This window comes from Streptomyces sp. LBL (assembly GCF_029893585.1).
Taxonomy (GTDB): domain Bacteria; phylum Actinomycetota; class Actinomycetes; order Streptomycetales; family Streptomycetaceae; genus Streptomyces.
In genome coordinates this window covers 1-115,343 of sequence record NZ_JARXYX010000033.1, presented here as the reverse complement: position 1 = coordinate 115,343, position 115,343 = coordinate 1, and the positions used below count along the sequence as shown (strand labels likewise).

Genomic DNA, 115,343 nt, shown 5'->3' with positions numbered 1-115,343 from the left:
AACACCAAAAGTGTGCGGACGGTACCCGTCGACAGCGGCGGGCGCTGATCTCATACCGCGATCACTTGCACCGCTCCGTGGAACGCGTGGAGGGTGTGGTCCATGGATGACCGGAGCAGCCCAGGCTCGCCCCACCTGTGGCGTCGCCTCGGATGGGCTGCCTGCTCGAACCGGCGCGAACCCCCGGATCCAGCAGGCCGTACGTCGGCACCGTGACACGGGCTGACGCGGGCGCGACCGGCTGGCACGGGCGCGACGGGACCCGCTGAACGCAGGTGGGCCCGACCGGCACGCGCCGGTCGGGCCCACACTGCCGTACAACTGTCGGCTCATGCCTGTTCTGACGATCAGACGGATACCGAGCATCGTGGAAGCGTCTCTGGAACTCTTGAGGATCCTGGGTCGCCGCGTGGCCCAGAGGGGTGGAAGCGGTGACGAGCGCGGACAAGTCCGGGCCGATCCTTGGGTAGAGCCCGTGTGCGGCGTCACTGGCAGTGACGCGGTGCCGGCGTCTGGACTGTGTCCGGCTCTTTCGAGTCGGGCACACCCTGGGATCGCCGCCCCGCCGGACGCTGAACCGATCACCGCAGGTGAAGCACGATGCCAGTGGCGGGGACCGCGCGCATTTCAAGCACGCGGCGGGTATGTCAGGTAGAACGACAGGCAGTCCATAGGGTTACGCCCGAGCCGGAATCAGCTTTCCGCAGCTTCACCAAGGCAATCCCCGCACCGTTGGAGACCCTCCGGAACCCGAAATTCAGGCCGCGTCGAAGACGGACTGGCGTGCGGGCGCGCGCCTGGCCGTCGCAGAGGCGCTGCGTCGGCCTCGGGAGGAGGCTCTGCGCTTGGGGCGTTCGGCCACCGGGGCGGTGATGACGACCGGGATACCGGACGGGGCCTGGGCGCCGGTGATCCGGCTCAGGGCCTCGTCGCCGGAGCGGACCTGGGTGGTCAGCGGCCGGATCCCGGCGTCCGACATGAGGCGGACCATGCCGCGGCGCTGGCTCGGTGTGACGAGCGTGACGACACTGCCGGACTCACCGGCGCGCGCGGTACGACCGCCGCGGTGGAGGTAGTCCTTGTGGTCGGTCGGCGGATCGACGTTGACGACGAGGTCGAGGTTGTCGACGTGGATGCCGCGGGCCGCGACATTGGTCGCCACCAGCACGCTGACGTGCCCCGTCTTGAACTGCGCCAGTGTGCGGGTGCGCTGCGGCTGCGACTTGCCGCCGTGCAGCGCGGCGGCCCGGACACCGCTGTTGAGCAGGTCCTGGGTCAACCGGTCGACGGCGTGCTTGGTGTCCAGGAACATGATCACGCGGCCGTCGCGGGCGGCGATCTCGGTCGTGGCGGCGTGCTTGTCGGCGCCGTGGACGTGCAGGACGTGGTGCTCCATCGTCGTGACCGCACCGGCCGACGGGTCGACCGAATGCACGACGGGATCGGCCAGATAGCGGCGTACCAGCAGGTCGACGTTACGGTCCAAGGTGGCGGAGAACAGCATCCGCTGCCCGCCCGGACGCACCTGGTCGAGCAGCGCGGTGACCTGCGGCATGAACCCCATGTCAGCCATCTGGTCGGCCTCGTCCAGCACCGTGATGCCCACCTGGTCCAGCCGGCAGTCGCCACGGTCGATGAGGTCCTTCAGCCTGCCCGGGGTCGCGACGATGACCTCGGCCCCGCCTCGCAGCGCGCCGGCCTGCTTGCCGATCGACATCCCGCCCACCACCGTGGCCAGCCGAAGCCTGAGGGAGCGTGCGTACGGCGTGAGCGCGTCCGTCACCTGTTGCGCGAGCTCACGCGTCGGCACGAGCACCAGCCCCAGCGGCTGGCGGGGCTCGGCGCGCTGTCCAGCGGTGCGGGCCAGCAGGGCGAGGCCGAAGGCGAGGGTCTTGCCGGAACCGGTGCGCCCGCGGCCCAGGACGTCACGGCCCGCCAAGGAATTCGGCAGCGTCGCTCCCTGGATCGGGAACGGAACGGTCATCCCCTGCTTGCCGAGTTCGGCCAGTAGTTGCGCGGGCATGTCGAGATCGGCGAAGCCCTCAACGGCGGGCAGCGCGGGGGTGATCGTCTTGGGCAGCGCGAACTCACCCTGCACTGCGGCGGGCCGACGACCGTATCCGCCGGAACGGGCAGGCCCGCTGGAACGGCGCGGCGCCTGCGAGCCCGAGCGGCTGCCGCCCTTTCCGGCGTCAGCACTGCCATTACGGGTGCGGTCGAATCGGTCGTTCGTTCGTGTGCGGTTCATGCGGAACCTTCCTCGATGCGGCGCATATCAAGGAATTCCCGCAGCAATGAGCGACACAGAGAATTACAAGTATGGACCGACGGCAAAAGAGAGCAGAGCTGGCCGGCGGAAATTCACGCGGGCGCAGGTGCTGAAATGGGTACTGAAATGGGTGACGCGATGGGGGCGCGATGGGTACGCGATGGGGACGTAACCCAGAACGTCGACTGGTGTCGCTCTTCAGTATGCGACGGCATCCTGAAGGAGGAGTCGCGTGGTGAGACTGCGGACTCCCCCGAGTCGCCCGAGTCGCCCGGCGGGTGAAACCGCTGCGGGAAATGCGTGCAGCTGGGGCCCGCACCCCGAGGGATGCGGGCCCCAGCTACGAAGTGCGCGTCAGCGTCAGGCCGGAACGATGTTCTCGGCCGTCGGGCCCTTCTGGCCCTGCGCGATGTCGAAGTTCACCTTCTGGCCTTCGAGCAGCTCACGGAAGCCCTGAGCGGCGATGTTCGAGTAGTGGGCGAACACGTCCGGGCCGCCACCGTCCTGCTCGATGAAGCCGAAGCCCTTTTCAGCGTTGAACCACTTCACGGTACCAGCAGTCATGTCATATCTCCTTTGGGGCAGTACATCGGAATCCGCACTGCGCGGACGCTGTGTCGCCGCGATGATTACCCCGCCCGGAAAATGACCGGAAATACAAAAGTGCTCCCACCGGCAGGAGCCGAGTGGGGGCACTTGAAGTTTTGGGAACCACAACTGCAACTGAGACAGACAGTAGCACGCCGGAACGGCCTGTACGCATTGAATGATTCCACTCCACCCATCGCGGCAAAAACGCTCACTGCCCGGTCCGTAAAACTCTCACCTCACGGACACAGATATTGATGCACTCGGAGCGCAACGTTGCAGGAACAGCAGTGAAGAACAGTAGCCCGCTCTCCCCGAGCACCGAGAAGGCCATGTCCGGCGGCGGCCGGCCTGCCGGCGAGAACGGTGCGCGGACCAGCGATCTACTCGAACGGGGCCGAGTCGACGACATCCGCGAGCTCCCGAAGCAGCGTGAGCAAGTCGGCGTCCGACCACAAGGTGCCCGCCGCATAACGGAGTTGCGGAGGCCACATGGCGGCGGAGGAGTCGTACAGGGCCTTGAACGTCGTCGACTCGTCCAGTTGGCGGGAGAGGGCACGGTGACCAAGAAAGGCCAGGGGCCGTGGCCGTGGCCCGCGTGACTGTCCGCCGGCCAGAGCGGCGGCTCGGAACGGAGTTCCCGGCATGTGAGGCAGTGAGGCAGTGAGGCGAGAGCGTCTGGGCAGCAGGCACTCGGCGCGGGAACACGACACGCGCGGCGGGATGATGTCGCACCGTAGTGCTGGACGGGGGCGGCCCAAGGACCCGAGGACCGGTGGGGGTGAGAGCATCCGCGTCATGGATGATGCACACGGTCGCACGACTCGGTGGAGGGCGGCGCTGCTCCGGACGCCGGTGGCCGTCTGGGACGACGACGTCACGGACTGGGCCGCTGCGCTGACCTATTACGCGGTGCTGGCCCTCTTCCCCGTGCTGCTGGTCATCCTCTCGATCCTGGGTCTGACCATGCCCACGGCCAAGCCGGAGGTCATCGACCGCATGTCGCAGGCCGCCCCGGTCGCGTCCCGCGCTCTGCTGCGCAACACCCTGCAGCAGATGGCCGGACAGTCGTCGGCGGCATGGACGCTGATCCTCTTCGGAGGGGCGGGAGCTCTATGGTCGGGATCCAGCTATCTGAGCGTCTTCCGCCGGGCATTGCACGCCATGCACCGGATGAGCGCACACCGGCCGGTCTGGCGTACCGCTCCTCGCATCATCGCCACGGCCCTCGTCCTGATCTCCCTGCTTCTCACGTCGACCCTCGCGTTGCTTCTCAGCGGCAGCGTGGCCCGACGTCTGGGCCGGGCGCTGAATCTGGGTACCGGGCCGCAGGCCGCCTGGGACACACTGCGGTGGCCGGTCGTGGCCGCGGTCGCCATCGCCCTCGTGCTCGTCCTGTACCGTTCGGGCCCGGCGTCCTCCCGCCCTGTCGGGAGGATGGCGCCCGGCGGCGCGTTGGCGGTGGTACTCCTGTTGGCCGTCTCCCTCGGATTCGCCTTCTACACCTCCCATGTCAGCACCTATCACCGTCTGTACGGTTCACTGGCAGGCGCCGTGGTCTTCCTGATCTGGCTATGGCTGTCCAACCTGGCCCTTCTGGTGGGCGCTCAGTTCAACGCAGAGCTGGCGAAGCCCACGACGCGCCACCCGCCGGTAGGCCGGCAGCGCACCGCAGAGGGTCACCGCGATCAGGACCAGAGTGGCGACCAGAGCGGAGAGGGGAAACAGCAGGCCGACCGCTAGCGCCACCCACTCGGGGTGCGGCGTCCGGCGGGGTGGGGCGTCCCCTCGGGGTGCGGCCTCCGCTCGGGGTGCGGCGTCCGGTGCGGGGCGGAGTCGCGGGCCGTCTGCTCACCCAGATCCGGTAGAAGCCATACCTGCCATGGAGAAGCCAGACCTGCCATCGGGCCGCAGGGCAGTGGGGCAGTGGGGCAGTGGGGCAGTGGGGCAGTGGGGTCGGGCCGCAGAGCTTGCTGCTCTCGGTGCCCGTCACCAACCTCGGTCCTACGTCCCTTCCGCGGTCGATGGTGTATCGACCCGTGACCGGCAGGGCTTCCGGACGAAAGCCGGTGCCTCTCAACTCGGCGGCCCCGCTCCCCGCTCCCCGCTCCCCGAGGATCCCGCGGGCTGCCGGATCTCCGGCCATCAGGCGGTGCTGAGCATGCCTTCGCGCAGGCGGGCCAAGAGGCGGGAGATCAACCGGGAGACGTGCATCTGGGAGACGCCGAGACGTTCGCCGATCTGGGCCTGGGTGAGTTCCTCCACGAAGCGCCAGTGAATGATCTTGCGGTCACGTTCGTCGAGTTCGGCGATCATCGGAGCGAGGGCGTGGAAGTCGTCGATCAGGCCGAGGGCGGCGTCCTCGTCGCCGATGAAGTCCGCCAGCGCGGCCTCGCCGTCCTCACTGCCGTTGATCGCCGCGTCCAGGGAGGCCGACTTGTAGCCGTTGGAGGCCAACTGGGCCTCGACGACCTCGTCCTCCGGAAGGCTCATCAGCTCGGAAAGCTCTTTGATCGTCGGCGTCCGGTCCAGCCGGCCGCGCAGTTCCTCGTTGGCGCGGGCGAGTTGGACGCGGGCTTCCTGGAGCCTCCTGGGCACGTGTACGGCCCAGGACGTGTCGCGGAAGAACCGCTTGATCTCGCCGACGATGTACGGCACGGCGAAGGAGGTGAACTCGACCTCGCGGGACAACTCGAAGCGGTCGATCGCCTTGATGAGTCCGATCATGCCGACCTGGACGATGTCCTCCATCTCCTCCGGGCCCCGGCTGCGGAACCGGCCGGCCGCGTAGCGGACCAGGGACATGTTCATCTCGATCAGCGTGTTGCGGGCGTACTGATACTCGGGCGTGCCCTCCTCCAGCACCGCCAACCGGTCGAAGAACAGCTTCGACAACTCCCGCGCGTCCGTCGGCGCGACCTTGGAAGGAGCCGCGATCTCCGGAACATCCACCGTCTGCCCCACGGTCTGCGCGGTCGTCGTCACCATGCGCCCCTCCCACTCGATCGGCCTCGTCCTCGCCGGCCCATCGCCCGGCAAACACGCGCTTACCCCTGCTGCCAGCCGACATTCCTCGAACTTCAGTCAGTCCCCGCTGGGCTCTCCATGGCTGTGTACGAGGGCCCGGTCCTGCTCGACGTCCTCACGGATGGCATCGGTCAGGGGGTCGAGCGCGTCTCCCACGTCGCCGAACACTGGCGCACACCGCCGGCTCGGCGTGCCCCGCTCACGCGGATTTGTCCGGTACGACGACGAGGCTGATGACGCGACGTATGCGGCCGCCATCCCTGGCGTGGCCGACCCGCGCGAGGACCGCGCTCTCGATCTCCTCGACCAGGGCCGCGAATTCTTCATCGGTCAGCCATACCGCTGCCTGCCGGTAGACCACACCGTCCGAGGTGGGATCGGCGTCCTCGTGGGCGAGGTAGCGGTCGAAATCCGCCATCAACGATGCCGCGAACGTGGTGTAGGCCCGTAGATGATCCTCCCGCGTCATCGCCGCTCGTGCGGCGGGGTCGACCACCGCTTCTTCCTTGCATACCCGGTAGCTGCGCTCCACCGTGCCGCGCACCCGTCTCTCGTTCACCACCTCCAGCACGCCCGCTTCGGTCAGTACGGCGATGTGCCGGTACATCGTCGCCGGTGCGATGTCGGGCAGGCGCTCACGCAGCTGTGCGGTGGTCAGCGGGTCGGCATCGAACAGCGATTGCAGGATGCGCATCCGGACGGGATGCAGAAGGACGTCCGCGGTTGCCATGGACCAACCTTTCTCACATGCGATAACATTCTCAAAGTTGATAATGACGGAGCGCGAGACATGCGGGAGGTCGACATGACAGTCATGCGGACGACGGACCGCCCTGGGCGGCTCGCTCAACCGGCACGATGCCGCCGCCGCACCACACGCCTGGTCGGACGCCCCGCCGTTCGGGCCGGCTCAGTCGGCGTGGTCGCGCACAGTGAGGATGCCGGCCACGCCATGCCCCTCGGCGCCCACCCGGCGGTCGAGGTCGAGGTCCGCCGGATCCCCGACCTCACCCACTTTCTGCACCGTGGCCCCGGTCGTCCGTCGGTGCGCTCCCCTCGCCGACTTCTGTGCCAGCCGGTCGACCCCGACCTGCTCGCACAGGGGGCCGGCCGGCTCACTTGCCGACTCAAGGATACGGCCGCAGAAGATTCGGCCTGCAGAGCGAACGGGTTCTCCCTGACGCGACAGAGAAGCCCTGGTCCGACCATTCCGGCCGGTCAGGTGCCGCCTGGGCGCCGCGTCCGGTCGGCGCATTTCGTCTCGTCGCTCCCGGACTCACCGTCGGCCGTATTATTCCGCGCCGACTCTCGGAAAATTCTTCGGTTGTATTTTGAGCCCGCCTCATTCGGAATGAATAAGAAAATCCCTCATACGAACCCGTGAAAGGTAAAAGTGTGACTAGCGCAACCCCTATTCACCATAAAAGCAGTCTTGCCATTTTTGGGGCTGTCACGTTCACGACGAGTTGGGGTTTCTGGCTCATCGCGATCGCACTCGGTGGATCGGTGAAGGATTCCCCCAGCGTCCTTCCCTACGTGCTCGGTGGCTTCGGCCCGGTGTTCGGCGCGATCGTGGTCCGAGCGCGCCGCTCCCGCCGCCGTGAACCTGCTCCTGCCCATACGGTGAGGCTCCGGCTGAGCATGCGGCTGTTCTGGGTGCTGCCCCTGCTGGTGATGGCATCGGCAACCGTGCTGGCAGCCGCGCTGCTCGCGGACAGCCTGGGTGGTCCCGCGATGAGCTCCACAGAGGGCCGGGACCTGATCTCGGACGCCGGCGGACCCGTGCTGTTCTTCGTCAGCATGCTGGTCGCTGGTCCGTTGTCCGAGGAGCCCGGTTGGCGCGGCACGGCATATCCACGCCTGCGTGCGTCGTTCGGACGCCTTCAGGCCGGCCTGCTGCTGGGTGTCGTCTGGGCGATATGGCATCTGCCGCTGTTCTTTGTCTCCGGGACCCTCCAGGCGGAATTCGGTCTGGTCAGTTGGAACGGGGTGCTGTTCGTGCTCAGCGTCATCCCGATGTCACTGCTGATCGGTTACGCCTACGAGCGCGCTGGGGTTGCGGCGTCGATGGCGGTTCACCTCGGCGTCAACGCGACCATCGCGCTGTTGAGCGTCAAATCACCCTTGACGCTGGCATGCATCGTGGCAGTGCAGACCATTGTCTCGATCATTCTGCTTGCCTTGCAGCACGATCGCCGGGCGGACCTACCGGTTCACGCGGATTCTCCCCCGCGCCAGATCGTCGCCAGCAGCACCGAAGCCCTGTGACCACGCTGCGCTCCAGCGTCTACCCGGCCCTGGCCGAGCAGGAGAAGACCCGGGCGTACCCAAGGCCGTCGATACGGCGCACGCCGACTTCATCGCCCTTCAGCAACTCGACCACAGCCCCGAGGAGTTACTCAGAGCTGCCCGCCATCTGGCCATAGGTGCACAAAACAGGGCCATCAACACCGCGTCCGCGTCTGCCTCTGCCTCTGCCTCTGCCACCGGAATGGCACAGAAATTGGCACAGATGCACCGGTTGTCCAGAGAACGGCGGCACCGCTTCCCCGCCCACTCCTGGTGCGCTGGTTCCGCCGCCTATGGTCCCGAACTTCAGCGCCATGGATCGGCGGCAGGCCGGAAGTCCGACCAGCAGCCGGCGAAGTGCCGGGGTGCGTCGGTGGGCACGCCGATCACTCCTTTCCGGTAGGGCGCCGACCAGGCCTCGCATGCGAAACGGCCCGCCCAGGGCGAAACGGGCGGGCCGTCGCGCCGAACGGGCCGGTCTGCAGCCGGGCTCAATGGCGAGTGCTTCACCCTTCATACATCGAAGCGGTGCCGGGAGGCTTCGATGTGCCCGAAGTAGCGGTGGGTCCAGTCACACATACCATCGATGGTCGCCCGGAGGGCTTGGCCCGGCTCGGTGAGGGTGTATTCGACCCGCGGCGGCTCGCTGTGGAGCGGCGCCGTCTCCCGGGCTGCCCGGCCCCTCGGCGCCCGAGGTGCCCGAGGTGCCCGACGGTCTGTCACACCAGACGCCTGATCTCCCCGCGTACTCGGTAGAAACCACCCGAGGAGGAGTGCAACGCGTCCACCACATAGCGTGCGCCGGGCTCGCGTATCGCACGCGGGAACTGGACGTTCCAACTCGGCTCGTAGCCCTCGGAGACCACATGCACGCGCACTCGGCCTCCATCCTCAAAGCACTCCACGAGCACTCCGCTCCCCTCTGCGGGGACAGCGTTGACCGTGGCTACGGAGGCGAAGGCGGTCAGCGGTGCGTACGTCGGCAGGGCAGCCGCCATTTTGATGTCCGCTGCAACCGGGACGTTGCCCGACTGCGCAGCGTTGATCGCGGCCTCGCTCGCGTCGATGCAGGCGAGTGAGCCGTCCGTGGAGACGATGTACAACCTGTCGTCGTGGTACTGCATGGAGAGCGCCGAGCCGCCACCCGTGCCGAGCTTCCACAGCCGGGTGCCGTCGGCGGTGAAGCAGTAGACGGAGGAAGCGGAGTCGCCCGCGAAGACGTACCGCCCGCCGGAGGACGTGGCACACGAGTACACCGCGGCGTCGCACTGGTACGAGGCCTCGATCCGCCCGGAGGACTTGGCGAGCCGCTGGACGACATGCCGCGCCGTCCCGGCGTAGACCGCGTCCTCCTCCTGCCATCCGAAGAGCACATTGCCGCTGGTTGCGGTGTGCCAGAGCTGGCTGGTGCCGTCCGCCGCGTAGGCCGTCACACCGCGGCTGTGCCCGTGGTACACGGCGCGGTCATCGGCCCGCACCATCCACCCTTGGCCCCCGGCCGAGTTGCGCGACCACTGAAGTTCGTCCTCATGGTCGATGACCGTCAGACCGCCGTTGCGGTCCGACACGTTCAGCACGCCCGCGTGGATGTCCAGCCAGAAGATGTCCACGTCAGCCGCTATCTCGTAAGCGGCGAACGGCACCTTCGCCGAGAGGTCGTACACCCGGCCGTCGTCACAGCCCGCGTAAATCCAGAAGTCGTCCGCCACCAGGCACTTCACACCTTCAGGCAGGGAGTAGTGAGCCAGCACCTCACCGTCATGGCTCAGGTTGTACACGCTGCCCTGCTGGTTGCCGACCCAGCAGCGGTCCTCGTCCACATGGATACCGAACGCCGAGTCGCCCGTACGGAACCGCCACAGCACCGGGGCAGTCGCCCGCGCTGTGGACGGGGCGGACGTCACCTGCCTGCGCGTCACGGATCGGGCCGCACGCTGCCCCTGAACGGCGGGCGCATACCCCTTCCGCACCTTCTCGGCGATCTTCTTCGCCGCCGCCGCGTTCGCCTTCTCGACGGTCGGAAAGGCGGAGGTCTGACACTGCCCGCCCACGCCGATCCGTCCGTATCGCACGGAGACGCTGGTCCCCTCGACAGTCACCTCGTAGAACTTGTGGGCACCGCCGCTTTCCTGGGACAGCTCCAGATACGTCGTGTTCCCCGACTGTCGTGCCTGCGCAGCGGACACAGCACACCCCTCTCCAAGGCCCGGTCGGCCGATACGGCCGATCTCCAGTGACTCCAAACTAGTGGTCACCACTGACATCGACGCCTGCGGCCGGAATCCGGGGATGTGTGCCTTCCTCGTGCCGAACCGTGAGATTCCGCAAGGGCGTCGCCGCGTGTCGCAACCGGTCGGCATCGTCGACGGAGTCGGCCCCCGCGCAGATCGCGTCCAGCAGCGGCATCACCGTGGCCCCGGATACGCGCCGCCGCTGTTGCCGACAGTCTTGATGCGGACCTACGCGGCCGGAGCGGGCAACCCGACACACGTCTCCAGTAGTCTCCGGCCCTCCGTGACCTTCGCGGAGAGCCGGAGAGAGGCGGACGCATGTTCTCAACCGAGGAACCGGTGACCGACGGCGTCGTGGATGTGGCATCCGGGCTGGTCACCGCCGAGAACTACTCGTTCATCCTGGTCGACACCGCAGCCCCCGTGCAGGGGAACACGACGGACCGGCGGCCGGAGCCCGGCAACCTGGTCACCGTCGGCGCCGGTTCCCTACTCGCCACGTTCGCCAGCTCGGTGGAGACCCACGAGCCATACGTGGACCTGGAGTGCTGGACGGCCGAGCCGCCGTACGGACCGGGCACTGACCCCTGGGAAGTTGACGCCCGGGAGACCCTTGTCGTACCGGCCGGCCACCTCGCGCTCACATCGGGCGTGTCCGGCCTGCAGGCGCCGGTCACCATCACCATCCCCCCGGGCCCGTACCAGATGGCCGTGTGGTGCAGGGGCCGCGCGGATGCCCGCGCCGCCAAAGGCAGCTTTCCGTACGGTGTCGAGCACTGGCTGGTCCGCCTCTGGCCGGACACCGGGCACCAGGCACCAGGCACCAGGCTGACCAGATCAGCTGAGACAGGCCGCCGTTGGACGGTGAGTTGGTGCCGTGCGGCGCCGGCGGGCGAGGTGGGGTGCCCCGGGCTGCTTCTGCCCGGCACCGGGATGGCTGCGGATGATTGTGCGCAAGACGTGCCGCGCCCAACTGCGCAGGACATCGGCCGTTCCAATGGCAGAACCCGCGGGCACCGCCGGGACCGGACGGACGGTCCCCCCGACCCTTCGGAGGCGCTCGACCGGCACGCATTGCGGGACTGGGTCTGGAGGACCGCCCTAGCCCGGAGGGCTGGGCGACAGTCGCCCCCGACTGGAGGACGGCCCGCGCGCCGCGGCCAGCGGACACAGCAGCCTGCAGTCCCACCCTGCGCTCCGGTTCCCGAAGTGTCGACGTCGCCCCGATCCGGATCGAGGCGTGAGCCGGACCGCCTCCCTAACCTGGCGGCAACGGCCGTTGATGCCCGCTGGCATAGTGTCCGCATGCTTCAAGGGATAGGGATACGGACCGCGAGACGCCCGGCCGTCTTGGCGGCAAGTCTCGCCGCCGTCCTCGCCACTGCCTCGGTGCCCGCAGCGGCCGACGGCTCCCACGAGGTCGCGCTTCGGCTCCAAGCCCCGGCAACCTTCCGCATGTACAACGCCGACGAGGGCACCGTGGCCACGAACGATGACTTCGTCGTGCCCGTCGCCGTCACGCCCAGCAACGGCGGCCCGGCACGCAACGTCAAGGTCGTCGTAGACACGTCGGGGCTGGCGAGCGTCGCCCGGGCCGGGAAGGGCGGCTACGGGAACTGCACCGGCGAGGGCCCGGTGTTCACCTGCAAGTACGGCAACGTACAGAACGGCGACGGGGAGGCCAACGCCCCCTTTACCCTCCACGGTGAGAACGGCGTTGAGCCGGGCGACAGCGGGACGGTGACGTACACCGCCACGGCCGACAATGCGGCCCCGGTGACCGGCATCACCCGCATGACCGTGGGCGGTCCCACGCTGCACTCTCCCAAGGAGGAAAAAGCGGTGAAGGGGCTGAAACCCGGGAAGTCCGTGCCGCTGACCCCCAGGTTCGCCAACCACAGCCGGTTCACCACGGAGCGGGACGTCGCCCTGCACATCACCGCGGAGGATGGTCTGCTGGTGACCTCACGCCCCGACAACTGCTACTTCAACATCACGTTCACCTCGGCATGGTGCACGTTCTCCACGAAGGCCACACCGGGCACCGCGTACCGCACCAGTTCCCCGATCAGCTACACCGCCGCTCCCGGGAGGTTGACGGGCTCGCTCTCCTACAGCTGGTCGTCCGAACCCCGGAAGCCCCATGACCTCTCCGTGCGCGGCACGGACGCCCCGCTGACCCTGACCACGACAGCCAACCGCGGCCTCACCAGCGGCAGCAGCAGTGTCAGCGTCGAGACCACCGTGCAGGCCGACTACGAGCCGGTGACGGCAACCGTCCACGGCCGGGTCGGCAACACCGTGACGGTACGGCTCGGGCTGCGCGACCACGGACCCGGCCGGTTGATCGACTCCGAGGCGCAGGGTGGCTTCGCGGTGGTCCCACCGGAGGGAACCACCGTCACCTCCATCCCGTTCATCTTCGAGGACATGGGCGGCAAGTGGGCGTGCAAGCGGCCGGAGAAGCCCGGCGAGGCGTTCGTCTGCGACATCGGTAACGACAACTTCAACTATGTGCGGCACGAAGGGGGCACGACAGCCATCGAGTTCCGCATCCGCATCGACCGACAGGTCCCCGGCGCGCGGGGCACCATCCGGACGTACAACCCCTACGACCGCACCCCCGGAAACGACACCGCCCTCATCCCGCTCGATGCGGCGCCCGCCCTGCCTTTCCAGGACCCCGTCCTGTGGGCCGCGGGGGCCGTGGCGGTCGCGGTTCTGGTGGCCCTGTTTCGACGTCATCGGCGCGCGTCCCAGGCGTCTTGAAGGTGTCACGCAGGGCATACGCCGACCGCCAATCCCCCGGTGCCCAGGCTCCGGGCTCCTCACCAGCCGCGATCCGCTCAAGGAGCGCGCGCTGCCGTTCGTTCGGAGCATGCCTTCGTTCCACGGCCTCCAGCCCACACCGCACAGGCACGCCCTGTAGACCCGAAAGAGCGGCTCCTTGCCGTCGTGATGTCTCGGGCTTCCGGCCGTATCACCGAGAGCGTCACCAGTCCTCGACATCGAAACGGCACTCGCCGTATCGAGAGGGTCCGAGCTGCCCAAAAAGCCGCCTGACTCCCCATCAGAACGAGCGTCAAATGAGCGTCATGACCAACAGTCCATCCCTCCTCTTGGGCGGAAGAGGCCGCCACGACCAACTCACCTGCACGAGCCCACTCCCGCTCACTATGGACGCAGGCTCGGACAGACGGGGAGCCAGACCGGGTCGGAATCGTGGGCGAGCGCGAGGTCGGCGCCCCCTGGAGACGAGGTCCGTGCACCGCCCGTCCGTGGCGCACCGCATACGGCAGACGGCCCCTCCTCCGGAGTGGAAGGGCCCCTGATCATGGTCGTTTCCTCATACGTCAGCGGCTACGCGGGATCCAGCACGGGCTGCGCGGGGAGCCCGCCGTTCTTCTCGCAGCGCAGTTCCTTGGCCATGGCCAATGAGAAGGAGTGGGCCACGGTCGCGTAGGCGTCCTTCAACGCCTCGACGTCACCCTCGGGCTCCTCCGGCATACCCCAGCGCTCCACGCCGATGTCGACGTGAGCCGCATTCGTCGAGTTGGGGAACCTGTCGCTCCGGCACGCGAACTGGACCGACGCCCTGTTCGCCGCCGCCAGGGTGCGCTCCCCCATCTTCAGCACGGAGAAATCCGGGGCCGGAGTTCCCGTCGGGGGGCCGTCATCCAGCCCCCAGGTGACTCGGATCGCGAAATCCGGCGTACCGTCGGCTGTGTAGATGCGGCAGACGTCGTCGCGCCCCCCGGTGGGGGCCGGAAACGCCGCGACGAGGTCCCTCGCGGCCCGCGCGACGGTGGACTTCTCCGCCGTCGTCCCGAACCGCGACGACTCCATGATCACCTTCAGCGCCTTGGACGCCTGGGCGGACACGGCTTCGCCACCGCACAGTTGCGTCCCCGCCACAGCCTTGTCGGCCGCCTTCTCATCTCCGCCCCCACCACAACCGGTGGCTCCGAGCCACAACAAGCCGGCCACGGCCGCGGCAAGGAGTTCAACGCGCACCGGCCTACGACTGATCACTATTCGCATCCTTACGTGTCCTCGCCCGCCGGCCTCAGCCGGTCTCCGGGCGGTTGCCCTGCTGGTTCTCCCGGTCGTTGCCGACCCCGTAGCCGATCAGCATCGATTCGCGAAGGTCCTGCACGAACGTGCTGTTCTCGGGGTCCGGGACGTGCCGCTGCAGAAACTCCTCCATCGGCGCCTCGGCCAGGGCTTCACCGGCGGAGAAGATCGCCATTCTCTCTTCGTCGGTGAGCTCCTCCATCTTCTCCTTGTGCCCATCCACCGACTTGTCGGACATGTCCCCGACCATTTGGCCGATGACCTGTTCGGCAGCACCACTGGCGGTATCGGTCGCCAGCGGGATCAGCACCGCAGCCGTGCCCACGGCCGCGGTCGCGGGCAGGAAGGCGACGCCCGCCGCGATGCCCGCCGTGGCCCCGAACTCGACCCAGCCCGCCCGCTTGGCTACCGCCTTCTCGTAGTCCTCGTGAGTCTTGAGGTTCGTCGCCTCCACCTGGTCGGCCCGGGACTGGTCGAGCATGCCCTGCACCTCGGCGCCCACGCGCACAGTCGCCCTGGCCCTGGCAGCGCCCTCGTCGTTGATCTTTCCGTCCGGGCCCACGGTCTCCTCCAGCGCGCTGCGGGTGTAGACCTGCTCCGCGGTCGAGACCGTCGCGTAGGCGTCCGGGTGCTGACCCAGGGTGCTGAGGAAGCCCCGGACGACGCTCCGCCCGTTCCCGTCCGCGCTGTCCGCGAAGTCGAGGTGCCCGTCCGGATTCTTGCCCGGCGCGAACACGCTGTCCGGATCGTTCTTGGCCAACGCCCAGTTGATGTCGTCGATGTAGCCGGCGCCCATGACACCCAGGCTGTCGGCCATCGCCTCGTGGTGCTCCTTGAGCAGACCCGGGTCCGCACCGTACTTCTCCATGACCTTCTGCATGACAGCGGCGTTGTCCGCGTCCCGCACCACACCGGCGTCCGGGTGCCCGACCGGGTAGCCGAGGGTCGCTGCCTCCAGGGCGTGGCCGAGGGCGTCGGGCATCTGGTCGAGCGACGCCTTGAGTTCCTTCTCGTCGAGCGAGTTGACGTCGGGGAAGGACTCCCACTTCTCGTTGCCGAAGAAGTCGAGGTAGTTGTCGATCGCCTCGCCGTCCTTGTTCTTTCCGAGGTCGGCGGTGGCACCGTGGTTGACCGTGCCGTCCTCGTTGTACGCGGTCGGGGGGTCGGCGAAGAACTTCTTCGCCGCTTCCGGACTGTTGCCGAGCGCTTCCAGCATGGCGGTGGCCGGGTCGTAGCCGGCCCCGTTCACGCCGGAGGGGTTGAACGGATTCTTGAACGGACTGTTCACCACCTTGTTCTCGGCGAACATGTACGGGTCCTTCTGGTGCACCTGCGCCACGTGTTCGGCGATCGGGTTGAGGAACTTCGCGTCGTAGTTCCCGTACCGCATGATCCCGCCGAGCAGCTGGTATCCGAACGGCCCGCCGGAGTCGTGCTTGGCCAGCGGAATGCGCTCCGTACCCAACTTGCGGAGCTCCGGACCCCACTTGTCGGTGAATTCCTTGTCGTGGGAGGCGGTGGCCAGGTTGAGTCCGAGGTTCTTCTGGAGCTCCTGGACGTCCTTGAGGCGCTCCGGGTCGACCTTGCCGTACTCGTACGTGTCCGTGGAGAGCTGGCCGAAGAACGCGAGCGACTTCTCGGGTCCGAGCTTCTCGTAGAAGCCCTTGGAGAACTCCACCGACGAACTGTTGTCCTTCAGCAGCTCGTTGAGCTGCTGAAGTTCGGTGTGTGTGATGTCCCGGCCCTTGGCCGCCAGAGCGGCGGCGCGGGCGGCCTCCTCCTGGTCCAGCTTCGTGTACGTCGGAGCGCTGAAGTCCTTGCGGTCGGCAACGTTGGCCTCAAGGGTGTTCTTGAGGGCGAGGTCGGTGTCGTTGCAGTTGTCGACGATGAGGTCGATCCTCTTCTGCCACGACTCGATGTTCCGCCTCTCCTCCTGCTGGAACTCGCTGAAGTCGGGGTCGTGCCGCGCCGCGGGGCTCTCGGACAACGGGTTCCGCGCCGTCACCTTGCCGTTGCCGTCCACGCGGATGCCAGCCGCGGGCCCCTCGTGGTCCCGGATGTTGACCAGGTCGTCCTTGGCCTTCTTGATGGCCGCGTGACCCTCTTCCAGGATCAGCTTCACACCCTTGGCCTCGGCCGCGGCGTCCGCAAACTCCTTGGCCGTCTTACCGATGAACGCCTTGGTGACCCCTGCGTTGACGCCCTCCCAGGCCGCTCTGTCCGCCTTTGCCTTCATCCCGTCGGCGGCGTCGGTGGCGAGCTTGTCCAGCTTCCCCGCCATCTCCGACCAGTCGTCGGCGGCGGCCTTCAGCTTCGCCACCGGGGCGTCGATTATGTCCTCGTACTTCAGCATGTTGCGCGCTCCCCCGAGCCCTATTTCATGTATTCCGTGAGCACGGAGATCCGCGTCAGATCTCCCTCGATCTTCGCCTCGTCCTTGGCGTGCTGGGCCTTGCTGTAATCGAGGTGATTCGAAATCTGCGCGCAGGCGTCCAGAAGCGTCTTCAGGTGGGTCTGCCAGAAGTCATGCACCTTCAGCACGGCCGAACCGCTCACGAAGTTCCCGTTGGTCAGCGCCGTCGCCGCGTCGAACGTGGAGGAACGGGCGATGTCGCCCTCCTTCGCCAGCCGACCCAGCAGGTCATATGCCTCATTACCGATAGCGCCGAGGTCGTCCCGATTGACCACCAGGTCGTTCCCCCCACCGCCTCCGCCGCCGTCGGCCGGAATGCTGTTGATCTGCATGGCAGTGCGCTTGGCCGCCGCCGCGCGCAGTTCGGCCCATTCTTGGTCGAACGTCATGATTCCTCCCCCAAGTCCATCCGGGCAGGCCACTCCACCGTACTCGCAGGGCCACCGACCTGATCACCTGTCACTTGTATCATCACCCGCCCATGGGGCGGCCGGTAGTTGATTCCCCGAAGCCCGGACGACAACGATCGAATTCCGGAAGGGTCATCGGCCACTCAGGGCACACCCCGCAAGACACTCACCCGTCGTACGCCCACAGCCCGCGCCCGTCAGCGCGTCGTCACCGGTGAGGCCCCCTCACGGCCCGGTCGGGCCACGCTCTCGGGTCCAAGGTGCGTGCGACGACGTAGCAGCACGCGCCGCCGCTGGCGAGGTGCAGTCGGACTCCCGAACCGGAGTCCTTGCCCCGGGGCCGGAGAGGTCCGCGAGTTTGAGACTTCCGATATTCGAGCGTCATCGGAGCGTCAAAATTTTGCATTCCGCATCGCCACGTCGCCCGCGAGACCCGCGCCAGCCCTTGAAGCTGCAGCTCAGACCGTTCTGCACAAGCGAACCTCAGCCGACGCATTTCGTGGTCGCGCCAGCGGCGGAAGAACGCGTATACCCGGTCCCACGGCGGGAAGTCCCCGGGCATCGCCCGCCACTTGATGCCGTCCTGGATCTCGGCTGGCTTCGCAAATCCCGAGCTGCCGAAAGGCCCTGTTCTCATGCCCGCGGCCAGCTGCGATCACCCGATCGAGACTCCCGTTCGACGCGCACCCGTCAAGATCAGAACGACGCAGATACTCAGTTCTGGGACACCACCGGACCGAACGCACGGGCGTTCTCGGTACTTGACCGCTGGCGTCAGTCGCGCCCCTGGAACGACGCTTTTCCAGCGTCGACGTCGGGATCGGGATCCACCGAGCGACCGGGTTCGACTCAGTTCCGATCAGGAGACGGATGTCGTGGTGGACGGTGGGGTGGGAGCGGCGCCGTGGCGGCGTTGACGCCGGCTGTATTCGGTGATCGCGTGCCAAAGGTGTCGTCGGTCGATGTCGGGCCAGAAGTCGGGGGTGAAGTGCAGCTCGGCGTAGCCGGTGTGCCAGGGCAGGAAGTTGGAGGTGCGTTGTTCGCCCCCGGTACGCCACAGCAGGTCGACATCCGGCATGTCGGGGTGGGGCAGGTGGCGGGCGAAGTCCCTTTCGCTGATGTGGTCGGGGTCGAGTTGTCCGTCGTGTACGTGGTGAGCGAGCGCGGCGGTGGTGCGGGTGATCTCGTCGCGGCCGCCGTAGTTGATGCACATGGTCAGCGTCAGGCCGGTGCGGCCGCGGGTGGTGCGCTCCCGTCGGCGGAGCAGGTCTACGACGTCGGTGGGGAGCTTGCCGGTGCGGCCGTGCCAGCGCATGTGGACGTCGAGATCACGGAAGGGGTTGTCGGTCAGCTCACCACGGACGACGTCGAGGATCGCGTCGACTTCCTCGGCGTCGCGTTTCCAGTTCTCGGTGGAGAAGGTGTACAGGGTCAGGTGGCGCAGGCCGATCTCGAGTGCGCCGTGGACCGTCTCGCGCATGGCGGCGGCTCCGGCTCGGTGCCCGGCGTGCCGGGGCAGGCCGCGTTGTTGGGCCCAGCGGCCGTTGCCGTCCATGATCACGGCGACGTGGACGGGCATCTGCTCGGCCGGGATTCGCGGGGGAGGGTGCCCGGCGGGGTGGGGAGGTGGTGCGCTGAACGTACCGTTTCGCGCTGCCCGCGCGGCGGGCAGGGCCTCGCGCCGGGTTGGGCGGTGCGGGGGTGGCACGGTGACGGGGGTGAGGGTCCAGGCCAGGGCGGCGCGGGTTCGGGCGGGGGCGAGGACGCGGGCGCTGGTGAGGAGGCTGGGCCGGGGCGGGGTGCGCAGGAGGGTAGGACCGGCGGCGACGATGGCGTCAAGTTGAGCGCGGAGCAGGTCGGCCATGGTGTTCAGGATGGTGGCGGGTCCGGGGTGCATACCCCGGGTGAGGACGGGCTGGGTCACCCACTGGCGGGCCAGGCCGCTCAGGTGGGTGACCAAGCTGCTGACAGCGGGGCTCCAGCGCAGGTCTGCCAGGTCGCCTGCGGCTTCCGGGTAACGGTCGAGGGCGTCGTGGGGCAGGAGAAGATCGCCCTGGGCGAGGTCGGCGGACAGGTCGGTGAGGATGTCGGTGAGCCGGAAGCCGTCAAGGAACTCCTCATAGACTTCCTGGGTGTCCAGGCGCAGTGCCACGGGTGCGCCGGCCTTGTCGAAGAGTTCGCGGACCTGGTCGAACCAGGGCAGCAGGTTGCCGCGGCCCCAGGAGCGCCAGGCGCTCCAGTCGGCGAAGCGCCGGCCATGGGCGTCGTCCTGGACCAGGGTCATCGCATCGTGCAGTTCGCTCAGGTCCAGACGCCAGCGCTGCGCGGTGTCCACCAGCGCGTGACGGACCGGGTCCGTGCTGCTCCCGGTCATCAGCTCGCCCTCCAACGCGGTGATCCACTGCTCGACCCGTGCGGCCCGCTCAGGCGGGGGAACGGTACGGTCGTCGGCCAGGTCGTCGATGGCGTTGGCTGCCGCCCACAGGGCCCAGCAGGCGGGGCGCAGTGCGGCGGGCACCAGTTGGATCAGCGTGTACTCGGCCCGGTCTTGCTCTTTGGTCCACTGCCGGCAATGCCGGTACGCCGCCCGCAGCGCCCGATCATTGCCGATCACCGCCCGGGACGACTTCGCCGGGCGCCGCGCCGGCCTCGTCACTGCGGTCTGCTGGACCTGGGAGGTGCGTTCATCCGTGGCTGTCACATCGCGCCCAACGATGCCAGCAGGCATCCGGTTGCGGCCTAGTCGCGCATGTCACAGCAGGTCAACGGTCTGCTGATGCCGGGCGGACTGCTCCGGCACAGGCCCGTGCGGTGTCACCGTCAGGGTGGTGCGGGTACGCCGGTGGAAGGCGAGCAGGCCCAGCAGTGCCGCCGCAGTGAACCAGGCCAGCTGCCAGAGCACGTACCGGGGTACCGAGACGGAGGAGAAACCTGCGGCGGTGGCCGCCTGCATGGCGCCGTAGGACGGCAGGAGCCGCGTGATCGTGCTGCCCGCACCAGAACTCATGATCGGGTTTTGCAGCAGAAGATCCACGATGCTGGTCATCACGATGGCGAACATGCCCTCGACCTCGCGGCGCAGCAGCGCACCGAAGCCGACCCCTAGCACGCCATAGGTCAGTCCGGCGCAGAAGAACGCCGTGGTCAGCAGCACCGGCTGGCGGGGTGTCCAGGTCAGGCAGGTCACCGCGGTGGCGTATGCGGCGATCAGGGCGCAGACGAAGCTGAGCGCCACGACCTTCGCCACGACCAGGTGTGTGCGGGGATAGCCGGCCATGGCCAGGCGCCGGTCGAAGCCGCTGCTGGTGAAGGTCGCAGCGAACATGAGGAAACCAGTGATCAGAGTGACGGCGTTGAGAGCGCCGCTGATCGCTGTGATCTCGTTACCCCGAGGAGCCAGCAGTTCCCCGGTGGCCCGCAGATGCAGACGGGCCGGGGTATCGGGAATCGCGGCGTGAGCCAGCAGGACCCACACGGGCAGGAACAGGGCGATCAGCACCACGGCAAAGCGGTTGCGGGCGTGCTCCACCAGCGCGTACCGCGTGGCCGTGGTGAGCAGCATCATCTGATTCCTCATGCCGCACCTGTCATCTGCGACTGAAGCCGGCCGCCGCTCAAACACCACAGCTCATCCAAACGCTCGGTGTCGTAGGCCAGATGGGAGACCACCAGGACCGAACGCCCCCGATCACGCAGACGGCCCGCCAGTTGCCAAAACCCCAGGTAAGTGTCCCAGTCGAACCCTTGGTACGGCTCGTCCAACAGCAGCACCTGCGGATCGTGCATCAACGCCAAAGTGAGGTTCAGCTTCTGCCGCGTGCCACCGCTGAGCACCCCGGCCCGCTCATCGACGTACTCGGCCAGACCGAGCACCTCCATCACCTCCTGAGCGTGCCGCAGGTCACCCAGCCGGAACGCCGCCCGGAGTAAGGCGAGGTGCTGGCGCACGGTCAGCGCGTCGTTGAGCACCACCTGCTGCGGGCAGTATCCAAACCGGCCGGCGTGTCGAACCTGGCCACCGGACGGCCGAAGCTCCCCAGCCAGGATCTTCAGCAAGGTGGACTTGCCTGCACCGTTTTCTCCCACAACGCCGGTCAGCGCCCCTGCCGGCAGTCGCAGATCGACTCCCCGCAGCACGCGCCGTTTCCCGTAGCAGTGGTGCACATCAATGACTTCCACCAGTACAGCCCCAGACGGCACCCTCGACGACGGTCATCCACTGCGACAACGAATGCGTTGGGGGAGAGAAACGGGCCCCGTAAGACGGGATGCCTCCAAGCTCACGACTGCACCCTGGGCGGTAACCCTCGCGGACCTGAAGAACTGGGCCCCGATCGTGGGCATCCAGCACGCGTACAGCCTCGTCGAGCGCACCACCGACCGTGAGCTCCTGCCCATGGCCGAGAGCCTCGGGCTCGGCGCAGCCCTGCCCCACGAGGGGATCGCCGCCGCCTTGGACCGCCTCCAGGGAGGCGCCGCCGGCCGCGTCACCGCCCCGGTCATGCCGGTGGCCATGGGTGAACGCGGCTGAGGACGAGGTGCGCCCGCGCCGCAGCCAGGAGAGCAACACAGCGGGAGCGGCTGCCGGTCGCCGCAGGTTTCGGCGGTCTGTCAGACGATCTTCAGGTCGTAGGGGCCGGCGAGGGGGACGTAGCCGTCGTTCGTCTGAATCCACAGCTGGTAGCTGCCGACGGGGAGATCTCGGGAGGTCGGGATGGATACCGTGCCGCCGGTGTCCCGGACGTATTGCCAGCCCATGACGACACATGCTCCCTGAGGCGAGTCGACGCGGACGGCGCTTCTGTGCGGCCGTTGGAAGGGTCGTGCACGTGCAGGGTTGGGCAGCGGGCCGCAGGGGGAGTCTGTGTCCTGCGGCCCGTCAACTGACGTGGAGCCACTGTGACATAAGTGGCCGCTGTCCTAGAGCCGGGGAACTTCAGAGACGGAGTTGATGCATCGTGGAACGACACATGTCGGTTGCGACGCACTGGGGCAGTTTTGTCGCGGTGGTTGATTCCGGTCGGCTGGTGCGAATCGAGCCGAGGGGCGATGACCCCGCGCCGTCGCCTATCGGACCCGGAATGGTGACAGCCGCCGACGACAGCGCCCGCGTGTTGCGCCCCGCGGTGCGCAAGGGCTGGCTGAACGGCCTGCCGCGCGCCCACGACACGGCCAGGGGCGCGGACGCCTTCGTGGAGGTGAGCTGGGACGACGCGATCACCCTGGTGAGCGAGGAACTGCGCCGAGTGCGTTCACAGCATGGAGACAGCGCCGTGTTCGGCGGCTCCTACGGCTGGGCGAGTGCGGGCGCGTTCCACAACGCGCAGGGCCAACTCCACCGGTTCCTGGCGTTGGGCGGGGGATACACCGACTCTCGCAACACGTACAGCACCGCGGCCTTGGAGGTCATCCTCCCCCATGTGATCGGCGGAGCTCCGTGGAGCTACCAGTCCCGGATGCCGATGTGGGACGAGATCGCCGAGAACTGTGAGCTTGTGGTGGCGTTCGGAGGGCTGGCCCTCAAGAACAGCCAGATCAACCCCGGCGGACTGGCCAGACACCAGACGCAGGACCTTCAGCGAAAGTGCCGTGCGGCCGGGGTGCGGTTCGTGAACATCAGCCCTATTCGCAGCGACACCGCCGGCTTCCTCGACGCCGAGTGGCTGCCCGTCATCCCCAACACCGACACCGCCGCGATGCTCGGCATCGCACACACCATGCTGGTCAACGGCTGGCACGACGAGGACTTCCTTCGCCGTTGCTGCGTCGGGTTCGACCGCTTCGCCTCCTACTTGACCGGCGAATCCGACGGCGTTGCCAAGGATGCTGCCTGGGCAGCGAGGATCACGGGCATGAGCCGGGACACGATCACCGAACTGGCTCGCCGCCTGTCCACGCAGCGTTCGCTCATCATGGTCAACTACGCGATACAACGGGCGGACCACGGCGAACAACCGATCTGGATGTCGGTCGTGCTGGCCGCCATGGCGGGCTCGATGGGGCGGCCCGGCTGCGGCTGGGGCGCGGGCTACGCGACGATGGACGCGACCGGCGTCGCCCCCGGCCGGCCCTCCGTGGCGTCGATTCCCCGGGTTCCCAACCCTGTCGCGGATTTCATCCCTGTCGCACGGATCGCCGACACCCTGCTGCATGCGGGCAAGACCATCGACTACGACGGCCAGCGCCTGACCTTGCCCGAGCTCCGCCTGATCTACTGGTGCGGAGGGAACCCGTTCCACCACCACCAAGATCTCCACCGCTTGACCCGCGCCTGGCAGACCCCTGACACGGTGGTGGTTCACGAAGCCTGGTGGAACACCACGGCCAAGTTTGCCGACATCGTCCTTCCCGTCGCCACCAGCCTGGAGCGCGACGACTTCGCCGCAGGATTCTCCGACCCCCACCTCGTCGCGATGCCGAAAGTCCGTGAGCCGGCGGGCGAGTCACGCACCGACCACCACATCTTCACCACCCTGGCCTCCCGGCTCGGATACGAGGGCGAGTTCACGCAGTCACGCTCCGAGATCGAATGGGTCCGACACCTCTACGAGCAGACGAGGGCCGACCTCGGCGACGACGGGGCCTTGCCGAGCTTCGACGACTTCTGGCGAAGCTCCACGGCTGAGCTGCCGGCGCTGAGGGGCCCGTTCCCCGGCAACTTCGAGGCGCTCCGCGCAGATCCGCAGCGTTTCCCCCTGACGACCCCGTCGGGCCGGATCGAGATCTTCTCCGAGGAGATCGACTCGTTCGGCTACGACGACTGCACCGGGCATCCGGCGTGGTTCGAACCAGTGGAGTGGCTCCGTGCCGGCCTGTCGGACCGATTCCCGCTGCACTTGATCTCGAATCAGCCCGCCTCACGCCTGCACAGCCAGTACGACAACGGCGGCCACAGCCTCAAGTCGAAGATCCGTGGCCGTGAGCCCGTGACGATCAATCTGCTGGACGCCGCGTCCCGCGGCATCCAGAACGGCATGATCGTACGCGTCCACAACGACCGCGGCAGCTGCCTGGCGGGCGCAGTCCTGTCGGACGACGTCATGCCAGGCGTCATCCAACTGTCCACCGGAGCATGGTGGGACCCGGCCCAGCCAGGCCAGAGCGGCACCTTGGACCGCCACGGCAATCCGAACACCCTCACGGCCGACCGAGGGTGCTCGCGCCTCTCCCAGGGACCGAGCGCCCACAGTGCGCTCGTCGACGTCGAGCGGTACGACGGCCCCCTTCCGGACGTGCTCGCCTTCACACCACCACACCTCGAACACTGACACGCAAGCTGCCTGCCTCTTCGGGCAGGTTCTTCGAGTTCGCCGTCGTCAAGCGCGCAGCGGGGCCGCCCCGGCTGCCAGAGGCTCCTCCCCCGTTTTTGCAATTGCGTAATCAGATGAATACTGTGCGCAGTCGTGACTGCACTTCAAGACCTCAAGTACGGCCAGTGGTTCAGGGGCGCCGACGTCGACGGCGACGGGTTCATCACCCAGCAGGACGTCCGGGCGATGAGCGAGCGCTACATCGCCGCCCGAGACACCGCGCCGGGCTCCGCGACCGCCCGCCGACTCATCGAGGGGATGGACGGGTTCTGGACGAATGTGATCGCCCCGATGGACCAGGACGGTGACGGGAAGGTCGATCTGCGGGAGATGACCGAAGGCTTCAGGAGCGTCCTGACCGACCCTGCCCTCTATCCGCAGCAGATCGCGCCGGTCACCAACTGCTTCTTCGACCTCGTCGACCTCAACGCGGACGGCAAGATCGACCAGGCCGAGTTCCAGCAGATGTTCGACTCGGTCGCCGGTGTGCCCGGCGAGGACTGCGCCACGGTCTTCGCCGCTCTGGACAGGGACGGCTCCGATGGGCTGGACCGCGCCGAATTCCACCAGGCCCTCACCGAGTTCTTCTACGGCAACGACCCGGACGCTCCTGCCAACCACCTCTTCGGCAGGGTCACGGCCTGACAGCCCGGGATCCGACCGCCCACACCACTGCTGTGTGGGCGGTCGGCGTCGAGGCCCCAGGCCGGGCACTCCCTGGCGCGCCCCGTCGGTCGGCGGACGACTCGTCGTTCTCGTCCAGCTCCGGCGCGTCCCGGTCGCGCAGCGGGCGCAGGGCCCGGCGGCCGAGGTCGAGGCGGTGAAGCTGTAGCGGTCGAGCAGTTTCAGGTCGCGTGCTTGAGCGGGGACAGCCGGGCGATGTCCTCCTCGCGGAGCTCGTGGCCTTCCGTCGTACCGGGCCAGCGCCGCCATGCGGTCAGGTGGGAACTGAGACAGCTTCAGCCGGCGAGCCGATACGCACTGATCTCATCCGCGCGCTCCAGCGCGCGGGCGAACGCGGTGCGCGTTATCCGCGTCGGCGGCCGGTGCAACCGCTCCAGCTCCGAGAACCGCGAGCCCTCCGGCGTCTTCAGCGTCGCCACCAAGTCGCCGGGCAACGCCGGGTCCGCCCGCCGCGCGGCCCCGCGACCGTGGCGTGCAGCCGCTTCTCCGCAGCCTTCCGCGCCTCCGGGCAAGCACCGATACCCCAGGCAGCAGCACCCGGTGACGGCGCAACCAGCCCACCGACTGGTCGAACAGCGTCACCGGTCCGTCGGCGTGCGTCCACGCCCGCCCGTGCAGGAACGTACGGAACCGCCGCGACCACTCCGCGTCCTCGTACTCCTGGTATGCGTGGGCATCCCGGATCTCCCACGCGTGCTCGTACGCCGTCGGCGTGCGCTCGGTGTACCGCTTCACGCACGGGACGCGTAGAACCTGCTGCCCGCGCCGCGTGCCCCTGACCCCCGCGCCCACCGGACACCCGGCGGGCGGACCTTCGCGTCCGCCGCTGCCGCTGGGAAGCCCGGCCTGCGCGTCCGCTCAGCCACTTCTGTCGGCATACGCAACCGCAGCCGCGCCGACACAGCGTCGGGCGGCCGGCGCTCGTCCTGGAGCGGTCGGACCTGCAGTGACGGCTCGTCAGAACGAGCGTCAAACAAGCGTCGAAACGGCGGACAGTCACCCGTGGCGACGGCAATCGGAACTCCCCCACCATCCCGGCAAAGACCCGGCGTAACGCCAGGTCAAACGACGTCAGCGAGGGATACGACACGCTTGACGTCATGCTGTGCGGGAAACAACTCAAGCACTACCGACCGCGTTTAGAAAACCCGAGAAACTGCAGGTCAGATCCCCTTTGACACCGGCTCCAAAACCGCCACGCACTCCACGTGCGACGTCATCGGAAACAGATCGAACGCCCTCAGCGTCCGCACCTTGTAGCCGCCGTCCCGGAAGTACCCCAGGTCCCGCGCCAGCGCCGCCGGATCGCAGGCGACGTACGCGATCTTCCGCGCCCCGAGCGACGCCAGATGTTCGACCGTCTTCTTGCCGGCGCCCGCGCGGGGCGGGTCCAGGACGATGAGGTCGACCTCGGTGATGCCGGTGCGTGGGAGCACCGCCTCGACCTTGCCCTGCTCGATCCGCACCCGCTCGAACCCGGCGAGGTTGTGCCGGGCGTCCTCGACGGCGCGCTTGCCGGACTCGATGCCGAGGACCGCGCCCTTCTCGCCGAGGCGATCGGCGAGGGCGCCGGCGAAGAGGCCGACACCGCAGTACAGGTCCAGTGCCATGTCGCCCTTGCGCGGCAGCAGGCCCTGCATGACCGTCTTGACGAGGGTGTCGGCGGCCTGCGGGTGGACCTGCCAGAAGCCGCCGCTGCCGACGCGGTACGTCCGGCCGTCGGCCCGCTCGCGCACGAATGCGCGGCCGTGGACGCGGTGGATGCCGCCGTCGTGCTCCTCGACGCGCATGACGGAGACGGGCTTGTCGAGCTCGACGAGGGGGAGGCGGGCGCCGGGCCGGGGCTCCAGGATCACCATGCGGTCCTGGGAGCCCGTCGCGGCGATCACGTCGACGGACGCCATCCCGGACCAGTCGCGATTTTCGATGCCCAGCTCACTGACGCCCGGCGCCGCGATCATGCAGTGCTCGATCGGCTCGACGTCGTGCGAGCGGTGGCGCCGCAGCCCGGCGTTGCCGTCGGCGTCCACCGCGTACTGCACGCGTGTCCGCCACTGCGGCACCTGACCCGCGGGGAGCTTGTCACCCTCGGCCGGCATCACCGTGCCGTCCCAGCCCGCCTCCTCCGGCGTGAGACCGGCGAGCCGCTGGAGCTGCTCGGCGACGACCTCGCCCTTGAGTCGACGCTGGGCGCCCGGCTTGGCGTGCTGCCAGTCGCAGCCGCCGCAGCGGCCGGGACCGGCGTACGGACAGGGCGCCTCGATGCGGTCCTTGGAGGCCGTCAGCACCGACACCGCGTCCGCTCGCAGGAACCGCGCGCCTTCCTCGCCCTCGGTCACCCGCGCGACGACCCGCTCGCCGGGGAGCGCGTGCCGGACGAACAGCACCTGTCCCTCGTCGGTGCGGGCGACACAGTGCCCGCCGTGGGCGACGGGGCCGACCTCGACCTCGTACTCCTCCCCCACCAATGACACCGCCGAGGGTCCCGCCTGCGGTTTGTTCGGTTCTGCCTGCATGGCGGGGTGACTCCACAACGTCAAGTGAGATATAGCCGGACAACAGCCCACCAGTCTACGTGCTGAACAGGCAGGTCAGTTCTTCGCGCTGAGCAGACAGGTCACTTCTTCGCGCTCGGCTCCTTGGGCCGTTCCTGCGCCGGTCCGCGCCGCACCGCGCCCGGAGCGCTCCACTCCTGCCGCCTGCGCGCCCGGTTCCTCGCCGCCTCGGAGGACTCCAGCTGGTAGGGCACCGACGTCACCATGACACCCGGCGTGAACAGCAGCCGGCCCTTGAGCCGCAACGCGCTCTGGTTGTGCAGCAGTTGCTCGTACCAGTGGCCGACCACGTACTCGGGGATGATCACGGACACCGCGTCCCGCGGCGACTCCTTGCGCAGGCTCTTCACGTACTCGATGATCGGCCGCGTGATCTCGCGGTACGGCGAGTCGAGCACCTTCAGCGGTACGTCGATCCCGCGCCGCTCCCACTCCTCGCGCAACGCCTTGGTCTCCACCGGGTCCACGTTGACGCTGAGCGCCTCCAGGGTGTCCGAGCGCAGCAGCTTGGCGAAGGCCAGCGCCCGCAGCGTCGGGCGGTGGATCCTGGAGATCAGCACGACCGAGTGCACACGGGACGGCCGTACCATGTCGTCGCTCGGCCCCTCGGGAGCGGCGATCTCATCGGCCACGCGGTCGTAGTGCTTACGGATGGCCGTCATCGTCGCGTAGAAGATCACCATGCCGAGCAGCGCGACCCAGGCGCCGTGGGTGAACTTGGTGACCAGGACGACCACCAGCACCAGACCCGTGAAGAAGGCGCCGAAGGCGTTGATCGCGCGGGAGCGGACCATGTGCCGGCGCTTGGCCTGGTCCTTCTCCGTGGCCAGGTGGCGGTTCCAGTGGCGGACCATGCCGGTCTGGCTGAGCGTGAACGACACGAACACACCGACGATGTACAGCTGGATCAGCCGGGTCGAGTCGGCGCCGTAGATCACGATGAGCAGGGTGGCCGCGCCGGCCAGCAGCACGATGCCGTTGGAGAAGGCGAGCCGGTCGCCGCGGGTGTGCAGTTGCCGGGGTAGGTAGCGGTCCTGGGCGAGGATCGAGCCGAGCAACGGGAAGCCGTTGTACGCGGTGTTCGCGGCCAGGAACAGCACCAGCGCGGTGGCCGCGGCGAGCACGATGAACAGGAAACTGCCCTTGCCGAAGACCGCCTCGGCGACCTGTGAGATCACCGGGTTCTGCACATAGCCGGCGCCGATCGGGCTGCCGTCGTGGATGAGGTCGGTGGCCGGGTTCTCGGCCATGCGGACCTTGGTCACCGCGGCCAGCGCGATGATGCCGCAGAACATGGTGACGGCGAGGAGACCCATCGCCGCGAGCGTGCTCGCCGCGTTCTTCGACTTGGGCTTGCGGAAGGCCGGGACACCGTTGGAGATCGCCTCGACTCCGGTGAGCGCGGCACAGCCGGAGGAGAAGGCGCGCAGCAGCAGGAAGACCAGGGCGAAGCCCGCCAGGCCCTGGTGCTCGGCTTTGATCTGGTAGGCGGCGGTCGGTGCCCGCATGGTGTCGTCGAGCACCAGCCCGCGGAAGGCCCCCCACGCGATCATGAGGAAGACGCCGGTGACGAAGACGTACGTCGGGATCGCGAACAGCGTGCCCGACTCCCGTACGCCGCGCAGGTTCATCAGGGTGAGCAGCACGATCACCCCGACCGCGCAGAGCACCTTGTGCTCGACGACGAAGGGCACCGCGGAGCCGAGGTTCTCGATGCCGGAGGCGATGGAGACGGCGACGGTCAGGACGTAGTCGACGAGCAGGGCGCTGGCGACCGTGAGGCCCGCCTTGGGGCCGAGGTTGGTGTTGGCCACCTCGTAGTCGCCACCGCCGCTCGGGTAAGCGTGCACGTTCTGTCGGTAGGAGGCGACCACGGTGAACATCAGCACGACGACCGCGACGGCGATCCAGGGGCTGAAGTGGTACGCCGACACGCCCGCGATGGAGAGGACCAGCAGCACCTCTCCCGGCGCGTACGCCACGGAGGAGAGCGGGTCGGAGGCGAAGACCGGGAGGGCGATGCGCTTCGGCAGGAGCGTTTCCCCTAGCCGATCACTGCGCAGTGCGCGCCCGATCAGGATCCGTTTGGGCACGTCGGTCAGTTTGGACACAACAGAGGATCGTAGGGCGTCGAACAGGGGGCCGCCCACCCTCCCCCGCCCTGGACATGCTCAGGCGGGAGAACCCCCGGTCCCGTCGTCTGCCTCACGGGTGAAATCTCGGAGGGGCACGTTGCGGATTCCGCACTCTCGACCGTTCGCATGTCTATATGACAAACCCCGCCTGTCGCCGACCTTCGGAGGTTCCATGCACGCGACCGCAGAGCTGATCGGCGCCGCAGCCGCTCTCGTCGGCCTCGGGCTCCTGACGCTGGCCAGCGTCCGCAGCATCGGCCGCCGGTGAAACCTGGCGCGGGGCCGGTGGAACCTCACGCACGGGAAGCAACCGTGCATGGGGAAGCAACCGTGCACGGGGGTGCCGCCGTCCTACCGCGCGTGTGTAGCTTGGGCCTCGGTCTGAGACCCTGATGTGGCTGAGCAGTAACTCTTGACACCGGAAGGACGGTCGTGCACATCGTCATCATGGGCTGCGGCAGAGTGGGTTCCGCTCTCGCCCAGACCCTGGAGCAACAGGGGCACACGGTCGCCGTGGTCGACCAGGACCCCACCGCCTTCCGACGACTGGGCTCCGGGTTCGGGGGCCGTCGCGTCACCGGCGTCGGCTTCGACCAGGACACCCTGCGCGAGGCGGGCATCGAGGATGCCGGCGCGTTCGCCGCGGTCTCCAGCGGCGACAACTCGAACATCATCGCCGCGCGTGTGGCCCGCGAGATGTTCGGCATCGAGAACGTCGCGGCCCGGATCTACGACCCCCGGCGCGCCGAGGTCTACCAACGCCTGGGCATCCCGACGGTGGCCACGGTCCGCTGGACGGCCGACCAGATGCTGCGCCGGCTGCTGCCGTCGGGCGCGGAGCCGCTGTGGCGTGACCCCACCGGTGGTGTGCAGCTGGCCGAGGTGCACGCCTCCGCGGCCTGGGTGGGCCAGCGGATCAGCCGGCTCCAGGAGGACACCGGGGTACGCGTGGCGTTCCTGACCCGGCTCGGTGAGGCGATGCTGCCCTCCTCGCAGACGGTGCTGCAGGAGGGGGACCTGGTGCACGTGATGATGCGCACCGACGAGGTCGACAAGGTCGAGGCGGCGTTCGCCAAGGGTCCCGAAGAGGAGGTCGGTCACTGATGAGGGTCGCCATTGCCGGTGCCGGCGCGGTGGGCCGCTCGATCGCGGGCGAACTGCTGGAGAACGGTCACGAAATCCTGCTGATCGACAAGGCGCCGACCGCCATCTCGGTGGAGCGCGTCCCACAGGCGGAGTGGCTGCTCGCCGACGCCTGCGAGATCACGTCCCTGGACGAGGCCGCGCTCCAGCGCTGCAACGTCGTGATCGCCGCGACCGGAGACGACAAGGTGAACCTCGTCGTCTCCCTCCTCGCGAAGACGGAGTACGGGGTCCCGCGCGTCGTCGCCCGCGTGAACAACCCGAAGAACGAGTGGCTGTTCAACGAGTCCTGGGGCGTGGACGTGGCCGTGTCCACCCCGCGCCTGATGTCGGCCCTGGTCGAGGAGGCGGTCAGCGTCGGTGACCTGGTCCGTCTGCTCCGCTTCAGCCACGGCGACGCGAACCTCGTCGAACTGACCCTCCCCGAGGAGTCGGCCCTGGCCGGCACCCAGGTCGGCGACGTGGAATGGCCGGAGGACACGTCCCTGGTGACGATCATCCGGGGCACCCGCGTCCTCACGCCCTCCCAGGAGGACTCACTGGAAGCAGGCGACGAACTCCTGTTCGTAGCCGCCCAGGCCCGCGAGGAACAACTGGAGGACCTGCTCTCGGTCCGCCGCGAGGAAGCACCGAGCTGACCCCTCCGGGGATGACAAAGGTGAAGGGCGCCCCGTCTGTACGCGGCGCCCTTCACTCTTTCCGGTGGGATGGGTACAGGTCCGGGCCGGGCGGGGCGGGGCGGGGCGGAGCCCTCAGCCAGGCCCGCAGTCATGCCTTCAGCCGTTCCCGCAACTGAGCCCCCAGCCATGCCCTCAGCCGTTCCCGCAACTGAGCCCCCAGCCATGCCGTGCCCGCGGCCCTGCCCGCAGCCGCGCCGGGATCTACGCCTCCCGACGGTGCCGACCCCCCGCAGCCTCCCCCTGCTCCTCGGCCGACGCCGCCTTGCGCTCCTCCTCGGCCCGCTCCTCCGCCTCCATCTCGGCGAAGACGTCAATGGGAGCGGGCGCCTTCGCCAGGAACACCCAGGTCAGCCACACAGCAAGCAGGAACGGCGGAATCTTCAGCGCGATCAGCACCCAGCCCAGCTGCGCGGTGTTGGCCCACCAGTACAGCGGAAAGAGGATCGCGCACTTGGCGAGCAGGATCAGCCCCCAGGCCCAACTGGCCTTCGCGTACGCCTTCTTGCGCCCCGGATTCCGTGTACGCCAGGAGAGGTTCTCCTTGAAGACGGGCCCGAGGATGAGCCCGATCAGCGGAACCCCGCACAACGTGGTGATGATGTACGCCAGCCCCAGCCCCAGCGTGTAGAGCATGCCGGGCAGATAGAAGTCCTTGGCGTTGCCGGTCATCATCGCGAAGACCACACCGAAGGCCACGCCGAAGACACCGCTGAAGGCGTGCTTGACGGTGTCCCGCATCACCAGGCGGACCACGACCAGCAGCAGGGACACACCGAGCGCGGCGATCGCCGACAGGTGCAGGTCCTTGTTGATCGTGTAGATGGTCACGAACAGGAGGCCTGGCAGCACCGTCTCGACCATGCCCCGCACGCCGCCGAATGCCTCGAACAGCGCGGCCTCCGTCACCGCCCGGGCGTCCTGCTCCGTGTCTTGGGTCGGCTTGTCGAGCGACGTCACCGGCTACTCCCTACCGAGGGGTCTCAGTTCGTATTTCGGGTTGAACAGCACCCGGCGGCCCCGGCTCATCGAGATCCGGCCCGACGCGATCAGCTTGCGCCCCGGCTCTATCCCGACGATGGAGCGCCTGCCGAGCCACACCACGTCCAGGGCGGCGGAGCCGTCGAACAGTTCGGCCTCCAGGGCCGGGACTCCCGCGCGCGGCCGCAGTGTGACCGTGCGCAAGGTACCAGTAACCGTGACGACCTGGCGGTCGTGACAGTCTCCTATTCGAACGCAGCCGGTGGTGTCGGCGTCCTCGCGCAGTTCCTCGCACTCAAGGTCCTCCTGCGACGAGGAAAGCCGGTCGAGCATGCGCCGGAACCGGCCCACCGGCTTCTCGGAACGAGGAACAGCACTCATATCTGAAGCGTACCGGGGCCCACCGACAGCTACGTACCCGCGCTGCTAGCGCTCGAACCGGTACCCCATCCCGGGTTCGGTGACGAAGTGCTTGGGATGCGAGGGGTCCGCCTCCAGCTTGCGCCTGAGCTGGGCCATATAGACCCGCAGGTAGTTCGTCTCCGTCCCGTACGACGGCCCCCACACCTCCTGGAGCAGCTGCTTCTGGCTCACCAGTCGGCCGGTGTCGCGCACCAGCACCTCCAGCAGATGCCACTCCGTGGGCGTCAGCCGTACGTCCTTCCCGTGCCGCTGGACCTTCTTCGCGGCGAGGTCGACGGTGAACTCGTCGGTCTCCACCAGGACCTCGTCCTCGCCGCCCCCGGTGGGCTCGGTGCGGCGGACGGCGGCGCGCAGCCGGGCCAGCAGCTCGTCCATGCCGAAGGGCTTGGTGACGTAGTCGTCGGCGCCCGCGTCCAGCGCCTCGACCTTCTCGTCGGAGGAGTGCCGGGCGGACAGCACCAGGATCGGCACCCGGGTCCAGCCGCGCAGCCCCCGGATCACCTCGACGCCGTCCATGTCGGGCAGGCCCAGGTCGAGCACGACCACGTCCGGGTGGCGGGCGGCGGCCAGTTGGAGGGCGGTGGCGCCGTCGTGCGCCGCGTCGACCTCGTACTTGCGCGCCTTGAGGTTGATCACGAGGGCGCGCACGATCTGCGGCTCGTCGTCGATCACCAGCACCCGGGTCATGTGACCTGCCTTTCCGGTCCTACGGGGTGGAACAGTTCCTCGGGACGCGGTCCCGCCGCCCGGAGCGTGAGCACCATGGTGAGCCCTCCCCCTGGCGTGTCCTCGGCGTCGAGTGTGCCGCCCATGGCCTCGGCGAAGCCACGGGCCACCGCGAGACCCAGCCCCACGCCCGCCCCGCGCGGAGCGTCACCGTAACGCTGGAAGGGTTCGAAGATACGTTCTTTCGCCTCGTCCGGGACGCCGGGCCCCTGGTCGACCACCCGGACCTCGACCCGGTCGGCGATGGCGCTGGCGGACACCAGGACGGGCCGGTCGGCCGGGCTGTACTTGACGGCGTTCTCCACCAGGTTGGCCACCGACCGCTCCAGCAGCCCGGGGTCCACCGCGACCATGGGCAGCGTCTCCGGGATGTCCAGGTCGGCGCTGCCCTCGGGCACCCCGCCGAGCGCCATCGGCACCACCTCGTCGAGGTCGATCTCCCGGATCAGCGGAGCGACCGTGCCCGTCTGCAGCCGGGACATGTCGAGCAGGTTGCCCACCAGGTGGTCCAGCCGGTCCGCGCCCTCCTCGATGCCCTCCAGGAGCTCCGCCTGGTCCTCCTCGGACCACGCCACGTCGTCGGACCGCAGGGACGAGACCGCCGCCTTGATGCCGGCGAGCGGGGTCCGCAGGTCATGGCTCACGGCCGCCAGCAGCGCCGTACGGATCCGGTTGCCCTCGGCCAGCGCCCGCGCCCGGTCGGCCTCCTCCTGGAGCCGGCTGCGATCCAGTACGACCGCGGCCTGGGCGGCGAAGGCGGCCAGCACCCGGCGGTCCTCGGCCGGCAGCACCCGGCCGGTCAGCGCGAGCGCCAGGTGGTCCCCGACCGGCAGGTCGACGTCGGCCTCCTCGGGCCGCTCCACCGGCCGCCCGAGCCCGACCCGGCCCGCGCAGGTCCACGGGTCGATGTCGCTCACCCTTTCCAGCAGGGCGGCCGACTCCATGCCGAACGTCTCGCGCACCCGCTCCAGGAGCTCCTCCAGGCCGGTCTCACCGCGCAGCACGTTGCCCGCGAGGAAGGAGAGGATCTCCGACTCGGCGCGCAGCCGGGCGGCCTGGTGGGTGCGGCGGGCGGCGAGGTCGACCACCGAGGCCACCGAGATACCGACGCCCACGAAGATCACGATGGCGACGATGTTCTTGGGGTCGGCGATCGTCCAGCGGTGCAGGGGCGGTGTGTAGAAGTAGTTCAGCAGCAGGGAGCCGACCGCGGCCGAGGCCAGCGCCGGCAGCAGCCCGCCGAGCAGGGCGGCCGCCACGGTCACCGCGAGGAACAGCAGCATGTCGTTGGCGAGGCCGAGCTCCACCGTGCTGAGCAGAAGGGCCATGGCCGCCGGGCCGGCCACGCCGATCAGCCAGCCCCACAGGATCCGGGCCCGGCCGAGCCGGGCGCCCCGGGCGACGGGCAGTCCACGTCCCTTGGCGACCTCCTCATGGGTGACGATGTGCACGTCGAGATCGGGTCCCGACTCCCGGGCCACGGTCGCGCCGACGCCCGGACCGAAGACGTACTGCCAGGTCTTGCGGCGCGAGGAGCCGAGGACGATCTGGGTGGCGTTCACGCCGCGGGCGAAGTCCAGCAGCGCGGCCGGTATGTCGTCGCCGACCACATGATGGAACGTTCCGCCCAGGTCCTCGACGAGCGTGCGCTGTACGGCCAATTCCTTCGGGGAGGCCGAGGTCAGTCCGTCGCTGCGGGCTATGTAGACCGCCAGCACCTCGCCGCCGGCGCCCTTCTCCGCCAGCCGCGCGGCCCGCCGTATCAACGTCCGTCCCTCCGGACCGCCGGTCAGCCCGACCATGATCCGCTCACGGGAACCCCAGATCTTCGAGACCCGGTGCTCGCTGCGGTACTGCTTGAGGTACTCGTCGACCCGGTCGGCCACCCACAGCAGCGCCAACTCGCGCAGCGCGGTGAGGTTGCCGGGCCGGAAGTAGTTCGACAGGGCCGCGTCGACCTTGTCGGGCTGGTAGATGTTGCCGTGCGCCATCCGCCGGCGCAGCGCCTGGGGCGACATGTCGACCAGCTCGATCTGGTCGGTCCGCCGCACCACCTCGTCCGGCACGGTCTCCCGCTGCCGTACGCCGGTGATCGACTCGACGACGTCCCCCAGCGACTCCAGGTGCTGGATGTTGACCGTCGAGACCACGTCGACCCCGGCGGCCAGCAGCTCCTCCACGTCCTGCCAGCGCTTGGCGTTGCGGGAGCCGGGGACGTTGGTGTGGGCGAGTTCGTCCACCAGGGCGACGGCGGGAGCCCGACGGAGCACCGCGTCGACGTCCATCTCGGTGAAGACCGAGCCCCGGTACTCCAGCTCCGCGCGCGGGATCTGCTCCAGCCCGTGCAGCATCACCTCGGTACGCGGCCGGTCGTGGTGTTCGACGAAGGCCGCCACACAGTCCGTACCGCGTTCGACGCGGCGGTGCCCCTCCGACAGCATCGCGTACGTCTTGCCGACGCCCGGTGCCGCGCCGAGGTAGATCCGAAGCTTGCCGCGTCCCATGGCCTCATTGTCTTCCGGTCACTGCTGTCCACGCAGCGTCGACGTTACGGCCAATGATCGCGACACATCGGGCCATGGGCAGCTCGGGGGCCGTCTTTGACGCAACCCTGACGCCTCGCGGAATCCGGCCGACCGGGCGGTGGAGCTGGGGCACGGCGAAATCGTCGAGGGGTGACCGCCAGTCCGTCGAGCCGGCGACGGGACCACGAGGGTGAGGGGACCACGAAGGTAACGGGGGCGACGACCACCGGAGCCGCGTCGAGCCGGCCGATCTGCCGGCGAAGGTCCCTGAGGCCGCTCTCAAGGAAGCCGACGCGACTCGGCCGCACCCCCCGTTTCGGGGATGCGGCCCTTTTCCTACGCCTGCTCTACTTCCTACGCCTGCTCTGCCTCTTACGCCTGCTCTACCGGACCTCGGTGATCTCCGGTCCGCGCTGGAGCTGTCCCATGCCGCCGGCGAAGCGGGAACCCTCTTCCTGCTGCTGAACACCCTCGGGGACCATCTGCGCGTCGTCCGGCAGCTTCAGGACGATCGGGTCGCGGGGCGCCATCGGGCCCTCACCGCGCACCACGACCGTGTCCCGGAAGATCTGCTCCAGCAGACCGGCCGCCTGCGGCTGCACCGCGCCCTGACCCGAGATCACCCCGCGGAGGAACCAGCGGGGACCGTCCACACCGACGAACCGCACCACCTGGAAGCCGCCCGTGCCGTCCGGCAGCTGCACCGGAACCTGGGCGCGCAACTCCCAGCCCAGCGAACCCTCGACCTCGTCGATGATGCCGCCCTGCTGGGTGATTCCGGAGCCGATCTCCTCGCGGACCTCGCCCCAGATGCCCTCGCGCTTGGGCGCGGCGAAGGCCTGCAGCTGGATGGCGCTGTCGCGCAGCACGACGGTGGCGGCGACGATCGCGTCACCCGCGACCTCGACCCGCAGCTCCATGCCGTCCACGCCCGGCACGAACAGACCCCCTAGGTCCACCCGGCCCTCGGCCGGGTCACGGACCTCGGTGCTGTCCCACGGCCCGTCCGGCCGCGGCTCCGGTTCGAGCCGCACACGCTCACGCGTGCCCTCTGCCTCGTCCGCCTCAGTGTCGACGCTGTCGACGACCTGCTCGGCCTCGCCGGCCGCGTCCTCGGCGGCGCCCTTCTTGTTGCGACGTCCGAACACGTCACTGTCCTTCCCGGTCGGATACGACCGAAGCGTATCGATTCCCACCCGTCGCGCCGCCCACGGCGGCATGACCGTTTGTGCCGCCCCCGTCGCCCACCGCGGCACTGCCGCCGGTGGACCCGAAGCCCCCCTCGGCCCGTGCCGAGCCGGGAAGCTCCGCCACCTCCTGGAAGCGGACCCTCTCGACCTGCTGGACGACCAGTTGGGCAATCCGGTCGAAGCGCTCGAACCGCACGGACTCGCGCGGGTCGAGATTCACCACGATCACCTTGATCTCCCCACGGTACCCGGCATCAACCGTCCCCGGGGCATTCACGAGAGCGACACCGCAGCGGGCGGCGAGACCGGATCGTGGGTGCACGAAGGCCGCGTACCCCTCCGGGAGCGCCACAGACACCCCCGTGGGCAACACGGCCCGCTCGCCCGGCTTCAGTTCACAGCCCTCGGTGGTGCGCAGATCGGCTCCCGCGTCACCGGGATGTGCGTACGACGGAAGCGGTACGTCGGGGTCGACGCGCCGGATCAGCACGGCGAGTTCTTGACGGGGCTCACGGCTCACGGGTTCACCTCGAAGGCACGGGCACGCCGGACCTGGTCCGGGTCGTTCATGGCGGCCCGGATCCCCTCCGGGCCGCCGTTGTCGATGTGGTCGACCTTCACCTCGACGAAGAACGCGGCGGCACGGACGGCGACGGGCCCGTCAGGGACGTCGATCCGGCCGGTGGCGGTAGCTGTGGCGGTGGCTGTGGCTGTGGCTGTGGCTGTGGCTGTGGCTGTGGCTGTGGCGCGGATCTTCCGCCCGGCCACGGCCGTCACCTCGGGAGCGGAAGTACGACTCACAGGCGCAGACCTTACCCGCGCGTCGGTCCGATCCCGACACCATGCCAAGCTTGGATCCATGCAGCTCTCCGCCACCCCGTACGAAGAACGCCTCACAGCCCCCCGCTCCTGGTGGCTGATTTCCTTCCTGGTCGGGGTCTCGATGGCCTTGATCCTGCTGCCCTTCGGTACCCTGCCGATGCTCGGCGGCCTGGTCGGCGGCACCGCTGTGGCGGCGGTCGCGGCCAGCGCGTACGGCTCGATGCGCATCCGGGTCCAGGGCGGCTTCCTGGTCGCGGGCGAGGCGAAGATCCCGCTGTCGGCGCTGGGTGAGGCGGAGGTGCTGGACGCGGAGGAGGCGCGCGCCTGGCGCACGTACAAGGCCGACACCCGCGCCTTCCTGCTGCTGCGTTCCTACATCCCCACCGCGCTGCGCGTACAGGTCACGGACCCCGAGGACCCCACGCCGTACCTGTACCTGTCGACCCGTGAGCCGGAGCGGCTGGCGGAGGCGCTGAAGACCGCGCGGACGGCCGCCTAGCACACCCGGGCGCGGCGTCACCCGAACTCTTTCCGGCCGCCTCCCATGATCAGCGGATCCGCCGGTTCCTCCAGCGGCGGCAGTGCGGGCAGCGCTTCCCACGACACCTGGGTCCCCCGCAGGTCGACCCGGATCCGCTCGGCGAGGCGTCTGGTGTCCCGGCGGTTCATGACCGCTCCGACAGCCGCGCCCACCATGAACGGCATCAGGTTCGGCAGGTCGCGCACCACACGCTTCATGATCTGCTGCCGCAACTGCTGCTTCATGCGGGTGTTCAGCGCGCCGCTCACCGTCGACGGCTTGCTCACGTCGATCCCACGCTCCCCCGACCAGGAGTTGAGGTACGCGGTGGAGCGCTGCTTGAGGTTGCCCGGCGGTCGTACGCCGTAGACCTCGTGGAGCTCCGCGATCAGCTTCAGTTCGATCGCCGCCACGCCGGTGATCTCGGCCGCCAGCTCCGTGGGCATCGCGGGCGGTACGGGCATCATCGCCGCGGCGCCGATTCCCGCGCCGACCGTGGCGGTCGCGCTCGAGGCGCCCGCCACGAGCTTGTCCGCGAGTTCCTCGGGCCCGAGGTCGGGGAACTGTCTGCGGAGGGTGGCGAGGTCGCGTACGGGGATCCGCGGGGCGATGTCGATGATGCGTTCGGCGAGGTGCCCCAGGGCCGCCCGGGCGCGGCTGCCGCCCTTGCGGAGGCCTTCCCGGGTCCTGTCCCGGATCGCCGCGGCCCGCCGCCGCGCGACGGGCGCGGGGGTCTCGGCCCACACCGGGTGAAGAGCCCGGCCGGCCGTGGGTTCGAGCGAGGCCGACCCCGTGTCGGATGAGCCCCGCTCGTCGTCACGCGCGCCGTACCGCCCTTGGGACGGCACCGAGTCCGCTTCCCCTTTCAGGAAGCGGCGCTTCCGGGGAGGGGTCGAGCCAGTCACGGCCGACCCGCCCTCAGTCGCAGTCGCGGCAGATCGGCTGACCGTTCTTCTCTCGGGCCAGCTGGCTGCGGTGGTGGACCAGGAAGCAGCTCATGCAGGTGAACTCGTCCTGCTGCTTCGGCAGCACCCGGACGGCCAGTTCCTCGTTCGAGAGGTCCGCACCGGGCAGTTCGAGGCCCTCTGCGGCCTCGAACTCGTCGACGTCCACTGCGGACGTCGACTTGTCGTTCCTACGAGCCTTCAGTTCTTCAAGGCTGTCCGAGTCGACGTCGTCGTCGGTCTTGCGTGGGGTGTCGTAGTCGGTTGCCATGTCGCTCTCCCCCTCTGGGTGTCTACAGGTGTCTCAGCGCACGTAACGCGTGAGAGGCCGGACTTGTGCCCGACCTGAGGCGGAGATTTTGCCTCACATCAAGGTCTGTTACTCAATCGACACCCAACCGGACCCCTCTTGAGTGATCGGGTTGGATGGCGATCGGGACCGTACACGGTCCGAATCCCGCACTTCAAAGGCGTCTCACCGTGTACTTCCCGTGATCACGACCCTGGAAAACCCGGATTTTCCCGGCTTTTCGGCCATATTCGCGATCACGAAGAGTGGATGGCTGGGACATCGCCACTGTGATCGATCACACACGAAGTCGCCCGGTCGGGACCTTGAAAATTCTGCGCAAAGCGAACATCCCTGTGTCTCGATCCGTGTGCGGGGGTCATGCTCTCAGACAGGCAGGGTCACCCGCATCACGAGCCCACCCCCTTCGCGCGGCTGCGCCGAGATATGGCCGCCGTGCGCCCGCGTCACGGACCGCACGATGGACAGACCGAGGCCCACCCCCTTGTCGCTGCCCGTGCGCTCCGTACGCAAGCGTCTGAACGGCTCGAAAAGATTGTCGATCTCGTACGCCGGCACCACCGGGCCCGTGTTGGACACCACGAGCACCGCCTGGCCGTGCTGGGTCTCCGTGGTCACCTCGACCCAGCCGCCCTCGGGCACGTTGTAGCGCACGGCGTTCTGCACCAGGTTCAGGGCGATCCGCTCCAGCAGCACGCCGTTGCCCTGGACCACCGTGGGCTTCTGCTCGCCCCGGATCAGCACACCCTTGGCCACAGCCTCGCCGTGCACCTGGTCGACGGCCTGCTCGGCCACCTCCGCGAGGTCGACCGGCTTGCGCTCCACGATCTGGTTGTCGCTGCGGGCCAGCAGCAGCAGTCCCTCGACGAGCTGCTCACTGCGCTCGTTGGTGGCCAGCAGCGTCTTGCCGAGCTGCTGGAGCTCCACCGGTGCTTTCGGGTCCGACAGGTGCACCTCAAGGAGCGTGCGATTGATCGCGAGCGGGGTTCTCAGCTCGTGCGAGGCGTTGCCGACGAAGCGCTGCTGCGCCGTGAAGGCCCGCTGGAGCCGCTCCAGCATGTCGTCGAAGGTGTCGGCAAGCTCCTTGATCTCGTCGTCCGGGCCGTCCAGTTCGATACGGCGGGACAGGTCCGAGCCCGCCACTGCGCGTGCCGTGCGCAGAATCCGGCCCAGCGGCGACAGGACCCGGCCGGCCATGGCGTAGCCGAAGGCGAAGGCGATGATCGCGAGACCCAGCAGAGCCAGCAGCGAACGGCTGAGCAGGTTGTCCAGCGCGACCTGGCGCTGGTGGTCGATGCAGGCGCTGATCAGCTGGTTGAACTCCTCCAGCCGGATGTTGTCCGCGCCGTTGACCGCCGGGCAGTTGTCGCTGGTGACACTGATGTTGGAAGAGCTGCCCACGATCTTGAACAGTGGTTCGTTGCCGGTGTTCAAGGCCTGCGCGGCCAGCAGGTAGATGATCGACAGCAGCAGGATGCCGGCGATCAGGAACATCCCGCCGTACAGCAGCGTGAGCCTTATGCGGATGGTCGGGCGCAGCCACGGGAAGGGCGGCTCCGGCCTGCGGGGGTCCCAGGTGGGCTTCGGGGGCGCCTGAGGGGGCGCCGGGGTCGCGGCCACGGCCGATCAGATCCGGTAGCCGGAGCCGGGGACGGTCACGATGACGGGCGGCTCGCCGAGCTTGCGACGCAGGGTCATGACAGTGACGCGCACGACGTTGGTGAACGGGTCGGTGTTCTCGTCCCAGGCCTTCTCCAGGAGCTGCTCCGCGGAGACGACGGCACCCTCGCTGCGCATCAGCACCTCCAGGACGGCGAACTCCTTCGGCGCCAGCTGGACCTCCTTGCCGTCGCGGAAGACCTCACGGCGGTTCGGATCGAGCTTGATCCCGGCGCGCTCCAGGACCGGCGGCAACGGCACGCTGGTGCGCCGGCCCAGGGCCCGCACGCGTGCCGTCAGCTCACTGAACGCGAAGGGCTTGGGGAGATAGTCGTCGGCGCCGATCTCCAGACCCTCCACGCGGTCACTGACGTCGCCGGACGCCGTGAGCATCAGCACGCGCGTGGGCATGCCGAGTTCGACGATCTTGCGGCAGACGTCGTCGCCGTGCACGAGCGGGAGGTCACGGTCGAGGACGACCACGTCGTAGTCGTTGACGCCGATGCGCTCCAGAGCGGCCGCACCGTCGTACACGACGTCGACGGCCATGGCCTCCCGGCGCAGTCCGGTGGCCACCGCATCGGCGAGCAGCTGCTCGTCCTCGACGACGAGTACGCGCACGTCGCTTGTCCTTCCTGTGTCCACCCGCGTAGCGCTTCATAGCTGATCCAGGCCACGCGAGCAGGGGGTTCGGGTGAGTGTGTGTACTCCCCATCCTGCCCTTTTCGGCCATAAGTCGGCTGTAAGACGGGTGAGCGCGACCTGAAGGACAGGTGTGAGGTCCGGGGAGGGGAGATTTTCTCGCCGGGTTGAGGTTTCCCTGGAAGGGAGCGGGGGGAGGACGGATTTACACCCCGCGATCACGCTCTGCATGTGCCGTACCACCATGCGGCACTGCGCGTCCCCTTCCGCAGAGTGGGCGTGGGTGTCCGGCACCGTCGCCGCCCAGCAGGGCAGCGCGCTGGGCATCTGTTGGAGACGTGATCGCCCCTTCCGAACGGCACACCCCCGTGCCACCGACCCACGACCCAGGACGAGGGGGCGCAGCATGGACGCATTCACCGCAGGACTTCTGCAGCGTATAGAGGCGACCGAGTCCGACCTGACACGGGCTCGCGACGAGGGCGACGACTTCCTCGTCGAGGTCGAGCAGGCCGAGCTCGACGACCTGCGCCGCCTCGCCGCCGAGCACGGTGTGGAGGTCGGTGTGACGAGCGTCTGACCAGGATCGTCACGCGGCACAACGGGACCCCCGGCGAATCCAGCGCCGGGGGTCCCGCTGCGTGACGTCACGGCCGGGTCAGTCGTGCCAGGCGCCGAAGTCCTCCAGAAGGCGCTGGAGAGGCTCGAAGACCCCCGGAGTGCCTGCGACCGTCAAAGCGTGCGCGGGGCGCTCTCCGGGGCGTCCACCGGTCACGGCGCCCGCCTCGCGGGCGATGAGGTCGCCCGCCGCGAGGTCCCAGGGGTGAAGACCGCGTTCGTAGTAGCCGTCGAGCCGGCCCGCGGCGACGTCGCACAGGTCGACCGCGGCCGAGCCGCTGCGCCGGATGTCTCGCAGCAGCGGGATCAGCTTGCGGACCACCTCGGCCTGGTGGACGCGGACCTCGGTGACGTAGTTGAAGCCGGTCGAGACCAGGGCCTGCTCCAGGGGCGGTGCGGGGCGGCAGACCAGCTCCCGCTCGCCGTCCCAGGCCCCGGTGGCGCGGGCGCCCTCGCCCCGGACCGCGTGGTACGTCTCGCCGCGCATCGGGGCCGCGACGACCCCGACGACGGTCTCGCCGTCCAGTTCGGCCGCGATGGAGACGGCCCAAGTGGGCAGACCGTACAGATAGTTGACCGTGCCGTCGAGCGGGTCGATCACCCAGCGGACGCCGCTGGTGCCCTCGGTGGCGGCGCCCTCCTCGCCGAGAAAGCCGTCGTCCGGGCGGTGCTCGGAGATCAGGTCGGTGATCAGCTTCTCCGCCGCGATGTCCATCTCGGTGACCACGTCGATCGGGCTCGACTTGGTCCTGGCGACCGCGAGATCGGCCGGACGGCCGTCCCGCAGCAGCGCGCCGGCGCGACCGGCGGCCTCCTTGGCGAGGGCGAGCAGGTCCGAGTGCAGGGGGTCCGAGTGCAGGGGGTAGGTCACGGCGCTCCTCACGCGTAGGGGCTGTCGGCGCCCGCGGCGGCGGGGTGCGGGGCGCGGGCGGGGCAGCAGCCCGCCGGGCAGAGGTGGTGGCTCGCGCCGAGCGCGCCCAGGGCGCAGGGCGTGACCTGCCCCGCGCGCTCGACGGCGGCACGCTCCAGGACGAGGTCGCGGATCGCGGCGGCGAACCGCGGGTCGGCGCCGACGGTGGCCGAACGGCGCACCGGCAGACCCAACTCCTCGGCCTTCGCCCTGGCCTCCGTGTCGAGGTCGTACATGACCTCCATGTGGTCGGAGACGAAACCGATGGGCGCCATGACGAGGGCCGGGGCCCCGGCCGCGTGCCGCTCCTCCAGGTGGTCGCAGATGTCGGGCTCCAGCCACGGGATGTGCGGGGCACCGGAGCGGGACTGGTAGACGAGCTGCCAGGGGTGGTCGACGCCGGTGCGCTCACGGACGGCGTCGGCGACCAGTCGCGCCACGTCCAGGTGCTGCCTCACGTACGCGCCACCGTCGCCGTGCTCCTCGACCGGGCCGGAGGTGTCCGCGGAGGCGGTCGGGATCGAGTGGGTGGTGAAGGCGATGTGCGCACCGTCCCGGACGTCCTCGGGGAGGTCGGCGAGGGCCGCGACCACCCCGTCGATCATCGGCTCCAGGAAGCCCGGGTGGTTGAAGTAGTGCCGCAGCTTGTCGACCGCGGGCGGCTGAAGGCCCTCGGCCTGAAGGGCGGCCAGCGCGTCGGCGAGGTTCTCGCGGTACTGGCGGCAGCCCGAGTACGAGGCGTAGGCACTGGTGGCGAGGACCAGGACGCGGCGGCGGCCGTCGGCGACCATCTCGCGCAGGGTGTCCGTCAGGTACGGCGCCCAGTTGCGGTTGCCCCAGTAGACCGGCAGATCCACGCCGTGCTCCGCGAAGTCCTTGCGCAGGGCGTCCAGCAGGGCGCGGTTCTGGTCGTTGATGGGGCTGACCCCGCCGAACAGGAAGTAGTGCTGGCCGACTTCCTTCAGGCGTTCCTTGGGGATTCCGCGCCCGCGCGTCACGTTCTCCAGGAACGGGACGACGTCGTCCGGCCCCTCCGGACCGCCGAAGGAGAGCAGGAGCAGGGCGTCGTAGGGGGTGGCTTCGAGCGCGTCTGGCATGGATCGATCCTGTCATCAGGTACTGACAGCCGGGAAACGGCGGGGTGACCACCCGGGTTCCCGGTGCTCCGACGAGGTGCATCAGGGTCACCTGACTCGTAAGCGGTATCAGTGGTGTCAGCGGTACTGGCGCCTTACCGGGCCGCCGTACTCACGCGCTACCGAGCCGATCAGAGGTCGGCTCGCTGCTGGCCGCCTGCTTCCTGGGCTGCCGCACGTCAAAGGGGCACCCGAACATCGCCTGCTGCTGGGCGTTTGTGCGATGGCCGTGAGTATGATCCCCCTCCTACTGGTCGGGAGCTTGCCGTTTCCGGCCGTGGCGCTGTTCGTTGCGGGCTTGTCCATCGCTCCCACGGTGATCACGACGATGTCCCTCATCGAGCAGCACGTACCTCGCGCGCAACCGACCGAGGGCATGACCTGGGTGAGTACCGGGCCGGCCGTCGGGGTCGCGCTCGGCTCCTCCGTGTCCGGCTGGGTGATCGACGCCGCGGGTGCGCAGGCCGGGTACGGGGTTCCGGCGGTGTCCGGAGCCGTCGCGGTCGCGGTCGGTTTCCTGGGGTACCGCCGGCTCAGCAGGCCGGCTCCGCGTCGGGGAGGCGTCGTTGAGCAGCACAGCGAGCGGAAAGATCGGCACGTGGCGTAACTGGGGCGGCAACGTCGCCGCCCGGCCCGCGCGGGAGGTCACTCCCGCCTCGGTCGACGAGCTGGCCGATGCCCTCCGGATGGCTGCCGAGGACGGGCTGAAGGTGAAGGCCGTCGGTACCGGGCACTCCTTCACGTCCATCGCCGCCACCGACGGCGTGTTGATCCGCCCTCAACTGTTGACCGGCATCCGCAACATCGACCGGGACGCCATGACGGTCACGGTCGGGTCCGGGACTCCGCTCAAGAGGCTCAACATGGCCCTGGCCCGGGAAGGTCTGTCGCTGACCAACATGGGCGACATCATGGAGCAGACCGTCTCCGGGGCCACCAGTACGGGCACGCACGGCACAGGTCGCGAGTCGGGTTCGATCGCCGCCCAGATCAGGGGCCTGGAGCTGGTGACCGCAGACGGCACAATCCTGGCCTGCTCGGAGAAGGAGAATCCGGAGGTCTTCGCCGCCGCCCGGATCGGCCTGGGCGCGCTCGGTATCGTCACCGCGATCACCTTCGCCGTGGAGCCGATCTTCCTGCTCACCGCCCGCGAGGAGTCGATGCCCTTCGACCGGGTCGTCGCCGAGTTCGACCAACTGTGGGCCGAGAACGAGCACTTCGAGTTCTACTGGTTCCCGCACACCGACAGCACCAACACCAAGCGCAACAACCGCAGCACGGGCCCGGAGCAGCCGGTGGGGCAGCTGGCGGGCTGGTTCGAGGACGAGTTCCTCTCCAACGGCGTCTTCCAGGTGGCCCAGTGGGTCGGCCGCGCGGCGCCGGCCACCATCCCGGCCATCGCGCGGATCTCCAGCCGGGCGCTGTCCTCGCGGACCTACACCGACATCCCGTACAAGGTCTTCACCTCGCCGCGCCGGGTGCGCTTCGTGGAGATGGAGTACGCCGTCCCGCGCGCGGCGGTGGGCGAGGCGCTGCGCGAGCTGAAGAAGACGGTCGACCGCTCCGGCCTGCGGATCAGCTTCCCGGTGGAGGTGCGCACGGCCCCGGCCGACGACATCACCCTGTCCACCGCCTCGGGCCGGGACAGCGCGTACATCGCCGTCCACCTGCTCAAGGGGACGCCCTACCAGGCGTACTTCAGCGCCGCCGAGCGCATCTTCACCGCGTACGAGGGGCGGCCACACTGGGGCAAGGTGCACACGCGCGACGCCGAGTACTTCGCCGGCGTCTATCCGCGCTTCGGCGAGTTCACCGCGCTGCGGGACCGGCTCGATCCGGACCGGCGATTCCAGAACGACTATCTGCGGCGGGTGTTGGGCGCATAGCGGACGGGTTCCGGCGAACTCCCCGGGAGCGAAAGGCCGTACGGGGCACGCATGAACGAATCCCATAGTTCCGTTTTCGGTGATTGCGTGAAGTACGTCACGTTCAAGATCCCGAAAACTGCTCCAGGACGGCCAAGTCCCCTCCATTGGAAGAAGTTGGGTGGCGCGCCAATCCACGCACGTGGCCCAAATGGAGTACTGTTGCGAGCCCTGGGTCAGGTCTCCCGCCAGGGCGTCCGTGGCCTTCAAGGACCGCCAGGAGGGGGCTAGTTGCACAGGGTGACGGAGTTGGTCACTTAGCGTTGCGAATAGGTAACCGTGCCATAACGGCGATCCAGGGCCCGTGCCCGACACGCCGGGCAACTCGGCAAGGTTGTGGCAGGCTGCACCCGGGCAGGCCACACTCGACTAGCGGAAGCAGCGACGCACGTGACGTCGGCAGGCACCACCCGGGAGGTCCCCATGCCCGAACTGCGTGTCGTGGCCGTCTCCAATGACGGCACACGACTGGTGCTGAAGGCTGCCGACGCAACGGAGTACACGCTCCCGATCGACGAACGCCTGCGCGCCGCCGTGCGCGGCGATCGTCCCCGTCTCGGCCAGATCGAGATCGAAGTCGAAAGCCATCTCCGCCCCCGCGACATCCAGGCGCGTATACGCGCCGGTGCGACCGCGGAAGAGGTCGCGCAGATGGCCGGCATCCCTGTGGATCGCGTGCGGCGCTTCGAGGGTCCCGTGCTCGCCGAGCGCGCCTTCATGGCCGAGCGGGCCCGCAAGACCCCGGTCCGCCGCCCCGGCGAGAACGCCGGCCCCCAGCTCGGTGAGACGGTCCAGGAGCGGCTGCTGGTGCGCGGCGCCGAGAAGGAGTCCGTGCAGTGGGACTCCTGGCGCCGCGACGACGGCACCTGGGAGGTCCTGCTGGTCTACCGGGTCGCGGGCGAACCTCATTCGGCGAGCTGGACGTACGACCCGCCCCGGCGGCTCGTCCAGGCCGTCGACGAGGAGGCGCGCTCGCTGATCGGCGAATCCGACGACCTCGCCGCCGCCCCGGAGCCCAGCTTTCCCTTCGTACCGCGCATCGCACGGCTGCCACGCGACCGTCCGCTGGACCGCGCCCTTGACCGGGCTCTCGACCGGGAACGGCCGAGCCTGCCCGGGCCGTCGTTCGACGAGTCCGCGGAGGAGAGTGCCGACGAGCGGGACTCGCTGACCAGCCTCCTGGAGGCGGTGCCGAGCTTCCGGGGCGACCTGGTGGTCCCGGAGCGCCCGGCGGAGCCCGACACGGAGGACCCCGCCCCGGAGCCCGAGGAGGAGGAGCCCCCGGCGCCCGCGGCCTCGGCCGGTTCCGCCTACGCGGACATCCTGATGCCCCGTTCCGTCGGCAGCCATCGTGACCGGCTCATCGGCTCCACCGACCGGCAGGCCGAGGCGGACGGCGTCCGCCCGGGCCGTCGGGCGGCGGTCCCGAGCTGGGACGAGATCGTGTTCGGGACGCGGCGGAAGAAGCAGGAGTAGCCGGTCGTACGACATCCGGAGGGTCCCCGGCGTTCGCGCGCCGGGGACCCTTCCGTTCTGTGCCGGGTCCTGGGCCTACTGGGGATCCGGTCCCACGGCGACCGGTCGCGACGGGTCCGACGACCACTCCGACCAGGAACCGACGTACAGCGCGGCCGGAATGCCCGCGACCGCCAGGGCCAGCACCTCATGGGCGCCGGAGACGCCGGAGCCGCAGTAGACACCGACCGTCGAGTCGTCCAGGACGCCCAATGCCTTGAAGCGGGCGGCCAGTTCCTCGGCGGGGCGGAAGCGGCCGTCGGCCCCCACGTTGTCGGTGGTGGGCGCCGACAGCGCGCCGGGAATGTGTCCGCCGACCCGGTCGATGGGCTCCACCTCACCCCGGTAGCGCTCCCCTGCCCGGGCGTCCAGCAGCACTCCGGAGCGGGCCAGCGCCGCCGCGCCGTCCGCGTCGATGAGCCCTGCCGCGGTCGGCGCGGGCTGGAAGTCGCCCTCGGCCGGTTCGGGAAGGCCGGTCGACAGTTCGCCCTGCCAGGACGGCAACCCGCCGTCGAGGACTCGCACGTCCGGGTGACCTGTCCAGCGCAGCATCCACCAGGCTCGGGCCGCCGCCCAGCCCTGTCCGCCGTCGTACACGACCACCGGCGTCCCGGCCGAGACACCCGCGCGGCGCATGGCGGCGCCGAACTCCGCGAGGTCGGGCAGCGGGTGCCGGCCGCCGAGGCACGCCGGGGCGGCGAGTTCCCTGTCCAGGTCGACGAAGACCGCGCCGGGGAGGTGTCCGGCCGCGTACTCGGCCCGGCCGTCGAACGGCGGCTCCCCGGTCGCCTTGGCCACGCTCAGTTGCCAACGGACATCGAGCAGGACGGGCGGGTTCTGTCCCGCCAAGTCGCCGGCGAGTTCTGATGCGGAAATGATGGCGTTCATGGCCACCATCCTCGCGCACGGGGTGGCCGCAGCGTCCAGGTCCGGCTACTCTGCTCCGCCGGGCAGGCCCGATCACGAGGCGTACGGGATCAGGCACATGCTGTACAACCGATCGACACCCGTCGGTCATCGCATGGCCATGGCCGGGAAGGCGCACGACGGGCATTCTCCGGACACGGACAGGGGAGCCGCCGAGCGACGGCGTGCCCGAAGCGTGCGGCGCCACGAGTGCTGCGAGCATCGGCACAGGGCCATGGGCATGGGGCCTTATGCACGGGTCCGTGAGCATGGGGCCGTACGCACGGGTCCGTCCGAGCGGAAGCGAACGACACGGCCGCCGTGAGAGGCCGAGAAGAGAGTGACGATGACCGAGGCAAGGGGGCCGGCCGGCCCGCCCGCCCGGCAGGTACCGGGCACGCCCTGCTGGGTGAGCCTGATGGTGCACGAGGTGGCCACGACCCAGGAGTTCTACGGTTCACTGTTCGGCTGGGAGTTCCGGCCGGGCCCGCAGCAGCTCGGTCCCTCCGTCCGGGCCCTGCTCGACGGGCACACGGTGGCCGGCATCGGCCAGCTGCCGGCCGACCGCGATCTCCCCATCGCCTGGACGCCCTACCTCGCCTCGGACGACGTGGACCTGACGGCCGAGACCGTACGGCTGTGCGGCGGCACGGTCGGGGTGGGACCGCTGGACGCCGAGGAAGCCGGGCGACTGGTGATCGGCTCCGACCCGTCCGGCGCGGTCTTCGGCGTCTGGCAGGCGGCCGCGCACCTCGGAACGTCTCTCACCGGGGCGCCCGGCACACCGGCCTGGCACGAGCTGCTGACCTTCGAGACCGCGAGCGTCGCCAAGTTCTACGAAACGTTGTTCGGCTACGAGGAGGAGCCGGTGGTCTCCGCCGACTTCGACTACGTGACCCTGCGCCTCGGCGACCGCCCCGTCGCCGGCATCCACGGCGTCGGCCACGCCCTGCCCCACGACCTGGGCCCGCACTGGATGACGTACTTCGAAGTGTCCGACACCGACGAGGCGACCGCCCTCCTCGTCGGCCTCGGCGGTCACGTCCTCACACCTCCGCACGACTCCGAGCACGGTCGGGTGGCCACGGTGGCAGATCCCGAGGGGGCTCGGTTCTCCCTCATCCACAGCCCACGCTGAGACGGGTGGACAAGGGCGGACGGGCCGTTCCTCAGGCCGTCGACACCGGCAGGACGTGCGCTTGTGGAACGTCCCGCAATCGGGTGTGACCGCGCTTCCGTGAAGGACCGTCCCGGGGCGTGGGGCTGTCACTTTGTGTTAGCCTCATCCTTTTGCGTGCTCGTGACGGTTGGCGATCCAGCCTGTCTGGTTCCTCCTGTTCGTCGGCTGCTCATTCCTACCGGGCCTTCCTCGGTACGTTCGCATGCGGAAGGCTCTTCATGAATCACCCTGACCGCCCCGGCACCTCGCACGGCGATATCGCCCCGCTCATGGCCACTTCCCCAACGGTGCCTCTGGTCGCTTCCTTCGCCAGCCTGGAACTGCCGGCCGAGGTGCTGCGAACGCTCAGCGAACTCGGTGTGCGCGAGCCCTTCCCCATCCAAGCAGCCACGCTGCCCAACGCCCTCGCGGGACGCGATGTCCTGGGGCGCGGGCGCACCGGATCGGGCAAGACGCTCGCGTTCGGCCTGCCGCTGCTCGCACGGACGGCCGGGCGGCGCGCGGAACCGAAGCAGCCTCTCGCTCTGGTCCTGGTGCCCACCCGAGAGCTGGCCCAACAGGTCACCGAGGCGCTTGCGCCGTACGCAGAGGCACTGCGGCTGCGGATGGCCACGGTCGTCGGCGGCATGTCGATCGGCCGACAGGCCGCTGCGCTGCGTGAGGGAGCCGAGGTGGTCGTCGCCACCCCCGGCCGTCTGCACGACCTCATCGAGCGCAGGGCCTGCCGCCTGGGACGGGTAGCGATCACCGTCCTCGACGAGGCCGACCAGATGTGCGACATGGGCTTCCTGCCGCAGGTGACCGAGGTGCTCGACCAGGTGCACCCCGACGGTCAGCGGATGCTGTTCTCGGCGACCCTGGACCGCGACGTCGACCAGCTGGTCCGCCGCTACCTCCACGCCCCCGTCGTCCACTCGGTCGACCCGTCCGCGGGCGCGGTCACGACGATGGACCACCATGTCCTGGTCGTCCACAGCCACGACCAGTACGCCGTCACCACGGAGATCGCCGCCCGCGACGGCCGCGTACTGCTGTTCCTGGACACCAAGCACGCGGTCGACCAGCTCACCCGGCATCTGCGGGCCAGCGGAGTGCACGCCGCGGCCCTGCACAGCGGCAAGTCCCAACCGCAGCGCACACGGACCCTGGCGCAGTTCAAGAACGGCCAGATCAGCGTCCTGGTGGCGACCAATGTCGCGGCCCGTGGCCTGCACGTCGACGACCTCGATCTCGTGGTCAACGTCGACCCGCCCACCGACCCCAAGGACTATGTGCACCGCGCGGGCCGTACCGCCCGGGCCGGTGAGTCCGGCAGCGTCGTCACGTTGGTGTCGGCGGGCCGGCGCCGCGAGATGAGCCGACTGATGGCCGCCGCCGGCATCGAGCCGATCGTCACCGAGGTGCGCTCGGGCGAGGCGGCACTGAGCCGGATCACCGGGGCCAAGGCCCCCTCCGGCATCCCGCTCGACGGCGGGCCCGCCGCACCCCGGCCCAAGAACACCAACGCTCCCTTCCGCGGCCTGGGCACCAGCAAGGACGCCTCCCGCGGCGCCGGAGGCAAGTCCCGAAAGGCCGGTGAGGCCCGCAAGCTCGCCGAGGCCCGCAAGGCGGCCCAGGTACGTCGCGGCGGCTGAGAGCTGCTGCCCTGATGATCGAATACGTCCGACCACGGGCAGAATGGGGAACCTCCAGCCCGGCCCGAAACCCTCCTGTGCGTACACCTATGCGTACACCTACGAGATGAACGACCTCGTGGTGTGCCCGGCCGCGAGGCGATACCCGCCGAAGCCGGAGCCAGGATGATGTCGCCTGCGCCCCGCACTGCGTCCGGCATGACAAGCTGTGCTTCCCACTGCCCGAACCCAGGAGGTCGCCATGACCGCAGAATCTGCATCCGAAGAAGGTTCGGAGCCGACCGGCCCCGAGACGTCCGCTCCGGTGCCCGACAGCGACGGCGACGACCTGAAACGCAAGTTCCGGGAGGCCCTGGCGCGCAAGCGCGGTGCGCAGGCGGACGCCGCTGACCTTGCCGCGAACGTCGATGCGTCGAAGGTCCGTGGGGCGCATGGCCCGGCTGCGAGCCGGCGGTCGTTCCGGCGCAAGAGCGGCGGCTGAGTCCATCCGTTCCGCGATCTGGCCGCCCCGCGACACGCCCTGGGCGCCACGGACTCGCACCCTGTGTCGCGGGTCGGGAGGTGCGCATACCCGCGTGCCGGTTGCCGGTGAGGTCGTAGCCGACGGTCTCCGCCTGTGGAGACGGGCTCAGCTGCGGTCGGCGCGGGTCGGTGTCGTCGCCGCCGTGGACTTGGTCTTGTGTCAACCCGTGTCGTCGCCGTGGCCGCCGTCAACGGCGCGGCAGGCAGGTTCGAGGCTCAAGCGGGGGCAAACGGCAGAACGTCCGGCGAGAGCGCGCCGGCATGCGCGGCGGCGCTCGTCATGCGGCGGCGGTGATGACGTCGACACAACACCTCGTAGCCGACCTCCGCGGCAGGGCCGTTCACATCACCGACGACGACCTGCTCACCTTCCACCACCATCTCGCCGCCCACCGTGCGGGCGTTGTGCGTGGCACGCGCCCCGCACCAGCACATCGCCTCCACCTGAAGGGTCTCCACCCGGTCCGCCAGCTCGATCAGCCGCTGCGAGCCCGGGAAGAGCCTGGTCCGAAAGTCGGTCGTGATACCGAAGGCGAAGACATCGAGGTCCAGGTCGTCCACGACCCGCGCCAGCTGATCGACCTGCTCCGACGCCAGGAACTGCGCCTCATCCACAATCAGATAGTCGACCTTGTCGCCCTGCGACATCCGACCCACGACATAGGCGTACAGATCCATCTCCGGCGCCGCCTCGACAGCATCTGTCACCAGACCGAGCCGCGAAGACAGTTTCCCCTCCCCCGCCCGGTCATCGCGCGTGAAGATCACGCCCTGTAGACCCCTTGCCGACCGATTGTAGATTCGCTGGAGAGCAAGTGTGGACTTCCCGCAGTCCATCGTTCCGGAGAAGAACACCAGCTCGGGCATGGCGAGTCGAGCACCTTTCGGTTTGCGGACGGAGATGGGCCCGGAGGCGTCAGGAGCGTACTTCGAGCAGCGGGACCAACTGTTCGGCGGGGGTCATCGAACCGTGGTTGCCGACCATCGCCGACTCCTTGGGTTCCCGCTCCGAGGCGATGATGACGACGTCGTCGCACGCGGCGGCGACCACGTCGCCGATCCGGCCGTACACCCGTCCCTCGACCTGCTCGGGCGGCCCGAACCAGCCCGCCGCGATCGCCTCGTCCCGCGAGGCCACCCAGAACTGCTCGCCGAGGACCTCGCGCCAGCAGGTCAGGACGTCGTTCTCGGCGCCCGGGACCGCGTAGACATGGCGGGCGCGGCCCTCGCCGCCCAGCAGGGCGACCCCGGCGCGCAGCTCCCAGTCCTCGTCGAAGTCGATGCGGTGCTGCTCGTCGAACGGCACGTCGATCATGCCGTGGTCGGCGGTGACGTAGAGCGCGCTGCGCGGGGGGAGTTGCTCGGCCAGCCGCTGGACCAGCCGGTCGACGTACATCAGGCGGCCGCGCCAGGTGTCGGAGTCGATGCCGAAGCGGTGGCCGGCGCCGTCGACCTCGGCGTAGTAGGTATAGATCAAGGAGCGATCGGCGGCGGCCAGTTGCTCGGCCGCGACGTCCATGCGCTCCTCGCCGATCTGCCGCCCGTGGAACATTCCTCCGCTGAGCGCGACCTTGGTCAGCGGGGTGTTCTGGAAGGTGGGGGACGAGACCTGGGCGGCGTGCACACCCGCCTGTTCGGCGCGTTGGAAGAGGGTGGGGTACGGCTGCCAGGCCGCCGGCGACGTCCACGGCTGCCAGCGCAGCTGGTTCATCAGCTCGCCGGTGGCCGGATTGCGCACGGTGTAGCCGGGCAGGCCGTGGGCACCCGGCGGCAGCCCGGTGCCGACGGAGGCAAGCGAGGTGGCGGTGGTCGCCGGGAAGCCGGTGGTCAGCGGCCGTCCGGTGCCGCCGCGCGAGCTGCCGAGGAGCGAGGTCATGAACGGCGCCTCGTGCGGGTGCGCCTTGAGCTGCTCCCAGCCGAGCCCGTCGATCAGGAACACGCAGTTCCGGTCGGCGGGGGGCAGCTCGGGGAGGGTCGCGACCGTCCCGGGCACGGCCAGGCCGGCGGCCAGGGTGGGCAGCAGGTCGGCGAGGGATCCGGAGCCGTACGCGGGGACGGGTGCGGAGTCGAGGGCGAGCGGTTCCGGATGGTGGTCCCAGGCGGAGGCGGGCTGCGCCATCAGTGGGTGGCGTCCGCGGTCGCCTCGGAGATGGCCTGCGCGAAGACGAGCGCCTGGCGCACCGTCTCCGGGCCGTCCCCGGCCTCGCTCACCCGAAGGCTGAGGTCGTCCGCCGTCGAGCTGCCGGTGTAGCCGTGGTCGGCCTCGCAGTTGGGGTCGCCGCAGGCGGCGGGCTCCAGATCGATCCGGGACACGGCGCCCCAGCCGATGGTCAGCACGACCTCGCGGGGCAGGGTGCCCGGCTGGTACTGCTCCGGGTTGGCGACCACCCGGCTGACCACGACCGAGGAGATCCGGCCGATCTTCACGGACTCGGTGGAGGTGGTGGCGTACGGCGTCGGGGAGGTGGTGTCCTCGGCCTGCTCGTCGGTGTGGCTGACGATGAAGCGGTTGCCGGTGAGGACGAGCACGGTCACATGCCGCCGCACCTCGTTCTGGTCGAACGTCGTCTCCTGGTGGACCAGGTACGACTGGACGGGCTCGCCGCCCACGGCGGACTCCACTGCCTCGGCCACGAGGGCCGGGTAGTAGCCGCTGCGCTCGATCGCCGTTCGCAGCCCCTGGGTCGTCGTACTGGTCTTGGCCATGACGTCCATTCTACGGTGGCCCACTGACTGCGCGGCACGCTCATGGGGGTCTCGGGTACGTCTCGGTACACGGGTCAGTACACGGGCAGTGTCCGTGGGCCGAGGTCGTCGCGGGCGGGTGGGGTCGCCAGGCGCACGGAGGCGCCGAGGGCGCTCAGGCCGTGCGGGGCGACAACGACCGGCTCGAGGGTGACCGCGACGACCTCCGGGTGGTCGTCGACCAGCCGTGACACCCGCAGCAGCAGTTCCTCCAGCGCGGGGGTGTCGACGGGGGTGGAGCCGCGCCAGCCGAAGAGGAGGGGTGCCGTCCGGATCGACCTGACCAGTGAGGTGGCCTCGCGGTCGGTGACCGGGACGAGCCGGTGCGCCATGTCCCCGAGCAGCTGGGAGGCGGCCCCGGCGAGCCCGAACGACAGGACGGCTCCGGCCGCCGGGTCGATGACGGCCCTGACAACGGTGTCGACTCCCCGCGGTGCCATCCTCTGCACCACCGGCCGCAGCTCCTCCGGCTTCCCGAACAGCTCGGTCAACTCGATGTACGCCCGCCCCAGTTGCTCCTCGTCCGCGAGATCCAGCCGTACGCCGCCGAGGTCGGCACGGTGGCGCAGATGCGGGGCGGTGGCCTTGAGGGCGACCGGGTAGCCGAGGTCGCGGGCGGCCCGGACGGCGTCCTCGGGGGTGGGTGCGGGCAGGGACCGGTGCACCCGCACGCCGTACGTGCCGAGCAACTCGCCGGTCTCCTCGGCGCCGAGAGTGAGGCCCTGCCCGCGCGCGAGCAGTCCGTGGACCAGTGCGGCGGCGCCCTTCTCGTCGATGTCCTCGAAATCGGGCACCTTGCCGGGGTCGGCGGCGTCCCGCCGCCACTGCGCGTACCGGACCACTTCGGAGAGGGCTCTCACGGCGCGTTCGGCGGCGGGGTAGGCAGGGATGAGGCGGGAGCAGCTCTGGGCGGCAGGCACCTCGTCCGTCGCCTTCACCGCCAGCCGGTCCAGGGGGCGGAGCGGGTGGGGCCGGACGGCGACGCCGGAGCTGGTCGAACCCGGCTGAGGTGCGGTGCTCGCCGCGGCCGACAGGGCTTCCGCAAGCCCGCCGAGTTCCACGTGGACCACCAGCACCGGCTTGCCGGGGACCTGCTCGGCGGCGGACCTCAGGGCTTCGGCCAGTGCCGCGTCCCCGGCCGAGTCCTCCCCCAGAGCCGGTATCGCCGTCACCACCACCGCGTCGCAGGCACCGTCCGCCAGCGCCCGCGCCAGCGCCCGGTGGAAGTCCGCCGGCGAGGCCGCCGTCGTCAGGTCCAGCGGGGGCAGCGGTCGCAGTCCCTCGGAGAGACACGCGTCGTACGTGAGCAGCCCGAGCGACTCGGAGTTTCCGAGGATCGCCACTCTGGCGCCGGCCGGGAGTGGCTGGCGCGCGAGGAGCAGCCCCGTGTCCACCAGTTCCGTGATCGTCTCCACCCGGATCACCCCGGCCTGGCGCAGCAGCGCGGACACCGTGGCGTGCGGCAACCGCGTGGCCCGTACGGCGTGGCCCTGCGGCGCGGAGCCCGCGCCCTGCACCACGACCAGCGGTTTCGCGGCCGCCGTCCGGCGTGCGAGGCGGGTGAACTTGCGCGGGTTGCCGATGGACTCCAGGTACATCAGCACGACGTCGGTGTCCGGGTCGTCGTACCAGTACTGAAGGAGGTCGTTGCCGGACACGTCCGCCCGGTTGCCGGACGACACGAACGTCGACACGCCGGTCACCCCGGTGACTCCGCCGCCGCGCCGGTGCAGCCGGGACAGCAGGGCGATACCGATGGCGCCGGACTGGGAGAACAGCCCGATGCGGCCGGGCCGGGGCATCTCGGGGGCGAGGGAGGCGTTCAGCCGTACCCGCACCGAGGTGTTGATGATCCCGAAGGCGTTCGGGCCGATGATCCGCATGCCGTACGCGCGCGCGTGCCGGACGAGTTCGCGCTGTCGCTCGCGCCCCTCGGGCCCGCTCTCGGCGTACCCGGCGGAGAGCACGACAAGCCCTTGCACGCCGTGCCGGCCGCACTCCTCGACGACGTCGGGAACGTGCTCCGCGGCCACGGCGACGACGGCGAGGTCGACCGGCCCGTCGATGTCGCGCACCGAGCGGTACCCGGGCACCCCGTCGAGTTCCTTCTGCCCCTCGGGCAGGGACCTGTTCACGGCATGGAGACGGCCCGTGAACCCGGCGTCCCTGATGTTGTCGAGGACACTGCGGCCCACCCCGCCGGGCGCACGGCCGGTCCCGACGACGGCGACGGACCCGGGCATCAGCAGCCGCTGCACGGACCGGCCTTCGGCGCGCTGTTCGCGCGCGTACTGCACGGCGAGGGAGCGGTCCGTCGGCTCCAGGTCGAACTCCAGGCGTACGACGCCGTCCTCGAAGCTGCGCTTCTGCGTGTACCCGGCATCCGTGAACACCTTGATCATCTTGGTGTTGGCGGGGAGGACCTCGGCGGCGAACCGGCGGATGCCCCGCTCGCGGGCGACGGCTCCGATGTGTTCGAGGAGGGCGGAGGCGACCCCGCGCCCCTGGTGGGCGTCCTGGACGAGGAAGGCGACCTCGGCCTCGTCGGCGACAGGAGGGGCGGGCGCGACGCGCTCTCCGGCAAGGGTGGCGGTGGGCGACGGGTAGGAGGACGCGGCCATGCCGTCGGGGCCGATGCGGTCGTAGCGTACGGTGGCGATGAACTCGCCGCCGATGGTGGCTGCGAGTCCCACCCGGTCCACAAAGTCGTGGTGCGTGAAGCGGTGGACGTCCTTGGCGGACAGGCGCGGGTAGGGCGCGAAGAAGCGGTAGTACTTCGACTCGTCCGAGACCTGCTCGTAGAAGCTGACGAGGCGATCGGCGTCATCGACGGTGATGGGCCGGACGCGCGCGGTACCACCGTCGCGCAGCACCACGTCGGCCTCCCAGTGGGCGGGGTACTCGTGCCGGTCCGACGAGGTCTGCATGGGCCCCAGAGTACGGCTCGCGTGCGACAGCGGCGCGGGGCAGTCTGTGGAGGACGGACGTCGGACCGAGGCCGCGGTCCGACGGCATCAAGGGGCGGGACGAAGGACCGCTCCGCATGCTTCACGTAGGGGAAACTGGTCTAGACAACCCTGAACATCGAAGGGCAGCATCACATGGCTGAGCGCCGCGTCAACGTCGGCTGGGCCGAGGGTCTCCATGCCCGCCCCGCCTCCATCTTCGTCCGGGCCGCCACGGCCGCAGGTATCCCGGTGACGATCGCCAAGGCCGACGGAAACCCCGTCAACGCGGCCTCCATGCTGGCCGTTCTGGGCCTGGGCGCCCAGGGGGGCGAGGAGATCGTCCTCGCGTCCGACGCCGAGGGGGCGGACGCCGCCCTCGACCGTCTCGCGAAGCTTGTTTCCGAGGGCCTCGAGCAACTTCCCGAGACCGTCTGAGCGCAGACGCCGTAAGCACGACAAAAGGGCTCGTCCGAATTATCGGGCGAGCCCTTTGCATTTCCCGGTGACGGGCAGCAGAAATAATCCCCCAGGAATTACCCCTACTTTGTATACGGCGCCCGTGTTAATGCCGCAGGCTCGGCATGTTTACGGGATGTTGCGAGTTCCTCACACGGTCCGGGCGATCCGTCCGAGAAGGGAAACGCAGCCGGTGCGCGCCCGTCGAGCGCTCGGTGTGCAGCGCCGTGACCGCCCGGGCGCGTTCGCTGTCGCCGCGCGCCACCGCGTCCACGATCGCGCCGTGCTCCACCCAGGACTCGACCGGGTCGGCCGGCGCGTCCACGGCGTACATCCAGGCGATCTTGTGGCGCAACTGGGTCAGCATCGACGTCATCGCTGGGCTGCCGGAGGCCTGGGCGAGCGTCTCGTGGAACCAGCTGCCCAGCGAGCGCAGGTCCTCGCTGTTGCCCCGCCTGGCTCGCTCCTGGCCCAGCCGGACCAGGCCCCGCAGCACCTTGAGATGGGCGTCGGTACGCCGCTGGGCGGCCCGGGAGGCGCCGAGCGGCTCCAGCAACATGCGCATCTCCAGGAGGTCGGCGCCCTCCTGCTCGGTGGGCTCCGCGACGCACGCGCCCGCGTGCCGCCGGGTCACCACGAAGCCCTCCGCCTCCAGCGTGCGCAGGGCCTCCCGGACGGGGACACGCGAGACGCCGTAGCGGCGCGCGAGCAGTTCCTCGGTGAGCCGGCTGCCGCGCTCGTAGACACCCGCGACGATGTCGTCCCGGATCGCGGTGCATACCGAGTGCGCCGGAATACGCATGACCGACCTCCGCCTTAATCCCCGTGAAACGTCGACGATTGACGTGTGTTCAGTGACTCTATTGCAATGAGCCGGAATTTCCGATGGCGGGCCGGAATCCATGGATACTTTTTGGACAGGCGGGCTTCTGAAACGACGAAAGCCCCGGCTCGGGGAGCCGGGGCCGCAGCTTGTCCCGCCGCGTGACGTCAGACGTCCACGCCGTGCGCGCGGAGGTGCGTCAGACGTTCACACCGTGCGCGTGGAGGTAGGAGACGGGGTCGATGTCCGAGCCGTACTCCGGGCTGGTGCGGGCCTCGAAGTGCAGGTGCGGGCCGGTGACGTTGCCGGTCGCCCCGGAGAGACCTATCTGCCGGCCCGGGGTGACGCTCTGGCCCACCGAGACACCGATCGACGACAGGTGGCCGTACTGGGTGTACGTCCCGTCATTCATCCTGATCACGATCTGGTTGCCGTACGCCCCGCCCCAGCCGGCCTCGACCACGGTGCCGGAACCGACCGCGTGGACGGAGGTGCCGGTCGAGGCGTGGAAGTCGATGCCGGTATGGCTGCCGGAGGACCACAGGGAGCTGCTGGACTGGTAGCCGGTGGAGACGTACGAGCCGGAGATCGGGGCGACGTAGGCGTTGAGGCGCCTGCGCTCCTCCGCGCGGGCGGCGCGTGCCTTGGCCGCACGGGCCTGCTGGACCTCGGCGAGCGCCTTCATGTGCGCGGCCACCTCGGCCTTCTTCTTCGCCTCGGCCTCGTCGGCGGCCTGCTGCTGGGCGGCGGCCTGGACACCGATCTCGTCGGCGATCGAGTCTCCGATGGTGATGACGGGAGTGAGTCCGGTCTGCTCGACCGCGGGCTCGGCGGCGAGCGCCGGGGCGGCCAGGGTGCCGATCACGCCGGTGGTGGTGAGGGCCGCGACGCCCGCCGCGCGGACGGTGCCGCGCTTCATCCGGCTGGCACGACGGTGTTTCCCGGCGGCGCACATGAACGCCATGTGGTGGCTGATCCTTTCCTTCCTTCTCGCCTACCGGGTTAGCTGACGGGTTCGGAGCAGGAAGGTCTCCTACGGACCCCCTCGCGGTGCGCGCGGGCGTCCGATTCACCCCAGGGACTTGTGGTGTGGGTCCCCGGCTCCCCTGGCTCGCGCCATGCGGGGACTCGGCGATGACTGTCCGGTGCCGCGGGTGCGGCGCGGTGCCTGACGGACAGCCTGGACGACGCTAAACGGGCACGTTTCAATTCCCAAACGGATCGTGGCGTTTGTAGCGCACACCACAGGGCAGACAGGCAACCTCTCCCTCAATTCGGACATCAGGGGCCCTGGCGACTCACAGGTCACCAGGGCCCCACGCGCGCGGCGCTACTCGGCGGACACGACCGTGACCTCGCCGATGCCCAGGGCCTCGACGGGCGCCTTGATCTGCGCCGCGTCACCGACGAGGACCGTCACCAGACGGTCCACCGGGAAGGCGCTCACGACGGCCGCGGTGGCCTCCACGGTGCCCGTCGACGCGAGTTGCCGGTACAGCGTCGCCTGGAAGTCGTCGGGCAGGTGCTGCTCGACCTGGTCGGCCAGCGTGCCCGCGACGGCCCCCGCGGTCTCGTACTTCAGCGGCGCCACACCCACGAGGTTCTGCACGGCCACATCGCGCTCGGCGTCGGTCAGGCCCTCCGCGGCGAGCGTGCGCAGCACGGTCCACAGGTCCGCCAGGGCGGGACCGGTGTTCGGGGTGTCGACGGAGCCGCTGATGGCGAGCATCGCGGCGCCCGATCCGTCCGAGGTCGAGCGCAGGACCTGCCCGAACGCCCGCACTCCGTAGGTGTAGCCCTTCTCCTCGCGCAGGACACGGTCCAGACGGGAGGTGAGGGTGCCGCCCAGGCAGTACGTGCCGAGGACCTGAGCGGGCCATACGCGCGCGTGCCGGTCGGCGCCGACGCGGCCGATCAGCAACTGCGTCTGGACGGCACCGGGGCGGTCCACGATGACGACCCGGCCGGTGTCGTCGGCGGTCACCGGGGGCACCGGACGCGGCTGGGCCGAGGAACCGGTCCAGGCGCCGAGCGTCTCGCCGAGCAGCGCGTCGAGGTCGACGTCGGTGAGGTCGCCGACGACCACGGCTGTGGCGGTCGCCGGACGGACGTGCTTCTCGTAGAAGGCACGTACGGCCGCGGAGTCGATGCTCTCGACCGTCTTCTCGGTGCCCTGGCGCGGACGCGACATGCGGGAGGTCGCCGGGAACAACTCCTTGGAGAGCTCCTTGGCGGCCCGACGGGAGGGGTTGGCCATCTCGTGCGGAATCTCGTCGAGGCGGTTGCGGACGAGCCGGTCGACCTCGCTGTCCGCGAACGCGGGCGCCCTGAGGGCGTCGGCGAGCAGCCCCAGGCCCTTGGTCAGGCGGGAGACGGGGACTTCGAGGGAGAGCCGTACGCCGGGGTGGTCGGCGTGCGCGTCGAGAGTGGCGCCGCAGCGCTCCAACTCGGCGGCGAACTCCTCGGCGGAGTGCTTGTCGGTGCCCTCGGAGAAGGCCCGCGCCATGATCGTGGCCACGCCGTCCAGACCAGCCGGCTCGGCCTCCAGGGGCGCGTCCAGCAGCACCTCGACCGCGACGACCTGCTGGCCGGGGCGGTGGCAGCGCAGTAGCGTGAGGCCGTTGTCGAGCGCCCCGCGCTCGGGGGCCGGGAACGCCCAGGGCCTGGCCTCGCCCGCCTGGGGCTGGGAGTGGAATTCCATCGCGGCGAGCTCGGTCACTGGGCCGCCTCCTCGTCGTTCTCGTCGGTGGCTGCGGCGTCTTCGGCTTCGGCTTCGGCGGCAGTGGGCTCGTAGACGAGCACCGCGCGGTTGGCGGCTCGCAGGCGGGCCTTGGCGACCTCCTGGACCTCCTCGGGGCTCACCTCCAGGACACGCTGGACAGCGGTGAGGGCGAGCTGCGGGTCGCCGAACAGGACGGCGAACCGGCACAGTTCGTCGGCGCGGCCCGCGACCGTGCCGAGCCGGTCCAGCCACTCGCGCTCCAACTGGGCCTGGGCCCGCTCCATTTCCTCGGCCGTGGGGCCCTCCTCGGCGAACCGGGCGAGCTCCTCGTCGATGGCCGCCTCGATGACCGGGACTTCGACGTCGCCGGAGGTCTTCACGTCCAGCCAGCCCAGGGAGGGCGCCCCGGCCAGCCGCAGCAGGCCGAAGCCGGCCGCGACGGCCGTACGGTCACGCCGTACCAGCCGGTTGTAGAGACGGGAGGACTCGCCGCCGCCGAGGACGGTGAGGGCCAGGTCGGCCGCGTCGCACGCGCGCGTGCCGTCCTGCGGCAGCCGGTAGGCGGCCATCAGGGCCCGCGCCGGGACCTCCTCCTCGACGACCTCGCGCAGCTGCTCGCCGATGACGTCGGGCAGCGCGCCGTCGCGCGGTGTGGGCTTGCCGTCGTGCGCCGGGATGGACCCGAAGTACTTCTCGACCCAGGCGAGTGTCTGCTCCGGGTCGATGTCGCCGACCACCGACAGGACGGCGTTGTTGGGCGCGTAGTACGTGCGGAAGAACGCGCGCGCGTCCTCCAGGGTGGCCGCGTCCAGGTCGGCCATCGAGCCGATCGGGGTGTGGTGGTAGGGGTGGCCCTCCGGGTAGGCGAGGGCGGTCAGCTTCTCGAACGCCGTGCCGTAGGGGACGTTGTCGTAGCGCTGCCGGCGCTCGTTCTTGACGACATCGCGCTGGTTCTCCATCGATTCGTCGTCGAGGGCGGTCAGCAGGGAGCCCATCCGGTCGGCCTCCAGCCAGAGGGCGAGCTCCAGCTGGTGGGTCGGCATGGTCTCGAAGTAGTTGGTGCGCTCGAAGCTGGTGGTGCCGTTGAGCGAGCCGCCCGCACCCTGGATCAGCTCGAAGTGACCGTTGCCCTTGACCTGTGCCGAGCCCTGGAACATGAGGTGCTCGAAAAGGTGAGCCAGACCGGTACGTCCCTTGACCTCGTGGCGCGAGCCGACGTCGTACCAGAGGCACACCGCCGCGACCGGGGTCAGATGGTCCTCGGAGAGCACCACGCGCAGGCCGTTGGCCAGCCGGTGCTCGCTCGCTGTCAGGCCCCCGGAGCCTGCCTGGGCTGTGGCCGTGTGACCCATGGGCATGTACGTCCCTTCGATCGGGGTCGCGGTCCTGGAAACCGCGGTTTTCCTGCCGGTCCTGCCACTGTATGCAAGCGTGCGGACCCTCCGCGAAGTTCCCGCACCGCGTACGCCCTGAGCGAGATCGGAGCGGGCGGTGGGCGGGTGCCGGGAGGGAGGCCTGGGCGGACGGAGCGCGCGGTGCGAGAGGGGGCCCGGACGGGCAGCGGAGGGGAGGCGGAGGCGGGCGGCGGTCGCGGTGCCGTAGCCTGCGGGCAGTTGTGCCGCGCCTGGGCGGCACGCAGCGGCGCGGGCGGCACGTCCCGCCGCCGGGCCGGGCGGCTTACGTCGGGTCCGGTCCGTCGTTGTCAGTGCCGCGGTCCACAATGGTCCGCGTCAGATCCCGTTCACGCTTCAGCAAGAGTGAGCCGGAGGGACGCGTCGGTGCCGAGAGGGTGATCGCGCGGAAGCCCGCAGGGCTGAGCACGATCGCCCTGTCTACACCGACGTGAGTGCCCCGTAGGCGAGCGACCAGCAAACAGGAGGAGCCGGCAGCGATGGCCCGCCGCAGCACGAAGACCCCGCCGCCCGACGACTCGTACGAGGAGCGGATCCTCGACATCGACGTCGTGGACGAGATGAAGGGCTCGTTCCTCGAGTACGCGTACTCGGTCATCTACTCCCGCGCCCTGCCGGACGCCCGGGACGGCTTGAAGCCGGTACACCGTCGCATCGTGTACCAGATGAACGAGATGGGCCTGCGTCCCGACCGCGGCTATGTGAAGTGCGCCCGCGTCGTCGGCGAGGTCATGGGTAAGTTGCACCCGCACGGCGACACGTCGATCTACGACGCCCTGGTACGCATGGCCCAGCCGTTCTCGATGCGTGTCCCCCTGGTCGACGGCCACGGCAACTTCGGATCGCTGGGCAACGACGACCCGCCGGCCGCCATGCGGTACACCGAGTGCCGGATGGCCCAGGCGGCGGACCTGATGACGGAGTCCATCGACGAGGACACCGTCGACTTCGCACCCAACTACGACGGCCAGGAGCAGGAGCCGGCAGCCCTGCCTGCCGCCTTCCCGAACCTCCTGGTGAACGGCGCCTCCGGCATCGCGGTCGGCATGGCCACCAACATGCCGCCGCACAATCTGGCCGAGGTCATCGCGGCCGCGCGCCACCTGATCCGCTACCCGAACGCGGATCTGGACGCCCTGATGCGGCACGTCCCGGGCCCCGACCTGCCCACCGGCGGCCGGATCGTGGGCCTGACCGGCATCCGTGACGCGTACGAGACGGGCCGCGGCACCTTCAAGATCCGCGCGACGGTCGCGGTGGACGACGTGACACCGCGCCGCAAGGGGCTGGTCGTCACCGAGTTGCCCTTCTCGGTCGGCCCGGAGAAGGTGATCGCCAAGATCAAGGACCTGGTCGGCTCGAAGAGACTGCAGGGCATCGCCGACGTCAAGGACCTCACAGACCGCGCGCACGGCCTGCGCCTGGTCATCGAGATCAAGAACGGCTTCGTGCCGGAGGCCGTCCTGGAGCAGCTCTACAAACTGACGCCCATGGAGGAGTCGTTCGGCGTCAACAACGTGGCGCTGGTGGACGGCCAGCCCCTCACCCTGGGCCTCAAGGAACTCCTCGAGGTCTACCTCGACCACCGCTTCGAGGTCGTGCGCCGCCGCAGCGAGTTCCGCCGCACCAAGCGGCGCGACCGGCTGCACCTGGTCGAGGGCCTGCTCACCGCGCTGATCGACATCGACGAGGTGATCCGCCTCATCCGGTCCAGCGACAACTCCGCCCAGGCGAAGCAGCGCCTGATGGAGGCCTTCTCGCTGTCGGAGATCCAGACCCAGTACATCCTCGACACCCCGCTGCGCCGCCTCACGAAGTTCGACCGCCTCGAGCTGGAGGCGGAGAAGGAGCGGCTCAACGAGGAGATCGCGGAGCTGACCCGGATCCTGGAGTCGGACGCCGAGCTGCGCAAGCTGGTCTCAGCCGAACTGGCCGCGGTGGCCAAGAAGTTCGGCACCGAGCGGCGTACGGTCCTGCTGGAGTCGGCCGGCGCTCCGGCGGCGACCGTGCCGCTCCAGGTGGCCGACGACCCGTGCCGGGTGCTGCTGTCCTCGACGGATCTGCTGGCCCGTACGGCCAACGGCGAACCGTTCCCGGAGGACGCCGACGTCAGGCGAGCCAAGCACGACGTGATCGTCTCGGCGGTACCGGCCACCGCGCGCGGCGAGATCGGCGTGGTGACGTCCACCGGGCGTCTGCTGCGGGTGAACGTGGTCGACCTGCCCCAGCTCCCGGATACGGCGGTCGCGCCGAACCTCTCCGGAGGGGCACCGATCTCGGAGTTCGTCTCCCTGGAGGGAAACGAGACGGTGATCTGTCTGACCACGCTCGACGAGTCGTCCCCGGGCCTCGCGATCGGCACCGAACAGGGCGTGGTCAAACGCGTGGTCCCCGACTACCCGACCAACAAGGGCGAACTGGAGGTCATCACCCTCAAGGAGGGCGACCGGATCGTCGGCGCGGTCGAGTTGCGCACCGGTGAGGAGGACCTGATCTTCATCACCGACGACGCGCAACTGCTGCGCTACCAGGCCTCGCAGGTCCGCCCCCAGGGCCGCCCGGCGGGTGGCATGACCGGCATCAAGCTCACGGAGGGCGCGAAGGTCATCACCTTCACGGCGGTGGACCCGGCCGCGGAGGCGGTGGTGTTCACGGTGGCCGGCTCACGCGGCACACTGGACGACTCCGTGCAGACCACGGCCAAGCTGACCCCGTTCGACCAGTACCCGCGCAAGGGCCGCGCCACCGGCGGTGTCCGCTGCCAGCGCTTCCTCAAGGGCGAGGACTGCCTGTCCCTGGCCTGGGCGGGCGCCACGCCGGCCAAGGCGGCCCAGAAGAACGGCACACCGGCCGACCTCCCCGAGATGGACCCGCGCCGCGACGGCTCGGGCGTGTCTCTGGCCAAGACGGTGGCGGTGGTGGCCGGGCCCTTCTAGGGCCCTGAGTCTCAGGGCACCAGGTCTCAGGGCCCTGGGTCTTGGAGCCCGGACCCAGCGCCCTCAGACTTAGGGCCCTGGGGCGGGGCTAGGCCTCCTGGAAGACCTCTTCCTCCGGGGCGTCCGGGTCGTCCGGGTCCTGTACGTAGCGCAGAACGCCCCACATGCCGTGCTCGTCGGCGTGTGGGGCGTCGCTCTCGCACGCCTCCAGCGCCTTGCCGAGGGCTCCGGCGTCGATGCCGGAGCCGATGAGCACGAGCTGAGTGAGCTGGGCCTCGGCGGCGGCCCACGGCTCCGGACAGAACCGGAGGAACCGCCCGACAGCGTGCACGGCGTACCGGTTGCGGGAGTCGTACGGCCCGAAGTCGACGTACCCCTTGATCCGGTACAGCCCCTCGGGCCTGCTGTCGAGGAACTGCATCAATCGACGCGGGTCGAGGGGAACTTCGGAGGTGAAGGACAGGCTGTCGTAGGCGGAGTGCAGATGGTCGGCGTGCTCCTCCCCCTCCGAGTGATCGTGCAGATCATCGAAGGACAGCTGCCCGACGCGCTCCTCGCTCGGCCGGCAGTCGAACAGGAACTCGGGGTCGATACGGCCGTAGCGAGCAGGCACGACGGCGGCTCGGTCGGTCAGGGAGCCGACGAGGTCGAGAACACGTCCGGCGTCCCCTGTCCGGTCCAGCTTGTTGACGACGACGAGGTCGGCGAGGCCGAGGTGCCGGTCGATCTCGGGATGTTTCGCTCGGGTGTCGTCGAACTCGGCCGCGTCGACGACCTCGACGAGCCCGCCGTACACGATCCCCGGATGCCCGCTGGCGAGCACCATGCGCACGAGTTCCCGCGGCTCGGCGATCCCACTGGCCTCGATCACGATGACGTCGATACCGGCGGAGGGATGCGCAAGCCGTTCGAGATAGACATCGAGCTCACTGGCATCGACGGCACAGCACAGACACCCGTTGCCGAGGGACACGGTGGAGTCCCCGAGCGCGCCGGCGACGGCCATGGCGTCGATCTCGATGGCCCCGAAGTCGTTCACGACGGCACCGATACGGCTGCCGCCGCTGTGGTGGAGCAGATGGTTGAGGAGGGTGGTCTTGCCGGAACCCAGAAATCCGGCGAGCACGATGACGGGGATCTGACGCGGGCGGGGGCTTGGGCCGACGCTCGATTCCGGGCCCGGGTCCAGGCCGCCGTACGACGCCGGCACCGGGGTTGGGGCCGGAATCGGGGTCGGGGTCGGGGTCGTCTGCGTGCCGGTGCTTGTCCCGACGCGGATACCGGCGGTGGTGCGGGTGCTGGCATCGGGGTGGATGCGCGAGGCGGCGTAGGCGTGGATGCCGGTGGTGGTGCCCGCGTGGATGCCGGTGCCAGCGTCGGCGCCGGTGCTGGTACCGGTGCTGACGCCGGTACCGATACCGGGTTGCTGGCCTGCGCTCGGATGCGGGCTCGGCTGGCTCAACGTGCGACCTCTCTCACACCGAAGCGCGCACCGGCTCACGACCCGGGCGCACGTACGAGGAATGGACTGCCGACCCAGGATACGAGCCGCTCCCTGGCCCCTTGCCTCACAGATCGAACTTATGTCTGATTCTGGGATCGATTGTCGGTGCCATGGTCTACCTTCTGGCCCATGACGCGATCGTTACAGGCATACGCATACGCCCAGCCGTCGGCAGTGCGGTCCACCGGCGAGGGCAATCTGCTCGGCCTGCAGACCTCCGGTGGACTGTCCCCGCGCGGGGCTGAGGCCCATCCCCGGTTCTTTCCGGGTTCCTGACGTCTCCTCAGACCGCGTCGGCGGCGCTGCTGTCGGTGGCCCACGTTGCCACCGCCCGTTACTACCAGCGGACACTGACCGGGTCCCTGGATCCGGTGGTGACCGGCAACGGCGAGCGGCTGCGCTTCGGTCCTTCTCCGGTTGCTGCGGGGTGTACGCCCGCCTGGACGTACTGCACGACGGCCTGGACGGCGACGACATCGGGCACGGCACCACCAACGTCGACGTCAACAACCCCCTGCGGGAGGCGCTGTCACGGATCGGCGCCCACGACCCGCTGCACCTGCGGATCGGCCCGGAGGAGCTGGCGGTCACCACGCTCGACGGCCCGGTGGTGGAGAAGAAGGTGCCGCTGCCGCAGCGCCGGCTGCGCGGCTTCGCCGAGACGCAGGTGATCGCTTCGGGGTTCGATCTGCGGGCCGAACTGCCCGCCGCCGAGGCGGTGCGTTTCCTGCGGTCCCTGCCGCGCGGCAGGTCCCGTACCGCGGCCGCGGCCCAGTGGGTGGTGCCCGCAGGTCGCTCGCTGCGGCCCGTGACCCGTCCGGTGCCGGGTGCGGTGTGCCTGCCGGGTCCGGAGCGGCTCGTGGCCCTGCACCGGGTGCTGCGGTATGCCACGGCGTTGCGGCTGTACGGTCCGGCGGTGGCGTCCGGCAGCACCGCCGTCTCCAGCGCCTGGGAGGTGGCGCTGCCCGGCATGCGGCTGACCCTGACCCTCTCGCCGGACGCGGTGCGGGGTTTCTCCGGCGAGGGCGCGGTGCTGGAGGCGCTGGCCACCGACGAGGCGGCGTCCGACGCCGAGTTGGTCGCCGTACTGCTCTCCTGGGAGCCGCGTATCGAGGTGGCCGACCTCGCGGCGCGGGCCGGGCTCACCGTCGAGCGGGTGCGGGCGGCGCTGACCCGGTTGGGCACCGCGGGCCGGGTCGGCTACGACACCGCGGAAGCCGCGTACTTCCACCGCGAGCTGCCGTACGACGCCGACCGCGCGGAGCGGCACAACCCGCGGCTGCGGGACGCCCGGGCGCTCGTGGCGGCGGATGCCGTCACCCTGGACGGCGACTTCGCCACAGTCATCTCCGGGGATTCCGCGTACCGGGTACGGGACGTGGACGCGCGGCTGAGCTGTACCTGCCAGTGGTGGGCGGAGTACCGCGGCGGGCGAGGGCCGTGCAAGCACGTGCTGGCGGTGCGCATGACACGGCAGGGCGGGACCGGCGACGCCGCGCCGCGGACGGCGACGCCCACGACCACTACGGGGAATGCGCGATGACAACGATGACACCCGAGCACGAGGCGCTGCGACCGGCGCGATACCCGGACTGGAACAGCCGGCCGAAAGCGGTGGCTCCTCGCAGGCCGCCAAGCAGGCGCGCCGGCTGCGTGACTGCCTGGCGCACGAGGCACCGGCCACCGCCTGAGCACAACGGGTCTCCCGGGCCCGGGCGCCGGGCGCGAGCCGGCCGGCCGCGGTGGGTTTCTGCCCAGCCCACCGCGGCCGGCACCGCTGAGCCGTCCGCCCCAGCAGTTGTTTCCGACCAACGAGTGCGGGCCCTTACGACGGGTCCACCATCGGGATCGAGGAGCTTGACCAGGGGCTGAGCGCCGCCGAGGCGCAACAGCCGCGCGTCAAGGTCGGTGTGTGACGCTCACCTGCACGGTCAGCGCGCCCCGGTTGTCCTGGGAGCAGGACCCCGCGGCGTCGTTGATTGCCAGTTGCAGGGTGCCGTTCCCGGCAGCCTGGAAAGTCAGTTTCCGCCCGACGCTGTGGACGGGGAGGTTCCGCTCACCGGCGACACGCATCAGCAGGGTGCCGAACCGCGCCGCGGGCTTGATCTTGCAGTCCTTCGCCCCGTCCAACTGCTTGTCGGCGTTCGCGTCATAACCGGCCGGCCCGGTCATGGGCATGTTCCGGTAGTCGACCGTCCACTCCCCCGATGTGAACTGCACGGTCACCCGGTCTCCCTGCTGGACGGACATACCGGTCGCCCGCTGCCAGCCGCTCGCCGACTGGACGACCTGACTGGTGGTCGTCGTCTTCGGGTTCCCTTCGAGAGGCAGCACCCCGGTGAGGAAGAGACTCCCCACAACACCCGCCGCCAGCACGGCTGTGCCGGCCAGTGCCCACCACAGCCGCTTCCGATCCCCCGGGCGGGACGACTGCCGGTCTGAGGGTCTGAGTGACGTGGTGTGGAGGGCTGTCGCACCGGTCTCCCCGGCCGGAACGAGCCACTCCTGGCCACGGGTCACGGTGTCCGCGTCGGCCAACGGGGCCGAAGGCCGGAACACGCGCATGGTCGGCGTCGGCAGTGGTCCGGCGTCCGCCTCACCCGCCGCGACGCGCCGCAGCGCGGAACGCACGTCGGCCACCGAAGGGCGCTCGTCCGCAGACTTGCGCAGCAGCGCCTCGACGACCGGGCGCATCGGGCCGAGCCGCTCCGCAAGGAAGGGTTCCTCGTACGCCACCGCGTGCAGCGTCGCGGGCCGTGCCGGTCTGCGGAACGGGGACTGACCGCCGCAGACCGTAGCGAGGGTCGCACCCAGTGACCACAGGTCGGACGCCGGGCCGACCTCCGATCCCATGACCCGCTCGGGAGCCATGTACTCGAGGGAGCCGACCAGTTCCCCGGTGGTCGTCAGGAACTCGCCGTCGTCCAGGGCCGCGATACCGAAGTCGGTGAGGATAGCGTTGTCATCGCGGCGCAGCAGGACGTTGGCGGGCTTGACGTCGCGGTGCAGGGTGCCGGCCGCGTGCACGGCCTCCAGCGCGTCGAGCAGTTGCAGACCGAGGACGGCGGCGTGCTGCGGTGTGAGCGGTCCGAACTCGGCGACCCGGTGCGCCAGCGAGGGCCCTTCGACGAGCTCCATGACGATCCACAACCGGTCCTCGTACTCGACCATGTCGTGGACGCCCACCACGTGCTGGTGCGGCACCCGGGCGACCGCGCGGGCCTCACGGATGGCGCGGCGCACCCGGATGCGGTGCTCCTCGTCGCCGTGGGTGAGGATGTGCAGTTCCTTGACGGCAACGGGGCGGTCCAGCAGCTGGTCGTGGGCCCGCCAGACCGTGCCCATGCCGCCCCGGCCGAGGATGTCGTAGAGCAGATACCGACTGGCGATCAGTCGTTCTGAGCCGTGTGGTGAACGTGTCCCCGCCTGGTGATCGCCATTTCCGGATGTCACGCGCTCTCTCACTTTTCCTTCCGGCGATCTGTGCGCCCGCCGGTGAATGTTGGCTCGAACGTAGCTGAGCATAGCGGAGCGCATAGCGATCGTACGTCGTCAACTACCGCGAGATGCAACGAACTTGGCGGTCTGCGCTTTTGCGGCGGTTCTGTCCGCCTCTTCGATGAATACGACGAACAAGGCGAACAAGGCGAACACGACGAGCCGGAAAGCCTGGACGAGGCCGACGAAAGAACCCCCGACGGTTGAGGACCTGAACCAGGCAGCGGCAGCCTGATCAGCGAGCGAATGGGCGCGCGGGCAGATGCGCAGATGAGCAGAGTTAGACGGAAGTAATTCAGAGTTTGGTAGCCCAGCCACCAGTGTCCCGCGTACAGTGCGGCGTCGGGGTTGAAGATCATTTGACCAACCCTGAGATGTGGACCCATTCCGTCCCGGCACAGGGGCATGCACGGTATCCGCGTCCACATCGCAAAGCACGTTCAGAAATTGCTCTGGAGGCACACCGATGAAGCTTGCCAAGCGTCTCATCCTCACCACCACGGCTCTCGCCGCCGTGACCGCCGGCTCCCTCTTAAGCGCAACGGCCGGCCAAGCCGCAACCTCGCGGCCCGCCCACACCGGCATCGACGCTCCCGCCGCGCTGAAAGTCCCGGACGGTAACCGGCTGACCGCTGTCCTTTCCGCCGAGGGCGTCCAGACCTACACCTGCAGCAACGGCGCCTGGACGCTCCTGGAGCCCGCCGCGACCCTCTGGGACGAGAAAGACCGCTCCCACCGCACCGTCGCCCTCCACTCCCGCGGACCCGTCTGGGTGTCCACGCTGGACGGCAGCGCCGTCAACGCCTCCGCTGTCGCCAACTCCCCCAAGACCGGCACCATCCCCGAGCTTCTCCTGAAGTCCACCGCCACCCGCGGCACCGGGGCTTTCGCCGACGTCTCCTACATCCAACGCCTCAACACCCACGGCGGCGTCGCCCCCACAACCGCCTGCACCGGCACCGACCAGGTCGGCGTCCCCTACTCCGCCACCTACGCCTTCTACAAGCCCGCGTCGTGATGCGGTAGGAAGCAACGGCAGTGGCCCCCGGACAATCGGCAGATCCGAGGGGCCACTGCTGTACGGCGCTTCCTACAGGAGAACCTGCCGCTCCCCGCCCTTGCCTGCGTTCCGCGTAATTCAGCGGCACAGAGTCACGAATCTGGGGTCTGACCTGCGCGGACATGAGTGAGGACGCCTGAGAGGCGTTTCTCTAGGCGCTGATGTTCGTGCTGGTCATCGGGGTGTGGGTTCGAGAGCGATGATCTGCTTCGGTGTGGGGATGCCGAGCTTGGCCAGGAGGTCGGTCTGGGTCTTGGTGAGGGCGGTGACCTGCCGGAACAGGCCGGTGGGGCCGGTGAACGTGCCGAGGTGGAGCCGGTCGAGTTCGCGGCGGAGGGTCGTCCAGGTCGCGCCGGTGGTGGTTTCGATGATGCGGATCAACAGGAGGGCGAGCCGGCAGAGGATGACGTGTGCGCGTATGCGTTCCTCGAGCCGGTGATAGCCGGTCCGCAGGTCGATGATCTGCTTCATGTCCCGCCAGCCCCGCTCGACGTCGAGGAGCTGCTTGTAGCCGAGCGCGATGTCCTCGGCGGACAGGTGCGGGTCGGAGCATCGCAGCAGATACTTGCCGTCCAGGTTCTCCTCGGCCTTGATCTTCGCGGTGTCGATACGGAGCTTGCCGGCCGGTGTGGTGCGGAGGTAGCGGTTGAGGCCGGGCTTGTCGGCGATCTTGCCGCGGAGTTCGCCGCGCTTGAACTCGCTGAGCTTGGTTCGGCGCGTTCATCCCGTCGCCGAGCGTCAACCTGAAGGTCATCGGGATCGGCCTGGCCAGCGCGATCCTCATCGACGCCACAGTGGTCCGGCTGCTACTCGTCCCGGCCATCATGCAACTCCTCGGCCGCGCCAACTGGTGGCTGCCGACGAGCATCAACCGCAAACTGCCCGACTTCAACATCGAAGGCCGACCGGAGTTCCACACCCCGGAAAAGGCGATCCACACCCCTCACATCACATCGACCGGGCCGGTGATGGAACACACGATGTGAGACGGGCGGAACAGCCTGCACTGACAGCACGTCAGAGGCTCTCCCCGGTAGTTCTCCGGAGAGAGCCTCAGACGTACCGTCAAGTTCGTGCTGTGGGGCTATGGATGACGGACTGTCATACCGACGCGCGCAGGTCGCGACCCGATGTGGGCGACGCGATTCGGCCGAGTGGTCGAGAACCTCGGTGCCATCGTCGACGAGGCCACCCTGATCCCCGACCTCAGTGCCGCGATCTACCGTGCCACCGCCAAGCTCCCGGGTGTGAGCGTTGTCGACCACGTCAAGGACACCGCGGGGCGGGAGGGCGTCGGCCTCACGTTCAAGGGCGCCCCGAAGGGCTACGCCTGGGTCTTCGACTCGTCGAGTCTCGTCCACCTCGGAACAACCGATGCCGCCCTCCTGGGAGTTGGCGTCGCGGTCAGGACGGGCGAGGTAGCGGTCAGCTCATCCTGAGTGAGCCGCCAGGGGAGCGTCCGCCCCGGCAGACGCCCCCTCCCGTGTCACGGCTGACAGGACTTCAGTTCGCTGACGAACGCCGTCGTCCTTCACCACGCGTCAGCGTGATCACCGACGCCCTCGGACCCGAGCGCAGCAAGCAACTGCGGCAATTTCTCAACGAGTTGATCGACGTCCTCGCCCCGGACCGGGCACCGTCTTCCGCGGGCCGGGCCCCGTCGTCGCCGGTCCGTTCGACAGGAACATGAGATGACCGACGCCGGAGCCCGCGCCGTTCGCTTCGACCGCTACGGCGGGCGGGCCGTCCTCTGACGTCACCGATGTGCCGATACCCGAACCCGCGCCGGGCGAGGTCGTCATGGCCGTCCGCGCAGCGGGCATCGATCCCGGCGAGACCGGCTCGCTGTACGTCGTCGGCTGCACGCCACGCCGCCGTGTGAGCGGTGGACGCTCACAACGGCTGAGCACCACTGCGACGAGCTCGCCCACCGCGTCTTCGGCGACCTCTACCCCTACGGCGCCGCAGCGCCCGCCGAGGGGGCCGAACTCGCCGAGTTGCATCTGGCCCTGGACGGTCGCACCGGCGCCGACGGTCGTGATCCGTCGGGCCGCGATGGTCACCACCGGATCCGCTCGGCGGCGGCGCTCCGGAGCGGAAGAAGGTACAGCCTGCTGTACCTCGACTCACCTGAGGACTGCATGGTTCCGCGGTGATCTCGTCCATAGCGTTTGCCCCGTGAACACACAGACGAACGACGCTGTTGTGCGGGTCGAAGAACTCACCCGTACGTATGCCACCGGCGGCCAGTCGGTCACCGCGCTGGCCGCCGTGAACGCCACCTTCTGGCGCGGCACCTTCACCGCCGTGATGGGTCCGTCGGGGTCCGGCAAGAGCACGCTGTTGCAGGCGGCGGCCGGACTTGACCGGCCTACGTCCGGCCACGTCTGGATCGGGGACGAAGAGCTCTCCCAGCTGTCCGAGACGAAATTGACGAAGCTGCGGCGGACCCGGATCGGCTTCATCTTCCAGGCGTTCAACCTGATCGGCGCGCTGACCGTCGAGGAGAACATCCTGCTGCCGCTGCGTCTGTCGGGCATACGGCCGGACCGCGCCTGGATCGCCGAGGTCATTGACCGGGTGGGCCTGGGCGACCGGCTGGGGCACCGCCCGGCGGCTCTCTCCGGCGGTCAGCAGCAGCGAGTCGCGATTGCCCGGGCCCTGGCCACCCGCCCCGAGGTCATCTTCTGCGACGAGCCGACCGGCGCCCTCGACACCCAGACCGCCGCGGACGTGCTGACGCTGCTGCGTTCGGTGGTCGACGACCAAGGACAGACCGTGGTCATGGTGACGCACGACCCGGTCGCCGCGTCGTACGCCGACCGGGTGGTGGTACTGGCCGACGGCCGGATCCGCCAGGACATGGCGCAACCGGGCGCCGAGCGTATCGCCGAGCAACTCGCGGCCCTCGGCCGCCGCAGCCACGTCGCGCAGGGGGCCTGAATCATGCTGAGCCTTGCCGTCCGTTCCCTGCGCCACCGCATCGGCAGCGCGGCCGCCACTCTGGTCGCCCTCGCCGTCGGCGTCATGATCCTTATGTCGATGGGCACTCTGGTCGAGTCCGGCCTGCGCTATTCACCCGCACCCGACAAGTACGCCGCCAGCACCGTTGTGGTGGCCCACCGCGAGATGATCTTCACCTCGAAGGACATCGACGGGGAGATCTCGAAGTCGACGGTGCCCCTGCCCGAAGCGGGAACCGTTCCGGCGGATCTGGTCGACCGGATCCGCGACGTCACCGGGGTGACGAAGGTGGGCACCGAGCCCGCCGCAGGGCATCCCGGCCGGGTGGACACCATCGAGGTGGTCGCCGACGGCCCGAAGGCCATCGCCGAGGTGACCAAGCTCGCCCAGGCCGCCGACGTCGAGGCCTACACGGGCAACGACCGCGGGCTGCTCGAACAGCCTGAGGGCGCCAGCACCCGGGTGCTGCTGATGACGATCGGGGCTACCTTCGGCGGCTACGTCGCCATGCTGATCGTCTTCGTCGTCGCCGGCACGATCGGCCTGTCCATCCGGCACCGCCGCCGCGATCTGGCCCTGCTGCGCGCGGTGGCCGCCACCCCCGGCCAGATCCGCCGGATGCTCGTGGCCGAGTCCACACTGCTGGCCCTGGTGGCCGCGGTGGTCGGTGTCCCCGCCGGGCTGCTGGCCACCGTGTTCGTGCACGACCAGCTGGTCACCCGCGGCTTCGTCGCGGCGACCTTCCCGATGAGCAACGGTCTGCTGCCCGCACTGGCCGCGGTCCTGCTCACGGCGCTGGTGGCCGTCTGCGCGGCGCTGATCGCCGCCCGCAGGGTCACCGGTATCCGCCCGGCCGAGGCCCTCGGCGAGGCCGCGATCGAGCCTCCGCGCAGCGGCAAGGTCCGGCTGGTCTTCGGCCTGCTGACGCTCGTCGGAGCCGGATCGTCCAGCACCTTCGCGGTCGCCGGCGGCGGGCAGACGGCGCTCACGGGCGCGATCGGCATGCTCTACCTGTTCGTTCTCGCGGTCGCCCTGCTCGCGCCGTGGATCAACGGGTTCGCGGCCCGGCTGCTCACCCCGGTACTGCGCACGGTCTTCGGCAGCAGCGGGTACCTGGCCGGCGCCAACCTGCGGGCGAATGCCGGCGGGATGGCCACCGTCCTCACGGCGCTGGTCCTGTCGGTCGGCTTCGGTGGCTCGGTGTGGTTCCTGCAGGACAACCTGCAGCACAGCACGCTCACACAGCACGCCGACGGGACCCTGGCCGACCGCGCGCTGGTCTCACCGGCCGGGCTACCCGCGTCAGCGGCCGCCCGGGTCCGCGCCATCCCCGGCGTCCAGGCCGTCACCCCACTGCGCCACACCTCCGTGCTGGTCCGGATGTTCGGCGACGGCACGCCGGTCGACGCGCTGGCGATCGACCCCCGAGACGCCGCCGAGACGATCGCCCCTGACGTCGTCGAGGGCAGCCTTTCCGCCCTGAACAGCGAGAACATCGCGATCTCTTCGCTGCGGGCCTCCTCACAGAAGTGGAAGCTCGGCGACCGGGTCGAACTGTGGCTAGGCGACGGCACCCCGCTCAACGCCCAGGTCGCGGCGATCTACGACCGCGGTCTCGGCTTCGGCGACGTCATCATGAGCCGATCGACCATCGACGGTCACACCCGCATCAACCTCGACGACCAGCTTCTGATCCGCACGAAACCGGGCACCTCCGTCGAGGGGAACCTCACCCACGTCGCGGCCCGCTACCCCGGCAGCAGCGTGGTCAGCACCGCCGACCTCACCGGCCGGCTCTCCAAGGATCTCGCCCTCGGCGCCTGGCTGAACAAGCTGCTCATCGGCGTCATGGTCGGCTACGCGGCCCTGGCCGCGGCGAACACGATGGTCATGGCCGCGCTGGCCCGCCGCCGCGAGCTCGCCCTGCTGCGGCTCGTCGGCGTCACCCGCCGCCAGATCAAGAACATGGTCCACGCCGAACAGGCCGGGCTCCTCGGTGTAGCCCTGGTCATCGGCGCGAGCATCGCGGCAATCGCCCTCACCCTCGTGGTCAACGCACTGACCGGTACCCCGGTCCCGTACGTGCCGACGCTGGGCTGGATAGCAGTCCTCTGCGGCGCGACGCTGCTGGCCCTGCTCACCACGATCCTGCCGATCGGGCGCCTGCTGCGGGCCTCTCCTCTCGAGCACCTGGGCAGCAAGGAGTAACGGGCACGGAGCGAGCGGAGGGGCCGAGGGCGAGCGGGTCGTGTGCACCGGCCCGTTCCGGCGACTACACATGAGGCCGGCCGTTGGTGTTCGACGGCTTCGCTTCTCACCCAGCGCGGCGGCGGAGGCCGGGGTCGGGTAGCGAGTGAGGAAGTCCAGCGCGATCGGCGACTCCAGTCGGACACCAAGACCGTCCGTCACCCTGATGTCGGCACACTCGCCTTCGACTGCGACGTGCTCCTCACCCCCGACAACGAACTGCGCATCGTCGCCTACACCGCCGCCACCGGCAGCGGCACCGCCGACCGCCTCAAGCTTCTCAACGTCATCGGCACCCAGACCATGACCGCTATTGCGCGATGCGGCCGTGCAGGCCACGCTCGTCGAGCAGGGCGCGGGTCCTGTCGGAGTCGTAGCCGACGTCCAGGCCGCCTCGACCATGACCCGACGCAGCAGCTGGTAGAGGACCAGCAGGGCCCACCCGGGCTCGGCGTGATCGAGGGGCGCCTGCACGGCGCGGCCAGCGGGCTCGCCCACAAGCTGCTGCTGGAGGTACTCGACCAGGGCGACGCGGCCCCCGTGATCGCCGACGAGCTGCGGGCCGGCCGGCGCATTCCGGGGCTCGGCCATCGGCTCTACCCCGGCGAGGACCCACGCGCGCGTGCTCTCTTCGAGCTCCTGGAGGACATCCCCAGGGCCGCCCCAGCACTCGCCGCGGCTCGGGACGTCGTCGCCACCGCGGCCCGCCACACCCCGCTGCACGCCAATGTCGACCTGGCCCTGGCCGTGCTCACCGCTTCCTCCGGCATGCCCGCCACAGCGGGCGAGACGATCTTCGCGGTGGCCCGTACGGCGGGCTGGATCGCCCACGCCCTGGAGGAGTACGGGGAGCGTCCGCTGCGCATGCGCCCGAGCGGCCACTACGTGGGCCCGAGGCCGCCTCAGCCCCTGCCGGAGTACCGGAGTAGCTGAACGCGACCGCCCAGAAGCCACCCGCGCCTCAAGTCAGGTTAGGCTCACCTGTGTGAGTACGTGCTCAACCGCCTCCCGGGACCTCGACGAGCCCATTTCCGGAACAGCGGCCACCGCGACGACCTGGCTGCTGCTGGAACAGCCCGGCCCCTGGGGTGCCAAAGCGCTCACTTCGAGCCACCTGGACCCCGCGCTCGGCCGCGCCCTGGAGGCGGCGGCCAAGGGCACGGGCGTACGGGTCGCACTCATCCGCCGCCCCGGGCGGCACGCCGACAGCGGCCCGCCGACCATACGCCAGGTGTACGTGGCCCACACGGTGCCCGGGAACGGGTGGCTGCGCTCCGCCACGATCCGCGATCCGCGGCGCCTGTCGGACATCGACTTCGCCGCACTTGGCCGTGGGGACCACAGCACCTTCGACTCGGCACTCGGCGGGCGACCCCACACCGGTGATCCGCTCGCCCTCGTGTGCACCAACGGCAAGCGCGACCGCTGCTGCGCCCTCCTCGGCCGCCCCCTCGCGGCGAAGCTGGCCTCCTCCGGTGTCGAGGGCGTATGGGAGGTCACCCATCTGGGTGGGCATCGCTTCTCACCCACGCTGCTCGTCCTGCCGTACGGCTACGCCTACGGCCGGGCCGAGGCCCACGCCGTCAAGGACGTCCTGCACAGCGCCCAGAGGGGCCGGATCGTCGTGGAGGGATGCCGTGGGAACTCCGCCTGGGAGCGCCCCGGCCAGGCGGCCGAGCTGGCCGTGCGCAGGGCCGCGGGCGAGTACGCGGCGGACACGCTGGCCGTGGTCCGCACGGAGGGTGCCGCACCGCGCTGGGAGGTGACCGTCGCCCACACCGACGGACGCCGCTGGCACGTCGTCGTGGCCCAGGGCGCCTCGCTGCCGGCCCGCCCGGAAAGCTGCGGGGCCTCGGTGCTCGGCTCGCCCGCGCGGATGGACGTGGTGGCGGTGCGCGAGCTGACGACCACGATGGCGCTGGTGGGCTGAGGCCGGCGGCGTACACCGAAGGCTTGCCGTTCGTCGGCTGGGCCGTCCCTGCGTCGCTGCTTCCCTGGGCGGACCGTCCTGGCTCTCACATATTGATCAAGTAATCCATGCCACACCCTCAGCGGCAGCTCGGGCCTCCCCACGTACCGTCATGGGTATGAGCCCCGCTCCCCCCGCCCGCCGCCTGCGTCTCGGACTGCCGCGACGCATGTTCTCGCAGGTGCTGCTGATGCAGCTGGCGATCGCAGCGGGAGTCGCGGTGCTCGCGACCGGGCTGTTCCTCGCTCCGCTCAGCGACCAGCTGGACGACCAGGCGATGCGCCGCGCGCTGGCGATCGCACAGACCGCCGCAGCCGAGCCAGGGATCGCCGAGGAGGTCAAGGACACGCTTCCGTCGGCCGACGGGCCCGTCCAGCGGGAGGCGGAGCGGATCCGCAAGGCCACCAAGGCCGAGTACGTCGTGGTGCTGGACCGCCGGGGCGTGCGCTGGTCGCACCCCACTGCGAGCGAGATAGGCAGGACCGTCTCCACCGACCCCAGCCAGGCCCTGGCCGGCAAGGAGGTCATGGAGATCGACAGCGGCACGCTGGGCCGCTCCGCCCGCGGCAAGGTGCCTCTGCGCGACAACGTGGGGAAGATCGTCGGCGCGGTCTCGGTCGGCATCGCGTACGACAGCGTCCGGGCACGGCTGATCCACGCGATCCCGGGACTGTTCGCTTACGCCGGAGGCGCCCTCGCCGTGGGCGCGCTGGCCGCCTGGCTCATCTCCCGCCGGGTCCAGCGGCAGACACGTGACCTGGCCTTCTCGGACATCTCGGGGCTGCTCGCGGAGCGCGAGGCGATGCTGCACGGCATCCGCGAGGGCGTCGTCGCCCTGGACCGCACCGGCCGCGTCCGCCTGCTCAACGACGAGGCACAGCGGCTGCTGGGCATCCGGGACGAGGCCGTCGGCCGCACCCCCGACGAGGCACTCGGTGCGGGCCGTACGGCTGACGTGTTGGCGGGCAGGGTGACCGGCACCGACCTGCTCACCGTGCGCGGCCAACGTGTCCTGGTCGCCAACCGCATGCCCACCGACGACGGGGGTGCGGTCGCGACCCTGCGCGACCGCACCGAACTGGATCAGCTCGGCCGCGAACTCGACTCCACCCGCGGTCTGATCGACGCCCTGCGCGCCCAGGACCACGAACACGCCAACCGCATGCACACGCTCCTCGGGCTGCTCGAACTGGAGATGTACGAGGACGCCGTGGAGTTCGTCGGAGAGGTCGTCGGCGATCACCGAGCCACGGCGGAACAGGTGACCGAGAAGATCCAGGACCCCCTGCTCGCCGCGCTGCTGGTCGGCAAGGCGACCGTCGCCGCCGAGCGTGGAGTGGCGCTGTGGGTCTCGGACGGGACCTGGCTGCCGGACCGGCTGGTCGACCCCGGTGGCCTCGTCACGATCCTCGGCAACCTGCTGGACAATGCGCTGGACGCCGTCGCGGGGACCCAGCACGCGCGCGTGGAGGTCGAACTGCGCACGGAGGGCCGTACCGCCGTCGTCACGGTGCGCGACACAGGACCGGGAATCCCGGAGGAGCACCGCGAGTTGATCTTCACCGAGGGGTGGTCCACGAAGAAGCCACCGGCGCACCGGGAGCGCGGTATCGGACTCTCCCTGGTCCGCAGGCTCGCCGAGCGGCAAGGGGGCATCGCGACCGTCGACGATGCGGGCGGCGGAGGCGCGGAGTTCACCGTCGTCCTGCCCGACGCTCTGGAACCGGAACCGGAACCCGCCCTGACCGCGCCGCCGGCCGCACAGCCCGGCACCGAGGAGGAGTCGTGTTGATCGAGGTCCTGGTCGTGGACGACGACATTCGGGTGGCGCGTGTCAACGCCGCCTATGTGGAGAAGGTGCCGGGCTTCCATGTGGCCGGCGAGGCGCACAGCGCGGCGGAGGCTCTTCGGCAACTGGAGGCGCTGCCGCACGTGGACCTCGTCCTCATGGACCACTACCTGCCCGACGAGACGGGCCTCACGGTCGTCCAGGAGATGCGCCGCCGCGGCCAACAGACCGACGTGATCATGGTGACGGCGGCGCGGGACGTCTCGACCGTGCAGGCAGCGATGCGGCACGGCGCGTTGCAGTACCTGGTCAAGCCGTTCGCCTTCGCGGGCCTGCGCGCCAGGCTGGAGGCGTATGCCGAACTGCGCCGCACCCTCGACGGCGGAGGCGAGGCGGAACAGGCCGAGGTGGACCGCATCTTCGGCGCCCTGTCCGCGCCGTCGGAACCCGAACTGCCCAAAGGGCACTCCCCCACCACGGCGGAGCTGGTCCGCCGCTCCCTGATGAACGCCGAAGGCCCCCTGTCGGCCCAGGAGATCGCCGAGCGGACCGGCGTGAGCCGCCAGACCGCCCAGCGCTATCTGAAGCTCCTGGAGCGCACGGGGCGGGCTCGCCTGACCCTCAAGTACGGTGACGCGGGCCGCCCGGAACACCGCTACGTGTGGGCGACCCGCGCCTGAGGGCACGGCCCGTGGGGGCGGGGAAGGAACCATGCCCGCCCTACATACGGATGCCGGCCCGCCTTCTTCACAGACTCGGGTGTGCAGGTCTTGCTCACGTCCACCTTGGCGTTCCGGATGGTGGGGTTGAACGCCTTGACCACCTTGTCAACTGTTGCGGGACTTCCGCGGACATCACGCCGTCCTTGGCGAACCTCGGCAACGTGTTCTGCTGACCTCGACCCGACGGCACCCTGGGCCTGGAGACGAGCGCCGTCTCGGCCTGGACGCGGGCGGGTGCGCTCAGCAGCCCGGCACGAGCCCTCCGCGTCGAAGGAGCCGAGCCGCTGAGTGAGTATCACGGGCAGACGGATGACCTTGTCCAGGCCATCCACCAGAAGCGTCAGCGTGTCGACTCGCCGCAGCCCCATGGGCCGACGACCGCCACGCACTCCCCTCCCGCCGGACCGTGAGATCGAGTCCCCGGACGGCGGTGAGTAACCCCCCGACAGGGTCCACAACGTCTTCCTCGCGCCCCGCAGCAGTCGTACGACGCCGAAGGATCCAGTCGTACGACACCGAGGACCCGTACGCCGAAGAAGGCGCCGATCTACACGGCCCCCGCCCCGGTCAGCGACCGCACCTCGGTCTCAGCGTGCTTGGCCTCGTCGGGCAGTTCCGCCGACGTGACCGTGCCGAACCAGCCCGCGACGAAGCCCAGCGGGATCGAGACGAGCCCGGGGTTCTGCAGCGGGAAGTACTGGAAGTCGACGTCGGGGAACAGTGACTCCGGGCTGCCGGAAACCACCGGTGAAAGCACCACGAGCAGCATGGCCGGGATCAGCCCCCCGTAGACGGACCAGACTGCGCCGCGTGTGGTGAAGCCGCGCCAGAACAGCGAGTAGAGCAGCACCGGCAGGTTGGCGGACGCGGCGACCGCGAACGCGAGGCCCACCAGGAACGCCACGTTGAGATCCCGCGCCAGCAGCCCCAGGGCGATCGCCACCACGCCGATACCGACCGCGGCGGCACGGGCCACGGCCACCTCGCTGCGCGGCTTGGTGTGCCGGCGACGCAGCGAGGCGTACAGGTCGTGGGCCACCGACGCCGAGGAGGCCAGCGTGATCCCCGCGACCACGGCCAGGATCGTGGCGAAGGCGACCGCGGCGACGATCGCGAAGAGAAGCGTCCCTCCCGTGGAGTCGACCCCGCCACCCAGGTCCAGCGCGAGCAGCGGAACGGCGGTGTTCCCCGCCGCGTTCGATCCACGTACGGCGTCCGGTCCCACGATGGCCGCCGCACCGAACCCGAGAACGATCGTCATCAGATAGAAGCCGCCGATGAGCCCGATCGACCAGACCACCGAACGCCGTGCGGCCCGCGCGGTGGGCACGGTGTAGAAGCGGGACAGAATGTGCGGCAGCCCGGCGGTGCCCAGCACCAGCGCGAGCCCCAGGCTGATGAAATCCAACCGGGCCGTCCAGTCCCCGCCGTACCTCAGGCCGGGAACCAAGAACGCCTTGCCGTGACCGCTGCGCTCGGCCGCCGTGAGCAGCAACTGGTTGAAGTCGCCGTGGAATCGCACCAGGACGAGCACGGTCAGCGCGATGGTGCCGCCGAGCAGCAGGACCGCCTTGACGATCTGGATCCAGGTGGTGGCCCGCATCCCGCCCAACGACACATAGATCACCATGAGCGCGCCGACTCCGATGACCGTCCAGGACTGCGCCGCCTCGTTGGTGTTTCCGAGGAGCAGCGCGACCAGACTGCCCGCGCCCACCATCTGCGCCACCAGATACAGAACGGACACGGTGACCGAGGAGGTTCCCGCCGCGATCCGCACCGGCCGCTCGCTCATCCGTGCCGCGACCACGTCGGCGAGCGTGAACCGTCCGCAGTTGCGCACCAGTTCGGCGACCAGGAACAGCACCACGAGCCAGGCCACCAGGAACCCCACCGAATACAGCAACCCGTCGTACCCGTACAGGGCGATAAGTCCCGAGATCCCGAGGAAGGAAGCGGCCGACATGTAGTCGCCCGCGATGGCAAAACCATTCTCTATCGGGGAGAAGAGCCGACCGCCCGCGTAGAACTCCTCCGCCGAACCCTGCCGTTGCCGGCTCACCCACGTCGTGATCCCCAGGGTGACAGCGACGAACGCACTGAACAGCAGCAAGGCCAGCGTCTGATGGTTGCCCGTCACGACACACCGCCCCGGATGCCACGCGTCAGTTCCTGGGTGTCCCACCGCAGTTCGAGGGCCGCCCGGTCCCGGCGCAGCCTGGCATGCCGGGCATACGCCCAGGTGAGCAGGAAGGTCGTGAGGAACTGCCCGAGCCCTGCCAGCATCGCCACGTTCACGGCGCCCGCCACGGGCCGCGCCATCAGCGTGGGCGCGGTCGTGGCTGTCACCACGTAGGCCACGTACCAGACGAAGAACCCCGCGCCCGCCGGCACCACGAACCTCCGGTACCGCCTTCGCACCTCCTGAAAGGCGTCACTTCGCTGCACCTCCAGGTACACGTCGGCCGCGGCTGCGGCCGGGGCGTCGTACTCCCGCGCCGACGAGTCAGCGGACCCAGATGTCCGGGTACCCGCCGACTCGCCCCAGCCGGAGGCGAGTGCGTCGTACCAGGGGTCGTCGTATTTCACACCCTCGGTTGCCTCCGCGGACGCCGGATCATGAACGTCATGGTCGTCGAACCAACTCTCGGCACCACCGCCGCCTCCGCGGGGGCGACCATTGCTTGACTGCATGCTCAAGGATGGACAGAACGGGAAGATCCCTGACTCTTCTTCTCCACGCTCTTCACTCCATCAGGTGACTCAGCCAGCCGGCGGCCGCACCAGGCCCTTCGCGTATGCGTAACGCACCGCCTGCGCTCGGTCCTTGAGCCCCGTCTTGGCGAAGAGGTTGTTGATGTGGGTCTTCACGGTCGCCGTGGACACATGCAGCCTGTGGGCGATCTCCTGGTTGCTGAGTCCGTCCGCGATCAGGAGCAGCACCTCCGTCTCCCGTGTGGTGAGCCCGTCCGGCGGCTCGACGGGCGCTGTCGGCTGCGGCTCGGGAGCCGACAGTCGTTCCAGTAGCCGCCGTTGGATGCTCGGGGACAGCCCCGCGTCCCCGGACAGCACGCTCCGCACGGCCCGCACGATCTCGTCACCCCCCGCGTCCTTGGTCAGATAGCCACGCGCCCCCGCTCTCAGAGCAGGGAAGAGCGACTCGTCGTCCGCGAATGTCGTGAGTACCACCACCTGCGTCCCGGGATATTGCGCCCGGATACGCCTGGTCGCCTCCACCCCGTCGCAACGGGGCATGCGCAGGTCCATCAGCGCCACGTCCGGAGCGAGTTCGGCGACGAGCCGCACCGCCTCGTCCCCGTCCCCCGCGGAGCCGACGACCTCGATTCCGGGGAGCAGCCCGAGCAGCATCACGATTCCCTCGCGGACCACGGTCTGGTCGTCCACGACCACCACCCGCGCCGGGAACTGCGCCTCCTCCGTCATACGGGCACCTTCAGCGACACCACGAACCCCTCCTCGTCCGGCCCGGCCTCCAGCGACCCGCCCAGCAGCTCGGCGCGCTCGCGCATACCCAGCAGACCGTACCCGGAGCCCGCTGCGGCGAGGTCGCCCGGCGACCCGCCCGAATCGCGTACGACCAGCGTCACCTGATGCTCTCCGTACTCGAGCCGCATCCGTACTTTGGCCCCGGGAGCGTGCTTGCGGACATTGGTCAGCGCCTCTTGGGCCACCCTGCGCACGGCCTGGGACGCCTCTGCCGGTAGGGGTCTGCGGTCACCCGTAATGGTGGTTTCGGCGCCCTCGGCCGCACTGACCATCTGGGTGAGGAAGTCCTCCAGCGGGGTCAGCTCGCCACGAAGCGCCGACAGCGCCTGGCGGGTCTCGGAGAGACCGTCGCGGGCCATGCCGCGTGCCGCCACGACCCGTTCGAGGATCTGCTCCCGGTCGGCACCCTGCTCGATCAGCAGTCGGGCCGCCTCCAAGTGCACGAGCTGCGCCGAGAGGCTGTGCGCCAGCACGTCATGGATCTCCCGAGCGATGCGGGCCCGCTCTGCCAGTGCCGCAGACTCCGCCTCGGCAGCCCGCGCGGCCCGCTCCTGCGCGAGCAACTGCTGGGACTTGCCACGGGCCTCGGCATCCAGCCGCAGCACGTATCCGGCGAGGGCGAGCCCGGCCGTCGTGGCTGCGGTGGTCAGCCATACGTCGTCGTTGACCGCGGCGTACGAAGCGAGGGCGACCGAGGCAACGGGCAGGGCGGCCGCGACGGGCAGTCGCTCCAGAGCGGTGACCGCGCACCCGCACCAGAGCACGAGGGCGGGGACTCTGAAGCCCGCCACCTGGGCGACGACCGCGATCCCCAGCAGCGGGGTCATGAGCGCCAGGGACGGCAGGAGCCGGTGCGCGAGGGTCGTGCGATAGAGGGCCCAGGCGAGGAAGGCGGCCAGCAGAACGCCCGACACGGCTGCGAGCGCACCCCAGCCGTGCACGTGACTGCCGGTGAAGGCACCCCAGAGCAGCATGCCGAGGACCAGCCCTCGCACCACCCAGCTGAGCACTCGCCGCGCGCCCGAGGACTCCGCGCGTCCGAGTGCCTCGCGTGAAGGCCAGCGTGTCCAGGAGTTCTCCGTCACACACGTTCCTTCCACGTGGGCCGGGACATGCTGTCCCGGTGCTCCGTGCCCGTCGCGGCAGCCGGAGCCGGGCGCAGGGACTGGGCCCGCCAGGCCAGGGTTCCGGAGCGGACCAGCAGAGTGCCCGCCAGAGCGAGCAGCAGTGCGGAGGAGTCCTGGTGGAGACCGAATGCCGCGCCGAGTGTGAAGAGGCCGACGCGCAGTCCGATGCCGACGGCCCAGACTCCCCCGCTCGCCTTGGTGCTCCTGCTCCACACCGCACCGTCCGGCTCCACCCACATGCGGGTCGTCCAGGCCCAGGCGGCTCCGGTGGCAAGGCCGGTGAGCAGCTCGGCGATCAGCAGGCCGACCGACGCTGTCTGGTGGTGAGCGTCCACTATCTCCGGCTCACGGAGCGCCACGACGCCCAGGACCACGGGCAGGAGCCACCAACGCCTCTCGGTGTCGATCCGGCTCGGACGGAACTGCCGGACGATCACCAGGACAACCACGGCCACGATCACCAACGTGTTGACGATCCCGGGCATCACAGCCTCCGTAGCGAAGAAGGGCGAGATGGACAGCGAGCGCTGCCGACGCCTTCGACGCTACGGAAATCAACGGGTCGGGAGATCGGAGCCGGGGTGGATCATGGGTGGATCCCCGCCACCGGCACGTCCACCCGTGGGTGGAGAGCCCCTGGCCCGACAACCCGGACATCAGACGACCGGGCCCACACCACCTGTCCGGCGCCGAGCATCCGTCGCCTGTCCGCCCCCACCACCTCGCCGACTGGGCCGGCGCCGCTTTCCGCCGACGGGCCTACTGAACCAACCCACCCAAGCCGACCCGACGCCACACCCGCCCGCTCCCCCAGGGCCAAGCGATGCGGCTACGCGTCGATACGCGACCGATCCAGCGTCGCCGCCGAGCCGGAGATGAACTCCTTGCGGGGTGCCACGTCGTTGCCCATCAACAAATCGAAGACCTGCTCGGCGGCCTCCAGATCGGCGAGGTTGATCCGGCGCAGGGTGCGGTGACGCGGATCCATGGTCGTCTCGGCCAGCTGGTCGGCATCCATCTCACCGAGACCCTTGTACCGCTGGATGGAGTCCTTGTACCGGACCCCCTTGCTCTGGAACTCCAGCAGCTTGTCGCGCAGCTCACGGTCCGAGTACGTGTACACGTACTTGTCCTGGCCCTTCTTCGGCTGGATCACCTCGATGCGGTGCAACGGCGGCACCGCGGCGAACACCCGGCCGGCCTCGACCATGGGCCGCATGTAGCGCTGGAACAGGGTCAGGAGCAGGCACCGGATGTGCGAGCCGTCGACGTCGGCGTCGGTCATCATGATGATCTTGCCGTAGCGAGCCGCATCGATGTCGAACGTGCGTCCGGAACCCGCTCCTATGACCTGGATGATCGCGCCGCACTCGACGTTCTTCAGCATGTCCGTGACAGACGACTTCTGAACGTTGAGGATCTTGCCGCGGATCGGCAGCAGCGCCTGGAACTCCGAGTTCCGGGCGAGCTTCGCCGTACCGAGCGCGGAGTCACCCTCGACGATGAACAGCTCGCTGCGGTCCACGTCGTCACTGCGGCAGTCGGCGAGCTTGGCGGGCAGCGACGACGACTCCAGGGCCGTCTTCCTGCGCTGGGCGTCCTTGTGCTGACGCGCTGCGATACGCGTCCGGGCGGCGGAGACCGCTTTCTCCATGACCACTCGGGCCTGAGCGGCCGCATCGCGCTTCGTGGACGTGAGAAACGCCTTGAGCTCCTTGGAGATCACGGTGCTCACGATCCTGCGGGCGGCGGAGGTACCGAGGACCTCCTTGGTCTGCCCCTCGAACTGAGGCTCGGCGAGGCGGACGGTGACGACCGCGGTCAGGCCCTCGAGGGCGTCGTCCTTGACGATGTCGTCCTCGGCGACGCGCAGCATTTTCTTCGCGCGCAGCACCTCGTTCATCGTCTTGGCGATGGCCTGTTCGAAGCCGGCGACATGCGTGCCGCCCTTGGGAGTGGCGATGATGTTGACGAACGACTTGAGGGTCGTGTCGTAGCCGGTGCCCCAGCGCATCGCGACGTCCACACCGAGCTCACGGGTGACCTCGGTGGGCGTCATCTGGCCGTGGTCGTCGAGGACCGGGACGGTTTCCTTGAAGATGCCCTGGCCGGAGAGGCGGAGGACGTCGCAGACCGGCTTGTCGGTGGCCAGGTACTCGCAGAACTCGCTGATTCCACCGTCGAAGCGGAACGACTCCTCGCCCTTGCTGCCACCCTCACCGAGGCCGTATTCGTCGCGGACGACGATGGTCAGGCCAGGTACCAGGAACGCGGTCTGCCGGGCCCGCTGGTGCAGGTTCTCCAGGGAGAGCTTGGCGTCCTTGAGGAAAATCTGCCGGTCGGCCCAGTACCGCACACGGGTACCCGTGCGGGTCGTGGGGATCTTCTTGGCTTTGCGCAGGCCGCTCTTGGCCTCGAACTTGGCATCGGGGCCCATCACGGCGAAGGCGCCAGGCGTACCACGCCGGAAGCTGATGGCGTGCGTGTGGCCGCTGCGATCCACCTCGATGTCGAGACGGGCCGACAGGGCGTTCACGACTGACGCGCCCACGCCGTGCAGACCGCCGGAGGCCGCGTACGAGCCGCCGCCGAACTTGCCGCCGGCGTGCAGCTTGGTCATCACGACCTCGACACCGGAGAGGCCCGTCTTGGGTTCGACGTCGACCGGGATGCCCCGACCATTGTCCCGGACCTCGACCGAGCCGTCGTCGTGGAGGATCACCTCGATGTGGTCGCAGTAACCGCCCAGGGCCTCGTCGACGGAGTTGTCGATGATCTCCCACAGGCAGTGCATCAGGCCACGGCTGTCCGTGGACCCGATGTACATGCCCGGGCGCTTGCGCACGGCTTCGAGCCCTTCAAGGACGAGCAGGTGCCGCGCGGTGTAGTTGGAACCGTCCCGGTCTGCTCCTGCCAGCAGTGCTGTGGACGGCACGGACGTTTCGGCGGTCACGCGGTTCGCTCCTCGCTGAATTTCAGGTGGGGCCCTTCTGGGTAAGGGCACGGCTTCGGTCGCCGCTCAGAGAGTACCGAGGCCTGGTAGAGCCGATGTAACGCCACCCTCATCTGAACTCACACTAGTCCACGGTCGTATGCTTGTTCGATCCCTCGATGGAGTGAAGTACATATCACGTTCCCTTCCAGGCATGAACCATTTAGGCTCCGGGCACGTCCTCATGAACAACCGGCAATCCAGCCGGGAGGACCGACCCCGACCGACAGTGCGAACCCGTAAGACACGAAGACACGCAATACGGCACATTCGCCGCCAACCGGCAACAGACAGCCGCCCGGAGAGATTTTTTCCAGGAAAAGCCACGAGCGGGAACGTTTTCGGGCTGGTTGGATGTTGACCCTGGTACGACAGCTCGTCGAGCTAGAGAAGAGGCGACGTGACTACTGTTCTGACCCCCGCGAGCCCACTGACGGCCGCCGATCGGTGCGACCGCTGCGGCGCTCAGGCATACCTGCGCGTCGTCCTGCTGAGCGGCGGAGAACTGCTCTTCTGCGCCCACCATGGCCGCAAGTTCGAGCCGGAACTCAAGAAGATCGCCGCTGAGATACAGGACGAGACGGAGCGACTGACGGCCGCTCCCGAATCCGCCTCCGAAGAAGAGCGCTGATACTCGCGTCCCACGACGAGCCAGCTCCGGCACAGGCCGGTTGACGGGCGGGTGCCCCTCCTCAGAGGGGCACCCGCCCGTGCTTGCACCAGGCGCGCTCTCAGCCGGCGCCGGACGCCGTTCCATGGCCTCCAGTGCCGGCAGCACTGCGACCCCAGCCCAGCACCCTCAGGGCGTCGGACACCCGCGTATAGACGCCAGGGCTCCCAGCGCGGCCACAGCCGCTCCCCCAGGACACGAGCCCGATCACCTTCCCCCGGGCGACCAGCGGCCCCCCGCTGTCCCCCTGACAGGCATCGCGGCCGCCTACCTCCTCCCCCGCGCACAGCATGGTGTCGGAGAGGTACCTACCGCCGGTAGCGCCGGGGTAGGCCTGCTCGCACAGCGCGTCAGACAGCACATGCACCTGGGTGGCCCGCAGGCTGTGCTCATAGTCCCCGCCGCCGGTGGCGTCACCCCAGCCGTACACCACGGCTGTCGTTCCCGGTTCGTACGCCGTATCGCCGGCCGCCGCCATGGCGAGGACCGAGCCCTGGGGCAGCGGCTCGGCAAGGGTGAGCACAGCGAAGTCCCCGGAGTTGCTCATATCGTTGTAGTTCGGGTTCACCCAGGTATCGCGTACGGAGACCTCCTGCCCCTCGTTCGAGAGGAGGTCGGTACGGCCCGCGATGACCTTGAAGTCGCGCACGCTGTCCGGTGTACCGCCGAGGACGTCCTCGCCCAGACAGTGGGCCGCGGTGAGCACGGTGGACCGGTCGACGGCCACACCGCCGCAGAACTGCCCCGCGCGTGCACCCCCGAACCGGTCACGACTGGACAGCGCCACCACCCACGGACTCTCGGACACGTCGACCGGGAAACCTCCGACGACGATGCTGTCGGCGCCCACAGGGGCGGCGGAGGCGAGCGACAGGGTAACTGCGGCGGTCGCCAGCACCAACGGCCGGGTCACTGCCCGGGCCATACGATTTCGCATGCGTGTTCCTCACTCCGGGAGGTTGAACAGACACCCAGAGTCATACACGGCACCGTTCCCCGCAGCACGGACCAGGCAGTCGCGCGGCACAGCGAAGGCCCGGTCCCCCGCGGTGGGGGCCGGACCTTCGACGTCGTACGACCGCGACCTAGTCGAGATAGTCGCGCAGCACCTGGGAACGCGACGGGTGGCGCAGCTTCGACATGGTCTTGGACTCGATCTGGCGGATGCGCTCACGCGTGACGCCGTACACCTTGCCGATCTCGTCCAGGGTCTTCGGCTGACCGTCGGTGAGACCGAAGCGCATCGAGACGACACCCGCCTCGCGCTCGGACAGGGTGTCGAGGACGGAGTGCAGCTGCTCCTGCAGGAGCGTGAAGCTGACCGCGTCGGCCGGGACGACGGCCTCGGAGTCCTCGATGAGGTCACCGAACTCACTGTCGCCGTCCTCGCCCAGCGGAGTGTGCAGCGAGATGGGCTCGCGGCCGTACTTCTGGACCTCGATGACCTTCTCGGGGGTCATGTCGAGTTCCTTGGCCAGCTCCTCCGGAGTGGGCTCGCGGCCCAGGTCCTGGAGCATCTGACGCTGCACGCGCGCGAGCTTGTTGATGACCTCGACCATGTGCACCGGGATACGGATGGTGCGGGCCTGGTCGGCCATGGCACGGGTGATCGCCTGACGGATCCACCAGGTGGCGTACGTGGAGAACTTGTAGCCCTTGGTGTAGTCGAACTTCTCGACCGCGCGGATCAGACCGAGGTTGCCCTCCTGGATAAGGTCCAGGAAGAGCATGCCGCGGCCGGTGTAACGCTTGGCCAGGGAGACCACCAGTCGGAGGTTGGCCTCCAGGAGGTGGTTCTTGGCACGGCGGCCGTCCTCGGCGATGATCTCCAGCTCGCGCTTGAGCTTCGGCGCCAGCTTGTCGGCATTGGCCAGCTTGTCCTCGGCGAAGAGACCGGCCTCGATGCGCTTCGCGAGCTCAACCTCCTGCTCCGCGTTGAGCAGCGGGACCTTGCCGATCTGCTTGAGGTAGTCCTTGACCGGGTCCGCGGTGGCACCGGCGGCGGCGACCTGCTGAGCGGGCGCGTCGTCCTCGTCCTCGTCGGAGAGCACGAAACCGGCACTCTCGGTACCCTCGGCCTCCTCGCCGGGCTTGGCCTCCTCGACGGCCTCTTCCTCGACCAGCTCCGCGTCGTCCTTCTTGGCGGTCGTCTTCTTGGCCGCTGTCTTCTTGGTAGCGACAGTCTTCTTCACGGCCGTCTTCTTGGCGGGCGTCGCCTTCTTGGCGGCGGCCTTCTTGGCGAGCGTCTCGTCCTCGACGGCGGACTCCGCAGGCGTGGCGGTGGCGGTGGCCTTCTTGGTGGTCACCGTCTTCGCCGCGACCGTCTTGGTAGCGGTGCGCTTGGCCGGACTCTTCGCTGCGACGCTCTTTCGGGTGCGCTTGGGCTCCGCGGCACTGACCATCAGCGTCACACCCTCTTCCTCGAGGATCTGGTTGAGGCTGCGCAGTACGTTCTTCCACTGAGTGGCCGGAATCTGGTCAGCTTCGAAGGCCCGACGCACGTCATCGCCGGCGATCTGCCCCTCAGCCTTTCCCCGCTCAATGAGCGCCATGACAGAGACGGACTCGGCGATCTCCGGCGGGAGCGTACGGGATGTGCTGGCCGACACGAACAACCTCTCGGAACGTTGGAAAACGGCTTCCGGCCCCGTCCACGGCGGACAGGAGCCGACCACCGGCCTGGGGATGGACCGACGGTGCGGGCGGGGGCCGGGAAGATGCACAGCGCCTTGAACGGCGTCCGTATTCCCTCCGCGGCTGTCACCTCTTAGGTCATCGCGCTGTTCCCGCGAGCGTTACGCCCAATCTGCGTGGCCCGAGTCACACCCCGTAAGCGATCAAAGCGGTCAAATACAGGCAAAGGTGGCCAACCATGGCTGCGACCTGCACGCGACGACGGGCCCGCCGACGCGTCGTGCCGTCGGACCCCGCAGGATCCCTGAAGATTCTGCGGGGCCCGACGGGAGCGGTTCGCCGACCAGGCGATGCCCCAGGAGGGGGCGGTATTCCTGGCCGCACCGCCCGTGGTGCGCGGTCAGTGCTCGCGCGGCGCGGGCACCACGCGCTCCACCTCTGGGTGGACGGTGAGCAGTTGACGCATGGCCGTCTCGGCCGCCGTGCCGTCGCCGGCGGCGAGGGCGTCAGCGATCCGGCCGTGGTGCGCCAGCGACGCCTCGGTCGGCCGGTCGCAACCGGCGACCGGGCCGCCGGAGACCTGAAGGGCGGCCGACACGATCCCGGAAAGGTGCTCCAGCATGCGGTTGCCCGCGACCTGGATGAGCAGAGAGTGGAACTCCGCGTCGGCGCGGGAAAAGGTGAGTGCGTCACCCTGAGCCATCGTGCGGCCCATGATCTCGACCATGTCGGTGATCCGCTGCTGGACGTCCTCACGCCCATGCCCCGCGGCGAGCCGAGCAGCGAGCGGCTCGATCGTCCAGCGCAGTTCGCTCAGCTCTCGGCGCTGGTTGTCACGCTGCGGGCCGAAGGCCCGCCACTCGATGATGTCCGGATCAAGGAGGTTCCAGTCACTGACGGGACGCACGCGCGTGCCGACGTTCGGGCGGGCACTGACCAGGCCCTTGGCCTCCAGGACCCGGAGCGACTCGCGGACGACGGTGCGGGAGACCTCGAAACGCTGGCCGATCTCCTCGGGCACCAATGGGCGGTCCGCGCCCAGGTCTCCGGAAACGATCATCTGGCCGAGTTGCTGGACGAGTTGGCCATGCAGTCCGCGTCCCCGGCTGCCGGCGGCACGTCGGCCCACACGGCCCAGCTCCGGGTCCGCGCCGCCCCAGGAGGTGACTCCGACACGGTCGACCGCAGTGGCCTCCGCGTAGGGGTAGCGGTCGAGTTCGCCCGGGCCGGCGAGGCCGGAGTCTGCGGCGCGGGCGGCGGTCATCATGGTGTGCGCAAGGGTACTCACGGATCCTTTGTCGGCGTTGACCCCAACTCCCTTGAGGTCTTTGGTGAAAAGCACACGAAAGGGTGATCGCTCACCCCGTCGCAATTGACGCCTTATCGGAAAGAAATGGGCTTTCTCCGGGAAGTTGTGCGCAGGTCGAGACCGGAAGGGCGCGGGCGGTCGTCAGCGGACCCTGCTGCGCAGGGTCGTGAGCAGATATGCGCAGAGCAGGGCGCTGAGCGACAATGTCAGCGCGCTCCCGACGGGTTGGACGAGCACCCGCGCGACAGCGGACACATAACGCTCTCCACCGAACGGCCACTGCAGCAGGAACACCTCGCGCAGCCGGGTGGAAAACCCTGCCACGACCCGCACGGACGGCCCCTCCAAGGCCTTTTGTACGAGTGGTACGACGACGACGGGTACGGCCACCACCGCGGCGAGCCCGGCCGTGGTGGACCGGGAGACGCCGGCGGCAAGCACGCCCGCCCAGGCGCATCCGACAACGAGTCCGATCCAACTGGCGCCCAGGGAAAGCCAGTCGGCGGGAACATCCGCCAGCTCCCGTCCGTAGACGAGATAGAGCACTTCAGCGTCGCAGCCCACCGTGAGAAAGGCCAGCAGCAGCGCGGTGGCCGCGGTGACGACGAGTTTCGCGGCAAGCAGCCCCAGCCGGCGGGGCACGGTGCCGCGGTCCGCTGCCAGGGCGGGATGCCGGAACTCGTCGCCGAAGGCGAGCGCCCCGAGGAGTCCCGCACCGAGGGCCGCGGGCGGCAGCGGAAGCTCCCGCGGCCACGCGGCCAGCAGGCGCGGCTGCGGAGTGTGTCCGAAACGGGCCAGAAGTACGGCGGTGAGGGCGGAGGTGACAAGGACTGCGGCCCCGGTGAGGAACCCGGTACCGATTCCGGCGGCGCGGCGCAGTTCGTAGCGCAGCGGGCGCATCGGGCTGGGTGCGGAGCGGACGGAAATGGGAGGCGGGAGGGGCGACAGTGGATCGGCGGCCTTGAGCTCTTCGGCGGCGCGTGCGCTTGCCTGGACGGGCCCCTCCCCCTCGATCACGGCGACGGGCGGCTCGGCGCTGCCGACCGCGGGAGCAGCGCTCCCGGTGGATTCCGATTCCCTTGCGTCCGGCTGTGTCCCCTCGGGCGCGTACCGGGCCTCCGAGAGGAGCGGTCCCGCCTCCGGTCCCATGTCCCCGGTCTCGTCTGCGAGTTGGTGGACGAGGACGCCGTGCCGGAAGGCGGCTTCACCGACGTCGGCGCACGTACTGCCGTACACGGACAGTCGATTGCCGCCCTCCCGTACGACCTCGACGGAGCGCTGGGTGGTGCGGGCTTCCTTGGTGATCAGGGCAGCGAGGCGAACGGCGTGGGGGGTACGGACGGCGACGCGGGGGCGCAGCCGGGTGCGGGCGAAGTCCGTGACGTCCTGGTCGGCCACGAGCCTGCCCTTGTCCAGGGTGACCACCCGGTCGGCGGTGCGCGCGGCTTCCTTGGGGTCCGCGGTGGTGAACAGGACCGTGCCCCCCTGGGTGGCGTGGGATCGCAGCATGCCGTGCAGCCAGTGACACTCGCGGGGGGAGAGTCCGTCGGCGGGATCGTCCAGCACGAGTGTGTGGGGGCCCGGAAGCAGCGCGCAGGCCAGGCCGAGGCGGCGGTCCATGCCGCGTGAGAGGGTGCCGAGCCGTTCGTCGCGCAGGCTGACGAGGCCTACCACTTCGAGGACTTCGTCGGCCCGCCGGACCGAGACGCCCGCAGCGGCGCACAGCATGCGCAGATGACCGCGCACGGTACGGGCGGGATGGCCCGGCACGTCGCCCAGCAGAACGCCGACCTCGCGCGACGGGTGGGCGATGCGATGCAGGGGACGACCTCGGAAGTAGGTGATGCCACGGCCCTGTTGAAATTCGAGCATCAGCCTGAGCGTGGTCGTCTTGCCCGCGCCCTCCGCTCCGAGGAGGGCGGTGGCACAGCCTGCGCGCGCTTCGAAGGTGAGGTCGTCGACCGCGGGCGGGCAGTGCTTGCGGGAGTTACTGGTCAGTCCGAAGGCCTGGATCACCTGAAGCAAGATAGCGTGCTATGTCCGTTTTTTCGGGCATCCGAAGGCCTGCACGGCAGCGGACGAGCGGTGCCTTCGGATGCCTGTACGCCATTCGGAACGAAGGACGGTTCAGCGGGGGGAGCAAAGGCAGTCGGACGCTCGTCTCGTCTGCCCCGGTGTCACACCTCGGGGCGCAACATGGGCGGGTTGAGCAGGGTGGCTCCGCCGGCGCGGAAGAGCTGGGCGGGGCGCCCGCCCTGACGGGTGGTCGTGCCGCCGGTGGGGACGAGGAAGCCGGGCGTGCCGGTCACCTTGCGGTGGAAGTTGCGCGGGTCGAGCGCTACGCCCCACACCGCCTCGTAGACACGGCGCAGCTCGCCGACCGTGAACTCCGGCGGGCAGAAGGCGGTGGCCAGAGAGGAGTACTCGATCTTCGAGCGGGCTCGTTCCACGCCGTCCGCCAGGATCTGGGCGTGGTCGAAAGCGAGCGGCGCGACGGGTTCGCCGTCGCGGCCGTAGCCGCCCTGCTGCAACAACTCCTCGACGGGTGCCCACCGCGCGTTGCTGGCGTCACCGCCCGCCCGGGGAGCCGGCAGGTCGGGAGCGAGGGCGAGGTGCGCAACGCTGACCACCCGCATCCGGGGGTCCCGCTTGGGGTCGCCGTAGGTCGCAAGCTGTTCCAGATGGGCACCGTTGTCCTGAACGGGGACGGACGGATCGTGGGCGCGCAGCCCGGTCTCCTCGGCCAGTTCACGCGCCGCCGCCTGCGCCAGATCCTCGTCGGCCCGTACGAAGCCGCCGGGGAGCGCCCAGCGCCCCTGGAACGGCGGTTCCCCCCTGCGCACCGTCAGCGCGCACAGGGCGTGGCGGCGCACGGTCAGCACGACCAGGTCCACGGTGACGGCAAAGGGCGGGAAGGCTGACGGGTCGTAGGGCATGCGGTGATCATAGTCGTCTGCTTGACGATAAACACTCCCTTCGTCAGCCGTGTGCGGGTACAGGTCCACTGCTGTCCGTCGGCGCGTCGTGGTCGCTCACGTACGTCGTCCGATGGCATGTCGTCCGAGGTCACGCCCCCAGCTGCAGTCCCTCGGCCGCCTCCTCGACCATGGCGAGACCGAGCCGGCTGACGCGTACGGAGAAGGGGGCGCCCGCGATCCTCAGACCGGTCAGACCGATCTCGCCGAGGGGTGCGCTGCGCACCGGACGCAGGGTGATCGTGCCGGTCGGGGCGTCGGGACGGATACCTGCGAGGGTCGTCAGCAGCAGGACTCCTGCGGCCGCCGTCGTGGCCGCCGGACGACAGGCCGCCGGGTGGGGAAGCGGGGTGCTGCCCTCGGTGCGCTGCTCTCCCGCGTACATCTCGGGGAGCCGGTGGCCGAAGGTCTCGGCGGCCGCCAGGACACCCCGCAGCAGCGAAGTGGCCTCCTTCTCGTATCCGGCGGCGGCCAGGCCCGCCACGGCGACCGCCGTCTCGTGAACCCGTACGGCCCCGGAGCGGTGGCCGAACGGGTTGTAGCCCGCCTCCTTCACGCCCAGTCCGCGCAGGCCCCAACCCGAATCCATTGCCGGGCCCCCGAGCAGCCGGGCAACCTGTTCGGTCTGCGCCCGGTCGAGCAGGCCTGACGCCTGGTTGCCTCCACCCAGCAGCCCGGTGTCGAGCAGATGCGAGGCCGCGGAGCCGAGGTGCGGCAGGAGGCGCCCGTCGGAGGCACGGGCTGCCGCCGGCCGACCGCCGCCGCGGGCCTCGATCCAGAACTCCTCACGAAAGGCCGTCCGCAGCCGCCCCGCCCACTGCCGCAGCTCCTCGCCACCGTGTCGGCCGCACGCGTCGAGCAGGTCGGCTCCGAGGAGCGCCGCCCGGTGGGCGTGTGCCTGCGTCTCGCACCGAACGGGGCCACCTGGGTGCGGGTCACCCAGATACGTCCCGTCGCCCACGGTGGTCCGCAGCCAGGCCAGACAGCGCTCGGCCGCCGGCAGCAGTTCCTCCGTCTCCTGCTGCGAGAGACCCCAGCGGCGGGCTTCCGACAGCAGTACGGGAAACAGCAGGGTCGCCTCCGTGCCCGTATAACTGGGCGGCAGATGCGGTCCGGCGTCCCGTCGTGGGCCTGGGATCATGCCCGACTGCGGTGCCGGGCCCCGGAGTTGTGCACGCGCGAGGGTACGCAGTGTGCCCGCCGCCAGGCGGGTGCCCAGGGGCAGCGCCATCCGGGCGGCGGCGAGCGCCTCGGCGGGGGCCATGCCACAGCGCCAGGGCACTCCGGCCGCCACATGTGTGTCAGTCGGGTGAACCGGGTCACGCAGCAGAAGGGCCTGGAGGTCCTCGACGCTCGTGTGCAGCAGCGCCCGGACGCCGGGGTGGTCGCCGGCCGCGCGTGCCGGGGCAAGGGGGCTCGTCGCCGTCCGCCCGGCGGCGCGAACGGGTCCGGCGCCTTCGACATGTACGCGCAGTTCCACACTCACCGTGCCGCCCGGGGCCAGGTCGAACTCCCAGCGCAGCAGCCCCGCGGAGGCCAGGGCGTCGTTGGGCGGGGGGTCGGCCGTGACCGACGCGGTGCCGCCGAGGCCGGACCACCGCAGGCCGGAGGCGTAAACGGTGGCGGGCAGTTCGGGCCCCGCTCGGCCGGACGCAATCGCTCCCAGGTCCACCAAATCTGTGCCCAGCGCGACCTCCACCGGCAGCCGGAGCGGGCGGGAAGCCGCGCTGTGAAGAGTGATGCGTTCCGTGCCGTCCGCGTTCCGGATACGTTCAACCACGACGTCCGGATCCGGGCCGGAGCCGGGGGACACGCGCAGCGTTGCCACGAAGCGGGCACGGTCCGCTGCGACCGTCCGGGCCTGGATCGCGGTCGGTTCACGTCCGGCGATGCGGACCTGGCAGCGCGAGAGCACGCGTCGTCCCGCTCGGTAGAACCCTTCCAGCCCCTGCCCGGTCAGTTGCCCCTGCTCAGTGGAAATGGCGAGACCGGGGAGCGCGACGCAGATGAGGGCGGTGTGTGCCGGGGGGATTTCGCCCGGCCGACGGAAAGCCGGGACCGGCGCTGGGTGGCCTGGTAAAACGGGCGGAGGCGGGCGACGGCCCGTGGCAGGGGACGAAGCCGCGCTCTGGCGGGTCAGCGGGCCACCCTGGCTCCTCGGCGGCCGCCCGGGAGTCGTCGGCGGAGCCGGTCGGCGAGGCTGGTCCGCGGGCGGGGGCTGGTTCTGCCCCGTGGGTGCGGGTGGGCGCCGTTTTGGCCCCTCCCATGGAAACGGCCGCTGATCCTGCCCGGTGGGCAAGTGCCCCTGATCCACAGGCTGATCGGACTGCTGCCCTTTCACTTGGCCTGATGGCAGGCAGGAGGAGTCATCCGGCAGCGGGGAGTTTCCTCCTCTCCAGGTCGATGTCGGCGTACCGACGGGTGGACGGTCGTTGTCGACTGCGGAGGGCGGAGTCGGCTGATGCAAGGGCGGCTTCCTCTGCGCTCGGTGCGCCTCGGGCGTCTTCGGCGCCGGGTGGGGGGGCTCTTGAGGAGCGAGGGCGGTATGACGGTGCGGTACGGCCAGGCGTTCCGCCACTCAGGTGAACGGGACGCGCCCCTGCGGAGTCACGCCCCCGGGTCCTGGAAGCCGACCGAATGGCGGGACGGACGTCTGCGGGAGAACTTCTCGCAGGCGCCCACCGCGGGCTGAGTCCGCCCCTTACACATCGCAGCCCGTCCGCTGCCCTCGCCCGGGACGGCCAGGTCAACCGGGAGATCGTCTCTCTCCCCCGGATCTCCAAGGACGCCCAGCACTCCGTCCGTCGCAGTCCACGCGCCGTGCGCCGCAGTCGGCAGGTGAGCCCGTCGAGCAGGCCGCTCCTCCGCCTGTGGCTGATCACGGCGTTCCCTCGGTGTCGTCACCTGCCGACAGCACGCCATCGGAGCAGGCTCCTCGGCGCCGGGCGTTTCCCTTCCCCGAGGAGCGCTGCCCCGCGCCGTCCTTCCCCGGAGGCCGGAGGCGTGACTCTCCCACCCCGGCGGTGCCACGGCGGGTGCCGGCCGTTGGCCGGGTACGGGCCCGGGGCTCATTCCTTCCGGACGGTCGTCCTCCTGCCTCTGCAGGACGAGGGCGGCCTTCCGGAGGTGAACCGGCGCGTGTCCGCCGTCGGCGTCGGGAAGCCGCCTCAGATGTAGGCGGCGAAGTCGCCGCGTCACCACAGGGCACGTCGCCACGGGACACATCCTGCTGCGCGAAGACCTGGGTTTCCTCTTCGGCGGATACTGCGGAGTGGCGATGTGTCGGTACTTCAGCTTGCGCCGCAGCATCCGCCCCTTCGCCGGCGAGGCGCGCACGCGCCGTGCGCGCCTCGCGTTCCGCGCGGAGGCAGGAGCGGATCGATTCCGGATCCAGGCCCTCGTTGCAGGCCTGGTGCAGGAGCCGAGCGAAAACGTAGTCGGGGTCGGCGCCCAGTGCCATGGCCAGGGCTTCCCTCGCCTCGATCTCGTCGCCGGCCGACCATGCGACCCAGCCGGCGAGAGTGAGCAGCGCCGCCGCGTGTTCGCCGTACGGCCCGACGCAGCGGCGGGCCAGGGCACGCCACAGGCGTAGAGCGGGGCCAGCTTCGTCACCCTCCATCCACTCGGCTGCCCGATCGCGGGTCGTGCGGTCCTGGAGGCCGAGGATCAGCGTGGCTGCTTCCTCGTGTCCGAGCAGCGCGTCGTCCCGCAGGTCCGCCTGGAGGGCGCCGGAGACCGGCGGAACCTCGGCGAGCCGGGTCATGATCCGCTCGGCGAGTTCCACCGTCTCCTCGGCCACGGCCAAGCGGTCGGCTTCGTCGAGCATCCTGGGAACCCGGGCCATGCTCGACGTGTCCAGAACGATCTCCTGCTCCAGCGCCGCGGCGGTCTCCCACGGCAGCAGCCTGGCCCGCAACTCGCGCAGTGTGCCGCGCACTTGAAGCCCGGCGTAGGTCGCGGCTGCTGCCAGCACGGATGTGCCGGGCAGCCCCATCGGGATTCCGTCCACGGGGCAGCATCCCTCGCTCGGGCAGCAGTACGACCAGAAGCGCCCGCCGGAAATGCACAGCGCCTCGATGACCGGCACGTCGAGCCGACCGCACTCCCTGCGCAGCAGCCCGGCGAGGCCGGCCAGCCGCTGCATGACCTGCTGCCCGGACTCGCCCTGTGCCGGTTCCTGGCACAGGTAGGCAACCATCTGCTCCGGCTTGACACCCCTCCGCTCGCTGCCCGTGATCAGACCGTGGGCGAGCTGCCGCGCCGCGGACTCCCAGTCGTCCTCGTTCGGGGGGATGCCGAGCCGGGCCCGTCCACCGAACCGGCCCCGCCCGCCCCGATCATGCAGGGCGACCAGGACGATGCTGTCCTCGGGTCGGTACCCGAGAAGATACGGCAGGGCGTCGGCCAGTTCGCCCGGCGTGCGCAGGGTGATCTGATGATCGCTTCCGTGTGCGTCGTACGTGACGCACTCGACGTGCTCGTCGGCTCCGGCACTTCCGCCGTCGGCGCCCCGCGCCCCCGGTGTCTCGTATCCGTCTCGTCCACCGATGTCGCCGTTACCAGCGGATCCAGTCGTTTCGCTGTGATTCGTCATGCGCAGACGATCTCGCGGATCGCGATGTTCCGCTTGCACCTGTGGATAAGTCCGATCAGGGACACATCAACGACAACTCGTGGCGCTGACCTTTCCACAGGCGCCGAGTCCGTCTGTCAGGGCCGTCCTGTTGTATGGACGTATGACGCACACAAGCAAAGCGGAACTGCACGCGGTAGCCGATACGGTCCTCGCCCGGCTGGTCGGGGACCCCACTGGGTCGGCCCGGCCGCACGGGAACCAATAGCGGGGGATCGAGGCACTGGTCGCCGACAAACGGCGGGCTCAGCCGCCACCGCGACGTGGGTTTGGTGGCACCAGCGAGGGTGATGGCCGCGATGGCTGGGCGGTCTGCAGCCCGGTGGGCGGCGCGTTTGAGGGGCCAGCTGGCGACTTTGCGTTTGATGACGCGGGGGTTGGCCCGGCGGCGTCGCCGTGGCAGGAGGCGTTCGAGGAGTTCAGCGTGGGTGGCCTTGACCGCGCGGGCGAGTCGACCGGGGGGAAAATGCCGCCTGGTCGGTGACCTGGCGGCGCACGACGCGCAGTGAGCGGGTGAAGGAGATCCGGTCGGGGTCGCGTTCGGCTTGTCGGGCGGCCTGGTGCATCAGGCGCCGGATGGCGTGGTGGACGAGCAGAAAGCCGTAAAGCTCCTGCTCGGCCCCGTCAGGGTGCTGCGAACGCAGTACCAGGTGCGACCCGCACAGGTGAGTCTTGATTTCGTCGAGGGTGGACTCGAACTCCCATCGCTGGGCGTAGAGGGCGGCCAGTTCCGCGGCTGGGGCCTTGTCCGGGTCGAGGATCGTGGTGATGAGCCGGTAGACGCCCTCATGGCCGGCGATCGTGTATTCCACCGCGCGTACTGGCACCCCACGACGGGTGTGGTGGATGTCGCTCCGGTCGAAAATTTCGGTGAGGTAGGAGCCGTCCGACAACTGCTCGACCACCGGCAGTACGAGGTCTTTGCGGACTCGCCACAGCAGGTCCGCCCCCGTGGCCGCGGCTGTGCGCCACAGGTCCACGCCGTAGAAACCACGGTCGGCCACCAGCAGCATCCCCGGCCGCAGGGACACCAAGACCGCCCGGGCCAGAGCCTGCTCTCCAGTACGCAAAGCTCCGATCGCAGCATCGAAGACAGCGTGGGTGCCACACTCCACCAGGCCCACCAGGCCCACCATGCGCAACTGCGGGTAGCCGACGTCCTGTTCGCCGCGCCCGGAGCGAGGAGGACGACCAAACGCCTCCACGTTCGCCTTCGTGTCGGGCAGGTCGAACGTGGTGCCGTCGATCGCGGTCAGCCGCCAGTCACGGTAGAAGGCACCCTGAATGTCCGGTGTGGCAACCGGACGACACACCCGCGCGAACAGCTGCCGCAGCGGCGCCACACCCAGCCGAGACCTGACCTTCCAGATCGCCGCCGTACTCGGCACCACCCACGACGTACGCCAACGCCGCGCACCCTGCAAACCCACAGTCAGCAGCCGAGCGACCTCCTCATAGCTCTGCCCGGAGAACAGGCACATCGCCAACACGAAGTAGACCTCCAGCCGGGCCGGCAACAGCCGGTTCCGCTGCTGCACCCGACCGGTCTCCGCCAACACCTCGTCCACAAGCGACTGAGGAAACGCCTGTGTCAGCACCTCGACCGCGACCCGGTCCGACAACCGCTCACCAGATGACTTCAGTTGACCCGCTCTTGCCACACCAACAACAACGACCGGATTGCCCCTAAATTACCGGTATTGCTACTAGCCTCGCTGTTTCGCGCGCCCAGCAGACTCGGAGGTCTTCGTGATGTGATTGTTCTTGGGTCGTAAGCTCATTGCCGCCTACAACTGGGTAGGCCCTCCTCAGCTCGGCGGCCCGAAGCACCAGATCGGCGCTGGGCGCCGCCTGCAACCGTCGTGACGCCATGGCGGTGACGCCTTCGAGTTCAAGCCGCGGCAGAACGAGTGTGTGCGCCGCGACCACATTTCGGCACGCGGGAGCCTCCGTTGCCATCTCCAGGCCGGGCGACCGCTGGACCGCCCGACGTGTCGTGGCCATCGCCGATCTACTCACCGAGCATTGCGCCCGCCTGGCAACCCTCTTCGAGACGACCCCTCCCGCATCAGCCGCTGACTGAGCGCGACTCCGACACCGCGGCCGCCACGCTGAACCGCCCTCAGGATGCCCGGAAGTTGAGGTCCCTGGACGCCTATCCGGCCAGGGCAAGGACCAGCGGGAGCACCTGCTCGACACCGGCCTGCCGCAGGAAGCGGGCGCCTACCGCCAGGCTCCAGCCGGATTCGGTGTAGTCATCGACGAGCAGGACCGGGCCGGGAGTGCCGGCCAAGGCTGCGGCGAGTTCGTGGGGCACAGCAAACGAGGCGGCCAGGGCGCGCAGCCGCTGGGCGGAGTTGCTGCGGTGCGCCGCATACTCATCCGCCTGCGGAGCGTAGGCCAGGCTGCCCAGCAGCGGGAGCCGACCGACCCGGGCCACGCCCTCAGCCAGTGAGACGACTAGTTGCGGGCGGGTGCGGGACGGCATGGCGACGATCCCCACCGGCCGAGTCAGCGCGTCCGGGGCGTCGCTGGCCCAGCCGCCCGGCGAGCGGGCCCAGTCGGCCAGCACCGTCACGACGGCGGCCAGCACGTCGTCCGGGACCGGCGCATCCGTAGCCTGCGCCGACAGCAGGGGACGCAGCCGGTTGCCCCAGCCGATGTCCGACAGTCTGCCCAACGCGCGCCCGGTGACGGCCTGCTGGCCCACAGGGATACGGCCCTTCAGATCCATGCCGACCGCGGCGAGTCCAGTCGGCCACATCTTGCGCGGCTCGACCTCCACCCCCGGGCGGTCCAGCTCGCCCGTCGCTGACGCGAGGGCTGCGGGAGACACGACCGCCTCCAGCCAGGGTCCGGCGCAGTTGTCGCAGCGTCCGCACGGGACCGCCTTCTCATCGTCCAACTGCCTCTGCAAGAACTCCATCCGGCACCCCGCGGTCGCCACATAGTCCCGCATGGCCTGCTGCTCGGCCGCCCGCTGCTTCGCGACCCAGGCGTACCGCTCCGCGTCGTACGCCCACGGCTGCCCGGTGGCGGTCCAGCCCCCCTTCACACGCTTGACCGCACCGTCCACGTCCAGGACCTTCAGCATCGCCTCCAGCCGCGAACGCCGAAGATCCACCAACGGCTCCAGCGCTGGCAGCGACAACGGGCGACCCGCCTCCTCCAGTACCGCCAGCGTCCGCCGCACCTGCTCCTCCGGCGGGAAGCCCACCGAAGCAAAGTACGCCCAGATCGCCTCGTCCTCCCGCCCCGGCAACAGCAGCACATCCGCATGATCCACCCCACGCCCCGCGCGCCCCACCTGCTGGTAATAGGCGATCGGGGACGAGGGCGATCCCAGGTGCACCACAAACCCCAGGTCCGGCTTGTCAAAGCCCATCCCCAGCGCCGAGGTGGCGACCAGAGCCTTCACTCGGTTGGCGAGCAGATCCTCCTCCGCCTGCAACCGGTCAGCGTTCTCGGTCTTCCCCGTGTAGGAAGCCACCGGATACCCGCGCTGCCGCAGGAACGCCGCGACTTCCTCCGCTGCGGCGACCGTCAGCGTGTAGATGATTCCCGAACCCGGCAGATCCCCCAGCCGGTCCCCCAGCCACGCCAGCCGGTGCGCCGCATCCGGCAAGTCCAGCACCCCCAGCCGCAAGCTCTCCCGGTCGAGCGGTCCGCGCAGAACCAGAGCATCGCCGCCACCCGTGCCCAGCTGCTCGGCCACGTCCGCGGTCACCCGCGCGTTCGCGGTCGCCGTCGTGGCCAGTACCGGCACGCCCTCCGGCAGCTCCGCCAACATCGTGCGCAGCCGACGGTAGTCGGGACGGAAGTCGTGTCCCCAGTCGGAAATACAGTGCGCCTCATCGACCACGAGCAGACCGGTCGTGGCCGCGAGCTTGGGCAGCACCTGATCCCTAAAATCCACGGAATTGAGGCGTTCAGGGCTGACGAGGAGAACGTCGGTCTCGCCGCGCTCCACCTCCCCGTAGATGGTGTCCCACTCCTCCGGGTTGGCCGAGTTGATCGTCCGCGCCTGGATACCGGCCCGCGCCGCCGAATCGACCTGGTTACGCATCAACGCCAGCAGCGGCGAGATGATCACCGTCGGGCCGGCGCCACGCCGACGCAGCAGAGCGGTGGCCACGAAATACACCGCCGACTTGCCCCAACCGGTGCGCTGGACCACCAGCGCCCGTCGGCGCTCTTCCACCAGGGCCGACACCGCCTGCCACTGGTCCTCCCTCAGCCGCGCCGCCCCCCCAGGGGCACCGACGAGCTCAGCGAGGATGGCATCGGCTTCAGCACGGAGCTCCAGGTTGTCCATGCCCCCATGCAACCCGATGGCACTGACAATCAGCGAATCCACCCAGCGTGGCGGTCACCTCGCGCACGGAGCGCCCGGCAAGCACCTGCCGGCATGAGCAGAAACCGCTCTTGCTCCGCACCGAGCGGCGCCACGATTGCTCAGAGCAGCCGTAACAACTGCTGGGGAATCAGCGGCAGATGAAAGGGGCGTGCCCAAACGGTCTGCCGGCCTGTTCCCAGACCGGGATCCTCATAGGCTGCGGACCGGCTACTGACACAGGGCAGGCCAGAATCTAAAATTCGAACAACATTTCGATTAATGGGGAGCGCCACGGGTGACGGCACAGCGAGAAGCTTGGTTCCCGACGCATCTCCGATGACAGTGTTGCGCCATGGTTGAACGCTGGACTGTGTCCGCATTTGTACAGGGCTAGAACTGCTGGCGCTACCAGTGACCTGATCACTTGCCGGACTCACGTGAGGACCCTGCCCGAAAGGCACCCGGTGGCGGCAACCTGGTTTGCGCAGGGTGCGAGCCCGTTTCTGGCGGTACGGGGCTGACTCATGGCCTCGCCTCGGCAGGCCCGCACCACCCTTCGGGCGCCCGTCCAGCCGTACGAACGTGCCTCGCTCGAACCTCCGGCGCGTCGCGTCCAACACACTGGGTAGGGATATAGAGAGCAAATTGCCAAATAAGGGTCGGCGAGCCTAATTGCTCGTTGCCGCAACCCAGTTCGACAGGAAGAATTGAGGTTCGCTCCCCGCACGCCCGCCGTGGTCCGGTAGGACTTCGCTGCGGTGCGCGCTCCCCGAATCCGACCCTGCCCGCAGTGTGGGCGCGTAGCCGAAGGGAGGACCGTGACCTTCGGATTCGCTCCGTCCTCGGCAGCACCGACGTCGTCCTCTGCCGATCTGTCCGCCGCACCCGCCAACCCATTGGCCCGTCTGCTCGAACCCGCGGAGTGGGCCGCCGCAGGAATTCCCCTGCTGCGCAATCCTCGTGAGGTCGTCAGCGGGCTGCACACACGTCATCACCCAAAGCGGGCGACGGCGGTCGTAGCGGTCCTCGATTCCGACGAACGTCTCGCGGCGAGCGCCTCGTTCACCCGCGGAGCGGCACCGGCGGACGGCTGGATCTTCCGCAACGTGCTGCTCGCCCAACTCCGCCAAGTGATCCCGCACGACCTACGGCGCCGGACACCCGTGCGCACCGCCGTGCTGCTCTACTGCCGCGAGGGCGAAGCACGTTGGACGGAGGAGGACGGCGCGTGGATGTGGGGACTGCGTGACGCCTGCACTCTGCACGGACTGCGCTGCGGGGCGTACATCACGCTGACCCGAGACGGTTGGCAGGTTCTGGGCGAGGGCCGCGGCGGGCGCCGCCCGAACGCGGACTCCGCGCCGGAACCCTTCGGGCTGTCCGAGGCGCCGCCCCCGCCACGGCGCACAGGCGGCGCCACGTCGGAGGTCCTCCGGCGCGCAGCGGCTCGCTGACGCCGGCAGGCCTCGCCGCTCGGACTGCGCCCCCTTGCTCTGGTACTCCCGCCACTCCACGGCGACGCGGGTACGTTTCCTACGACGACCGGGCCACTCGCCAGTACGGGCTTGATGCAGCCATACGAAACCCAGCCCGCCCGACATACGGTCGCGCTGCAGGCAGCGGAATCCCCTGCCTGCCTCACCACCGCGGGATGATCCGCACGGGGCAAGTTCTCCATCACGAGCACACGGACAACCTCGTCTTTTCCCGACGACGAAGCACAGACGGAACGCATACAGCACGCGTACAGAGCGCATGCGCGCAGGCTGGTGGAGTCTCCGCTGTGCAGGTGCCGCCGTGGCGGCACCCTCGTCACCCCCGACGCCCCCGGGAGATACCGATTACGGGTCAGACGCCCGCGACCAGCACCGAGTTGATCTGCTGCGGGTCGCCGCAGACGATCAGCAGGGCACCGGCCCGGGCGTGAGCCAGCGGCAGGACGTCGACGGCAGCCGCGGCGGGACCACCATTGACGGCGACCACGACCACGGGACGGGACCCGGCACGCGAGATGGCAGCGGCGTCGGTGTAGAAGACGTCGTCCCCCGCGTCGTGCTGCGCCCAGTAGGAGGCCTCACCGAAGGACAGTTCGTGGGCAGCCCACGGGTGCTGTTCGCCGGTGGTGATCACCAGCACTTCGCCGGGGGCACCTCCTGAGTCAAGCAACAGGTCGACGGCTTCTTCGGCAGCATCGAGCGCGCCCTCGGCGGAGGCCGGAACCAGCTGGACCTGCGGGGCAGCCGCAGCGGGAGCGGCGGCGACAGGGGTGGCAGGGCCCGACGTTCCGGGCTTGGCCACGGCCACGCCACGCGGCGCACGTTGCACCGGCGGCGCCGGCCGCAACGGGCCGGGGCGACCGGGGCGAGGGTGGGCCGCGGGGCGGGGACCGGGTACAGGACGGGGGGTCGGCGCGGTACGGCCACTGGCCGGGGTGGCGCGGGGACCCTGGGCACTCTCGTGAATCTGAGGCTCCTCGGGAATGAGAGGCATGAGTTTATATCCATCAAACGCTAGTACGGATCGCGGCGGCGGGTGGCACGTGAGTGCGAGCGGAATCGTCAGAAATCGAAGCCGAGCTGACCCTCGATCTCCGGAACGCTTCCGTCCGCCCAACTGCGAACCTTCTTGAGGTGCCGCCACTGAGGCAGCGCATCAAGATACGCCCACGACAACCGGTGGTACGGAGTGGGGCCCCGCTCCTCCAGTGCGGCCTTGTGCACGGGGGACGGATATCCGGCGTTGGCCGCAAAGTCGAAGTCTGCATGGTCGATACCCAGTTCGGCCATCATTTTGTCGCGCTGAACCTTGGCGATCACGGAAGCCGCCGCGACGGCCACGCATGAACGGTCGCCCTTGATCACCGTACGGACGTTCCAGGGTGGCCCCAGGTAGTTGTGCTTACCGTCGAGAATCACCGCGTCCGGACGGATCGGCAGGGCTTCCAGGGCACGCACGGCCGCTGTACGCAGGGCAGCCGTCATCCCCATCCGGTCGATCTCCTCGTGAGAGGCATGTCCCAAGGCGTACGCCGTCACCCATCCCTGCAACGTCGGGGCGAGCTCTGTGCGCCGCTTGACGGTGAGCAGTTTGGAGTCGGTGAGGCCTTCGGGGGGCCGACGCAGTCCGGTGATCGCCGCGCAGACGGTGACAGGGCCCGCCCAGGCGCCGCGCCCCACCTCGTCGACACCGGCAATGATCTTCGCTCCAGTCGTGGCGCGGAGGGAGCGCTCGACGGTGTGAGTAGGCAGTTCGTACGGCATGGCGCCCTTAGCGTACGCCGCCGGGATCATCGTCCGACACCCCGGCTTCCCGGAACGGCTTCACGAGGCGCCGCGCACCTTGCTTACGCACGCATCGGCCGAACCAGCGGAAGCATCAACTGGTCGATCATCTCCTCAAGATCCCGATCACTCCATTCGCTTGCGCACATCTTGGAGCGATACATCATCATCGCCGGGATGGCGTCGAAGACATATCCGTTCGCGGCGTCGGGTCGCACCTCATCACGCACGATACCTCGGTTGATGACATCGCGGAGCAGCTTGACGGTCGGCTCCACGACACCCTTGACGATCACGTCATGGAGGCGATCCGCCTCTGCGGGGTCACATTCGTGAATCACCGCACGAAGAGCGAATCCGGGGCGGGAGAACATCGCCTCGCGGACCCACCGGCACAGGGCCAGCAGATCCGCGCGCACGTCTCCCAGATCGGGTGCCTCCTCAAGATGCGGCAGCCCGGCCTGCAGGGCATCTGCGACGAGGTCCTCCTTGGAGGGCCAGCGGCGGTAGACCGCAGCCTTGCCCGTCTGAGCCCCGGCGGCGACCCCCTCCATCGTCAGCCCCTTCCAGCCGACCGTACTGAGCTTGTTCTTCTACATCGTGCTCTTCGTGCAGAACGTGCTGGGGTACAGCCCGATCAAGGCCGGTCTCGCCTTCCTGCCGGTGACGGTCGTGATCGCGCTGGGGGCGGGCCTGTCGCAGCGGTTCCTGCCGGTCCTCGGTCCCAAGCCGTTCATGCTGGTGGGTTCGGCGCTCGCGGCGACCGGGCTGGCCTGGCAGACCCTCATCAGCTCCGACAGCTCGTATGTCGGCGGGGTCCTCGGGCCGATGTTGGTGTTCGGCTTCGGCATGGGCCTGAACTTCGTGACGCTGACGCTCGCCGCGGTCTCCGGAGTCGCCCAGCACGAGGCCGGTGCGGCGTCCGGACTGCTCAACGCCATGCAGCAGGTGGGTGGTTCGCTCGGCCTGTCCATCCTGACGACGGTGTTCGGCTCGGCCAGCAAGAACGAGGCGGAGAAGCAACTGCCGAAGTTCCTCGCCGACGGATCGGCGGAGCAGAAGGCGGAGTTCACCAAGACGCAGCAGCTGCCGTCGCCCTGGGGTCATGAAGTGCTGGCTCAGGGCATCTCGACGGGCTTCATCGCGGCCGCGGCGATGGCCGTACTCGCCCTCGTGACCGCATGGTTGGTGATCAAGGTTCGGAAGAGCGATCTGGAGGCCCTCGCCGGCACGGCAGGGCCGGGCCTCGGCTGAACCGGGCGGCCCCACGAAAAGGTGCGGATGGCCGGATTTCGTTCGGGGGGCCGACGACGAGGACGCCGGTCCGGCCATCCGCATGCGAGGCGGTGCTGTCGTCGACGCGGCCATCGCGGCCGGCCAGGCCCACAACACCACGAGACCCAGTACCAACTGCATGGCCACCTCCTGCGTCCCTCGTGTCCATCACCTGTGTGAGCTCATGCCCCACACAGCCGATGACACAAGAACGCTCGACTGGTCACACAGAGTTCCCGGCGCGCACGGAGAGTTTCAGCGCCTCTCTCCACCCGCGTTCCGGCGGACGGCCCCCTGGATGAGTGCGAGACGGCAGAGGGATCTGTCAGACAGTGGCGGTAACCCACTCCGGAACGGCTTCCGTCCGCGCCACCCACTCGGCGGGTGGCGTCCCCGCCTTCCCTGACGCGATCACTCCGCCCACGATGGCGCAGTTCGTGTCCACATCGCCGCCGACCTGTGCGGTGGTCCAGAACGCCTGCTCGTAGTCCCCCAGGGACCGGGCTGCCGACCAGAGCGCGAAGGGCACCGTGTCATGGGCCGTCGTGCGCCGTCCGCAGCCGAGCACGGCCGCGACGGTGGCCGCGTCGGCGTAGTCGAGCATGTCCCGGGCCCGACGCAGGCCCGCGCCGACGGCGCTCTTCGGGACGAGCGCGATGACGCCGTCGAGGAGCGCCTCGGCACTCGGCGGTCCGCCCGTGGCGGCGGCCAGCGCGGCGGCGGCGGCGACGGCCATGGCACCGACCACTGCCTCGCGGTGCTGGTGCGTGGGGTAGGCGGAGATCTCCGCCTGGTGGATCGCCTGCTGCGGATCGTCCGCGTACCAGGCACCCAGAGGGGCGATGCGCATCGCGGCGCCGTTGCCCCAGGACCCCTGCCCGTTGAAGAGCCCGGAGGCGAGTTCACGCCAGTCGCCGCCCTCGCGGACCAGCCGCAGCAGGCGGTTGACCGCGGGGCCGTAGCCGCGGTCGAAGTCGTGGTGGGCTGCGAAGGAACGGGCCAGGGCGTCCTGGTCGATGCGGTGGTGGGCGGCCAGGACGGCGACCACGGAGCCGGCCATTTCCGTGTCGTCGGTCCACTGCCAGGGGCCGGGCGGCAGCGCGCGGCCCTTCAGCAGCAGGTAGTTCACCGGCACGAAGAACTGCGACCCCAGCGCGTCCCCCACCGCCAGTCCGCGAAGGCTGGCCAGGGCGCGGTCCAGGCGCCCTTCGGGAGCGGAGTCAGCGGTCATCGCCCTGCCCCTCTAATCGGTGATCCCGTACGGTTCCGGATCCCGCCAGCGTTCGAAGGGCCGGTCCAGCGCGTACTTGCCGTCGTCCCCGAGAACGAGCATCCGCATCTCCGCGTTCCCCGGGTTCGACAGCGACTCGAAGTCTGCGACCGTCCAGTGGAACCAGCGCATGCAGAACAGGCGCATGGCCAGACCATGGGTGACCAGCAGCACGTTCGGCGGGTGGTCAGGGGCTTCGAAACTGCGGTACAGGCTCTCCAGGAAGCCACCAACCCGGTCGTACACATCGGCCCCGGACTCGCCTTGCGCGAAGCGGTAGAAGAAGTGTCCGTACGCGTCCCGGTAAGCCTTCTGGAGGCGGACGTCGTCCCGGTCCTGCCAGTTCCCCCAGTCCTGTTCACGCAGCCGGGGCTCCTCGCGCACCCGTATGAGCTCGGGGTCGAGGTGGAAGGCGCGCAGTGTCTCGTGCGTACGGCGGTACGGGGAGACGTACACGCTGACACGCTCGCGGCCGAAGACCTCACGGAGCCGCTTTCCGCTCTCCTCTGCCTGTTGCCCGCCCCGCTCGGTCAGGGCGAGGGAATGGTCGGGTTCACGTTCGTACACGGAGTCATCAACATTGCCCGTTGACTCGCCGTGCCGGACAAGGACGATGCGCCGTGGTCGTGCCATGCCAAAACCCTAGATCGGATGAGGCTCCGCCGAGCACCCGTATGGGCCCCATACAGCGTAGGTCACACACTTCCCGCGCCATGAGCACCACCAGGATGCACAAAAAGCGGTTATGTCAGACCGTCCAACTCGGTTCGAGCTCAACTATGTCGCCGGTCAGGGAGGCGATGTCCGCCTCCGTCTGGGCTCGCAGGGCGAGCCGCTCCACGCGCTCGGTGCGGTACTTGCCGTGTTCGGCGGCTGACCGCCACATCGACAGGACCAGGAACTCGTGTCCCGGCGCCTCGCCGAACATGCCCCGGATCATGCCGGGCGAGCCGGCCATCGCGGGGTTCCAGACCTTCTCCTGCATCAGCGTGAAGTGCTCGGCGCGCTCCTCGTGGACGCGGCAGTGGGCGACCCGTACCAGGTCGGCGTCCGTGAACCGGGGTTCGAAACCGGTCTTCACATCGAAGCGGTAGTCGAACAGCGTGGCCTGGATGTCCTTGAAGGTGCCCGACTGGGCCGCCGCCAGCCGGTCATGGGAGCGGGCCATGAAGGAGTCGTAGAAGGCACGGCTCTCCCAGAAGGCGAAGATGTGCGCCACACCCTGTCGCCCCCGGCTCCAGCCGCCCCCCTGTCCCCGAAACCCCGGCTCCCCCAGAAGCCCCGCCCATTTTCGCTGCCCCCGCTCGAAACCGCGGCGGTCCACCACGGTGCAGCGAATCCACTTGACCAGCACCGCGCCATGGTAAGGCCACGGAGCGTGGCGGTGGTCACGCTCGTACGGAGTGCTCTTCCACGAAACGGCACGCGCGCGTGGCAGGATGGACAACCTGCCTTGCCTGCCCGGAAGTTCGGGTCGGCACCACAGGGGGAAGGGGAAGTCTGGTGAACGGCCTCAGCAAGGGCATCCGCAAAGTCGAGATCGCACTCAAGTGGGACCCGAGTGCGGCAGGGGAGCCGCCGACCGATCTGGACGTTGTGGCGGCGACCTATCTGGCGAGTGATCCCTATGGGGATCCCGCCTATGTCGTGCACTTCGACAGCCGCTCCCCCGACGGCACGATCTACCTCAATCGGGACAGCACGGACGGCAAGGGCTTCGGCTGGGACGAGGTCATGACCATCGAACTCGACCGGCTCGACGCCCGCTACGCGCGCGTGGTGGTCGGCGTGGTCATCCAACAGCGCACGGACCACCGCACCTTCGTCAGCGTGATCAATCCGGCTCTGCGCATACGTGAGGGCTACACCGTTCTGACCGAGGACGACTTCGGCAGCGTACTCGGAGCGACGGCGTCGACGGTCGCCGTGTTCGTACGGCAGGACGGCGGCACCTGGGACTTCCACCCCGGCCTCCACGGCTTCGAGGACGACCCCGCGACCTTCACGGCGACCATGGGGCGGCCGCACAACCCCTGACCGTCAGGCCGGGGAGACGCGAACGCCACCCGTGAGCGGTCCTGTCCCCCGGCCCTCGACGGGACGGCGTGGACGGCCCCCAGCCCGGGTTTACGGCGCCACGAGATCAGCGAGCCATATCAGCCCGCCGGCTTCGTCCGCGAGGCCCGCCCACGCCGCCTCACATCGCTCGGCAGGTCGAGAGGACGAGGTACGAGGTCCCGGCGTCGTCCCGACGCCCTGCGAGTTCGAGGTCGTCGGACCAGGCGGGTGACTACGCGGTCAGCGGGCGACAGCCGCCGCGTCGGCGCAGCGCTGGGCTGTCGGTCCAGACGCCCCGCCTGGTCCACCCGATCTTGGCCGCCCTGGGCTCCAGGACGGCCTCGTGCAGCGCGGTCACTCGCGCGGCATCGGTCCCGTCCTCGTGGCACCCGCGCGGACAAGCCCCTCGAACGGGCTCACTGGTGCGTAGGGCGTGACAGCGAGTCCGCCTCGACGGCCGAGGGGCGGGGGGGGGGGGGGCCCCGCGCCCCCCCCCCCCCCCACCGCCCCCCCCCCCCCGGGGGGGGGTATAAGCGGCAGCCCCGGGGGGAGGCGCCCCCCCCCCCCCGGTTTCCCGGGCCCGCCCCC

Annotated in this window: 90 protein-coding genes, 10 pseudogenes and 1 riboswitch; of the genes and pseudogenes, 35 read left to right on the top strand and 65 right to left on the bottom strand. The window is 69.6% G+C overall.

What is annotated here, in order from left to right:
• Positions 1–757: 757 nt before the first annotated feature.
• From M2271_RS33215 to M2271_RS33205, 3 genes are all read right to left on the bottom strand, one after another.
• Positions 758–2,248, bottom strand: coding sequence for a DEAD/DEAH box helicase (locus tag M2271_RS33215; RefSeq protein ID WP_280891112.1), 1,491 nt, complete (start codon positions 2,246–2,248; stop codon positions 758–760).
• A 381-nt stretch (positions 2,249–2,629) separates the two neighbouring features.
• Positions 2,630–2,833 carry a cold-shock protein gene (locus tag M2271_RS33210; protein ID WP_280891111.1) on the bottom strand — a complete coding sequence of 68 codons (204 nt, stop codon included), beginning with the start codon at positions 2,831–2,833 and terminating at the stop codon, positions 2,630–2,632.
• Positions 2,834–3,240: 407 nt separating this feature from the next.
• Positions 3,241–3,504: a hypothetical protein gene (locus M2271_RS33205; protein ID WP_280891110.1), complete on the bottom strand. Its 264-nt coding sequence runs from the start codon at positions 3,502–3,504 to the stop codon at positions 3,241–3,243.
• Positions 3,505–3,655: 151 nt separating this feature from the next.
• Between M2271_RS33205 and M2271_RS33200 the strand changes: the two genes are divergently transcribed.
• The gene (locus M2271_RS33200) at positions 3,656–4,600 is read left to right on the top strand and encodes a YihY/virulence factor BrkB family protein (protein WP_280891108.1); all 945 of its coding nucleotides are present in this window, start codon (positions 3,656–3,658) and stop codon (positions 4,598–4,600) included.
• 402 nt (positions 4,601–5,002) lie between these two features.
• Here the strand turns inward: M2271_RS33200 and M2271_RS33195 are convergent, their stop codons facing one another.
• Positions 5,003–5,845 (bottom strand): RNA polymerase sigma factor SigF, encoded by an 843-nt coding sequence (locus M2271_RS33195; RefSeq protein WP_280891107.1) that lies wholly within the window; start codon positions 5,843–5,845, stop codon positions 5,003–5,005.
• Positions 5,846–6,083: 238 nt separating this feature from the next.
• Positions 6,084–6,614 carry a helix-turn-helix domain-containing protein gene (locus M2271_RS33190; protein ID WP_280891106.1) on the bottom strand — a complete coding sequence of 177 codons (531 nt, stop codon included), beginning with the start codon at positions 6,612–6,614 and terminating at the stop codon, positions 6,084–6,086.
• Between the two features lie 665 nt (positions 6,615–7,279).
• On the opposite strand from M2271_RS33190, the gene M2271_RS33185 reads away from it, so the two are divergent.
• Positions 7,280–8,152 carry a type II CAAX endopeptidase family protein gene (locus M2271_RS33185; RefSeq protein WP_280891105.1) on the top strand — a complete coding sequence of 291 codons (873 nt, stop codon included), beginning with the start codon at positions 7,280–7,282 and terminating at the stop codon, positions 8,150–8,152.
• A 534-nt stretch (positions 8,153–8,686) separates the two neighbouring features.
• Here M2271_RS33185 and M2271_RS33180 read toward each other — a convergent pair.
• Together M2271_RS33180 and M2271_RS33175 are read right to left on the bottom strand one after the other, a co-directional pair.
• A pseudogene (locus tag M2271_RS33180) lies at positions 8,687–8,821 on the bottom strand (winged helix-turn-helix transcriptional regulator); the annotation flags it as partial.
• A gap of 71 nt (positions 8,822–8,892) precedes the next feature.
• The gene (locus M2271_RS33175; RefSeq protein ID WP_280891104.1) at positions 8,893–10,359 is read right to left on the bottom strand and encodes a WGR domain-containing protein; all 1,467 of its coding nucleotides are present in this window, start codon (positions 10,357–10,359) and stop codon (positions 8,893–8,895) included.
• Positions 10,360–11,754: 1,395 nt separating this feature from the next.
• Between M2271_RS33175 and M2271_RS33170 the strand changes: the two genes are divergently transcribed.
• Entirely contained in the window at positions 11,755–13,173 is a 1,419-nt protein-coding gene (locus M2271_RS33170) for a hypothetical protein (RefSeq protein ID WP_280891103.1), read from the top strand.
• A gap of 591 nt (positions 13,174–13,764) precedes the next feature.
• Here the strand turns inward: M2271_RS33170 and M2271_RS33165 are convergent.
• From M2271_RS33165 to M2271_RS33140, 6 genes are all read right to left on the bottom strand, one after another.
• Positions 13,765–14,445, bottom strand: coding sequence for a hypothetical protein (locus tag M2271_RS33165; protein ID WP_280891102.1), 681 nt, complete (start codon positions 14,443–14,445; stop codon positions 13,765–13,767).
• Between the two features lie 25 nt (positions 14,446–14,470).
• Positions 14,471–16,831, bottom strand: coding sequence for a hypothetical protein (locus tag M2271_RS33160; RefSeq protein WP_280891101.1), 2,361 nt, complete (start codon positions 16,829–16,831; stop codon positions 14,471–14,473).
• 20 nt (positions 16,832–16,851) lie between these two features.
• The gene (locus tag M2271_RS33155; protein WP_280891100.1) at positions 16,852–17,280 is read right to left on the bottom strand and encodes a hypothetical protein; all 429 of its coding nucleotides are present in this window, start codon (positions 17,278–17,280) and stop codon (positions 16,852–16,854) included.
• Positions 17,281–18,160: 880 nt separating this feature from the next.
• Positions 18,161–20,002 (bottom strand): polyprenyl diphosphate synthase, encoded by a 1,842-nt coding sequence (uppS, locus tag M2271_RS33150; protein WP_280891099.1) that lies wholly within the window; start codon positions 20,000–20,002, stop codon positions 18,161–18,163.
• Positions 20,003–20,053: 51 nt separating this feature from the next.
• Positions 20,054–20,878: an ABC transporter permease gene (locus M2271_RS33145; protein ID WP_280891098.1), complete on the bottom strand. Its 825-nt coding sequence runs from the start codon at positions 20,876–20,878 to the stop codon at positions 20,054–20,056.
• Complete coding sequence (locus M2271_RS33140) at positions 20,875–21,480, bottom strand: ABC transporter ATP-binding protein (protein ID WP_280891097.1); 606 nt, start codon at positions 21,478–21,480, stop codon at positions 20,875–20,877. The genes M2271_RS33145 and M2271_RS33140 overlap by 4 nt, the downstream gene beginning before the upstream one ends.
• Positions 21,481–21,637: 157 nt before the next feature.
• Between M2271_RS33140 and M2271_RS33135 the strand changes: the two genes are divergently transcribed.
• A complete protein-coding gene (locus tag M2271_RS33135) occupies positions 21,638–21,832 on the top strand; it encodes a hypothetical protein (protein ID WP_280891096.1) in 195 nt (64 codons plus the stop codon).
• Between the two features lie 80 nt (positions 21,833–21,912).
• Here M2271_RS33135 and M2271_RS33130 read toward each other — a convergent pair whose 3' ends face one another.
• Complete coding sequence (locus tag M2271_RS33130; RefSeq protein ID WP_266647782.1) at positions 21,913–22,059, bottom strand: hypothetical protein; 147 nt, start codon at positions 22,057–22,059, stop codon at positions 21,913–21,915.
• Between the two features lie 212 nt (positions 22,060–22,271).
• Between M2271_RS33130 and M2271_RS33125 the strand changes: the two genes are divergently transcribed.
• On the top strand, positions 22,272–24,569 hold the full coding sequence (locus M2271_RS33125; RefSeq protein WP_280891095.1) for a molybdopterin-dependent oxidoreductase: 2,298 nt from the start codon (positions 22,272–22,274) through the stop codon (positions 24,567–24,569).
• A 135-nt stretch (positions 24,570–24,704) separates the two neighbouring features.
• On the top strand, positions 24,705–25,256 hold the full coding sequence (locus M2271_RS33120) for an EF-hand domain-containing protein (protein ID WP_280891094.1): 552 nt from the start codon (positions 24,705–24,707) through the stop codon (positions 25,254–25,256).
• Positions 25,257–25,523: 267 nt separating this feature from the next.
• Here the strand turns inward: M2271_RS33120 and M2271_RS42630 are convergent.
• The 3 genes and pseudogenes from M2271_RS42630 to M2271_RS33100 all read right to left on the bottom strand — a co-directional run.
• Positions 25,524–26,030 (bottom strand): annotated as a pseudogene (locus tag M2271_RS42630) (DUF4158 domain-containing protein); the annotation flags it as partial.
• Positions 26,031–26,458: 428 nt separating this feature from the next.
• Positions 26,459–27,811, bottom strand: coding sequence for a class I SAM-dependent RNA methyltransferase (locus M2271_RS33105; RefSeq protein ID WP_280891093.1), 1,353 nt, complete (start codon positions 27,809–27,811; stop codon positions 26,459–26,461).
• A gap of 101 nt (positions 27,812–27,912) precedes the next feature.
• Positions 27,913–29,961 carry an APC family permease gene (locus tag M2271_RS33100; protein WP_280891092.1) on the bottom strand — a complete coding sequence of 683 codons (2,049 nt, stop codon included), beginning with the start codon at positions 29,959–29,961 and terminating at the stop codon, positions 27,913–27,915.
• Between the two features lie 456 nt (positions 29,962–30,417).
• Here M2271_RS33100 and M2271_RS33095 point away from each other — a divergent pair, with 456 nt between their 5' ends.
• Together M2271_RS33095 and M2271_RS33090 are read left to right on the top strand one after the other, a co-directional pair.
• Positions 30,418–31,089, top strand: a complete 672-nt coding sequence (locus tag M2271_RS33095; protein ID WP_280891091.1) for a TrkA family potassium uptake protein — start codon at positions 30,418–30,420, stop codon at positions 31,087–31,089.
• Positions 31,089–31,766: a TrkA family potassium uptake protein gene (locus tag M2271_RS33090; protein WP_280891090.1), complete on the top strand. Its 678-nt coding sequence runs from the start codon at positions 31,089–31,091 to the stop codon at positions 31,764–31,766. Before M2271_RS33095 ends, M2271_RS33090 begins: the two co-directional genes overlap by 1 nt.
• A gap of 243 nt (positions 31,767–32,009) precedes the next feature.
• Here M2271_RS33090 and M2271_RS33085 read toward each other — a convergent pair whose 3' ends face one another.
• The 7 genes and pseudogenes from M2271_RS33085 to M2271_RS33055 all read right to left on the bottom strand — a co-directional run.
• A complete protein-coding gene (locus tag M2271_RS33085) occupies positions 32,010–32,765 on the bottom strand; it encodes a DUF3159 domain-containing protein (protein WP_280891089.1) in 756 nt (251 codons plus the stop codon).
• Positions 32,766–32,768: 3 nt separating this feature from the next.
• Positions 32,769–33,167 (bottom strand): OB-fold nucleic acid binding domain-containing protein, encoded by a 399-nt coding sequence (locus M2271_RS33080; RefSeq protein WP_280891088.1) that lies wholly within the window; start codon positions 33,165–33,167, stop codon positions 32,769–32,771.
• 45 nt (positions 33,168–33,212) lie between these two features.
• Entirely contained in the window at positions 33,213–33,896 is a 684-nt protein-coding gene (locus tag M2271_RS33075) for a response regulator (protein WP_280891087.1), read from the bottom strand.
• Entirely contained in the window at positions 33,893–36,439 is a 2,547-nt protein-coding gene (locus M2271_RS33070; RefSeq protein ID WP_280891086.1) for a sensor histidine kinase KdpD, read from the bottom strand. Before M2271_RS33070 ends, M2271_RS33075 begins: the two co-directional genes overlap by 4 nt.
• Before the next feature lie 404 nt (positions 36,440–36,843).
• Positions 36,844–37,608, bottom strand: a complete 765-nt coding sequence (locus tag M2271_RS33065) for a DUF3710 domain-containing protein (RefSeq protein ID WP_280891085.1) — start codon at positions 37,606–37,608, stop codon at positions 36,844–36,846.
• 1 nt (position 37,609) lies between these two features.
• A complete protein-coding gene (gene dut, locus M2271_RS33060; RefSeq protein WP_280891084.1) occupies positions 37,610–38,170 on the bottom strand; it encodes a dUTP diphosphatase in 561 nt (186 codons plus the stop codon).
• Positions 38,167–38,343 (bottom strand): annotated as a pseudogene (locus M2271_RS33055) (PaaI family thioesterase); the annotation flags it as partial. The pseudogene M2271_RS33055 and the gene dut, both read right to left, overlap by 4 nt.
• A 166-nt stretch (positions 38,344–38,509) precedes the next feature.
• Between M2271_RS33055 and M2271_RS33050 the strand changes: the two are divergent.
• A complete protein-coding gene (locus M2271_RS33050; protein ID WP_280891083.1) occupies positions 38,510–38,971 on the top strand; it encodes a DUF3093 domain-containing protein in 462 nt (153 codons plus the stop codon).
• A gap of 17 nt (positions 38,972–38,988) precedes the next feature.
• On the opposite strand, the gene M2271_RS33045 is transcribed toward M2271_RS33050, so the two are convergent.
• The 4 genes from M2271_RS33045 to M2271_RS33030 all read right to left on the bottom strand — a co-directional run bounded on the left by M2271_RS33045 (position 38,989) and on the right by M2271_RS33030 (position 42,526).
• On the bottom strand, positions 38,989–39,897 hold the full coding sequence (locus M2271_RS33045; protein WP_280891082.1) for a hypothetical protein: 909 nt from the start codon (positions 39,895–39,897) through the stop codon (positions 38,989–38,991).
• Positions 39,898–39,910: 13 nt separating this feature from the next.
• Positions 39,911–40,207, bottom strand: coding sequence for a DUF4193 domain-containing protein (locus M2271_RS33040; protein WP_005481602.1), 297 nt, complete (start codon positions 40,205–40,207; stop codon positions 39,911–39,913).
• Between the two features lie 405 nt (positions 40,208–40,612).
• Positions 40,613–41,866, bottom strand: a complete 1,254-nt coding sequence (locus M2271_RS33035; protein ID WP_280891081.1) for a HAMP domain-containing sensor histidine kinase — start codon at positions 41,864–41,866, stop codon at positions 40,613–40,615.
• A gap of 6 nt (positions 41,867–41,872) precedes the next feature.
• The gene (locus tag M2271_RS33030; protein ID WP_007385219.1) at positions 41,873–42,526 is read right to left on the bottom strand and encodes a response regulator transcription factor; all 654 of its coding nucleotides are present in this window, start codon (positions 42,524–42,526) and stop codon (positions 41,873–41,875) included.
• 427 nt (positions 42,527–42,953) lie between these two features.
• On the opposite strand from M2271_RS33030, the gene M2271_RS33025 reads away from it, so the two are divergent.
• Positions 42,954–43,127, top strand: a complete 174-nt coding sequence (locus M2271_RS33025; RefSeq protein WP_280891080.1) for a hypothetical protein — start codon at positions 42,954–42,956, stop codon at positions 43,125–43,127.
• Between the two features lie 78 nt (positions 43,128–43,205).
• On the opposite strand, the gene M2271_RS33020 is transcribed toward M2271_RS33025, so the two are convergent.
• Positions 43,206–44,036, bottom strand: coding sequence for an inositol monophosphatase family protein (locus tag M2271_RS33020; RefSeq protein WP_280891079.1), 831 nt, complete (start codon positions 44,034–44,036; stop codon positions 43,206–43,208).
• A gap of 8 nt (positions 44,037–44,044) precedes the next feature.
• Positions 44,045–45,172, bottom strand: a complete 1,128-nt coding sequence (locus M2271_RS33015; protein WP_280891078.1) for a ferrochelatase — start codon at positions 45,170–45,172, stop codon at positions 44,045–44,047.
• A 78-nt stretch (positions 45,173–45,250) separates the two neighbouring features.
• Here M2271_RS33015 and M2271_RS33010 point away from each other — a divergent pair.
• From M2271_RS33010 to sepH, 3 genes and pseudogenes are all read left to right on the top strand, one after another.
• Positions 45,251–45,818, top strand: a pseudogene (locus tag M2271_RS33010) (MFS transporter); the annotation flags it as partial.
• Entirely contained in the window at positions 45,778–47,097 is a 1,320-nt protein-coding gene (locus tag M2271_RS33005; RefSeq protein WP_280891077.1) for a D-arabinono-1,4-lactone oxidase, read from the top strand. The pseudogene M2271_RS33010 and the gene M2271_RS33005, both read left to right, overlap by 41 nt.
• Positions 47,098–47,559: 462 nt before the next feature.
• On the top strand, positions 47,560–48,612 hold the full coding sequence (sepH, locus tag M2271_RS33000; protein WP_280891076.1) for a septation protein SepH: 1,053 nt from the start codon (positions 47,560–47,562) through the stop codon (positions 48,610–48,612).
• 75 nt (positions 48,613–48,687) lie between these two features.
• Here sepH and M2271_RS32995 read toward each other — a convergent pair whose 3' ends face one another.
• Positions 48,688–49,539, bottom strand: coding sequence for a sulfurtransferase (locus M2271_RS32995; protein ID WP_280891075.1), 852 nt, complete (start codon positions 49,537–49,539; stop codon positions 48,688–48,690).
• A 364-nt stretch (positions 49,540–49,903) separates the two neighbouring features.
• Between M2271_RS32995 and M2271_RS32990 the strand changes: the two genes are divergently transcribed.
• The 3 genes from M2271_RS32990 (at position 49,904) to M2271_RS32980 (ending at position 52,852) form a co-directional block, all read left to right on the top strand.
• Positions 49,904–50,695, top strand: coding sequence for a VOC family protein (locus tag M2271_RS32990; RefSeq protein WP_280891074.1), 792 nt, complete (start codon positions 49,904–49,906; stop codon positions 50,693–50,695).
• 311 nt (positions 50,696–51,006) lie between these two features.
• Positions 51,007–52,371, top strand: a complete 1,365-nt coding sequence (locus M2271_RS32985; protein ID WP_280891073.1) for a DEAD/DEAH box helicase — start codon at positions 51,007–51,009, stop codon at positions 52,369–52,371.
• A 241-nt stretch (positions 52,372–52,612) separates the two neighbouring features.
• Positions 52,613–52,852, top strand: coding sequence for a DUF5302 domain-containing protein (locus tag M2271_RS32980; protein ID WP_280891072.1), 240 nt, complete (start codon positions 52,613–52,615; stop codon positions 52,850–52,852).
• A gap of 257 nt (positions 52,853–53,109) precedes the next feature.
• Here the strand turns inward: M2271_RS32980 and M2271_RS32975 are convergent, their stop codons facing one another.
• The 4 genes from M2271_RS32975 to M2271_RS32960 form a co-directional block, all read right to left on the bottom strand.
• A complete protein-coding gene (locus tag M2271_RS32975) occupies positions 53,110–53,760 on the bottom strand; it encodes a thymidine kinase (protein WP_280891071.1) in 651 nt (216 codons plus the stop codon).
• Positions 53,761–53,809: 49 nt separating this feature from the next.
• Positions 53,810–55,012: an alkaline phosphatase family protein gene (locus M2271_RS32970; protein ID WP_280891070.1), complete on the bottom strand. Its 1,203-nt coding sequence runs from the start codon at positions 55,010–55,012 to the stop codon at positions 53,810–53,812.
• Positions 55,012–55,608, bottom strand: a complete 597-nt coding sequence (locus tag M2271_RS32965) for a DUF5998 family protein (RefSeq protein WP_280891069.1) — start codon at positions 55,606–55,608, stop codon at positions 55,012–55,014. Before M2271_RS32965 ends, M2271_RS32970 begins: the two co-directional genes overlap by 1 nt.
• Before the next feature lie 65 nt (positions 55,609–55,673).
• Entirely contained in the window at positions 55,674–58,565 is a 2,892-nt protein-coding gene (locus M2271_RS32960; protein ID WP_280891068.1) for a bifunctional GNAT family N-acetyltransferase/acetate--CoA ligase family protein, read from the bottom strand.
• A gap of 174 nt (positions 58,566–58,739) precedes the next feature.
• On the opposite strand from M2271_RS32960, the gene M2271_RS32955 reads away from it, so the two are divergent.
• Positions 58,740–59,021, top strand: coding sequence for an HPr family phosphocarrier protein (locus M2271_RS32955; RefSeq protein ID WP_280891067.1), 282 nt, complete (start codon positions 58,740–58,742; stop codon positions 59,019–59,021).
• 127 nt (positions 59,022–59,148) lie between these two features.
• Here M2271_RS32955 and M2271_RS32950 read toward each other — a convergent pair whose 3' ends face one another.
• The 4 genes from M2271_RS32950 to M2271_RS32935 all read right to left on the bottom strand — a co-directional run bounded on the left by M2271_RS32950 (position 59,149) and on the right by M2271_RS32935 (position 63,939).
• Entirely contained in the window at positions 59,149–59,844 is a 696-nt protein-coding gene (locus M2271_RS32950) for a GntR family transcriptional regulator (protein ID WP_280891066.1), read from the bottom strand.
• 220 nt (positions 59,845–60,064) lie between these two features.
• On the bottom strand, positions 60,065–60,829 hold the full coding sequence (locus M2271_RS32945) for a M23 family metallopeptidase (protein ID WP_280891065.1): 765 nt from the start codon (positions 60,827–60,829) through the stop codon (positions 60,065–60,067).
• 13 nt (positions 60,830–60,842) lie between these two features.
• Positions 60,843–61,009, bottom strand: a riboswitch (cyclic di-AMP (ydaO/yuaA leader).
• A 186-nt stretch (positions 61,010–61,195) separates the two neighbouring features.
• On the bottom strand, positions 61,196–62,584 hold the full coding sequence (locus M2271_RS32940; protein ID WP_280891064.1) for a pitrilysin family protein: 1,389 nt from the start codon (positions 62,582–62,584) through the stop codon (positions 61,196–61,198).
• A complete protein-coding gene (locus M2271_RS32935) occupies positions 62,581–63,939 on the bottom strand; it encodes a pitrilysin family protein (protein ID WP_280891119.1) in 1,359 nt (452 codons plus the stop codon). Before M2271_RS32935 ends, M2271_RS32940 begins: the two co-directional genes overlap by 4 nt.
• A 539-nt stretch (positions 63,940–64,478) precedes the next feature.
• Between M2271_RS32935 and M2271_RS32930 the strand changes: the two genes are divergently transcribed.
• Complete coding sequence (locus tag M2271_RS32930) at positions 64,479–66,935, top strand: DNA topoisomerase IV subunit A (protein WP_280891063.1); 2,457 nt, start codon at positions 64,479–64,481, stop codon at positions 66,933–66,935.
• An 88-nt stretch (positions 66,936–67,023) separates the two neighbouring features.
• On the opposite strand, the gene M2271_RS32925 is transcribed toward M2271_RS32930, so the two are convergent.
• Positions 67,024–68,124, bottom strand: coding sequence for a GTP-binding protein (locus M2271_RS32925; RefSeq protein WP_280891118.1), 1,101 nt, complete (start codon positions 68,122–68,124; stop codon positions 67,024–67,026).
• Positions 68,125–68,568: 444 nt separating this feature from the next.
• On the opposite strand from M2271_RS32925, the pseudogene M2271_RS32920 reads away from it, so the two are divergent.
• Positions 68,569–69,982, top strand: a pseudogene (locus M2271_RS32920) (SWIM zinc finger family protein).
• Positions 69,972–70,130 carry a hypothetical protein gene (locus M2271_RS32915; protein ID WP_280891061.1) on the top strand — a complete coding sequence of 53 codons (159 nt, stop codon included), beginning with the start codon at positions 69,972–69,974 and terminating at the stop codon, positions 70,128–70,130. Before M2271_RS32920 ends, M2271_RS32915 begins: the two are co-directional and overlap by 11 nt.
• A 208-nt stretch (positions 70,131–70,338) precedes the next feature.
• Here the strand turns inward: M2271_RS32915 and M2271_RS32910 are convergent, their stop codons facing one another.
• Complete coding sequence (locus M2271_RS32910; RefSeq protein WP_280891060.1) at positions 70,339–71,892, bottom strand: serine/threonine-protein kinase; 1,554 nt, start codon at positions 71,890–71,892, stop codon at positions 70,339–70,341.
• Positions 71,893–72,403: 511 nt separating this feature from the next.
• Here M2271_RS32910 and M2271_RS32905 point away from each other — a divergent pair.
• Positions 72,404–72,955 carry a DUF3455 domain-containing protein gene (locus M2271_RS32905; protein ID WP_280891059.1) on the top strand — a complete coding sequence of 184 codons (552 nt, stop codon included), beginning with the start codon at positions 72,404–72,406 and terminating at the stop codon, positions 72,953–72,955.
• A 216-nt stretch (positions 72,956–73,171) separates the two neighbouring features.
• Here the strand turns inward: M2271_RS32905 and M2271_RS32900 are convergent, their stop codons facing one another.
• Positions 73,172–73,468, bottom strand: coding sequence for a hypothetical protein (locus M2271_RS32900; protein WP_280891058.1), 297 nt, complete (start codon positions 73,466–73,468; stop codon positions 73,172–73,174).
• 323 nt (positions 73,469–73,791) lie between these two features.
• On the opposite strand from M2271_RS32900, the gene M2271_RS32895 reads away from it, so the two are divergent.
• Positions 73,792–73,983 carry a hypothetical protein gene (locus M2271_RS32895; protein WP_280891057.1) on the top strand — a complete coding sequence of 64 codons (192 nt, stop codon included), beginning with the start codon at positions 73,792–73,794 and terminating at the stop codon, positions 73,981–73,983.
• A gap of 144 nt (positions 73,984–74,127) precedes the next feature.
• Entirely contained in the window at positions 74,128–74,436 is a 309-nt protein-coding gene (locus M2271_RS32890; protein WP_280891056.1) for a hypothetical protein, read from the top strand.
• A gap of 159 nt (positions 74,437–74,595) precedes the next feature.
• Here M2271_RS32890 and M2271_RS32885 read toward each other — a convergent pair whose 3' ends face one another.
• The gene (locus M2271_RS32885) at positions 74,596–75,060 is read right to left on the bottom strand and encodes a hypothetical protein (protein ID WP_280891055.1); all 465 of its coding nucleotides are present in this window, start codon (positions 75,058–75,060) and stop codon (positions 74,596–74,598) included.
• A gap of 115 nt (positions 75,061–75,175) precedes the next feature.
• On the opposite strand from M2271_RS32885, the gene M2271_RS32880 reads away from it, so the two are divergent.
• The 7 genes and pseudogenes from M2271_RS32880 (at position 75,176) to M2271_RS32850 (ending at position 82,646) form a co-directional block, all read left to right on the top strand.
• Entirely contained in the window at positions 75,176–75,940 is a 765-nt protein-coding gene (locus M2271_RS32880) for an ABC transporter ATP-binding protein (RefSeq protein ID WP_280891054.1), read from the top strand.
• Between the two features lie 3 nt (positions 75,941–75,943).
• Positions 75,944–78,169: an ABC transporter permease gene (locus M2271_RS32875; RefSeq protein WP_280891053.1), complete on the top strand. Its 2,226-nt coding sequence runs from the start codon at positions 75,944–75,946 to the stop codon at positions 78,167–78,169.
• 42 nt (positions 78,170–78,211) lie between these two features.
• Positions 78,212–78,478: pseudogene (locus M2271_RS32870) on the top strand (hypothetical protein); the annotation flags it as partial.
• A gap of 174 nt (positions 78,479–78,652) precedes the next feature.
• Positions 78,653–79,141: pseudogene (locus M2271_RS32865) on the top strand (citrate/2-methylcitrate synthase); the annotation flags it as partial.
• A gap of 52 nt (positions 79,142–79,193) precedes the next feature.
• Positions 79,194–80,138: a sucrase ferredoxin gene (locus M2271_RS32860; protein ID WP_280891052.1), complete on the top strand. Its 945-nt coding sequence runs from the start codon at positions 79,194–79,196 to the stop codon at positions 80,136–80,138.
• Between the two features lie 157 nt (positions 80,139–80,295).
• Positions 80,296–81,969: a sensor histidine kinase gene (locus M2271_RS32855; RefSeq protein WP_280891051.1), complete on the top strand. Its 1,674-nt coding sequence runs from the start codon at positions 80,296–80,298 to the stop codon at positions 81,967–81,969.
• Positions 81,966–82,646 (top strand): response regulator, encoded by a 681-nt coding sequence (locus M2271_RS32850; RefSeq protein ID WP_280891117.1) that lies wholly within the window; start codon positions 81,966–81,968, stop codon positions 82,644–82,646. The genes M2271_RS32855 and M2271_RS32850 overlap by 4 nt, the downstream gene beginning before the upstream one ends.
• 59 nt (positions 82,647–82,705) lie before the next feature.
• Here the strand turns inward: M2271_RS32850 and M2271_RS32845 are convergent.
• The 7 genes and pseudogenes from M2271_RS32845 to M2271_RS32815 form a co-directional block, all read right to left on the bottom strand.
• Positions 82,706–82,857, bottom strand: a pseudogene (locus M2271_RS32845) (ABC transporter substrate-binding protein); the annotation flags it as partial.
• Between the two features lie 378 nt (positions 82,858–83,235).
• A complete protein-coding gene (locus tag M2271_RS32840) occupies positions 83,236–84,828 on the bottom strand; it encodes a cation acetate symporter (RefSeq protein ID WP_280891050.1) in 1,593 nt (530 codons plus the stop codon).
• A complete protein-coding gene (locus M2271_RS32835) occupies positions 84,825–85,382 on the bottom strand; it encodes a DUF485 domain-containing protein (protein ID WP_280891116.1) in 558 nt (185 codons plus the stop codon). Before M2271_RS32835 ends, M2271_RS32840 begins: the two co-directional genes overlap by 4 nt.
• Before the next feature lie 69 nt (positions 85,383–85,451).
• Entirely contained in the window at positions 85,452–86,132 is a 681-nt protein-coding gene (locus tag M2271_RS32830) for a response regulator transcription factor (protein WP_280891049.1), read from the bottom strand.
• A complete protein-coding gene (locus M2271_RS32825; RefSeq protein WP_280891048.1) occupies positions 86,129–87,280 on the bottom strand; it encodes a histidine kinase in 1,152 nt (383 codons plus the stop codon). The genes M2271_RS32830 and M2271_RS32825 overlap by 4 nt, the downstream gene beginning before the upstream one ends.
• Positions 87,277–87,807, bottom strand: coding sequence for a DUF1453 domain-containing protein (locus M2271_RS32820; RefSeq protein WP_280891047.1), 531 nt, complete (start codon positions 87,805–87,807; stop codon positions 87,277–87,279). Before M2271_RS32820 ends, M2271_RS32825 begins: the two co-directional genes overlap by 4 nt.
• A gap of 344 nt (positions 87,808–88,151) precedes the next feature.
• Positions 88,152–90,275, bottom strand: coding sequence for a DNA topoisomerase IV subunit B (locus M2271_RS32815; RefSeq protein ID WP_280891046.1), 2,124 nt, complete (start codon positions 90,273–90,275; stop codon positions 88,152–88,154).
• Positions 90,276–90,714: 439 nt separating this feature from the next.
• On the opposite strand from M2271_RS32815, the gene M2271_RS32810 reads away from it, so the two are divergent.
• The gene (locus M2271_RS32810) at positions 90,715–90,945 is read left to right on the top strand and encodes a hypothetical protein (protein ID WP_280891045.1); all 231 of its coding nucleotides are present in this window, start codon (positions 90,715–90,717) and stop codon (positions 90,943–90,945) included.
• 100 nt (positions 90,946–91,045) lie between these two features.
• Here the strand turns inward: M2271_RS32810 and M2271_RS32805 are convergent, their stop codons facing one another.
• The 6 genes from M2271_RS32805 to M2271_RS32780 all read right to left on the bottom strand — a co-directional run bounded on the left by M2271_RS32805 (position 91,046) and on the right by M2271_RS32780 (position 99,910).
• Positions 91,046–91,921 (bottom strand): serine protease, encoded by an 876-nt coding sequence (locus M2271_RS32805; protein WP_280891044.1) that lies wholly within the window; start codon positions 91,919–91,921, stop codon positions 91,046–91,048.
• A gap of 148 nt (positions 91,922–92,069) precedes the next feature.
• Positions 92,070–93,593, bottom strand: coding sequence for an RNA polymerase sigma factor (locus tag M2271_RS32800; RefSeq protein ID WP_280891043.1), 1,524 nt, complete (start codon positions 93,591–93,593; stop codon positions 92,070–92,072).
• A 425-nt stretch (positions 93,594–94,018) separates the two neighbouring features.
• Positions 94,019–94,906: a FadR/GntR family transcriptional regulator gene (locus M2271_RS32795; RefSeq protein ID WP_280891042.1), complete on the bottom strand. Its 888-nt coding sequence runs from the start codon at positions 94,904–94,906 to the stop codon at positions 94,019–94,021.
• Between the two features lie 162 nt (positions 94,907–95,068).
• Positions 95,069–96,943, bottom strand: coding sequence for an ATP-binding cassette domain-containing protein (locus tag M2271_RS32790; protein WP_280891041.1), 1,875 nt, complete (start codon positions 96,941–96,943; stop codon positions 95,069–95,071).
• Between the two features lie 161 nt (positions 96,944–97,104).
• Complete coding sequence (locus tag M2271_RS32785) at positions 97,105–97,863, bottom strand: NUDIX hydrolase (protein WP_280891040.1); 759 nt, start codon at positions 97,861–97,863, stop codon at positions 97,105–97,107.
• Between the two features lie 130 nt (positions 97,864–97,993).
• Entirely contained in the window at positions 97,994–99,910 is a 1,917-nt protein-coding gene (locus tag M2271_RS32780) for a glycogen debranching N-terminal domain-containing protein (RefSeq protein ID WP_280891115.1), read from the bottom strand.
• 537 nt (positions 99,911–100,447) lie between these two features.
• On the opposite strand from M2271_RS32780, the gene M2271_RS32775 reads away from it, so the two are divergent.
• Positions 100,448–100,594 (top strand): hypothetical protein, encoded by a 147-nt coding sequence (locus M2271_RS32775; protein WP_280891039.1) that lies wholly within the window; start codon positions 100,448–100,450, stop codon positions 100,592–100,594.
• A gap of 186 nt (positions 100,595–100,780) precedes the next feature.
• Here M2271_RS32775 and M2271_RS32770 read toward each other — a convergent pair whose 3' ends face one another.
• The 3 genes from M2271_RS32770 to M2271_RS32760 all read right to left on the bottom strand — a co-directional run bounded on the left by M2271_RS32770 (position 100,781) and on the right by M2271_RS32760 (position 106,850).
• Positions 100,781–102,496, bottom strand: coding sequence for a DUF4192 domain-containing protein (locus M2271_RS32770; RefSeq protein ID WP_280891038.1), 1,716 nt, complete (start codon positions 102,494–102,496; stop codon positions 100,781–100,783).
• A 458-nt stretch (positions 102,497–102,954) separates the two neighbouring features.
• Positions 102,955–104,196, bottom strand: coding sequence for an IS4 family transposase (locus M2271_RS32765; RefSeq protein ID WP_280891037.1), 1,242 nt, complete (start codon positions 104,194–104,196; stop codon positions 102,955–102,957).
• A 494-nt stretch (positions 104,197–104,690) separates the two neighbouring features.
• Positions 104,691–106,850 (bottom strand): RecQ family ATP-dependent DNA helicase, encoded by a 2,160-nt coding sequence (locus M2271_RS32760; RefSeq protein ID WP_280891036.1) that lies wholly within the window; start codon positions 106,848–106,850, stop codon positions 104,691–104,693.
• Between the two features lie 839 nt (positions 106,851–107,689).
• Between M2271_RS32760 and M2271_RS32755 the strand changes: the two genes are divergently transcribed.
• Positions 107,690–108,325 carry a hypothetical protein gene (locus M2271_RS32755; RefSeq protein WP_280891035.1) on the top strand — a complete coding sequence of 212 codons (636 nt, stop codon included), beginning with the start codon at positions 107,690–107,692 and terminating at the stop codon, positions 108,323–108,325.
• A 394-nt stretch (positions 108,326–108,719) separates the two neighbouring features.
• Here the strand turns inward: M2271_RS32755 and M2271_RS32750 are convergent, their stop codons facing one another.
• The 3 genes and pseudogenes from M2271_RS32750 to M2271_RS32740 all read right to left on the bottom strand — a co-directional run.
• A complete protein-coding gene (locus M2271_RS32750; RefSeq protein WP_280891034.1) occupies positions 108,720–109,361 on the bottom strand; it encodes a hypothetical protein in 642 nt (213 codons plus the stop codon).
• Positions 109,362–109,429: 68 nt separating this feature from the next.
• A complete protein-coding gene (locus M2271_RS32745; RefSeq protein ID WP_280891033.1) occupies positions 109,430–110,131 on the bottom strand; it encodes a ribonuclease HII in 702 nt (233 codons plus the stop codon).
• Between the two features lie 83 nt (positions 110,132–110,214).
• A pseudogene (locus M2271_RS32740) lies at positions 110,215–110,739 on the bottom strand (TetR/AcrR family transcriptional regulator); the annotation flags it as partial.
• Here M2271_RS32740 and M2271_RS32735 point away from each other — a divergent pair.
• Positions 110,738–111,406: pseudogene (locus M2271_RS32735) on the top strand (MFS transporter); the annotation flags it as partial. The pseudogenes M2271_RS32740 and M2271_RS32735 overlap by 2 nt on opposite strands.
• 346 nt (positions 111,407–111,752) lie before the next feature.
• Here the strand turns inward: M2271_RS32735 and M2271_RS32730 are convergent.
• The 3 genes from M2271_RS32730 to M2271_RS32720 form a co-directional block, all read right to left on the bottom strand.
• Complete coding sequence (locus M2271_RS32730) at positions 111,753–112,658, bottom strand: ADP-ribosylglycohydrolase family protein (RefSeq protein ID WP_280891032.1); 906 nt, start codon at positions 112,656–112,658, stop codon at positions 111,753–111,755.
• A gap of 12 nt (positions 112,659–112,670) precedes the next feature.
• Complete coding sequence (locus M2271_RS32725; protein ID WP_280891031.1) at positions 112,671–113,330, bottom strand: histidine phosphatase family protein; 660 nt, start codon at positions 113,328–113,330, stop codon at positions 112,671–112,673.
• 115 nt (positions 113,331–113,445) lie between these two features.
• Positions 113,446–114,051: a YdbC family protein gene (locus tag M2271_RS32720; RefSeq protein WP_280891030.1), complete on the bottom strand. Its 606-nt coding sequence runs from the start codon at positions 114,049–114,051 to the stop codon at positions 113,446–113,448.
• 149 nt (positions 114,052–114,200) lie between these two features.
• Between M2271_RS32720 and M2271_RS32715 the strand changes: the two genes are divergently transcribed.
• On the top strand, positions 114,201–114,734 hold the full coding sequence (locus M2271_RS32715) for a TerD family protein (RefSeq protein ID WP_348539209.1): 534 nt from the start codon (positions 114,201–114,203) through the stop codon (positions 114,732–114,734).
• The last annotated feature ends 609 nt before the right edge of the window (positions 114,735–115,343 follow it).

Excerpts from the sequence above, each read along its gene's own strand:
- M2271_RS32875 (WP_280891053.1), top strand. The coding sequence starts at position 75,944 with ATGCTGAGCCTTGCCGTCCGTTCCCTGCGCCACCGCATCGGCAGCGCG.
- M2271_RS33125 (WP_280891095.1), top strand. The coding sequence starts at position 22,272 with ATGTCGGTTGCGACGCACTGGGGCAGTTTTGTCGCGGTGGTTGATTCC.
- M2271_RS32900 (WP_280891058.1), bottom strand. The coding sequence starts at position 73,468 with ATGAAGCAGATCATCGACCTGCGGACCGGCTATCACCGGCTCGAGGAA.
- M2271_RS32905 (WP_280891059.1), top strand. The coding sequence starts at position 72,404 with ATGAAGCTTGCCAAGCGTCTCATCCTCACCACCACGGCTCTCGCCGCC.
- M2271_RS33075 (WP_280891087.1), bottom strand. The coding sequence starts at position 33,896 with ATGACCCGGGTGCTGGTGATCGACGACGAGCCGCAGATCGTGCGCGCC.
- M2271_RS32745 (WP_280891033.1), bottom strand. The coding sequence starts at position 110,131 with ATGCCGTACGAACTGCCTACTCACACCGTCGAGCGCTCCCTCCGCGCC.
- sepH (WP_280891076.1), top strand. The coding sequence starts at position 47,560 with ATGCCCGAACTGCGTGTCGTGGCCGTCTCCAATGACGGCACACGACTG.
- M2271_RS32985 (WP_280891073.1), top strand. The coding sequence starts at position 51,007 with ATGGCCACTTCCCCAACGGTGCCTCTGGTCGCTTCCTTCGCCAGCCTG.
- M2271_RS32965 (WP_280891069.1), bottom strand. The coding sequence starts at position 55,608 with ATGGACGTCATGGCCAAGACCAGTACGACGACCCAGGGGCTGCGAACG.
- M2271_RS32935 (WP_280891119.1), bottom strand. The coding sequence starts at position 63,939 with ATGGGTCACACGGCCACAGCCCAGGCAGGCTCCGGGGGCCTGACAGCG.
- M2271_RS32830 (WP_280891049.1), bottom strand. The coding sequence starts at position 86,132 with ATGACGGAGGAGGCGCAGTTCCCGGCGCGGGTGGTGGTCGTGGACGAC.
- M2271_RS32750 (WP_280891034.1), bottom strand. The coding sequence starts at position 109,361 with ATGCCTCTCATTCCCGAGGAGCCTCAGATTCACGAGAGTGCCCAGGGT.
- M2271_RS32835 (WP_280891116.1), bottom strand. The coding sequence starts at position 85,382 with ATGCAGTCAAGCAATGGTCGCCCCCGCGGAGGCGGCGGTGGTGCCGAG.
- M2271_RS33105 (WP_280891093.1), bottom strand. The coding sequence starts at position 27,811 with ATGCAGGCAGAACCGAACAAACCGCAGGCGGGACCCTCGGCGGTGTCA.
- M2271_RS32930 (WP_280891063.1), top strand. The coding sequence starts at position 64,479 with ATGGCCCGCCGCAGCACGAAGACCCCGCCGCCCGACGACTCGTACGAG.
- M2271_RS33195 (WP_280891107.1), bottom strand. The coding sequence starts at position 5,845 with ATGGTGACGACGACCGCGCAGACCGTGGGGCAGACGGTGGATGTTCCG.
- M2271_RS33160 (WP_280891101.1), bottom strand. The coding sequence starts at position 16,831 with ATGCTGAAGTACGAGGACATAATCGACGCCCCGGTGGCGAAGCTGAAG.
- M2271_RS32775 (WP_280891039.1), top strand. The coding sequence starts at position 100,448 with ATGACGGTGCGGTACGGCCAGGCGTTCCGCCACTCAGGTGAACGGGAC.
- M2271_RS33210 (WP_280891111.1), bottom strand. The coding sequence starts at position 2,833 with ATGACTGCTGGTACCGTGAAGTGGTTCAACGCTGAAAAGGGCTTCGGC.
- M2271_RS33165 (WP_280891102.1), bottom strand. The coding sequence starts at position 14,445 with ATGCGAATAGTGATCAGTCGTAGGCCGGTGCGCGTTGAACTCCTTGCC.
- M2271_RS32945 (WP_280891065.1), bottom strand. The coding sequence starts at position 60,829 with ATGGCGTTCATGTGCGCCGCCGGGAAACACCGTCGTGCCAGCCGGATG.
- M2271_RS33050 (WP_280891083.1), top strand. The coding sequence starts at position 38,510 with ATGCAGCTCTCCGCCACCCCGTACGAAGAACGCCTCACAGCCCCCCGC.
- M2271_RS32805 (WP_280891044.1), bottom strand. The coding sequence starts at position 91,921 with ATGCGAAATCGTATGGCCCGGGCAGTGACCCGGCCGTTGGTGCTGGCG.
- M2271_RS32785 (WP_280891040.1), bottom strand. The coding sequence starts at position 97,863 with ATGCCCTACGACCCGTCAGCCTTCCCGCCCTTTGCCGTCACCGTGGAC.
- M2271_RS32730 (WP_280891032.1), bottom strand. The coding sequence starts at position 112,658 with ATGACCGCTGACTCCGCTCCCGAAGGGCGCCTGGACCGCGCCCTGGCC.
- M2271_RS33040 (WP_005481602.1), bottom strand. The coding sequence starts at position 40,207 with ATGGCAACCGACTACGACACCCCACGCAAGACCGACGACGACGTCGAC.
- M2271_RS32990 (WP_280891074.1), top strand. The coding sequence starts at position 49,904 with ATGACCGAGGCAAGGGGGCCGGCCGGCCCGCCCGCCCGGCAGGTACCG.
- M2271_RS33155 (WP_280891100.1), bottom strand. The coding sequence starts at position 17,280 with ATGACGTTCGACCAAGAATGGGCCGAACTGCGCGCGGCGGCGGCCAAG.
- M2271_RS32770 (WP_280891038.1), bottom strand. The coding sequence starts at position 102,496 with ATGACGAATCACAGCGAAACGACTGGATCCGCTGGTAACGGCGACATC.
- M2271_RS32970 (WP_280891070.1), bottom strand. The coding sequence starts at position 55,012 with ATGGCGCAGCCCGCCTCCGCCTGGGACCACCATCCGGAACCGCTCGCC.
- M2271_RS32915 (WP_280891061.1), top strand. The coding sequence starts at position 69,972 with ATGCGCGATGACAACGATGACACCCGAGCACGAGGCGCTGCGACCGGC.
- M2271_RS33015 (WP_280891078.1), bottom strand. The coding sequence starts at position 45,172 with ATGCCAGACGCGCTCGAAGCCACCCCCTACGACGCCCTGCTCCTGCTC.
- M2271_RS32995 (WP_280891075.1), bottom strand. The coding sequence starts at position 49,539 with ATGAACGCCATCATTTCCGCATCAGAACTCGCCGGCGACTTGGCGGGA.
- M2271_RS32725 (WP_280891031.1), bottom strand. The coding sequence starts at position 113,330 with ATGGCACGACCACGGCGCATCGTCCTTGTCCGGCACGGCGAGTCAACG.
- M2271_RS32975 (WP_280891071.1), bottom strand. The coding sequence starts at position 53,760 with ATGCCCGAGCTGGTGTTCTTCTCCGGAACGATGGACTGCGGGAAGTCC.
- M2271_RS33090 (WP_280891090.1), top strand. The coding sequence starts at position 31,089 with ATGAGGGTCGCCATTGCCGGTGCCGGCGCGGTGGGCCGCTCGATCGCG.
- M2271_RS32950 (WP_280891066.1), bottom strand. The coding sequence starts at position 59,844 with ATGCGTATTCCGGCGCACTCGGTATGCACCGCGATCCGGGACGACATC.
- M2271_RS33130 (WP_266647782.1), bottom strand. The coding sequence starts at position 22,059 with ATGGGCTGGCAATACGTCCGGGACACCGGCGGCACGGTATCCATCCCG.
- M2271_RS33215 (WP_280891112.1), bottom strand. The coding sequence starts at position 2,248 with ATGAACCGCACACGAACGAACGACCGATTCGACCGCACCCGTAATGGC.
- M2271_RS32820 (WP_280891047.1), bottom strand. The coding sequence starts at position 87,807 with ATGCCCGGGATCGTCAACACGTTGGTGATCGTGGCCGTGGTTGTCCTG.
- M2271_RS33205 (WP_280891110.1), bottom strand. The coding sequence starts at position 3,504 with ATGCCGGGAACTCCGTTCCGAGCCGCCGCTCTGGCCGGCGGACAGTCA.
- M2271_RS32960 (WP_280891068.1), bottom strand. The coding sequence starts at position 58,565 with ATGCAGACCTCGTCGGACCGGCACGAGTACCCCGCCCACTGGGAGGCC.
- M2271_RS33070 (WP_280891086.1), bottom strand. The coding sequence starts at position 36,439 with ATGGGACGCGGCAAGCTTCGGATCTACCTCGGCGCGGCACCGGGCGTC.
- M2271_RS33200 (WP_280891108.1), top strand. The coding sequence starts at position 3,656 with ATGGATGATGCACACGGTCGCACGACTCGGTGGAGGGCGGCGCTGCTC.
- M2271_RS32760 (WP_280891036.1), bottom strand. The coding sequence starts at position 106,850 with ATGGACAACCTGGAGCTCCGTGCTGAAGCCGATGCCATCCTCGCTGAG.
- M2271_RS32890 (WP_280891056.1), top strand. The coding sequence starts at position 74,128 with ATGTGGGCGACGCGATTCGGCCGAGTGGTCGAGAACCTCGGTGCCATC.
- M2271_RS33080 (WP_280891088.1), bottom strand. The coding sequence starts at position 33,167 with ATGAGTGCTGTTCCTCGTTCCGAGAAGCCGGTGGGCCGGTTCCGGCGC.
- M2271_RS32855 (WP_280891051.1), top strand. The coding sequence starts at position 80,296 with ATGAGCCCCGCTCCCCCCGCCCGCCGCCTGCGTCTCGGACTGCCGCGA.
- M2271_RS32955 (WP_280891067.1), top strand. The coding sequence starts at position 58,740 with ATGGCTGAGCGCCGCGTCAACGTCGGCTGGGCCGAGGGTCTCCATGCC.
- M2271_RS33145 (WP_280891098.1), bottom strand. The coding sequence starts at position 20,878 with ATGAGGAATCAGATGATGCTGCTCACCACGGCCACGCGGTACGCGCTG.
- M2271_RS32980 (WP_280891072.1), top strand. The coding sequence starts at position 52,613 with ATGACCGCAGAATCTGCATCCGAAGAAGGTTCGGAGCCGACCGGCCCC.
- M2271_RS33025 (WP_280891080.1), top strand. The coding sequence starts at position 42,954 with ATGGACGCATTCACCGCAGGACTTCTGCAGCGTATAGAGGCGACCGAG.
- M2271_RS33190 (WP_280891106.1), bottom strand. The coding sequence starts at position 6,614 with ATGGCAACCGCGGACGTCCTTCTGCATCCCGTCCGGATGCGCATCCTG.